The sequence below is a fragment of the Microcoleus sp. bin38.metabat.b11b12b14.051 genome (genome assembly GCF_013299165.1).
GTDB lineage: Bacteria > Cyanobacteriota > Cyanobacteriia > Cyanobacteriales > Microcoleaceae > Microcoleus.
The window spans coordinates 1-98,640 of sequence record NZ_JAAFKD010000024.1 but is presented as its reverse complement, the minus strand read 5'-3'; the positions used below and the strand labels follow the sequence as shown (position 1 = coordinate 98,640).

At 46.1% G+C, this 98,640-nt stretch carries 81 protein-coding genes, 1 other RNA gene and 1 CRISPR repeat array; of the genes, 51 read left to right on the top strand and 31 right to left on the bottom strand.

The window, feature by feature from the left end:
- Positions 1-91: 91 nt before the first annotated feature.
- The 3 genes from QZW47_RS22445 to QZW47_RS22435 form a co-directional block, all read right to left on the bottom strand.
- Positions 92-2,176, bottom strand: coding sequence for a filamentous hemagglutinin N-terminal domain-containing protein (locus tag QZW47_RS22445; RefSeq protein ID WP_293131692.1), 2,085 nt, complete (start codon positions 2,174-2,176; stop codon positions 92-94).
- 370 nt (positions 2,177-2,546) lie between these two features.
- Positions 2,547-4,655: a ShlB/FhaC/HecB family hemolysin secretion/activation protein gene (locus tag QZW47_RS22440; RefSeq protein WP_293131689.1), complete on the bottom strand. Its 2,109-nt coding sequence runs from the start codon at positions 4,653-4,655 to the stop codon at positions 2,547-2,549.
- A gap of 202 nt (positions 4,656-4,857) precedes the next feature.
- Positions 4,858-6,333, bottom strand: a complete 1,476-nt coding sequence (locus tag QZW47_RS22435) for a hypothetical protein (protein ID WP_293131686.1) — start codon at positions 6,331-6,333, stop codon at positions 4,858-4,860.
- A 209-nt stretch (positions 6,334-6,542) separates the two neighbouring features.
- Between QZW47_RS22435 and QZW47_RS22430 the strand changes: the two genes are divergently transcribed.
- Positions 6,543-6,710: a hypothetical protein gene (locus QZW47_RS22430; protein ID WP_293131684.1), complete on the top strand. Its 168-nt coding sequence runs from the start codon at positions 6,543-6,545 to the stop codon at positions 6,708-6,710.
- Here QZW47_RS22430 and QZW47_RS22425 read toward each other — a convergent pair.
- The 3 genes from QZW47_RS22425 to QZW47_RS22415 form a co-directional block, all read right to left on the bottom strand.
- Positions 6,688-7,692, bottom strand: coding sequence for a protochlorophyllide reductase (locus QZW47_RS22425; RefSeq protein WP_293131681.1), 1,005 nt, complete (start codon positions 7,690-7,692; stop codon positions 6,688-6,690). The two genes, QZW47_RS22430 and QZW47_RS22425, sit on opposite strands and share 23 nt — an antisense overlap.
- A gap of 228 nt (positions 7,693-7,920) precedes the next feature.
- Positions 7,921-9,039: an alkene reductase gene (locus QZW47_RS22420; RefSeq protein WP_293131678.1), complete on the bottom strand. Its 1,119-nt coding sequence runs from the start codon at positions 9,037-9,039 to the stop codon at positions 7,921-7,923.
- Positions 9,040-9,191: 152 nt separating this feature from the next.
- A complete protein-coding gene (locus QZW47_RS22415; protein WP_293131624.1) occupies positions 9,192-11,147 on the bottom strand; it encodes a pseudouridine synthase in 1,956 nt (651 codons plus the stop codon).
- Positions 11,148-11,399: 252 nt separating this feature from the next.
- Here QZW47_RS22415 and QZW47_RS22410 point away from each other — a divergent pair, with 252 nt between their 5' ends.
- The 4 genes from QZW47_RS22410 (at position 11,400) to QZW47_RS22395 (ending at position 16,336) form a co-directional block, all read left to right on the top strand.
- Positions 11,400-13,082, top strand: a complete 1,683-nt coding sequence (locus QZW47_RS22410) for a tetratricopeptide repeat protein (protein ID WP_293131619.1) — start codon at positions 11,400-11,402, stop codon at positions 13,080-13,082.
- A 499-nt stretch (positions 13,083-13,581) separates the two neighbouring features.
- The gene (locus tag QZW47_RS22405) at positions 13,582-14,427 is read left to right on the top strand and encodes a hypothetical protein (RefSeq protein WP_293131615.1); all 846 of its coding nucleotides are present in this window, start codon (positions 13,582-13,584) and stop codon (positions 14,425-14,427) included.
- Between the two features lie 581 nt (positions 14,428-15,008).
- Entirely contained in the window at positions 15,009-15,323 is a 315-nt protein-coding gene (locus QZW47_RS22400) for an RNA-binding protein (RefSeq protein ID WP_293131611.1), read from the top strand.
- Between the two features lie 401 nt (positions 15,324-15,724).
- Positions 15,725-16,336 (top strand): hypothetical protein, encoded by a 612-nt coding sequence (locus QZW47_RS22395; protein ID WP_293131608.1) that lies wholly within the window; start codon positions 15,725-15,727, stop codon positions 16,334-16,336.
- Positions 16,337-17,115: 779 nt separating this feature from the next.
- On the opposite strand, the gene QZW47_RS22390 is transcribed toward QZW47_RS22395, so the two are convergent.
- The 4 genes from QZW47_RS22390 to egtC form a co-directional block, all read right to left on the bottom strand.
- Positions 17,116-18,591, bottom strand: a complete 1,476-nt coding sequence (locus QZW47_RS22390) for a hypothetical protein (RefSeq protein WP_293131603.1) — start codon at positions 18,589-18,591, stop codon at positions 17,116-17,118.
- A 419-nt stretch (positions 18,592-19,010) separates the two neighbouring features.
- Positions 19,011-20,054, bottom strand: coding sequence for an L-histidine N(alpha)-methyltransferase (egtD, locus tag QZW47_RS22385; protein ID WP_293131601.1), 1,044 nt, complete (start codon positions 20,052-20,054; stop codon positions 19,011-19,013).
- A 376-nt stretch (positions 20,055-20,430) separates the two neighbouring features.
- Entirely contained in the window at positions 20,431-21,765 is a 1,335-nt protein-coding gene (locus QZW47_RS22380; RefSeq protein ID WP_293131596.1) for an ergothioneine biosynthesis protein EgtB, read from the bottom strand.
- Complete coding sequence (gene egtC, locus QZW47_RS22375) at positions 21,737-22,525, bottom strand: ergothioneine biosynthesis protein EgtC (protein ID WP_293131591.1); 789 nt, start codon at positions 22,523-22,525, stop codon at positions 21,737-21,739. Before egtC ends, QZW47_RS22380 begins: the two co-directional genes overlap by 29 nt.
- A 165-nt stretch (positions 22,526-22,690) precedes the next feature.
- Between egtC and QZW47_RS22370 the strand changes: the two genes are divergently transcribed.
- The 3 genes from QZW47_RS22370 to QZW47_RS22360 all read left to right on the top strand — a co-directional run bounded on the left by QZW47_RS22370 (position 22,691) and on the right by QZW47_RS22360 (position 24,439).
- Entirely contained in the window at positions 22,691-22,909 is a 219-nt protein-coding gene (locus QZW47_RS22370; RefSeq protein WP_293131588.1) for a hypothetical protein, read from the top strand.
- Positions 22,910-23,063: 154 nt separating this feature from the next.
- Positions 23,064-23,351, top strand: coding sequence for an RNA-binding protein (locus QZW47_RS22365; protein ID WP_293131585.1), 288 nt, complete (start codon positions 23,064-23,066; stop codon positions 23,349-23,351).
- A gap of 65 nt (positions 23,352-23,416) precedes the next feature.
- Positions 23,417-24,439 (top strand): DUF1838 domain-containing protein, encoded by a 1,023-nt coding sequence (locus QZW47_RS22360; protein WP_293131582.1) that lies wholly within the window; start codon positions 23,417-23,419, stop codon positions 24,437-24,439.
- Positions 24,440-24,519: 80 nt separating this feature from the next.
- Here QZW47_RS22360 and QZW47_RS22355 read toward each other — a convergent pair whose 3' ends face one another.
- From QZW47_RS22355 to QZW47_RS22345, 3 genes are all read right to left on the bottom strand, one after another.
- Entirely contained in the window at positions 24,520-25,554 is a 1,035-nt protein-coding gene (locus QZW47_RS22355; protein ID WP_293131579.1) for a VOC family protein, read from the bottom strand.
- A gap of 313 nt (positions 25,555-25,867) precedes the next feature.
- Positions 25,868-26,314, bottom strand: a complete 447-nt coding sequence (locus QZW47_RS22350; RefSeq protein ID WP_293131576.1) for a hypothetical protein — start codon at positions 26,312-26,314, stop codon at positions 25,868-25,870.
- Between the two features lie 320 nt (positions 26,315-26,634).
- A complete protein-coding gene (locus QZW47_RS22345; RefSeq protein WP_293131573.1) occupies positions 26,635-29,079 on the bottom strand; it encodes a putative PEP-binding protein in 2,445 nt (814 codons plus the stop codon).
- 73 nt (positions 29,080-29,152) lie between these two features.
- Here QZW47_RS22345 and QZW47_RS22340 point away from each other — a divergent pair, with 73 nt between their 5' ends.
- Positions 29,153-29,839 (top strand): ComF family protein, encoded by a 687-nt coding sequence (locus QZW47_RS22340; RefSeq protein ID WP_293131570.1) that lies wholly within the window; start codon positions 29,153-29,155, stop codon positions 29,837-29,839.
- 279 nt (positions 29,840-30,118) lie between these two features.
- Here QZW47_RS22340 and QZW47_RS22335 read toward each other — a convergent pair whose 3' ends face one another.
- Positions 30,119-30,700: a 2'-5' RNA ligase family protein gene (locus QZW47_RS22335; RefSeq protein WP_293131567.1), complete on the bottom strand. Its 582-nt coding sequence runs from the start codon at positions 30,698-30,700 to the stop codon at positions 30,119-30,121.
- Positions 30,701-30,827: 127 nt separating this feature from the next.
- On the opposite strand from QZW47_RS22335, the gene QZW47_RS22330 reads away from it, so the two are divergent.
- From QZW47_RS22330 to QZW47_RS22255, 16 genes are all read left to right on the top strand, one after another.
- The gene (locus QZW47_RS22330; protein WP_293131564.1) at positions 30,828-31,094 is read left to right on the top strand and encodes a YciI family protein; all 267 of its coding nucleotides are present in this window, start codon (positions 30,828-30,830) and stop codon (positions 31,092-31,094) included.
- A 23-nt stretch (positions 31,095-31,117) separates the two neighbouring features.
- Positions 31,118-31,214, top strand: an RNA gene (ffs, locus tag QZW47_RS22325) — signal recognition particle sRNA small type.
- Positions 31,215-31,237: 23 nt separating this feature from the next.
- Positions 31,238-31,621 carry a hypothetical protein gene (locus QZW47_RS22320; protein ID WP_293131561.1) on the top strand — a complete coding sequence of 128 codons (384 nt, stop codon included), beginning with the start codon at positions 31,238-31,240 and terminating at the stop codon, positions 31,619-31,621.
- 286 nt (positions 31,622-31,907) lie between these two features.
- Positions 31,908-32,351 carry a hypothetical protein gene (locus QZW47_RS22315; protein WP_293131558.1) on the top strand — a complete coding sequence of 148 codons (444 nt, stop codon included), beginning with the start codon at positions 31,908-31,910 and terminating at the stop codon, positions 32,349-32,351.
- 24 nt (positions 32,352-32,375) lie between these two features.
- The gene (locus QZW47_RS22310) at positions 32,376-32,951 is read left to right on the top strand and encodes a Uma2 family endonuclease (RefSeq protein WP_293131555.1); all 576 of its coding nucleotides are present in this window, start codon (positions 32,376-32,378) and stop codon (positions 32,949-32,951) included.
- Between the two features lie 204 nt (positions 32,952-33,155).
- Positions 33,156-34,523, top strand: coding sequence for a DNA phosphorothioation system restriction enzyme (locus QZW47_RS22305; RefSeq protein WP_366930917.1), 1,368 nt, complete (start codon positions 33,156-33,158; stop codon positions 34,521-34,523).
- Positions 34,524-34,861: 338 nt separating this feature from the next.
- Complete coding sequence (locus QZW47_RS22300) at positions 34,862-35,125, top strand: hypothetical protein (RefSeq protein WP_293131549.1); 264 nt, start codon at positions 34,862-34,864, stop codon at positions 35,123-35,125.
- Positions 35,122-37,188, top strand: coding sequence for an AAA family ATPase (locus QZW47_RS22295; protein ID WP_293131546.1), 2,067 nt, complete (start codon positions 35,122-35,124; stop codon positions 37,186-37,188). The genes QZW47_RS22300 and QZW47_RS22295 overlap by 4 nt, the downstream gene beginning before the upstream one ends.
- Positions 37,178-37,834 carry a Uma2 family endonuclease gene (locus QZW47_RS22290; RefSeq protein WP_293131543.1) on the top strand — a complete coding sequence of 219 codons (657 nt, stop codon included), beginning with the start codon at positions 37,178-37,180 and terminating at the stop codon, positions 37,832-37,834. Before QZW47_RS22295 ends, QZW47_RS22290 begins: the two co-directional genes overlap by 11 nt.
- 12 nt (positions 37,835-37,846) lie before the next feature.
- Positions 37,847-38,167 carry a nucleoside triphosphate pyrophosphohydrolase gene (locus QZW47_RS22285; protein ID WP_293131540.1) on the top strand — a complete coding sequence of 107 codons (321 nt, stop codon included), beginning with the start codon at positions 37,847-37,849 and terminating at the stop codon, positions 38,165-38,167.
- Between the two features lie 81 nt (positions 38,168-38,248).
- Positions 38,249-38,719, top strand: coding sequence for a DNA phosphorothioation-associated protein 4 (locus QZW47_RS22280; protein WP_293131537.1), 471 nt, complete (start codon positions 38,249-38,251; stop codon positions 38,717-38,719).
- A 6-nt stretch (positions 38,720-38,725) separates the two neighbouring features.
- Positions 38,726-39,784 (top strand): endonuclease/exonuclease/phosphatase family protein, encoded by a 1,059-nt coding sequence (locus tag QZW47_RS22275; protein ID WP_293131534.1) that lies wholly within the window; start codon positions 38,726-38,728, stop codon positions 39,782-39,784.
- 77 nt (positions 39,785-39,861) lie between these two features.
- A complete protein-coding gene (locus QZW47_RS22270; protein WP_293131531.1) occupies positions 39,862-40,050 on the top strand; it encodes a hypothetical protein in 189 nt (62 codons plus the stop codon).
- A complete protein-coding gene (locus QZW47_RS22265; protein ID WP_293131528.1) occupies positions 40,037-40,252 on the top strand; it encodes a hypothetical protein in 216 nt (71 codons plus the stop codon). Before QZW47_RS22270 ends, QZW47_RS22265 begins: the two co-directional genes overlap by 14 nt.
- 61 nt (positions 40,253-40,313) lie before the next feature.
- On the top strand, positions 40,314-40,550 hold the full coding sequence (locus QZW47_RS22260) for a hypothetical protein (protein ID WP_293131525.1): 237 nt from the start codon (positions 40,314-40,316) through the stop codon (positions 40,548-40,550).
- Positions 40,543-40,902 (top strand): type II toxin-antitoxin system RelE/ParE family toxin, encoded by a 360-nt coding sequence (locus tag QZW47_RS22255; RefSeq protein ID WP_293131522.1) that lies wholly within the window; start codon positions 40,543-40,545, stop codon positions 40,900-40,902. The genes QZW47_RS22260 and QZW47_RS22255 overlap by 8 nt, the downstream gene beginning before the upstream one ends.
- A 94-nt stretch (positions 40,903-40,996) precedes the next feature.
- Here QZW47_RS22255 and QZW47_RS22250 read toward each other — a convergent pair whose 3' ends face one another.
- Positions 40,997-42,589 (bottom strand): DGQHR domain-containing protein, encoded by a 1,593-nt coding sequence (locus QZW47_RS22250; RefSeq protein ID WP_293131519.1) that lies wholly within the window; start codon positions 42,587-42,589, stop codon positions 40,997-40,999.
- A 224-nt stretch (positions 42,590-42,813) separates the two neighbouring features.
- Between QZW47_RS22250 and dndB the strand changes: the two genes are divergently transcribed.
- Positions 42,814-43,935: a DNA sulfur modification protein DndB gene (gene dndB, locus QZW47_RS22245; RefSeq protein ID WP_293131517.1), complete on the top strand. Its 1,122-nt coding sequence runs from the start codon at positions 42,814-42,816 to the stop codon at positions 43,933-43,935.
- A gap of 19 nt (positions 43,936-43,954) precedes the next feature.
- Here the strand turns inward: dndB and QZW47_RS22240 are convergent, their stop codons facing one another.
- Positions 43,955-44,566, bottom strand: coding sequence for a hypothetical protein (locus QZW47_RS22240; protein ID WP_293131515.1), 612 nt, complete (start codon positions 44,564-44,566; stop codon positions 43,955-43,957).
- Positions 44,567-44,637: 71 nt separating this feature from the next.
- Positions 44,638-45,810 carry a DNA sulfur modification protein DndB gene (locus QZW47_RS22235; RefSeq protein WP_293131513.1) on the bottom strand — a complete coding sequence of 391 codons (1,173 nt, stop codon included), beginning with the start codon at positions 45,808-45,810 and terminating at the stop codon, positions 44,638-44,640.
- Between the two features lie 188 nt (positions 45,811-45,998).
- Here QZW47_RS22235 and dndC point away from each other — a divergent pair, with 188 nt between their 5' ends.
- The 5 genes from dndC to QZW47_RS22210 all read left to right on the top strand — a co-directional run bounded on the left by dndC (position 45,999) and on the right by QZW47_RS22210 (position 51,907).
- Positions 45,999-47,663: a DNA phosphorothioation system sulfurtransferase DndC gene (dndC, locus tag QZW47_RS22230; protein WP_293131511.1), complete on the top strand. Its 1,665-nt coding sequence runs from the start codon at positions 45,999-46,001 to the stop codon at positions 47,661-47,663.
- Between the two features lie 386 nt (positions 47,664-48,049).
- Positions 48,050-48,502 carry an IS200/IS605 family transposase gene (tnpA, locus tag QZW47_RS22225; protein WP_293131509.1) on the top strand — a complete coding sequence of 151 codons (453 nt, stop codon included), beginning with the start codon at positions 48,050-48,052 and terminating at the stop codon, positions 48,500-48,502.
- 272 nt (positions 48,503-48,774) lie between these two features.
- Positions 48,775-50,769, top strand: a complete 1,995-nt coding sequence (gene dndD, locus QZW47_RS22220; RefSeq protein ID WP_293131506.1) for a DNA sulfur modification protein DndD — start codon at positions 48,775-48,777, stop codon at positions 50,767-50,769.
- A 291-nt stretch (positions 50,770-51,060) separates the two neighbouring features.
- Positions 51,061-51,462: a DNA sulfur modification protein DndE gene (gene dndE / locus QZW47_RS22215; RefSeq protein WP_293131503.1), complete on the top strand. Its 402-nt coding sequence runs from the start codon at positions 51,061-51,063 to the stop codon at positions 51,460-51,462.
- Between the two features lie 169 nt (positions 51,463-51,631).
- Positions 51,632-51,907: a hypothetical protein gene (locus QZW47_RS22210; protein WP_293131500.1), complete on the top strand. Its 276-nt coding sequence runs from the start codon at positions 51,632-51,634 to the stop codon at positions 51,905-51,907.
- Between the two features lie 17 nt (positions 51,908-51,924).
- Here QZW47_RS22210 and thiD read toward each other — a convergent pair whose 3' ends face one another.
- Together thiD and QZW47_RS22200 are read right to left on the bottom strand one after the other, a co-directional pair.
- On the bottom strand, positions 51,925-52,743 hold the full coding sequence (gene thiD, locus QZW47_RS22205; RefSeq protein WP_293131497.1) for a bifunctional hydroxymethylpyrimidine kinase/phosphomethylpyrimidine kinase: 819 nt from the start codon (positions 52,741-52,743) through the stop codon (positions 51,925-51,927).
- A gap of 50 nt (positions 52,744-52,793) precedes the next feature.
- Entirely contained in the window at positions 52,794-53,714 is a 921-nt protein-coding gene (locus QZW47_RS22200) for a hypothetical protein (RefSeq protein WP_293131494.1), read from the bottom strand.
- A gap of 161 nt (positions 53,715-53,875) precedes the next feature.
- Between QZW47_RS22200 and QZW47_RS22195 the strand changes: the two genes are divergently transcribed.
- Positions 53,876-54,655, top strand: coding sequence for an MBL fold metallo-hydrolase (locus tag QZW47_RS22195; protein WP_293131491.1), 780 nt, complete (start codon positions 53,876-53,878; stop codon positions 54,653-54,655).
- A 150-nt stretch (positions 54,656-54,805) separates the two neighbouring features.
- Here the strand turns inward: QZW47_RS22195 and ftsZ are convergent, their stop codons facing one another.
- Complete coding sequence (ftsZ, locus tag QZW47_RS22190) at positions 54,806-56,077, bottom strand: cell division protein FtsZ (protein WP_293131488.1); 1,272 nt, start codon at positions 56,075-56,077, stop codon at positions 54,806-54,808.
- Between the two features lie 384 nt (positions 56,078-56,461).
- Positions 56,462-57,361, bottom strand: coding sequence for an FtsQ-type POTRA domain-containing protein (locus QZW47_RS22185; RefSeq protein WP_293131485.1), 900 nt, complete (start codon positions 57,359-57,361; stop codon positions 56,462-56,464).
- A 332-nt stretch (positions 57,362-57,693) separates the two neighbouring features.
- Between QZW47_RS22185 and QZW47_RS22180 the strand changes: the two genes are divergently transcribed.
- Positions 57,694-59,025 carry an ATP-binding protein gene (locus tag QZW47_RS22180; RefSeq protein WP_293131482.1) on the top strand — a complete coding sequence of 444 codons (1,332 nt, stop codon included), beginning with the start codon at positions 57,694-57,696 and terminating at the stop codon, positions 59,023-59,025.
- Between the two features lie 793 nt (positions 59,026-59,818).
- Positions 59,819-65,296, top strand: a complete 5,478-nt coding sequence (locus tag QZW47_RS22175; RefSeq protein WP_293131479.1) for an AAA family ATPase — start codon at positions 59,819-59,821, stop codon at positions 65,294-65,296.
- A 113-nt stretch (positions 65,297-65,409) separates the two neighbouring features.
- On the opposite strand, the gene QZW47_RS22170 is transcribed toward QZW47_RS22175, so the two are convergent.
- Positions 65,410-65,787 (bottom strand): nuclear transport factor 2 family protein, encoded by a 378-nt coding sequence (locus QZW47_RS22170; RefSeq protein ID WP_293131476.1) that lies wholly within the window; start codon positions 65,785-65,787, stop codon positions 65,410-65,412.
- Positions 65,788-66,202: 415 nt separating this feature from the next.
- On the opposite strand from QZW47_RS22170, the gene QZW47_RS22165 reads away from it, so the two are divergent.
- A complete protein-coding gene (locus tag QZW47_RS22165) occupies positions 66,203-67,006 on the top strand; it encodes a TPM domain-containing protein (RefSeq protein WP_293131473.1) in 804 nt (267 codons plus the stop codon).
- A gap of 489 nt (positions 67,007-67,495) precedes the next feature.
- Positions 67,496-68,119, top strand: a complete 624-nt coding sequence (locus tag QZW47_RS22160; protein WP_293131470.1) for a precorrin-8X methylmutase — start codon at positions 67,496-67,498, stop codon at positions 68,117-68,119.
- Between the two features lie 200 nt (positions 68,120-68,319).
- Here QZW47_RS22160 and QZW47_RS22155 read toward each other — a convergent pair whose 3' ends face one another.
- From QZW47_RS22155 to QZW47_RS22145, 3 genes are all read right to left on the bottom strand, one after another.
- Positions 68,320-69,891: a hypothetical protein gene (locus QZW47_RS22155; protein WP_293131468.1), complete on the bottom strand. Its 1,572-nt coding sequence runs from the start codon at positions 69,889-69,891 to the stop codon at positions 68,320-68,322.
- Positions 69,878-70,237 (bottom strand): hypothetical protein, encoded by a 360-nt coding sequence (locus tag QZW47_RS22150; protein WP_293131465.1) that lies wholly within the window; start codon positions 70,235-70,237, stop codon positions 69,878-69,880. Before QZW47_RS22150 ends, QZW47_RS22155 begins: the two co-directional genes overlap by 14 nt.
- A 361-nt stretch (positions 70,238-70,598) precedes the next feature.
- Positions 70,599-74,009 (bottom strand): CHAT domain-containing protein, encoded by a 3,411-nt coding sequence (locus QZW47_RS22145; protein ID WP_293131462.1) that lies wholly within the window; start codon positions 74,007-74,009, stop codon positions 70,599-70,601.
- Between the two features lie 85 nt (positions 74,010-74,094).
- On the opposite strand from QZW47_RS22145, the gene QZW47_RS22140 reads away from it, so the two are divergent.
- The 5 genes from QZW47_RS22140 to QZW47_RS22120 all read left to right on the top strand — a co-directional run bounded on the left by QZW47_RS22140 (position 74,095) and on the right by QZW47_RS22120 (position 85,141).
- Positions 74,095-74,301 (top strand): hypothetical protein, encoded by a 207-nt coding sequence (locus QZW47_RS22140; RefSeq protein ID WP_293131459.1) that lies wholly within the window; start codon positions 74,095-74,097, stop codon positions 74,299-74,301.
- A gap of 16 nt (positions 74,302-74,317) precedes the next feature.
- On the top strand, positions 74,318-74,857 hold the full coding sequence (locus QZW47_RS22135) for a hypothetical protein (RefSeq protein ID WP_293131456.1): 540 nt from the start codon (positions 74,318-74,320) through the stop codon (positions 74,855-74,857).
- 502 nt (positions 74,858-75,359) lie between these two features.
- Positions 75,360-77,333, top strand: coding sequence for an efflux RND transporter periplasmic adaptor subunit (locus QZW47_RS22130; protein ID WP_293131453.1), 1,974 nt, complete (start codon positions 75,360-75,362; stop codon positions 77,331-77,333).
- Positions 77,334-77,961: 628 nt separating this feature from the next.
- Positions 77,962-81,102: an efflux RND transporter permease subunit gene (locus QZW47_RS22125; RefSeq protein ID WP_293131450.1), complete on the top strand. Its 3,141-nt coding sequence runs from the start codon at positions 77,962-77,964 to the stop codon at positions 81,100-81,102.
- Positions 81,103-81,994: 892 nt separating this feature from the next.
- Entirely contained in the window at positions 81,995-85,141 is a 3,147-nt protein-coding gene (locus QZW47_RS22120; RefSeq protein ID WP_293131447.1) for an efflux RND transporter permease subunit, read from the top strand.
- Positions 85,142-85,162: 21 nt separating this feature from the next.
- Positions 85,163-85,746: a CRISPR direct-repeat array (repeat unit 34 nt; unit sequence ATCTTCATTCCGCGGAGGCGGAATTCGTTTGTGT).
- A 10-nt stretch (positions 85,747-85,756) separates the two neighbouring features.
- Here the strand turns inward: QZW47_RS22120 and QZW47_RS22115 are convergent.
- Positions 85,757-86,458: a phosphate ABC transporter permease gene (locus tag QZW47_RS22115; RefSeq protein WP_293131444.1), complete on the bottom strand. Its 702-nt coding sequence runs from the start codon at positions 86,456-86,458 to the stop codon at positions 85,757-85,759.
- Positions 86,459-86,822: 364 nt separating this feature from the next.
- The gene (dapB, locus tag QZW47_RS22110) at positions 86,823-87,650 is read right to left on the bottom strand and encodes a 4-hydroxy-tetrahydrodipicolinate reductase (RefSeq protein ID WP_293131441.1); all 828 of its coding nucleotides are present in this window, start codon (positions 87,648-87,650) and stop codon (positions 86,823-86,825) included.
- 366 nt (positions 87,651-88,016) lie between these two features.
- Between dapB and QZW47_RS22105 the strand changes: the two genes are divergently transcribed.
- The 6 genes from QZW47_RS22105 to ruvC all read left to right on the top strand — a co-directional run bounded on the left by QZW47_RS22105 (position 88,017) and on the right by ruvC (position 93,732).
- Positions 88,017-90,476 (top strand): EAL domain-containing protein, encoded by a 2,460-nt coding sequence (locus QZW47_RS22105; protein WP_293131698.1) that lies wholly within the window; start codon positions 88,017-88,019, stop codon positions 90,474-90,476.
- Between the two features lie 134 nt (positions 90,477-90,610).
- On the top strand, positions 90,611-90,967 hold the full coding sequence (locus tag QZW47_RS22100) for a DUF6883 domain-containing protein (protein ID WP_293131438.1): 357 nt from the start codon (positions 90,611-90,613) through the stop codon (positions 90,965-90,967).
- Positions 90,852-91,136: a DUF6883 domain-containing protein gene (locus QZW47_RS30205; RefSeq protein ID WP_366930918.1), complete on the top strand. Its 285-nt coding sequence runs from the start codon at positions 90,852-90,854 to the stop codon at positions 91,134-91,136. The genes QZW47_RS22100 and QZW47_RS30205 overlap by 116 nt, the downstream gene beginning before the upstream one ends.
- A gap of 8 nt (positions 91,137-91,144) precedes the next feature.
- Positions 91,145-91,450 (top strand): DUF4926 domain-containing protein, encoded by a 306-nt coding sequence (locus tag QZW47_RS22095; protein ID WP_293131435.1) that lies wholly within the window; start codon positions 91,145-91,147, stop codon positions 91,448-91,450.
- Positions 91,451-92,018: 568 nt separating this feature from the next.
- On the top strand, positions 92,019-93,089 hold the full coding sequence (bchI, locus tag QZW47_RS22090; protein ID WP_293131695.1) for a magnesium chelatase ATPase subunit I: 1,071 nt from the start codon (positions 92,019-92,021) through the stop codon (positions 93,087-93,089).
- Between the two features lie 109 nt (positions 93,090-93,198).
- Entirely contained in the window at positions 93,199-93,732 is a 534-nt protein-coding gene (gene ruvC / locus QZW47_RS22085; protein WP_293131432.1) for a crossover junction endodeoxyribonuclease RuvC, read from the top strand.
- Positions 93,733-93,844: 112 nt separating this feature from the next.
- On the opposite strand, the gene QZW47_RS22080 is transcribed toward ruvC, so the two are convergent.
- Positions 93,845-94,414, bottom strand: coding sequence for a Uma2 family endonuclease (locus QZW47_RS22080; protein ID WP_293131429.1), 570 nt, complete (start codon positions 94,412-94,414; stop codon positions 93,845-93,847).
- Between the two features lie 396 nt (positions 94,415-94,810).
- Between QZW47_RS22080 and QZW47_RS22075 the strand changes: the two genes are divergently transcribed.
- Complete coding sequence (locus tag QZW47_RS22075; RefSeq protein WP_293131426.1) at positions 94,811-95,185, top strand: hypothetical protein; 375 nt, start codon at positions 94,811-94,813, stop codon at positions 95,183-95,185.
- 272 nt (positions 95,186-95,457) lie between these two features.
- Here QZW47_RS22075 and QZW47_RS22070 read toward each other — a convergent pair whose 3' ends face one another.
- Positions 95,458-95,736 carry a hypothetical protein gene (locus QZW47_RS22070; RefSeq protein ID WP_293131423.1) on the bottom strand — a complete coding sequence of 93 codons (279 nt, stop codon included), beginning with the start codon at positions 95,734-95,736 and terminating at the stop codon, positions 95,458-95,460.
- Positions 95,737-95,987: 251 nt separating this feature from the next.
- On the opposite strand from QZW47_RS22070, the gene QZW47_RS22065 reads away from it, so the two are divergent.
- The 3 genes from QZW47_RS22065 to QZW47_RS22055 all read left to right on the top strand — a co-directional run bounded on the left by QZW47_RS22065 (position 95,988) and on the right by QZW47_RS22055 (position 97,708).
- Entirely contained in the window at positions 95,988-97,211 is a 1,224-nt protein-coding gene (locus tag QZW47_RS22065) for a hypothetical protein (protein WP_293131420.1), read from the top strand.
- A 10-nt stretch (positions 97,212-97,221) separates the two neighbouring features.
- Positions 97,222-97,455: a hypothetical protein gene (locus QZW47_RS22060; protein ID WP_293131418.1), complete on the top strand. Its 234-nt coding sequence runs from the start codon at positions 97,222-97,224 to the stop codon at positions 97,453-97,455.
- Positions 97,456-97,576: 121 nt separating this feature from the next.
- Positions 97,577-97,708: a hypothetical protein gene (locus QZW47_RS22055; protein WP_293131416.1), complete on the top strand. Its 132-nt coding sequence runs from the start codon at positions 97,577-97,579 to the stop codon at positions 97,706-97,708.
- A 330-nt stretch (positions 97,709-98,038) separates the two neighbouring features.
- Here QZW47_RS22055 and QZW47_RS22050 read toward each other — a convergent pair whose 3' ends face one another.
- Both QZW47_RS22050 and QZW47_RS22045 read right to left on the bottom strand, forming a co-directional pair.
- Positions 98,039-98,374 (bottom strand): ribulose bisphosphate carboxylase small subunit, encoded by a 336-nt coding sequence (locus QZW47_RS22050; RefSeq protein WP_293131414.1) that lies wholly within the window; start codon positions 98,372-98,374, stop codon positions 98,039-98,041.
- A 46-nt stretch (positions 98,375-98,420) separates the two neighbouring features.
- Positions 98,421-98,640: chaperonin family protein RbcX (locus tag QZW47_RS22045; protein ID WP_293131412.1), on the bottom strand; the 220-nt coding region annotated here is incomplete at its 5' end.

Here is a 98,640-nt window from a genome sequence, read left to right as displayed (position 1 = left end):
GCAAGCTTCTCGTGGTGTGACATACCGAGTCATGGTAGCTTTTTTGATCTATTGTTAGTAGATGCTACCATGTTTTACCGGGATAGTACGACTATTGCCGGAATATTAGTTGCTTTACATCGACAGTGCGTCCCGATCCCAAACTCCCGACAGCGATCGTCGCCCCATCCCGCACAGTCAACCTTGGGGTAGCAATGCTGATGTTTCCCGCCGCGCCCGTAGGGGGAGCAAGCTGAAATAAAGTCTGATACACAGTCTCTCCAGAAGCGGTTGCTATACCGTTGGCTGAAAAATTATCTTTGGTTCCAATCAGTTTTACCGACTCCGAAGCATTGATAATGATATTTCCGCCATTACCCGCACCTAGAGTGGAAGCTCCTATTGCGGCTGTACCTTCAACAGTCAATCGCCTAGTATTAATCCTCAAGTCTCCAGAATTACCGCCCGCAACAGTCCCGGTAATTAATTGACTGCGAGCAATACGAGCAGCGGATAAGCTGTCACTTTTGCTGTTACCAGTTAGTGTCACAGAGTCGGTAGCATTGACGGTCAAGTTTCCACCCCTCCCGACAGCAGGAATCACACCATTTCTTGATGTAACTCCGCTCGTAGAACTTATCGACGTTCCCCCTTCTATGAGTAGAGAGCGTGTATTAATTTCTATATTTCCCGCGTTTCCGGTGCCGCCAATACTGTTAGTGATAATACCAGTACCAAAGGAACTATCTAATCGGTACTCTGTGAGTACCACCGAGTCAGAAGCTCTCACGGTTAAGTTTCCGCCATCACCTGCACCGACAGTTGCGCTTGACAAAACTGACCCGTTACGCACAGTTAGCTTTGCGGTATCAACTGTTAAATTGCCTCCACTACCTCGATCGATCGCGGTGGTGAACAGCCCTGATTCGCTAATTTCGACTGATTCAGAAGCTTTAATAGCCACATTTCCCCCAGCTCCTGCACCGTAACTCGGGTTGATGATTAACGCGCCTTCTCGGAGCCTTAATTGCTTGGTATCAACTGTAATATTCCCCGCCGCACCCGCGCCGACTGTCCCGACAGCTATGCCGCTTTGCAGAGTTAAAAAGCTAGAAGTTCCTGTTGCGCCGGCATCGAGGATATTGCGCCGAAAGTTATCAAATCCAATTCCTTTAATTTCTACAGCATCAGTCGCGCGGACGCTGACATTTCCTCCGGCTCCCGTCCCGCTAGTACCAGTTGAAATAAAGGCTTTGTCTAATATTCTTAACTGTGCTGCATCTACTGTAATATCGCGACCGTTGATACTTCCTAGTGTATCGGATACCAGGGAAGCCCGATCGCGCAAAATTACATTTCCTCCCCGGAGTGCGATCGCACCACCAGCAGGCCCGCTCGCTGTCACCGCCGACAAACCCGATAATTCGATGGTGCCAAAATTAGCCGCACTTGTATAGTCTAAACCCAATCCTGCCGGCGCAATTTTGAAGCTGACTGCACCCGGACTCGCCACGCTTCCTAATTGAATGTTGCCACTAAAAGCGCTGGCAAAACCATTATTAAAAATTACATCTCCCCCTACCAAGGCTAAGGTTTGACCGGGAGCAACAGCCAAACCTACTGGAAGAGTCGTACCTTCTATGTTTTGAGTAACTCTCGAACCGTTGACAATTGCGCCGGGATTGTCTCGAAATCTCAAGCCCACAGGAATATTAATCGCCAACAAAGCTACTGGATTGGGATTAGCGGCGCTGAATTCAAAACCATTATTAAACACAACGCCCGCAGCCGAGGAAGCCAGAAACGAACCGCGCAAATCTAACCGCGCATTCTGACCGAAAATAATGCCTTTGGGGTTAATCAAAAATAAGTTGGCATTGCCCAAAACGCCCAGAGTTCCTAAAATATTTGATGAGTTACCGCCCGTAACTCTGGTGAAGATGTTCGCGATACCGTTAGGGTTTTCAAAATAGGCTCCCCGCCCTTCGTTAATGTTAAATTCCCGCAAGCTGTGAAATAGGTTGATGCCGCGAGTTGCGCCGCCCGTCACGCGATCGATCGGCAAATTGTTGATATTATCGGGAACAATCCGCGAATTTTCGGCGCCCAAGCTCCCATCTGGGATGATTTGGGCGATCGCAGGAACGGGAAAAAGCAGCAGGAAGGCAAACATTAAGCAGGAATGCAAGCGACGCATAAAAAAATCCTCTAAATAACATTTAGCAGCCTTAGCTCATCCGGACTTGAGTCTTTTGATGCGGACTTGCATTCCGAACGATCGAACCTATTTTTTTGTTTGAGCGTTCGCAGTCGAGCCGCTGTGGCGCTACGAACAATCTTTAGCTACTTATTGACAATTTAAAAGCTCGGCACCCTCTGGCAATATTATTATCGACAAACATAAGATTTATTGGTGGCAATCTTTTGTCACACTAATCTTAGTTTTTTGATGTGGACGCTCACTCCTCACGGCTCCTATTTTTTGGGTTTTACCGTTTTATCTGCTAGTTTTTTGATGCGGACTTAAAGTCCGCACTACGAACCTATTTTTTGGGTGGGTTTCTAATCTAGAAGGGAAAGTAGTTAATCCGAAAGTAGATGCCTTTTTCTTGGAAGGTTCGATCGCCTGACGATCGCGCTTTGATCAAAGGAATACCGTAGTCGAGACGCACGTTCAATCGATCGCCCATTTGCCAAATTAACCCTAAACCTGCACCTAGTAATTTATCAGAGTCGGGATTTGGCTTTTCTCCTGAATGGTTCCAGCCTACTCCAAAATCGACAAATGGGGCAATTTGCAACAATCCTTTAACTTGGGGCGCTCGCCATATTGGAATTCTTACTTCCGCACTGGCGATCGCACCGCTATCAGTTAAGAGCAAGTCTTGTCTGTATCCGCGCACGCTTTGGACGCCACCGATGCCGATTTGTTCTAGCGACAGCAGCGGGCGATCGGCTAATTGAATGTCGGATCTCACTATCAGCAAGGTTTCTGGCCCTAGCAGCCTCACGTACTGCGCTTGTCCGCGCCACGCTAAAAAGCGGCTGTCTGGGCTGCTGTTATTCACGGTAGCGCCTAAAAAATCGGTACCGATGGAAAACTGCGATCGCGCTGCTATCACTTGTCTGGTATTCCGCTGCACGTATTCTTGAAAAAACCGCACCGCCGAAACCCTTGTTTCTCCGCGCTCGTTGGCTCCCGCTGATAGCGCAAATCTTTGTCCAGTCAGGAATGTGTCGCTTTCTTGCCGCGAAAGCGTCACTCCCACAGCCGCATTGCGATCGGGCTTTTCGACGATCGGCTGGCGGTAAGTTAATTCGTAGGTGCGCGATTTCCCCTCGATGTCCGCAGCATCGAAGGGTGCTTCGATCACGTTGGTGTTCGCTGTGCTCGCAGCAAACCGAATTGTGCCGTTGCGCGCGTTGACGGGAACTGTGTAGCTGCCGGTGAATTCGTTGCTGCCGTCGGTGTTAGCATAGGATAGCTCTAACCCGTCGCCCAAACCGAGCAAATTTGCTTGATTTATCCGCACGCCGCGCCGAAAACTGCCGACGCTGGGCGATCGGTTGTTGTCGAGGAAAACTTCGCCGCTGAGGCTGTCTGCTTCTTTGATCCGCACTTCTAAACGGCTGTTTTCCGGGCGGCTTCCTGCTTGCAATTCGGCGGAAACATTGGCAATTAATGGGTCGAGTTGCAGCATTTGCAAGGCTTCTAGCAGTCGATCGCGGTTGAGCGGCCGTCTGGTGGCGCGCTCCAAGCGCGATCGCACGTAATTTGTATTTAAGCGCCTGTTTCCTGCAATCTGAATTTCATCTAGCCCGCCTTCGACAATCCGAATTTTTACCGCGCCTCCTTCTCTGGGAAAGGTTTGGTTCGCGGGAATTACAGCCCCGGAATTGATGTATCCTGCTGCTACGTATTTTTGAGTAACAGCCGCTTCTGCTGCGATCAGTTCCGCAAAGGTGATATCGCGCCCCACAAATTGTTGCGTAACTTCTGCTAGTTCGCGATCGCTAAAAGCCGTGTTCCCCTCAAATTCAAAGCGCGAAACCCGAATTGTACCCGGAATACCAGGCCTCACATCGCCGGGAACTGGTATTGGGACGCTGGGTTGGAGGGGAGGCTGTGGTGGTGGTTGCGGGAGTGTTGGCGGCGGTAATTCCGGCTCTCTGGGTTGAACAGGGTTGGGCAGTTGGCCGATCGAGCGATCGTAATTCAACGGTGGCAGTGCGATCGTCTCTCTTGCTGGTACAGCGATCGCGCTGGGAGTTAATTCCGATGTCACCGGATTTGAGATTTGTTGCGAATCTCGATCGGCATCCATACTTGTTTCTAGCTTTCGCTCCGACTGAGAAAGCTCGGTTTCTGGAGTGTTGGTGCTCAATCCCCCGCTGTCTGAATTTGCCACTTCCGGCTGCAAGTCGGGAGTTGGCTCAGGTAACTGCGTTTCCCGATCGACGTTTGTCAAGTCTTGGCGGGTGTCAAGATTGGTGTCGGTGCTTCGCCAAGGGCGATCGGCTTCACCCCTGGCTGCTGCCAAATCCTCAACATTTGCAGTCAAAATTTCAACCGTGCTCGCGGATGTTTTAGCTGGCTTTCCCAACCAAACTAACCCAAATATTCCCGCAATTAAAAATAGTTTGTGCGATTGACAAGCCATAGGATATAATTTCATCTCGCATAATTGGGTAAACATAGGTTCATAAATTAAGTACCTTCAATTAAAAACCAATCTTAACCCCAAGAAAAGCTAACAGCCTCAGCCAGCAAAAGTTGGGCAACCAAAAAGTCGATCGACCTTTTGGTTAATACCGTTTCTAAAAACCTAGGTTTACTTAGGTATAAACTTCTGCGGTGTAAGTTTAAGCAAATCTTTTCTAGTGCGCGAACGCTTCCCTTCGACTAATCTCAGGGTTGACCAGAAAACTCCAGTTAGAAACGGTATAATAATCGTGTCTACGAGCTATTTTACCGGATTGCTTGGTCTTTCTATTCAGTTGGGCCCATTGACCCCATACGTGCTTGTTCGAGTTCACCTCGACATAGGCGGTTATGGAGTCTGGGAGTTTTTCACCTAATCTCATTCCTCTACGAGCAATCACTAAAGCAGCCGCTTCATCGCTAGCGAGTCCGTACATTTTGAGATATTTGAACAAGCCAATAATACTTGTAAAAGCTGGATTGACTGTAATTAATTCAATACCACGGTTGGCAAGAATAGCACTTAGTTGTTTATAGAATTCGTTATACGCCCAACAAGAAAGCATTCGGGCATACTTATGACTCGTTTCACCTAAGCGCTGCTTTTTGTCCGAAAAGTCTAATTCTTCACAGACAATAGGGCATTGATAGAGTAGAGCTAACGTCACCAACTGAAGACAAGCATTAACAATTTGAGCTTGCTGTGCACCATTGGGTAAACCCATTTGTAAGGCAATTTGACATGAGGCTTTTAAGTTGCCATCGGTATCAACATAAGCCCAACCAATTGAGCCAGGATTCAGATCAATCCCAATGCAGCCATAAGCTCGATCAAGAGATTGAGACTTGACAGGGCTTGGTGTAAAAGATACCGCGACTTTCCACTTATTATCCTTTTTGAATAGATGCCATGTCTTTGCACCGTCCTGTGGCAGTCTGTTAATATTGCGGTCAAAATTACCAATCTCGGCTGAAACACCTTTACCAAAACTCCCTTCAAGACACCTTGGGGTTCTAATCTTTAAGGTCGAACCATTCCATTGAGCAATACCATTCCCTAGTGTCTCGTCTTGAGATCCTACCAAGAAAACTTGATCGCGAGGTACGAATACTTTGATTGGTAATGCCTTTAGCGTGGTTAGTTTATTCTGAAAAAGGAAGAGCTTGCGCTTTTTATGGTGAATTTGAAAGCGTAAATTTTGCCAATTAGTTTCCTTGTACTTGAGCGAACAAGATAAAGGAAAATTACCACCTACTCTGCTGCCGGGCCAATTCTTTTTGGAGTAAAACTTGTTTGCTGCTTTTAACTTTTTTTCTGCCTTCTTCAACCAAATTTCAATCGACTTTGCTTTACCTGTTAATGTTTTGATATGCAATGAGCGATGTTCCTTCGCGCCGTCAACCTTACCTTTAGCGTAGGCGATAACGCCATTTGCGTGACGCTTGTTGATGGAGTAGGTTACTTGAATGTGGCTGTTCCATTTCGATTTATTGAATTCGGTACAAGTCAATAACTGATCAACCGTTTCAATCGCGGCCAGCCTAAAGATAGGGGCAAAGGCGGTCAAAAACATCTCCATCTGACTGAAGCCTAAAGCATTCAGTTCTGATTCTGGAGTGGGTAGTCCTTTGACGTAGGTTAGGGATGGCATTGATTCGACCTCTCAATGTGGTTATACCTGTATATCTTGCACGTACTGATTAGCCTGTCCATGCCATGCCGAGAATTCGTCCTCTAAATCATAGGTAAATCTAGGTATTTGGGCAACAGTCGGGAACCCCCCAAACTTACGCAGCCATCGGATGCCGATCAGAAAAAATATCTATAAATTCGATCGCCAACTGTATAAAAAATCGGTTGATGCGATCGCAAAACCTACGCTTTTATACTGAAGGAGCGATCGCACCCGTAGCAAGAAACCGGGTTTTGGACGTATTTACTTTGTCACAGCCCGCAGGCGAAGTAAAAAACCCGGTTTCTGAAATTTTGGCGGACAAACCATCAATTATGCCGATCGGCCAGCACTAGCAGTCCCCATTGGAGCTGCATCAGCCAAACCCACCAACTTAGCGCTTAACTCCCACATCCGCTCCCCTTTCTCATCATCGCGCGCTTGGGGAGAAACCTTCTGCACAAAAGACTTACCCTCTTTTTTCTGGCGGTTTCCCCAACTCCAATAAGCCCCAGATTGCTTGTATTCCGGATCTGCAACCACCATCGCCAGCCTTTCGCCCGCCAACTCCTGCGACACGTAACCGCCCGTGATATTCTTCTGAAACAGCGGGAACAGCTTCTGAAATAAAGGATAGTGATTGCGGAAAAGCGGCGTATCTGCAACGCATCCCGGGTACAGCGAAGTGAAAGTAATCCCCGTGGATTCGTGAAAGCGACGGTGCAATTCCCGCATCGTCAGCACGTTGCAAACTTTGCTATCTTTGTAAGCCTTGACAGGTTCAAACTTCTTGCCATCAGCCATCGAAATCGGGTCTTTAAAACCAGCTTCAAAGCCCTCAAACTTGCCCAAATCCGGGCGCGGCGGAATCTTCCCGCCCAACTCGTCTGGATTGTGAGTCACGGTTCCCAAAATCACCATTCTCGGATCTTGATAATAGGAAGGCTTCATATTTTCCATCATCAGATTGCACAGCAGAAAATGACCGAGGTGATTTGTAGTCATCGTCAACTCGTAACCCTCCGGGCTCCGCAGCGGTTCCTTAATCAAAGGTAGATAAATTGCTGCATTGCAAACCAAAGCATCCAGAGGCCTGCCGCTGGCCTTGAATTCGCGAGCAAAGCGGCGCACGCTTTCCAAATCGCCTAAGTCAATCTGCATAATCGAGAAACTAATTTGAGGTATCCCCAACTCTTGGGCTGCGTCTCCCGCTTTCCGCACGTCGCGACAGGCCATGACTACGTGCCATCCTTTGTCTGCAAGGGCTTTGGCGCCGTACAAGCCGACGCCGGAGGATGCGCCGGTGATGATAACTGTTGACTTGTGATTTTGTGCCATTTTCTTAAAAATACTTCGATCGCGATTGATTATTTTTTTGGCTAACTCAAAACACCCCAGCTAGCAGCTCGGATGTTTTGAGATGTCCTCAGGTTAATAGGATAGGCCCAAATGTTCTGGATCTCAACTCTCTAGATTGGCGATCGCCACCGGGCAGATTTTTCTAGCTTCAAAAAAATCGATCCTTCCCAATCCAAGTCCCCTTCAAACTCTGCGCTACGAACCCCATCAGGAAATAGCCACCGATTCCTGATAAGTAGGGAAATCAATATAACCTTCAGCCCCAAAAGAATACCACACACCAACTTCAGCAGGCGGGTTGAGCGGCCAACCGCCAGCAAAACGCTCTACCAAATCCGGATTGCTGATAAAATCGCGACCAAAAGCAATTAAATCCGCAACTTTGCTGCTCAAAGCCGTTTCGGCTTGTTCTTGAGTGTACCCGCAATTGCCAATCAGCGGCCCGGCAAACACATCGCGAAACTCTCCTATCACCATCGGCGTTCCCAATTGGTGAAAGCCAAAAGCCAGACCGTCCACCAAGTGAAGGTAAGCTAGATTGTAGCCATTTAACTGCCCCGCAAAATACAGAAAATCTTCCCGATAATCTGGAGAACCCATATCATTGTAAACACCGTTCGGAGAAAGCCTAACTCCAACTCTGTCAGCCGGGAATACTGTCAGAATTGCCTCCACAATTTCCTTAAGAAAACGGTAGCGATTTTCGACTCCACCACCATAGGCATCTGTGCGGTGGTTAGTTTTCGATTGCAGGAACGTGTCAATTAAATAGCCGTTAGCCCCGTGAATTTCTACACCGTCAAAACCACTCATTTTTGCCCGTTCTGCCGCCTGGCGATAATCTGCTACAACCAGCGGTATTTGATCTGTTTGTAAAGCGCGGGGAGTTTCGTAGGGTTGTTTGCCGGCAGGGCTATGAATTCCTTCTCCGTTGATTTTGATGGCAGACGCTGCAACTGGTAATTGATTGTTTTCCTGAAAACTGCTGTGGGAAGCCCGCCCGCAGTGCCAAAGCTGCATGAAAATTGGTGTTTCGCGGGCATGAACCGCATTTACAACTTGTTTCCAAGCTTCCCCTTGCTCGTCTGAATAAATACCGGGGGTATTCAGCCAACCGTTAGCTTGAGCGGAAATCACCGTAGCTTCTGTGAGGATCAAACCAGCGCTGGCCCGCTGAGCGTAATACTCGGCCATCAAGGCATTGGGCATCCGCGTTTCACCAGCTCTCGCCCGCGTCATCGGTGCCATGACTACTCGGTTTTTCAACGATAAATCTCCCAGCTTGAAGGGACTCAGCAGAAGTGAAGAAGTTGTTTGAGTCGTCATAATCTTGATATCTACTCAACTGAAGAATGTGGAAAATCTGAGTTCGATCGCTTCTTAATCTAACTTAAACCAAACTTGCCAACAAATCTTGGGCCAGCATATCTATAGCGGTTCTCGAAAAGATGAGGTATTCACCAATTAATTAACAATGCTCAAAAAGGCGTCGCCACCTGCAATTGCAGCCATTCTCGCAATTGCGGGTGTTCTAAGGAAAGTTCCCGTGCGTGCAAGTGCAGCCGGCTTGCACAGGCGCGACATCCGTACAGTCGATCGCCCAAAATTGGCATTCCCAAGCCTCGAACATCCGCCGCATGAACCCTCAACTGATGGGTGCGTCCCGTCAGCGGCAAAAACTCCACGCGATCGTACTTTCCCTGTTTCGCCATTACCTGAAAGCGAGTAATGCTGGGTTTGCCGCGATCGCAATCGACTTGCTGAAGCAGGGAATTTACCGGGTCTTCTTTTACCGGGAGTGCGATCGTCCCAGACTCTACATTAACAGTCCCTGAAAGCACTGCTTCATAAACTTTTTGAACCAGGCGTTTCTCAAATTGCTGCCTAATTTGACAGGCGGTTTCTTTGTCCCGCGCCAGCAGCAAAATCCCCGATGTTTGCATATCTAACCGATGCACCGCAGTCAGTTCTAACCCGTCTGGTAACAAGTTCCGCAAGCGACTCAGAACGCTATCTTGATTTTCTAAATAACGACCCGGAACTGACAGCAACCCCGAGGGTTTGTCGATCGCAATCAACCATTTGTCTTGATAAACAATCGGTAGCATTTGTGGGCGATCGGTAACGGGCAAGATGCCCGTTCCACCATAATTTTTATGAATAGTGGGGTGGGCATCTTGCCCGCCCCCAGAATGAATTGTGGGGTGGGTAACGGGCAAGATGCCCGTTCCACCAGATTGAGAATGAATAGTGGGGTGGGCATCTTGCCAGCCCCCAGAATGAATTGTGGGGTGGGCATCTTGCCCGCCCCCATGATGAATTGTGGGGTGGGCATCTTGCCAGCCCCCAGAATGAATTGTGGGGTGGGCATCTTGCCCGCCCCCATGATGAGTCTCTACCCCCGCCACAGCTTCGGAAACAGTTTGATTTTGAGCCAATCCTGACAGCAAAAAACCCATCAACGGCTGACACCGATCGCTGCAAGCGCCGTAAAATTCTCCTGGAACCTTATCACCCGATGGCGGCCCCCACCAAAACTCAGCCATTGCTAGCGGTTTGAGATTGTGTACAGCCGCGCAGTGCAGCAATTTTGGCGCGCAGCAATCGCCGGTACCCGTGGGAATAGAATTAGGTGGCATCAACGAGGAGATCGATCGCGATTCCCCCCCAAAATTTACCAAGGTGTAAGCCTCGTGCATCTGCGCCTGAAGTTGGCGGGAAAGTTCTTTTCGGTGCTGTTTTAGCACCCGCATTTGCCCGTCAGTAGCTTCAATTAATTGTTTTAGCGGCGCCAATGTTTCATCCCGATGCTGTTTCAATTGTTTGCGTTCAATTCCCTCCCAACGGCTGGCTTGATTCAGTTCTTCCAGGGCAATTAACAGTGTTTCCCCTGCGAGAGTTTGACACAGCAACTGCCGTTGTTCGTCTCGCTGCTGCTTGCAATTGCGGTGGCGCACATTCAAAACTTGCAATTGCAATTCAAACTCGCTGAGTAAGGCTGCGTGCTCTTGTCGCTGCGGGATTTGCTTGAGTGCAATCAGTTGCTGTTTCATCTGGGCCAATTGAGCCAGCGTGCGGGCTTCCTCCAATGCCACGCGCGATCGTCCCGGAATCGGTGGCACCCAGCCGTCAACAAGGCCACAACCCTTCAGCAGCCCCGAAAAAGCTTTAAGTATCCGCTGTTCTCCCCAAGGCATTTCTACCAACAAAATCCCGTACATCTTGCCTTCAACAGCGTAGGAATCGTCAGCAGCAAAGCACTTCATCAAACCGCGGGCGAGAGCCTCAGACATTCTAGTGCGGGGGAGTCTGAGGCTCTCGCCGCTCTGAGGGCAATAGCCTTGGTACCAATAACTGGGGTGCGAGCCGATCGACCCCCGAGCGCCATCTGTCAAGCAGTCCGTGAAATCTAAAAGCGCGTGCGCTATTTGCATATTAAATTGGGTTTTAAAACTGGCTTAGGACATATTGATTTTGTTCTAACTGTATTGTAAGGCAGTGTACCGATCTTGAAAAAAAAGCATAAATTTATACATATGTATTATTTAATTTAAGTAACAATACTGAAAAACCGCCGACCTGATATGATAAGTTGGTTTCAAAACAACAGCGAGTTAACAAAAGCGTAAGTTAATATATAAGACCGCCAGCTTGTTATCCCATTAAATTTTTTATATGCAAGGCGTATGCCAGACCTCTCAACTTCGGCCACAGAAAACTCGTCAAACCCCCAACCAGCTCTGCTGCCGCCGATTTTAAGAATTTTGGCAGCATTTCCAGATTACGATCGGGGCAACAGACACTACGCATCAGGAAGGTACGAAGCAGCAGTCATTTGCTACTCAAAAGCGGTGCAAATTAAGCCAGAGTGGGCCCGAGCGTGGCTGAATCTCGGCAAAGCTTACAAGCAACTGCACTCGTGGGCAGAAACCGTCACCTGCTGCGATCGCTCGATTGCGATTAATCCAGAAGAATACTGGGCTTGGATGCTGCGCGGGACGGCACTGTTAAGCTTGCAGAATCACTCAGAGGCGATCGCCACTTTCGATCGAGCAATTCAAATCAACCCAGAAAAGCACGAAGCTTGGTATCAGCGCGGCAGAGTTTTAGAAGAATTGCAAGAATGGGATGCAGCAGCAAGCTGTTACAAAAGAGCAACCCAAATACATCCGAATTTACCCGCGATGTGGTCCCGACAAGGCAGCGTGTTGTTGCAAGCAGAGCGCTACGCTGAAGCAGTGGGGGCCTACGAGCGTGCCCTCAAACTCGTCCCCAACAACTGGGAAGCTTCGCTGAACCGAGGTTTGGCTCTGATGAAGGCAGAACGCTATGCTGAAGCTGTAAATTCTTACGATCGCGCCATTCAACTGCAACCGCAAAACAGTCTGGCTTGGTTCAATCGGGGCATTGCTTCAGCAAAATTGCACAAATACGGCGAAGCAGTCACAGCTTACGATCGCGTGCTGCAACTGCAAGCCAACGACTGCGAAGCGTGGTGTTATAAAGGAATGGCCCTGAGCCACCAGTGGCGGGATGGGGCAATTGCTTGTTTCGATCGAGCAATTGAAATTAATTCATTTTATCCCGAAGCTTGGATCGGGCGCGGTCAAACACTATCAGAATCCAGAGATTATGAAGGCGCGATCGCAGCTTTCGATCGAGCAATTCAAATCAATCCAAATTTCCCCGAAGCTTGGCTGGGTAGAGGCATCGCCCTAGCAAAATTGGAACGCTACAAAGATGCGATTATCGCTTACAGCAACGCCCTACAAATTGAAGGTAATTTTCTAGAAGCTTGGAATTTACGAGGCGAAGCTCTCGAAAAATTGCAGCAATACGAAGAAGCGATCGCCTGTTTCGACAAAGTAATCTCTCTGAGTTCCGAAGCAGAAACTACCTCAAAAGTAGGATTGCAACAAGGAGCAGCCCTAGAAAAATTGCAGCGTTACGAAGAAGCAGTCGCAGCTTACAACCGCGTCATCAAAATCGTCCCAGACAACTTTGAAGCATGGTTGAAACGCGGCAACGCCCTGTCAAACTTAGAACAGCACGAACCAGCACTAGCATCCTACGATCGAGCAATTACTATCTGGCCCGACAACTATCAAGGCTGGGTAAACCGAGGTTTAGTCCTAGGTAAAATGCAGCGATATTCCGAAGCACTCATCGCTTTTGACCAAGTGATTCAACTCAAGCCCGACAACTGGGAAGCTTGGGCACAGCGCGGCGACGTTTTGCAAAAAATGCAGCGAACTCAAGACGCCATTAGCTCCTACGGAGTCGCCCTAGAAATCAAACCCGATTACTACGAAGCTCTAGTCAGTCGAGAAGAATTGAGACTCAAAGGCGCGATGTCAGGAAAGTGGTAACAGTTGACAGTTGACAGTTGACAGTTGACAGTTGACAGAAGTGCTGTCCCCCCCCCGAGCGAACGTTATTAGTCAGTAGTCAGTAGGCATCAGGAAGAAGTCATGAGTCATTAGCCATCAGAAATAAGGCAGTGCATCTGGGTTTTGTATTTGTACTGCTGTCGAGAGTTCACACTGTAAAACAAAATGCTTTTTGCAAAAACGAGATGCTCCAAGAAGAAGGAAAAAGGAAAAAAAAATAATTTATCCAGATATCACTTCTTCTCTCTTTCTCTGCGTTCTCTGCGCCCTCTGCGGTAAAAAAAATCTAATTCAATAATTTAAGAAAAAGGAAAAAAAAATAATTTATCCAGATATCACTTCTTCTCTCTTTCTCTGCGTTCTCTGCGCCCTCTGCGGTAAAAAAAATCTAATTCAATAATTTAATAATATTGCTCTATCCCGATCGCAAAAGTAATTAATTATAGGCAAACATTAATATATCCGACTTATAACAAAAATGACACCAGACAATTCCATCGCAGCTCCTAGCTTCACTTCCCAACAGCCAAACCAAAGTTCGCAACAGCAAGCAGATGAGGCAATTTTAGAATTTGAACGCTCCAATCGGCCCAGCTTTTGGCCAGCTTTAAACAAAACCCAAATCATCGCCGAAATGCGCGAGCGCATCCGCGATCCATTCCAAGTAAATCAAGGCGGACAACCCTTTTGCGGCCCCGCAGCCGTCACTTTCGCACTCTCGACGCGCCGCCCCCTCCGCTACGTCGAAATCTGCCGCCATCTTTGGGAAACCGGCAGTTTTCGCACTCAATCCATGCGATCGATTTCTCCGTCAATGACGCTGCGGCAAAGCAAAGGCAATTTACGGATGCCTCAAGTAGACTGGATGGTTTTATCAGCGCTGCGAGAATCAGAAAATTTGATATTTCCCATAGAAGCCAGCGCCCCAGATATTATCCGCAACATCAGCGGCATGACCAAATCTTGGGAAGTCGCCGGCTGGGGGCGAGAAATTTTGGGCGGGCGGGATGTAAAATCTCACTACGCTTATTTCAGCGGCGATATTCCAGCCCTGCGGGCCGCCGATGAGGCCATCAAAGCTGGGGGGTTTGCTTTTGCTTTGATTACTGCTGAAGGAATGCTGGGGAACAAACCGCCGCTGATTCCTTATCCCAGTCACTGGGTGGCGCTGTTGGGAAATATCGCAATTGAAGACGAAAGTGCCAGAAAGGGCGATCGAGCTCGCGTGAGCTTTGATGTCTATACTTGGGGTAAAAAAATGCGCGTAGACATTCCTAAAAGCTCTTTTGAGAATTATTTTTGGGTCGCTGTTGCAGGGTACTAAATTCGATGCGGCGACAGATAAAATATGGGATATTGGACATTGACTTGGAAGGTGAATCCGAGGGGAAAATCTTGATTCATGGTGCTTTTCGGATGCCCGGTCAGTCATAAAAAAAGGTGATGTGAGTTATGACTCAATACCCTTGGCTTAGCGTTTTTTTGTCTTACAGAGCGATCGTCCGCCCGAGCAATTTTCCTATATTTTTTTTTCACATTGTTTTGATTCTAGACGGTTTTAACCAGAGAATATAGAGCCATAAACGACCTCCAGCAATATTCTCAATAAAACCCAATCAACAAGCTAACAGCAACCAAAAATTTCAGCTCTCAGCTCCATCCGGCAGGAAGAAAGAAAGATGATAACTCCAAAAGTCCAAGATGTCAGTTATCACGAATACTTTTTACCGGATCTTGACCTAAGGCGCCCAAAATTGAAATTTTTGAGAGCCAATTGCTGATTGTGGTGGCTTCATGTTATAGTAGTTTTTCAAGAATTAAATTCGGTTGCGTAGTTTGTTGGTGTTTATTTACAAGCGTCTCTCCGAATCTAAGTCTCTGCACCCTAATGATTCTGGAGATTTTATGTCGATTTACGTGGGTAATCTTTCTTATGAGGTCACATCAGACGACCTCAGCGAAGTATTTGCCGAGTACGGTACTGTTAGCCGCGTCCAAGTGCCAGTCGATCGGGAAACAGGCAGGATGCGGGGATTTGCTTTTGTGGAAATGGCAAGCGAGGCAGAAGAAGCAGCAGCCATCGCAGCTCTAGATGGTGCTGAGTGGATGGGCCGTGACTTGAAAGTCAACAAAGCCAAACCTCGCGAAAACAACAACAACAAACGCTCCTCGGGCGGCGGCGGCTGGGGCGACAACAATCGCTCTTCACGACGCTATTAAGGTTTGAGACTGAAAATTTGAATTTTGGTAGTTGACAGCAAGTGCGAATGCTGCTTTTTTTTCGGGTTCTTAGTTCGACCCGCCAAATATAACTCCTAAACATCTGATTCAGTTTTGCCCCCTCCTGTGAGGGGGCTTTGTTGTTGGCTGTGTCGCGGGCTTACCGGACTGCCCAGCCAACAGCGAAACTCAGGATTTGGTATCCTGCTAACAGCTTTTTTCTTTCTTGCTTTCGGGATTTATAGACTCAACTCCTGTAAACTGTCAAACTAGAACTCACCACCAATAAAAGTTAGAATAACAGCAAAACCGATATTGCTCAAAAAATAAATAATTTTTAGTAAAAATTAGCCGACAAAACCAGCCAGACCAGCAAATTTATTGATTGTGCCTGAATAAAGATGTCCAAGGTCTACAGCACGGCCGAACTAATTAAAATCCTCGAAGAAGAGCGCCAAGCCTGTTTGTACGGACGGCGCCTGAGTTTGACTGAAACTCCTGGTACAGGCAACCCCGTGATCGATCGCTTTCTCAAATCCGAGGGCGTTCAAAAGTTCACTGCTTATCAAAATTTTAAGGCGGCCGTGCACGAATACCAGCGGGAACATCAAGTTTCTGGGATTGTCTGGCGGGAAATGGCTGTTAAAGGCAATGTTCTGCGCTACCCGGCAGTGGAGGACGAATTAATCGCTCTACCGGTTGATTTAATGACGCTGAAGACAGCTAAGATATCGATGTTGGAATTTTGGCAGCAGGTAACTGCCGGGATGGATTTGTATCTAAGTATTAACAGCGGCAAGGATTTTCGAGCGATCGCTCCTAGAGACGTAGAGGCTATAGCCCAGCGCACAGAATGGGCTAGTATCTCCAAGTGGGAAAAGTTGGATTTTATCGAAATTCTGTTGCAGTTGGGCTGGGGGAAGCCCGAGGAAGCCTATTACAAGCGGGGATGGCCGACATCCGGCAGCGAGTACATTCACGCCGTAAAACCCGGACAGCAGCCGATTTGTTAATTTGTTAATTTGTCAGTTGTCAGTTGTCAGTTGTCAGTTGTCAGTCAGTAGGGGCGGTGCCCCCGTGCCCGCCCTCAGTTGTCAGTTGTCAGTTGTCAGTTGTCACTTGTCATTGGTCAGTAGTCCTTGGGAGTGGAAAATAGCGAATGGTGAATGGAGAATCAATCTTGATACTCCCCACTGATGAATCAGGGGGATTCTTGAATGAATCCGAAAACTCTCAAAGGCGTTATCAAAGCACCTCTAGACGCTCAAAACAACTACCAATATAAAAGGTATTGCAATTGCGCTTACTTTTGAATTGTTTGCTTTCATAATCCATCACTTTTGCCAGATAGGTACGCTTCACATTCTGCCGTTACTTGTCAGTTAAACAGGCTTACTACTCTTTGAGGAGTGTGGTGGCTCACGCTCGCCGGGATTTCTCCGATACTAGAATGTTTCAACACGTAGATGGTTTTTTTACTTACAACTTAATCATAACAAATCTTTCGATCAATTGCGTAAAAAAATATTGAAGGCGGTTGAAACCGCTACCGAGTTCCTCCCCATGTCTAAAGCCAGGGGCTTCCCTCTCGTTTTTTGGTGAATTGGGAAGAGGGAAGGAACGAAGAAGACGGAGCCAGTGCAACGAAACCCAACCTTCAACTAATAATGACGTTGGAGGGGTGGACGTTGGACGTTCTATCGCTCTCTACAGCATGGCAGGACTACCGCTTCTAAAAACCTAGGTTTACCTAGGTATAAACTTTTACGGTATAAGTTTAAGCAAATCTTATCTAGTGTGCGAACACTTCCCCGCAGACCTCTTTGGGGTTGACCAGAAAACTCCAGTTAGAAACGGTATAATAATCGTGTCTGCGATTCACCATACCGGATTGCTTGGTCTTTCTATTCAGTTGGGCCCATTGACCCCATACGTGCTTGTTCGAGTTCACCTCGACATAGGCGGTTATGGAGTCTGGGAGTTTTTCACCTAATCTCATGCCTCTACGAGCAATCACTAAAGCAGCCGCTTCATCGCTAGCGAGTCCGTACATTTTGAGGTATTTGAACAAGCCAATAATACTGGTAAAAGCTGGATTGACTGTAATTAATTCAATACCACGGTTGGCAAGAATAGCACTTAGCTGTTTATAGAATTCGTTGTACGCCCAACAAGAAAGCATTCGGGCATACTTATGACTCGTTTCACCTAAGCGCTGCTTTTTGTCTGAAAAGTCTAATTCTTCACAGACAATAGGGCATTGATACATTAGAGCTAGCGTTGCCAACTGAAGGCAAGAGTCAACGATTTGAGCCTGCTGTGCGCCCTTCTGCAACCCCATTTGCAAAGGAATTTGACATGAGGCTTTTAGATTGCCATCGGTATCAACATAAGCCCAACCAATTGAGCCAGGATTCAGATCAATCCCAATGCAGCCATAAGCTCGATCAAGAGATTGAGACTTGACAGGGCTTGGTGTAAAAGATACCGCGACTTTCCACTTATTATCCTTTTTGAATAGATGCCATGTCTTTGCACCGTCCTGTGGCAGTCTGTTAATATTGCGGTCAAAATTACCAATCTCGGCTGAAACACCTTTACCAAAACTCCCTTCAAGACACCTTGGGGTTCTAATCTTTAAGGTCGAACCATTCCATTGAGCAATACCATTCCCTAGTGTCTCGTCTTGAGATCCTACCAAGAAAACTTGATCGCGAGGTACGAATACTTTGATTGGTAATGCCTTTAGCGTGGTTAGTTTATTCTGAAAAAGGAAGAGCTTGCGCTTTTTATGGTGAATTTGAAAGCGTAAATTTTGCCAATTAGTTTCCTTGTACTTGAGCGAACAAGATAAAGGAAAATTACCACCTACTCTGCTGCCGGGCCAATTCTTTTTGGAGTAAAACTTGTTTGCTGCTTTTAACTTTTTTTCTGCCTTCTTCAACCAAATTTCAATCGACTTTGCTTTACCTGTTAATGTTTTGATATGCAATGAGCGATGTTCCTTCGCGCCGTCAACCTTACCTTTAGCGTAGGCGATAACGCCATTTGCGTGACGCTTGTTGATGGAGTAGGTTACTTGAATGTGGCTGTTCCATTTCGATTTATTGAATTCGGTACAAGTCAATAACTGATGAACCGTTTCAATCGCGGCCAGCCTAAAAATAGGGGCAAAGGCGGTCAAAAACATCTCCATCTGACTGAAGCCTAAAGCATTCAGTTCTGATTCTGGAGTGGGCAATCCTTTGACGTAGGTTAGGGATGGCATTGATTTGACCCCTCAATGTGGTTATACCTGTATATCTTGCACGTACTGATTAGCCTGTCCATGCCATGCCGAGAATTCGTCCTCTAAATCATAGGTAAATCTAGGTATTTGGGCAACAGTCGGGAACCCTTCGGCTCCCCTCGGCGATAGCGGGCGGGCAAGTCGCTCGGATGGTAAAATGACAACGCGACGGCCCGACGGCTTGACAAAGTTCGCTCTCCGAGGACAGCACGGCAGGACAAATGACCTGTTTGACAAATGACCAGCCTTCGGCTACGCGATCGGCTAAAATGACAACTGACCAATGACAACTGACCAATGACAACTGACCAATGACCAATGACTAATGACTAATGACTAATGACTAATGACTAATGACTAATGACCAATGACCAATGACCAATGACCAATGACTAATGTCAACTGTCAACTGTCAACTGACTAAGCATCAAGCCAAACAACTGGTTTGGATCTGTCCAAACTTGCACCGGCTTTAAACCGCGTTGCGAAAGTTCTTTCTTGACAGTATTAAGATTAAACTTGCGGGAAATTTCGCTGCGGATAGTTTCTCCGGCGGCAAATTCAACCGTTAAATTGAGAGCGCGCAAGTTAACCGTTTGCGCTTTCTTACTTTTCAGGTGCATTTCAATTTGACATTGTTCTTGATTGTAAAAAGCCCAATGCTCGAACTGTGCCAAATCAAAATTACCCTCATACTTCCGATTTAAATGTCGCAGCATATTCAAGTTAAATGCTGCCGTCACTCCTTGAGTGTCATCGTAGGCAGGCTCTAAAATATCCTTGGATTTGTCTAGGTCAATTCCCAGCAAAAAATACTCTCCCGGCTGCAATGCACCGACAACTTGCGAGAAGAATAGATCGCATTCTTGAGGGTTGAGATTGCCGAGGGTGCTGCCGAGAAAGCAAATCATTCGGGTTGGCAAAGGTGACGGGGCAATTTTAGCTAATGCTAATTCGTAAGTGCTGACAAGTCCGTGAATTTGGAGCGATGGATAATCTGCCAAGAGTTGACAAGCGCTGCTTTCTAACATAGTAGGGCTGATGTCGATCGGCAAATAGTGCAGTGGATATTCCAATTGGCTGTAAGCATCCAGAAGAATCCGGGTTTTGGTGGAACTGCCGCTGCCGAGTTCGACGATTTCGCACTTGCCCGTCACTTGGGCGATCGCCCCCGCGCACTCTTGCAAAATCGCCGTTTCAGTGCGCGTTAAGTAGTATTCCGGCAACTGACAAATCAACTCGAACAGCTTCGAGCCGCGATCGTCGTAGAAATACTTTGGAGGCAGGGTTTTGGGGTTTTGAGTCAACCCGCTAACTGCATCGCTGCCGGCATTGATTTCTGCGGGTGTGGGTGCTGCTGCGCTCACCAGTCGCTCTAAGTGCAGCCTGTTTTCCTTGCTTGAAGCTGAGTTTGTCGTGTCGGACAGTCTTGGGGATTTCATAGAGTAAAATTAAGATGCACCAATGAGTATAGCACCTAGTCGCGTTGCCAAAAATCGCGCTCAAGCTAGATTTTTTATGCCGATCTCCGTTCTGTATTTTCTCACTAGATGGCGATCGCACCCGCCATTTAAACTTTAAAAAATATCAACATAAATTATTAAATCATTTACAAACCTTTTTTAAGTTAGTATTTGTACGTGGAAAAAATTTGGGTGTTTAACAAACAAATATCCTCTAAGATTTACTCTAAATAAAATTTATGTTTGACAATATAAATTTTACAGGTTCGTAGTGAGGACTTTAGTCCTCTAATTTTATGCGGACTAAAGTCCTCACTACGAACCTATGTGATTGTAGTTTTACTTTTATTGATCACTACTTGGCGCAGCGAAAACCAGCAAGAATTTGCCGCACGCCCGGATAGTACCAATTCCGAAAAGTCGATCGCAGTGCTTGGGGAAAAGTCGCCCAACTCCCACCTTTCAAAACCCGGTGTTGTCCATCAAAATAAACTTCCGAGTATCCCCTGTAAGGATAACTTTCAAATTCTGGATAGGCGTCAAAGGTTGAAGCAGTCCACTCCCAGACATTACCCAACATATCGCCGCAGCCCGCTGCACTCGCTCCTTTGGGAAAAGCGTCAACTGGCGAAGTATTTGCGAGATTGTTCCCGTGATTGCACAGGCTGGCATTTGGCTGTGCTTCTCCCCAAGGATAGGTGCGATATATTTGATTTGTGGCATCCCAACTCGCTGCTTTCTCCCATTCGGCTTCTGATGGTAAACGCTTGCCGGCGAAGTTGCAGTAAGCTTCGGCTTCGTACCAACAGACGCCACAAACTGGATGGTTGTTAAAAGCTGGATTTTCTGACCAGTAAAGCGGGCGATCGACTAAATGAACTTTTTGCCATTCCCAGCCCTCTGCTGACCACCAATCGCGGTTTTGATAGCCGCCGGAAGCCATAAAATCTCCGTATTGACCGCAAGTCACGGGATAGCGATCGATCGCGTATGCTGATAAATAACACAAATGGCGCGATCGCTCGTTATCCAAAGCCTCAGCAGCATCGCTTCCCATATAAAATTCCCCGCCCGGAATTTCAATCATCGAATCGGGAATCGGTAATTGGTAATTGGTAGTCGGGAATTGGTAATTGGGAATCGGTAATTGGGAATCGGTAATTAATCTTCCTTCTTCCTCCTTGCTTCTCTCCGTTAAATCCGTTACATCCGTTACCAAATCCGCTGCCGAACTTCCTTCTTCCTTCCTGTGCATTTGCAACACAAAAGCAACAGTTTCGCAGTGCTGGCTTTCGTGCTGAATAATAAACCGCCAGAGACGTTCCTGCTGGTCTATCGGCGCAACTTCCAAATAATCTAACACCTTTTTTCGCACCGCATCCAGATACAATTCAACTTCTGGTAACGCAGGCAAAAAAACTCGTTGTTTTTTCGGCAAAATATCAGCAGCAAACAGTTGGTGATACTCAGCAAAAACTGGTTTCAAGCCAGCACACCGCTGCAACAGCCACAAATCCTCAGTATAAGCAATGTGGCCTAAGTGCCAGCCAACCGGGCTGAAATCAGGATGAGCTTGACGGCAAAAAGTATTGCGATCGATGTCTGCAAATAGCTTGAAAGTGCCACTGCGACACTGCTGCAAATCGTGATAAATTGCCTGTTTACAAGATTGGATAGATTTGGATCTCACCGTCTACTCCCGTACTGATAATGCTCTGGACTGGACACTCGTGCCAATGGCCAGCAAATAAAGGCTCAGAAGCAATGATGACAGAATTCGGAAAATTTAGATCGTCCCGCAGCCAATAAAGGGAAGGAGGGGCTTTTGGGAAAGCAAAGCGAGAGGCCACGAGCTGGTGTCCGTCGCTGATAATGATATTAGCTGAAAATTCGACTTGGTGAACGTTTGCTAGCTCAGCTAAGGTTTTCAGGGAGTTTTGCAAAGCAGCTTCTAGAGTCTGATTGCCTGCTGTTAATTCATTGACAAATAAGCCGAAGATGTGCTCTGAATCTGTAGTACCGTTAATTGATTGATAAACGGTATCGCACAGCCGATCGCGAATTGGTCTGTAAAGAGTTTTCCGAAAATTTTGCACGAAGCCGTTGTGTACGAACAACAGGCGATCGTTCCCAAACGGCTGACAGTTGCTCAAATCTATGGCTTGTCCTGAAGTTGCACTGCGAACATAGCCGATCGCGCAGCCGGATTCAACGTATCGACTGATACTCGGAAGGTTAATGTCGCTCCAAATTGGCTGTACGCTTTTATAGGTAAACGGGTCAGTATCTAAGTGCGGGTGATACCAACCGATACCAAAACCATCAGCGTTTAGCAGGCCCGAAGTCATTTCGCGGGGATCGTAACTCTGCACAATTAGCGAATGTTCCGGCTTGTACAGAAGAGTATCGAGTAAAATCGGCCCGCCGAGGTAGCCAAGCAAACGGCACATAAAATTTTGTAAGCCAACAAATTAGCATTCTAAATCATTTGCCAGGAAATTGCAGATCGCCCATCTTCAACATTGAGAGTGCCGGTTTTTTGTCGGTCGCCAACAGCATCTCCGTACAAACGGTAAAGTTAAAGTATAACCCCAGCAGTACAAGGAGACTCTTGAATGTTCCTCGACGAACTCATCCCAGTGGTCAAAGAATTGATGCAGCAGCCCATCGCCTTCACAGGCGGATTTTTTTCAGGCTTGCTTCGACTCAACCTTCACGAAGAGCCAGTTAGGAGCTGGATCGACGAGCAAGCCGGTTCGACTTCCTACACTGCTCCCTCCGCCGAAGCCACCAGTGCTAAAAGCAGCGGGCCTCAGTCAATCTCGATCGACTAAGCAAAAGAACTAACTATTGCAGCTAGTACAAAGGGTTTGTCAGTGCGGCAAACCCTTTGAGTTAGATGCGATCGCCCGATTGTCAGCCAGAATTCACTAGAGAGTAAAATTTACCGGTTATTATGTATAGCACAACAAGTTCAGTTCGATCGACATGACTATCTATATTGGAAATTTGTCCTACCGCGCCACCGAAGAAGACCTGAAATCAGTATTTGCAGAGTACGGCACAGTCAAGCGAGTTGTCTTGCCTACCGACAGGGAAACCGGTCGGATGCGCGGTTTTGCATTTGTTGAGATGATGGAAGATGCCCAAGAAGACGCTGCAATTACCGAATTAGACGGTGCAGAGTGGATGGGGCGCCCGTTGCGAGTCAACAAAGCTAAACCGAAAGAAGAAGGAAATCGAGGCGCAGGTATCAACAGGAATAGCGGATATTAGTCCGCAATGTGGCGGTTGACATTTTGTCGGAACCAACCTGATAGCAAGGGCGCCAGTAGCCCGCATTGCTAGCAGCAGTTGATTGTGCATCCGAAAATGTCAAATCCGCTGCACAAAAACATCGACCTGTTACCAGAAAGCATTGGTTTAAAGCCGGAACCCTTGTAAGCGATAAAATAAAATTAGACTGTTCATTATTCCAATCTTCTTGGTTCCAAGTAGAGGTCGCCCTCACCTCTCAACAGTCAACTGTCAACCGTCAACCCAAAGGAGCCTGCGGTATGGTTTTAGTAAAAGAATTGGATGCCAAGGAATGGGTGAAAACCCGCAGTTCATTAGACGGTGAAGCAACATTTCTTACCTGGAACGGCGCGATTTACTCTTTTGTCCCCAACGAACCGAAAAAGCGCTTGTTCAAAATAGTTGGGATGAGTGCGAGCAGGTGTATTGCTGACGGCGATGGCGGCTGGGAATTCACCTCGCGAGAATTAACTTACTATCTCGATCCCAACAGCGGAGAAATTCTCCACAAATGGGAGAATCCTTGGACAGGAGAAGTCCTCACAGTTGCACACGTTGCTAACAACCCCGTCCAAGGTTATTTTCAAGGCATTTTCCCGGCGAAAGTAGATGGAGAAATTACAACTTTTAGCTTTGACTTATTTCCCAACTATCCCAATCCTTTAGCTGGAGATCCGAGATTTGCCGATTACAGTCCCAATCCGATTTATCAAGCTGCGGAATTGTTTAAGCTGACTGTACCCACGGCGGAATTATTAGATCCCGAACTTGTTTCAGTTTCTCAAGTAATTCTGAGTTGGGATAGAATTGGGCCGTGGCTGGCTTGGATGAAAATGGGAAATCTGCCCGGTAACATGATTTACAGCGCCACTGGTTCCAAAGTCAAAAGTTGGACAGATTTACCTCAATTGCTGCAAGATGAAATTCGGACTCGCATTCCTTTGTATCAAGATGCGCCGCAATCGCAATTAGATGTAGAAGATATGACTTCTTGGATTTATTTTGAGAAAAACTTTGAGGCTTATCTTGCAGGTGAAAGATTCCCTTTGCCAGCAGCAGCAGAATAAACTCATAATATCGTTATAAAATTGGTGCGAAGTTCGGAGGATTAGCTATTCATCAACATCTGATGGCTGGCATTCTTAAACTACAAAGCTGATTCTATTAATGTCCAGAAATAGCCGTCAGGGGCGATAAACGAAAAACTCGGTTGTCCAAACTCATTAGGCACTATTTCGGTGATTTTTTGGGCGTTGCTGGCTTTGACTCGGTGAAAGTATTCTGCGATGCTAGACACTCGATAGGTGTACAGCGACATTCCCAAACAGCCAGGAAGAGTTCGATCGCATCCATCGTCTAGGGCGATCGAACTCGGGAACCTCAGAATATACAGTCTACCCGATCGCGCGGCTGCAAAATCTGTTTTGGACGATCGCGGATCGTCAAAAGCCGTCACCACAAATTTTTCGCCCGGGTGAAGAGAAAAAATCTCCCTTCCCGCCAGAGAAGATTCAAAAGTAGTTTCTACATCGTCGCGGGCGCGAATCAAGCCCAGAACTTCTTCATAAAACAACAATTTTTCTTTGCTGTCATCTTGAATTATCATGCCCATGTGGGTAATTTGACTCGTTTTGAAAAAAGCATTTTCATCAATTTTCCCGTAATTTGGCAGGGCATAATTGAATCTTTGAAAAAAAACTTGCCGAGTCAAAGGCTGCAACAACATCATCTCGCGCACTCCGACAGCCGCCTCGACAAAAGGACGTGCTTTTCGCTCTTTGTTGTAAATAACTTCCCAGCGGGGAGAGGTATATTTGACAGGCAAATTGGCGGAATGGGCATCTTCGGCATGGTTGAGAATATTCAACAAATCAGCAGTTAAAGTAGTTGCCCAGCGGTTGCCTTTTACCTTCATGGACGACATTTGCAAGCCGTCATTTGTGGGTTTTTCCCAAACCATCAAGCGAATTAATCCGTGATCTGCATCTTGGTGTTCGAGCCGCACCGATCGCACTTTTGAACAAACTCCATACAATTCGGCAGCCACCGATGCGGGTAATTCTCCGATTGCACCGATGCGATATCCAAATTGCTCCCAATATTGAATTTGTGGCAGGGCATCAGTAACCCCGATACACATTTCATAAATCCCTGCGATGCTAACTGGTTGCACTTGATTCATTTTTGGAGATATATAGCGTTTCTCAAGAAGATGAGGTATGGCTGGTAATTGGTAATTTTAGCCTGAGCGAAGTCGAAGGCTGGTAATTGGTAATTTTAGCCTGAGCGAAGTCGAAGGCTGGTAATTGGCACAAAATGCGGAACTAGCCAAGCATTTTATTGATTGCAGATTGCCTATTACCCCAAGCATCCGCGAATATTTCTGAAAACCAATATCATTTGCGGGCGGGAGTCGAGCGACCCGATTTCTGGTTGAATACTTCGCTGCTAGAACCAAGATTTATCAGCAGAAATCGGGTTGCTAAGCGTGGGTTTTAGAAAGAGTAAACTCGCCCTTTTTCATCAATATAAACTGACCTATCTTGCCTAGTCCGACCGTCGGAAGTGGTGATGCGAACCGTCACAATATTTTGCTTGGCATCAACATTATAGTCGTATTTTAAAGTGGTGCTGCCTCCTTTGACATTAATCGGAATATTGGCAATATCGGCCGTGCGGCTGGTGACGCGAACTGTGATATTTTTGCTGGCTCCTACGGGCAAGGATGACAAGCCGACACCTGATTGACCGTATTCTAGGTTTAATCCTGTTTCATTTAACAGTCTGAGGGTAATGTTGCGAGTATTGTCAACCTTTGCTTGAGGTTGCCAGAATCCGGGTTTTACCCCGCCGTCTGTTGCCGGTTGAGATAATGCTGGATGGGGATGCAGAGAGCCGAGGGTGGCAAGTATTGCAACCGCAGCAATAATTTTTGATTTCACTGTTTGTACCTCCGGTTAAAGTGTGGGTGATATTTCTATCCTAGCTTGAAAATGGGATGTTGTTAATTATCGCTGAGGTTAAGAAACCCGGTACAAAAGTAAAAATCAGGGGTTGAGGGCGATTTATAGCGGTTCTCACAAAAATGAGGTACAGGTTTTGATTTTTGATTTGAGATTGAGGGATTGGGAGATTGAGCCGGTCTTTTGCGTCATCTTTTTGATCGAGGCTATATGCAGAAACTGGTTTTTTGCGATCGTGGTTAGTATGGTTGGTGTTGGCATCGCAATCGTAATTTTTGTACGGGTTGGCGGGATGCTGGTTAATTGTTAACGATCGATCTAGCGGCTTCTAGGAGCAGGCGCTGTTCGGCGCGGGCGATCGCCCTGTAAGTCTGTTCTGCTGCATCGACATTCACCGAAATAGAGGAAATCCCCCACCGCACAAAGGATTCAACTGTTTCGGGATACAAGGCGGCGGCATCGCCACAAATCGAGCAAGGAATGCCGGCGGCTCTGGCTTGTTGGATTAATTGTTCGATCGCCCTCATCACTGCTCGATCGCGCCCGTTGAAACCACTTGCTACCTGCGGGGAGTTGCGGTGAATGCCTAACAGAAATTGAGTTAAATCGTTGGTGCCGATGGAAATTCCTTGCACTCCGGCTTTGACGTAATCTGGCAATAAAAATAACACCGAAGGAACTTCCGCCATAATCCACAGTTGAAACTGGGCGGGCCGATTTTTCCAAATAGTTTCTAAGCGCTGGCGGCAGTAGATAAACTCGTCCACCGATCGCACGAAAGGCAAAATTAAATTGACATTTGTATGGCCTGACTCGCAGACTTTTTGAAGTACGCACAACTCCCAATCAAATAATTCTGGTTCAAAGGTATCGCTGAAACTGCCGTCGCCGCCTGAGTCGCGCAAGTCGAGAGAGCGATAAAATACCGGCCGCGGCGCCACCGCAGCAGCAAATAAACTCAGACAATCCGCCATGCGATCGACAAATTCGGATTGTTGGCCGTGTTGCAGCCAAATTTTGGGGTGTTGACAGTCCAAAGCTTCCAATGCCATCAATTCCGATCGCACCAATCCGATGCCGTCTGCGGGCAAATTTCTCAGGCGATCGATCGAACTTGTTTGGCTGACATTAACCAGCAGTTGAGTTGCTGTGGGCGGGCCCCAAACACATTGGGGAGATTGTGCCCCTCGGGGTAAGGATGCGGGATTGGTCGATCGCTCTGAGATGGAAAATTGGTGGTTGGCTATTGACATTTTTGCTGCTGTACTGTATTTTTCGGCATTTCTGGCTGTTTCCTCAACGCGCACGCTGTCTGCGGTGTCTGTGGGCGGATGTGGGGCGAGGGTAAAAACTTCTCCGCTATCGCCGTCTACCAACACCGAATCGCCCGAGGCGATCGCCCTTGTCGCCCCGGCAACACCCACAACTGCCGGAATCCCCAATTCTCTGGCTAAAATGGCGCCGTGCCCTGTCATGCCTCCTTGTTCGGCAACAACCCCAGCAGCAACTTTCAACCAAGGCAGCCAATTCGGATCGATTGTCCGGGCTACCAAAATGCTTCCGGCGAAGAATTGGGAGTTTTCGAGGTGGGAATCAGTCATAACTTGGGCAATTGCTTCGGCTTTTCCTGAGGAGGCGGCCAAGCCTTTGAGGATTGCAGGAATTCGGGTATTGGCGATCGCGTTTGCCCGTGTCGGCGCGACTTTTTCCCGTTTCACCTGACGAATTTGAGTAAAATAAAATTGCGGTTCGCCACTGTTTGCTGTGTGGTTTAGAGTCCACTCCAAGATTAAATTTGAATCAAATTCTGCGATTATTTGTTTGCTCAATTCCAGGAGTTTTTGCAATTGTAATTCGTCTAAAACGTATTCAGTTTGTGATTTTTCTCCCAATGCCCAAAGCTCTATACAACTGCCAGGATTGTCTGGCATTAACAATGCAGAATTGGTATTTGGGGGGCTTTTCCAATTTCCGATATGCGGTTTCTCTCTCGGTTTTACTTTGCCGATTTTGACATTGTATGCTAATGTTTTGTAACCGAGCTTCTGGAATTTAACCGCCCCAGTTTCCGGCTGAACTTCATAGTAATCGGGGATGGTTTCTCCCCGAGCGATGGACATTCCCAAACCGCTGGTGGCTTGGATTTCCCAGGCTCCACCGCTGTTGGTTTTTACCTCGCCGGCGGCGATGGCTGGGGCGAGTGGCTGCACTAAAACTGCGGGATTGATTTGCTGTATTTTCATGCCGCACCGCTGCCAGTAAAATAGACTTCGGGCTCTGAACAATTCTGCCCAAGCTTGTTTGAGTCCGGTTTCAATGGCTTCTGGTTCGGTGCGTACTGTGTGAGATTCTAGGATTCCGGCGGTTTTCGGGTTCCACGAAGTTAAGGAAGTACGAAAAATTAAGGCTTGGGAGTTGAGTTGGGCAACAGCAGACTCTAAGCTGGAGAGCAGTGTATCTGGAAGTTTGGCGGCGAGGATTTGGTGGCGGATGCTGCGGGCGATCGATTGCAGTTGTCTGGGTTCATCGACGTTCAAGTGTAGCGAAGAGTGGGGCCAGTCCGCCAACAGGGGTTCTAGCCAGTCGATCGACTCCAAAAACTGCCAAAATGTGGTAGCCGGCACGACAAAACCAGGTACAGCGGGATGATTTTGGGCGAGCAAACAGCTCAAGTAAAATGCTTTTTCCCCAACTGCATCTCGGTCTGAAGGTTGAATTTTGTCTAGCCAGTAGAGATTTTTCACGCTGGGAGCCTGTCCTTGGAAACTGATTTAATTTTGATAGTTTTTTCTATTAATCACATACCACAATCTTAAGATGAAGCAGCGAAAATGGACGGGATTAGTCAAATCTTTTCTCAATCTATTTCTTAAGTCTAACTGTCCTCTTTGTCAGCGACCGGCCACCGAAGAGTTTTGTGGGTACTGCCACAAGCAACTTCAGCGTTGTCAGTTAGCCAATCCTGCTCGATTTTGGGATTCACAGCAGGGTGTTTTTGTGTGGGGGGAGTACGGCGGGACTCTGAAACGGGCGATCGCAGCTTTGAAATATGAGGACAACCCACAATTAGCCAAACCTCTCGGCGGCTGGCTGGCAGAATCTTGGCTGAGTTTTCCCGAATTAGCTATTGACAATTTAACCGTTGTACCAATTCCCATGCACAAATCAAAGGTCAAGGAACGCGGTTTCAATCAAGCGGAACTTTTGGCGGAAAGTTTTTGCGAGCTGACTAATTTACCTTTGCAGCGGCACGGTTTGGAGCGGGTGAAAAATACTCAGGCTTTATTCACTCTGACAGCACAGCAGCGGCAAGCTGAAATGAAAGATGCTTTAATTTTGGGGAAAGATTTTCGCCGCCGTCTCCCGCGCGATCGCGTTTTGTTAGTTGATGATATTTACACTAGCGGTACTACGGTTAAGTCGGCAATTAAAACTTTGAAAGAGTCGGGAATTTCGGTTTATGGCACGGTGGCGCTTGCAAGTCCGACTAAGCGCGATCGCTAATCTATTTTAGCAAACAGGTTCGTAGTGAGGACTTTAGTCCGCAGCATTTTCGGAAGGACTAAAGTCCTCACTACGAACCTATAACAAGTTTTTATTTGGGGGGGGGGAAACTAACCGCGAAGACGCTAAGGACAGGTTCGTAGTGAGGACTTTAGTCCGCAGCATTTTCGGAAGGACTAAAGTCCTCACTACGAACCTATAACAAGTTTTTATTTGGGGGGGGGAAACTAACCGCGAAGACGCTAAGGACGCGAAGAAAGAGAAGAGAAGGAAGAGTGTTTAGGATTGATTTAAAATTGTTGCAGGTTCGGTGGCAAGTGGGAACTGTTGGCTGATGTTCCAGCGGCTGCCGTCGTGTAGTAGTAAGGTTAATGCCTTCGCGGTAAACTCAAAGTGGAGTTCGCGCCCGCAGAATTCCAACCAAGCCCTTTGAAAATTCTCCTGGGTTAAATCGCGAAACGCTACTGTCATGTGCGGTACAAATGAGCGAGTCTGAGAAATGCGATCGCGTATTCCTAAATTTGCCCCGACATATTCCATCAAATCTGTTTGCATCTCCAGCAATTGGGGCGATTTGACGACATCGGCGTAAATGACGCGGGGCGCGAAAGCGGCAAAACCTGATAGCGTAACGGGAATTGGCGGCCGGTTTGCAGCAAAAACCCTGACACTTTCCTCCAATTTCGGCACATCCGCCGCCAGCCATTCAAAGGGAGGTTGCAGCGTGATGTGGGGCGGCGAGTTCAACGCACCGCGGGTGTTGTAGTGTTCCGCAAAATACAGTTTAATCTGAGTAATCTGTTGTTGAATATCGTCTGGGGGCACTAAAGCAATAAAAAATCGCTGTTTTGACGGGTTCATAGGATAGCATCGGATCGGGAAGGAATAGCCCAGTACGGGCGATCGAGTATTTACTCAATGCCCTGTACCAAAAACCCCACTCCCAATCTACAATCCAAAATCCAAAATCTAAAATCTAAAATTTAAAATGCCTTGGTTTGTCAAAATTGAGCAGGGAATTGTCGAAAAGCCTGTCTTTGACCAGTATGTGCCAGCTCACAGAGCTTATGTCCGTGATTTGATTTCTAAAGGACACCGAGCGAAAACTGGCTACTGGGCAAGGCGGGGCGGCGGTATGTTGATGTTTGAGGCGGGTTCTATGGATGAGGCAAAGGCGATCGTCGCTGAAGACCCGCTGGTGAAGAACGGTTGCGTTATTTATGAAATTTATCACTGGTGTGTGGTTGAAGAATAAATAACTGTGTTATACTCGTAAATGAACTGGCCCCACGCGATTCCAACGCCCAAATCTTGTCAGGACCGGAAGGTAGCAGCAACACGGGATGCTTGTAATAGGCGTGGTCTCCGGTTCACCCAGTATTTTGAGGTATAGCTCCTATGCCTGGTTTCGGAGATATTTTACAGAAAGCAGTTTACCTTGGTGTTGGGCTAGCTTCCTACGCTGGTGAAAAAGCAGGCAGCAAGTTAACTGAATTGCGCACAGAAGCCCAAAAGCTGGCAGATGAATTGGTGAAGCGGGGCGAAATGTCAACGGAAGAAGCTCGTCGCTTTGTTGATGACATGGTGCAACAAGCCCAGCAGCAGCAACCGCCGGTAGAAGCTACTGGGGACAAAAAATCGGCTGAACCTCGGCGGATTGAAATTCTTTCTGAGGAAGAAGAAGTTTCTGCAAAAGAAACGAAAGAAACCGGTGGCGTAGACAAGCTTCGCGAACAGGTAGAGAATTTACAAGAGGAATTGCGGCGACTCAAGCGAGATTAAGCTTAAAAAGCTCGCGCAGCAAACCAAAAAGGGAACTCAAGATTATTATCCTGAGTTCCCTTTTTGCATATCTCCCCAGTTATACCATTTTAAATTTTAGATTGGGGATGATTTACTGGATTTAGGTTTCGATCTGAGCTACAGTTGTATTATTTTATGAAAATAATATCAGATGTGGATGGATATAGAGCAATAGGTAATAGAATTGAGAGTAGGTGCGATCGCTTCGCCGGAGGCTGGTTGCATTTATCTGTGAAATATTTTGCAATAGTAAGCTGTCAAATTTATGGAAGATTGGTCTAAAGATTTTTTTGAAGTAATGGAAAATGCTGTGTCTGAAGTCGAGCATTTTTTTACTGATATGGGCGAAGAGTTTGTCGAAATGTTGGACGTTTTGACAAAGATTTCGGAAGAGTTTACAGAACAAGTACAAAATAACCTGATTGTTGAAGTTGATGGTTATTTAAATGAATTTGATGGTTATTTCAATGAATTTCTCGAACCCATAATCGAAATTTTTCGGGAATTTGATCCGGAGTTTGATGAGATAGATTCGTCTTTTGTGACGTATGTAGACCCTTCGCCGACGCAGCATCCGGTTTGTCGCGGTTGTATGAACTATCACGGTCAAGTTTACGGTGGGAATTTGTTGGTTTGTGCGATGCACCCTACTGGTGTGGAATCGGACGGTTGTCCTGATTGGGAAACTGATAGCGATGTGAATCTTTAAGAGTTTTTGAGGCTTTAATCGCTTATGCTAAAGTCAATTCAGTCTCCGTCAAAGATTTCTCTGGAAGAGTTTCTCCTGCTACCAGAAACTAAGCCGGCTAGCGAGTATGTTGACGGTCAAATTTATCAGAAAGCTATGCCGCCAGGAAAACATAGCACGTTACAAATCAAATTTTCATCGACTATTAATCAAGCTGGAAAACCGCAGAAGTTAGCTTTTGCTTTTCCCGAGTTGCGCTGCACTTTTGGAGGATATGCTGTTGTTCCAGATTTAGCAGTGTTCGAGTGGTCGCGCATTCCCGTCGGTGCTAATGGAGAGATTCAAGATATATTTAATATTGCACCAGACTGGATAATTGAGATTTTGTCTCCGACAGAAAGTTGTACCCGCGCGATTAGTAAAATTCTGTTTTGTATCGAAAATAAGACTAAACTGGGTTGGTTGCTTGACCCGGAAGAAAAATTAGTTCTTGTTTTTAAGCCGCAGCAGCAACCCGAGGCGAAGGAGGGCGAGGATATTTTAACTGTACTCGATGTGCTGTCGGGTTTGCAAATGTCGGCGAACGATTTGTTTGGGTTGTTAAATTTCGATCGCCCTTAAGCTACATTTGAGTATAGGGAAGTTTGCATATAAGTACACCCACCTAATTATATGTAAAATACGGCTCGCTAAAAAACTTGCTGTGTATGTATTCTTATTCCTTTCTTCCTTCTTCCTTCTTCCTTCTTCCTTCTTCCTTCTTATTAACTGCTTTAAAGGTGAATCGGGATGGTCGCCAATCATTCACAATACGGGTTTCCGAGAATGCCGCCATCGCTACAATTGCGACAATATCAGCAGGCGGCGGTTGATAATTGGTTCGCCAATCAAGGACGCGGTACGCTGAAGATGGCGACGGGTAGCGGCAAGACAATTACTGCACTGGCGATCGCCACTGAATTATACAATAAAATTAACCTGCAAGTCCTGCTTGTAATTTGCCCGTACTGCCACTTGGTAAATCAGTGGGCGCGCGAATCGGAGAAATTTGGTTTAAAACCTATTTTAGCGTTTGATAGCGCCCGCAGTTGGCAGAATAAGCTGGCTGCCGGTTTGTATGAAGTGCGATCCTCTTCGAGGGCTTCGCTAACGGGCGAGCGGGCATTTCTGACAATTATCACAACTAACGCTACATTGATGTTGGATAGCTTGCAGTCTCAACTGCGCTATTTTCCCGAAAAAACCCTAATTATTGGAGACGAAGTACACAACCTAGGCGCGCCCCGTTTAGGAGAAAGTTTACCGCGTAACATTGGACTGCGCCTCGCCCTTTCCGCCACCCCAGAAAGACATTTTGACGAACAAGGAACCGAATCTATTTTAGATTATTTCGGCCCAGTCTTGCAGCCGGAACTCACCTTAGCCGATGCCATCCGCCAAAAAGCATTAGTACATTACTTATACTATCCGATTTTAGTAGAATTGACCGAATCCGAAACCCGCAAATATGCTTACTTAACTAAAAAAATTGGCTGGGCGTTGGGCGCCGAGGAAAAAGTAGAAGAAAACGATACTTTAACGACTTTATTAATGCAGCGAGCTCGGTTAATTGGGGCGGCTGCTAATAAATTAACAGCCTTGCGAGAATTAATGATCCACCGTCTCCACACAGCCCATACATTATTTTACTGCGGTGACGGTGCGATCGAAGCAGGTGCGCGCCGCAGCAACCACCGCCAACTCACAGAAACCGCAAAATTATTAGGTTCAGAATTGGGCTATCGAATTAACACCTATACAGCGGCGACTCCCTTAGCCGAAAGAGAAAGATTGCGTCAACAATTCGAGAGTGGAGAATTGCAAGGTTTAGTCGCGATTCGCTGCTTGGATGAAGGCGTTGATATCCCCGCAATTCGTCATGCTGTAATTTTAGCAAGTAGCAGCAATCCGCGCCAGTTTATTCAGCGCCGGGGACGAATCTTGCGGCCGCATCCGGGGAAAGAAAGGGCAACTTTATTTGATATGATAGTTTTGCCTCCTGATTTGGGTCGAGAAAGCTTAGAAGTTGAGCGCAATCTGCTGCGAAAAGAATTGAAGCGGTTCTTGGAATTTGCCGATTTAGCCGACAACGCTGGGGAAGCTAGGGTGAAATTGCTGGAAATTCAGAGGCGTTATGGATTGTTAGATATTTGACATTTATTCAGGTTCGGTTTATCTTAAAAAGATAGAATTATTCGATCGCGGTTTGAGTTCCTAGCTTAGTTTGCTTGCGCGCGCAGACCTCAAAAACCCGCTTTTTCCCTAAATTTCTCGTTTCTCGTCACAAAAATCGTAGAAACCGGGTTTCTTTGTAAATTTCTCGTGACAGGAGAGCAAAACTCGTAGAAACCCGGTTTCTCACCCCATGCGTAACCCTCTAGTTTTTGAATTTGGCAATAAAACAAGTTAATCCACTTAATTAAACGTCAAATTGAGAGGACTCAAAAGCTAACTCTATAAACATTTTTCCTTCTTCCTTCTTCCTTCTAATTATGAATGAAAATCTGGTTGTGGCTTTTAGATATTCAGATAGTGCGATCGCACCCGTACCGATCGCCATTTTAGCAGAAAAGCGTTCTGGTTACCACACTGACAAAGACTTGAGCGACGTACAGCAACCAATTACTAGCGCCACACCGGAAGTTAGACAAATTATCGAGCGCGTATTGGAACTTGAAAAAGATAAGCTGTATATGAAAACTCCCCGCTATATTACGGATGAGATTTTGCAAATCATTAAGGAAGCAATTGTATGAAATTAATGTCAATTGTTCTCTGCAATTTTCGGCAATTTTACGACCAAACTCCCGAAATTAAACTTGCTTGGGGCGCGCAAAATATTACAATAATTCACGGGAATAACGGCGCCGGAAAAACAGCTTTAATGAACGGCTTTACTTGGGTGCTGTACGAAAAATTTAGCGCAGCTTTTGCGGTTGGAGAGCAATTAGTCAACAAACGGGCTATTGCGGAAGCAAAAAATGGCAAAAAAGTAGATTGTTGGGTAGAAATTATTTTTGAACATGACACAATTAGGTACAAAGTAAGACGTGCTTGTCGCGTTTATAAAAGTGATGAGAATCTCGAACAAAGCAAAAGCGAGTTATTCCTACAAATAGCAAAAGATGACGGGCGTTGGATGCCATCGCCGCAGCATCCAGACGATATTATCGGACGCATTTTGCCTGAAAGTTTGCATCAATATTTCTTTTTTGACGGAGAGCGAATCGAGCAAATTGTCCGTCACGACAAGAAAGCAGAAATTGCTGAAGCTACCAAGGAATTGCTGGGAGTAGAGGTATTGACTCGCTCTATCCGACATCTGGGAGATGCCAAAAAGTCTCTAGAAACAGATTTAAGACAGATTGGCAATTCAGAAATTAAGAAACTTTTAAAAGAAAAACAAAAATCTCAAGAAGAAGCAGACAAACTTTCGCAAAAACAACTAGAAATCGAGCAAGAGTTGATTAATCAAGGTGAAGTAAAAAAAGCAGTAAGCGGTAGTTTGCTAGAACTCAGCGGTGCTGCGGAGTTGCAAAAGTTACGCAATGAATTAGAAATGCAGCAGACTTTATTTAAGCAAGAAATTGCCCGCTGTTTAGATGCTATCAAACGAGAGATTTCTGTGCGCGGTTACGCGATGTTTTTATCCGATGCGGCGGCGGAATTTGAAATTATTGTCGGGGCGTTGCGGGAGAAAGGTGAGTTGCTTTCGGGAATTCAGCGCCCGTTTTTACAAGAGTTATTGGCGCAGCAGCAGTGTATCTGCGGTGCTGAGTTAACCCCCCATTCTGTTGCTTGCGAAAATGTCATGGGTTGGATGGATAAAGCGGGTGCTGGAGATGTGGAAGAAACTACGATCCGAATTAGCGATCGCATAAATGAAATCGATCGCCAAATAGCTGATTTTTGGGATGAAATCGATCGCCAACAAAGCAATATCAGTCGCGGTAGATCCGAACTTTCTCGCGTGGAAAGCCAGTTAGACGACATTCACACCAAGCTAAAAAACTTCCCTAACGGCGATGTCAGCCGCTTGCAAAAGCGCTTGGATCAAATTGAGGCAAACATGAGCGAGTTGCACCGGGAAACAGGCTCTAACCAGCAGCAGATTGAGAGTTTGACAGCCCAGGTAGCCGCTTTTGACAAGCAAATCGACAAGCAGCAACTCAACGAGGAAAGGCAAGTGTTGGCCCAGCGCCGGATTGCTGCGTCTCAGGATGCGATCGATCGCCTAACAGAAGTGCGATCGCGTTTAGAAAAAGAATTTTGTTCTCATCTAGAAAAGCGAGTACAAGATATTTTCAGTCAAATCTCTTTTACTCCTTACATCCCAAAGTTAAGCGATAAATACGAACTAACCCTAGTAGAAAACACATCAGGAAAAGAATCTTTAGTCGCCGCCTCCACCGGAGAAAATCAAATCCTCAGTTTGTCATTTATCGGCGGAATTATTGAAGGTGTGCGTGAGTGGAGTCAAAAAAATACTTTGATGGGCCCCGATAGCAGTACGTTTCCGATTGTGATGGATTCTCCCTTTGGCAGTTTGGACGAGATTTATCGCAAACAAATCGCGAATAAACTCCCCAAATTGGCGAATCAATTAGTAGTTTTAGTGACTAAAACTCAGTGGCGGGGAGAAGTAGCCCAAGAAATGGAAACTTCCATAGGTAAGGAATACGTGCTGGAGTACAATTCTCCGAAACCTGATTGCGAAGAAGACTCGATCGACCTGGGCGGGATGCGCTATGCTTTAGTTAAGCGCAGTCCGAATGAATTTGAATATACGGAAATAGTAGAGGTGGATTATGGCTTCTAGTTCGGCAATTACGCAGGTTTTGGAAACGGATATTTGGGTTAAAGCAACGTGGGAAGAGTTTTTAGCCTTCGCTGATGATTCAACTTGGGAAAAGGGCAAGTTTTATTACTATCAAGAACACATGAGGGTAGAAATGTCACCAGTAGGGCCATTGCACGGGCACCAACATTCAATCCTTTCATCTGTAGTCAGTCTGTTTGCAACATTTAAAAATATCCGATTCGTGCAGTTTATTAATGCCAGTTTTAGGAAAGCCGGTATTAGTGAATTTCAACCATATATAGCTTGTTACATCGGTTCAAATTTGAAATTGCCTCCTAATGACAGCAATTCACCTGTTGATTTGAACGAATGCGATCCACCTAATTTAGTAATAGAAGTTGGTGCATCTTCTTTTAACGATGATTTAGGCAGCAAGCGGTTGCTTTACGAAGACGCAGGAATTAGCGAATATTGGGTGGATCGTGCGAATACACAGGAGGTTTTTGCCTTTGCAATTAATGATGGAGGTAGCGGCAGAATTCAACAGTCGCGGGTTTTACCTGGGCTGGAAATCGCGTTAGTTGAGGAAGCTTTGAACCGCAGTCAAACTCAAGATGATGGGGAAATAGCCCGCTGGTTGATTCAAACTTTTAATCAAGGTTGAAGGAAGTCTGATATGGAAAAAGAGTATCATAAGTTGGTGCGCGATCGCATTCCTGAAATTATTCGTCAAAGCGGGAATGAATGCGAGTTTGTGATTTTGTCCGATCGCGAATACCGTCAAGCTTTGCGCCAGAAGCTGATCGAGGAAGCGGCAGAAGCAGCAGCGGCTGATGACGATGATTTGCTGGCGGAATTGGCTGATTTGTCTGAAGTTATGGATGCGCTGATGCTGAGTTATGGCGTTTCGGGCAATCGACTTTTAGCCGAAAAAACCAAACGCCGGGAAGCCCGAGGAAGTTTCGCCCAAAAAATTATGCTACTACGAACATTCTAAAAATTATCTGCGTTAATCTGTGTTGCATCTGCCTCACATCTGCGGTTATTCTATCAATCAAAAACTAAATATTAATTCCCAATGGCTCCCAACAGAATTAGAATTGCTAAAGACAAAGCCGATTTAGTTAAATCCTTAACTTTATCAGATAACAAAAGCGGCCCTTTCCAGACATACGCCGATGTCATCGCCTTCGCCGCATCCCTAGGAAAAAAGCGAAAAAAGCGATCGCCCTTAGGGGAAATCTCCAAACGCGAACCCGGTGCGATCGACGTTGATATTTTTGTATCCAGAGGTTACGATATGGCAATTAAGCTAATTGCGATCGCCGAAACCAAAAATCCCCAAATTCTCTCCCATCTTGACGCAAAATCAGAGGTAGAACGCTTGCAAATTTTTGAAGAATATGCTAATGGCGGATTGGAAATATTGCGAGAAGAATTTCGGGGTGCGGCGGATTATACCGATCGCCTTTTGCTGTTCTTAATTTCTGAAAGGGATAATAAACATCGGTCAAATGAAGAATTCGATTTAAGCAAATTCTTATTTTAACTCTCAATGAAGCACAAACCAACAGATATCATCAACAGAATTTTCCAGCAATCAGTAACAATTCTCGCTTACAGCTACTCAGTATTTATTATCTGCTATTTCATTCTCAAACTAATCTTTTGGGATCGAATCTCAATTATTGCCTTAATTAGCACTTTTGTACCCTTAATTTTATTTCCTGTTTTCCTACTTCCCATCGTCGGAGTCTCAATTATCAAGAAAAAATGGTTCACCATTATTTCTATGATATCCTGCATTCTCCTCATAAGTTGGCTGCACCTAAAATACTTTTCTCCCGCACCAACTAACATCACAAATACCCAGCCCAGCCTCAAAATATTATCGCACAATGTCGGCTGGTATACAACACAGTCACCAACGTTAGTTAAACTAATTGAACGCCAAAAACCCGACATTATATTTTTACAAGAAATCGTCAACAAACATACTAAAAGAGCTTTCACCTGGTTAAAACCAGACTACCCCTATCAAATTGGCATTCCCCCAGTAGGAATTCTCAGTAAATATCCCATTATATCCAGCGAAATACTGCACTTAGCCGGCCATCCAGAAACGCAACAGCGCGCAATTATTAAATTCAACCAACAAGAAATAGTCATTTATAATATGCAAGCCACCGGGCCCTGGTTTAAGGGATATAACATCTTACCTTTTCTCAAAATCCCCATTTACAAATATGGTATGCGAGCCCCAGAAATTCAAGATTTAGTGCAGCGAGTCGAGCAAGAAACTCTACCCGTAATAGTCGCTGGCGATTTTAACATGACAGACGAAACTCAAGATTACTACAATGTACAGAAAGTCCTGCAAGATTCTTTCCGAAAATCTGGATTTGGGTTTGGTTTTACCTGGCCTCATGGTTGGAAACTTAAATTATTAGTAAAAAGATCAAATTTTAAATTAAACTATCCCGTTTGTCGGATTGATTATATTTGGTATTCCCAGCATTGGGGTGCGAAATCAAGTTCAATTTTGAACGCCACCGAGTCCGATCATTTGCCTGTGGGGGCGGAATTGGTTTTGTTGAAGCCACAAAATAGTTAAGTAAAATTTAATGTATTAGTCAATTATTCCCTTGAGTTATATGTCAAAATAAATATTAGGTACAGTAATTAACCCCAATGCCTACTGCTGCCCAGCTAGAAAGTTTATATCGCATCTGCTATCAACTAACCTACACAATGCTTCAACCCATACATCTTGTTTGTGTTGACGATCGCACTCATAACATATACATATTGGCTGGGTATGACGAAGAGCTTGAGTTCCAAATTTTACCCAATGGGGAGTTTGCTGATGAGCCAAGTTAACTATAACGCAATGTCGAATACTGAATTGAAAAAGTATTTTCTCAGACATCGAGGGGATAGAGCCGCTTTTCAAGCCTATTTAGACAGAATCAATCAGCATCCCCTGAGGATTATTGCAAGTCCCGGCGATCCTGATTTTGATGAAAAAGTTCAAGCCGCAATTCGCCAAAAACTAGAAGCGGCAAGAAATAGTAGCAGTTAGCTATCTAACAATTAAAATACAGTCGATACTTGAAAATTTGTAATAACAAAAGGTAAACCCCATGCAAATTACCCTCACCATTCCTGAATATTTAGAACAGCAGCTTATTGATAAAGCTGGTAAACTCAACCTGCCGATCGAAACCCTAATTTTGCAATCACTGGGTCAACTATTTGAAGAAGACAAAGAAGATTTATCTAAAGAAGATATCCTCAACAGCCTCTTGATTGCGCTTCAGGAAGTAAAAGACGGTAAAGTTCACCCGATCGCAGAACTTTGGGATGGTATTGATGTCTGAATCACCAAGTATCCAAGTTCTGTTTGGCGATCAATTCAAGCGTCAACTCCGAACCCTCGCTAAGCGCTATCGCCAGATTCAAACCGACTTGCAACCCCTCCTACAGCAGTTGCAAGCAGGTGAATGTCCAGGCGATCGCATTTCCGGTACAGGCTACACTGTCTTCAAAGTAAGAGCCAAAAACAGCGACATAAGTAAAGGAAAAAGTGGAGGCTATCGCATTATTTATCAAGTCACATCTACCACTTGTTACATCTTGCTCATCATCTATGCTAAATCCGACCAAGAAACGGTTACTGTAGAAGAAATCAATGACATTATAGAGAGATTTAGTAATCAGCAAGAATCATAATCAAGCAATAACATTAACTCGACTAAAAAGTTATCTATCGTGCTTTTAAATCCCATAAACGTCACCCTCTCACTGCTAGCATCCGTAGAAAAAATTAGGTAAGCACTGGCGGCAATCCCACCTCTTTCGGATTCACAAACCTGCTATTAAAACTAACAGCCTTATCCTCAAAAGTTCTCGCTTGGGCCACAGCTTGCCGCAAATGAGCCCGATCCATATCGTCCTCAATTCCCGCAACCAAATAAACAATTAACTTCGCTGCTAAATCCCTGCCAGAAACGAGCATTCGCTTTTTATTGGGATCGTACAAAATCCCGTACCACGCCGACTCAGGATTCTCCATATAGCTAAATCCTTCATCCACATCATACCTGCGAAGTTTGTCGAAAATAGATTGCAGCGAAAGTTTCTTTCTAAATGCTAGAATTCCCAAAGCATTAGCTAAGGCAATTTGACCTACGGGACGAAACAAAATATTTCCCTCGCCACCAGGTTTCTCAAAACTAAATCGGCGCAATTCTGCTGTTTCTTCGCCGCTTTCAATTCTTTGATAGCTGGGCAAAGTTGCTAAATGATCGAACAATTCCTTAAACTCTTCGATTCCCTCTTTCAGTTCCTCATCTTCGGGACGCATGGGAATCAAACCTTTTCTTTCTGGCTTCCAATGGGGGAATTTATGTTCTAAATACCGTTCCGACATATCTTGCAGCGCTTGCAATGTGGTCAACACCGTTGATTTGGCTGCGACTGTCGCGCTGTCCCAATTAACACGGGGATTTCTGTCTTCTTGTTCCTTTAATAAGGGATGGGTAACGGCAATTTTGCGGGCGCAGATAGCAAATCCGTTATCTTCGTTTAATAATGCTAGTTGTCCTTGACTCAGCGTTACCGCCATCAGGTTAACGTGCACAAAGATCGATCGCACGCGCCGTTGTGCTTGTTGCCGCGTTTCCCCCGCCACAGCCGCCGGGATAAACTCAATCCCGATTTTTTCGTGAGCTAATTTATACACTGTTTCGGGGTCAATTTGATACTCTTGGGCCAAATCTTCGAGAGTAATTGCATCGCCGACTGGTTTTTTGTTTTTGTTGTATCTTTGCAGGATTCCGGTTTTAATTAAACTCATTAAACCTTGCACTCCCATCAGCCGGTGCTGACCGTCTAAAGCAAAAATTGAGACTTTTTGAGATACATCTAACAGCCCTAAATTCTCATTTTTATCAAAGGATGTGAATTCAGCGGCTGATTTAGTTGCGACGCCGTTTTTATCCCATTCTTCAGCGTGGGGATTGTCTACCCACGGAGGGCTGACGACTACTAAAACTGCGGGGAATTTGTGGGATTTTCGGGCGGCTAAATATTGAGTGAGGGCGGCTTGGCGCGACCAATCTAAGGGGCGCTGAATAATTTCGTCAATAGTTTCATCGTCGCGGACGATGTTGTTGGTTTGGAGGTCAAATTTTTGCCGGAAAAGTGGCATTTGCGAGGCAAAACGCACGCGGGAATCTAGCCATTCTAGCGTGACTGAACCGATGTAAGCTTCGCTGTTTCCCATCTGGGTTTTTTGGACGAAAATGCGATCGTCCTTTCCTAAATAATTGTCTAATAACAGCGCGATTTCCTGTCTCTCGCGCTTTTCTTTTTCCAAAAATTGAGTAGCGAGGTCAGCCGCTGGATTGGTAGTCATTGGCAGTTTTTATATAATTAGGCTATGTTTCCAAAAATATCATGAGTTAAAATTTATGTCAACTCTTGTTTTTTAAAAATATTTGTGAAATACTGGAGTTGTTAAGTTATGGAGCTAAAACTACATACCATAATCTGTGCAAACTGTCAATACTTTATCTAAGCCGCAGATCGAGAATTACGATCGCCCTGGCTCGATATTTATCTGCGGCTTCAGAAAAAAATATGCTTACTCCTTCCTTTGAATACATTTTGCCGGCGATCCGGGGAATTCAAGCGGGCCGCGAATATTACGTATCGATGTGTCCGGTGCGTTTTTTGCCCAAATTCTTCCCCTTAGATGCTGAAGAATTGCCGCCGTCTCTGCGGGCGAAACGCGCGCTTAACAGGGCTAGGATTCCTGAAATTGCCGATTATTTTGTCAAAAATTCTGGAAATTACACTTGTGGGGCGATCGCTGCTTCTATTGATGCGGACATTACTTTTGAAGCAGTGGGAAATCTGGCGGAAGAACGGAAAATCGGTCGCTTACGAGTGCCGATGGATGCTAAGTTTACTATTAATGACGGACAGCATCGGCGCGCGGCTTTTGAAATGGCTTTGCAGGAAAATCCGCAGTTGGGATACGAGACGGTGGCGCTGATTTTGTTTCTCGATATTGGCTTGGAAAATTCGCAGCAAAAGTTTGCCGATTTGAACAGTTTTCAAGTTCCTTTGGAGTCGTCGCTAAGTCTACTGTACAACCACCGGGATGATTCGGCTTTGGTGTTGAAGGCGGTTGTTAAGCAGGTTGAGGTTTTCCGGTGTTTGACTCAGATGGAGAAGGGGAGTCTGAATGGGCGATCGCCCAAATTGTTTGCGCTAAGTGCGATCGATCGCGCTATGATAGCTTTGCTGTCCAACATCCACAGCAGCAAACAAACCAAACCCCCTCGTTACCGCGCCACAAAACAGGAAAAAGAGGCAGAACTTACTCAGCAAATACAACAAGCGGTTAGTTATTGGAACGCAGTTAGCAATTTTATTCCAGATTGGCAATTAGTTCTGCAAAAGCAAGTTGCAGCGGCGGAAATCCGCCGGGATTCCGTGCACTGTCATAGTGTTGTACTGGAGAGTTTGGGGGAAGTTGGGGCTGCTTTGCTGTCGGTTTTTTCTGAGAGTTGGGAGGAACATTTGAGCCTTTTGCAGCAGGTTGATTGGTCGATTTCCAATCCTGATTGGGAGAGAGGATTTTTGGTGAAAGGGGGAATTTCTAAGTCGAGGGCGAGTGTTAATTGGATGACTGATTATTTGAAAAAGCGGCTGGGCTTGGAAACCGCAGATACACCAGAGGCGCCACGCCCGTGATACACTAAAATATGTGACTTTAATTAAAATAGCGTCGAAACGGTTCTGCAAGAATGCCCAAAATTTGGTCTATCTGAGTAATAAAATATTCAGTCAAATCAATTTTCAATAACTGATTTTCTAGGATGAGAAATTTCCAGTTAGTTCCCGTTGAAACTGCTCCATAAATCGCCGATTGTTCTTGCCCTTTGCGAGCATTAAATAGCTGAGCTGCTGCCATCTGAGCGGCACACTGTCCCAATCCGATTCTAATATCGTTGTCTTTGGCTTCGACTAATGTCAAAACTGGGGCATTCACCAATGATTGATTGCTCGACGCACTCAGGAGAAAGTCACAAGCTCCTGTTAATCCTTTGCTCTCTTCTACGTTAAATGTATTGCCGGAAAAGTAGCCAATTTTGTTGTTGAAAGTGCGCCGTATTTCTAGTAAAATGGGAGTAATGATTAATTCCGATCGAGCTTTTTCGGTGCTGATACTTGAGGCTAAGTCTAAAGCCTCATCCAGAGTTTCCTTGAGACGTTCTGAAGGTGCGATCGGGGTAATTTGGCTAAATAAGTGGGGAATGTCTTCAACGGTTAGATCCAGGGTTGACACGGCTTGGTCGATGGTTTTGAAGTCGCTGTAGGACATATTTGATTTGGGGGTGGAAAAGGTAATTTTTTGAACCGTAGATTTAGGTATAGCTATGTGGATAATATTAGTTAAATCCATCCCAACTCGTTTTTTGCTGCCTCAACCGCTACTCTTACAGCGCTAGCACTTGCTGATATTTTGTACGATTTATTTTTTTTAGGGCTAGGGTTAGACAAAACAACATTTCCCTCCCAAAGATGACTTTTTCTAGACCAATCTAGTTGTGCCAATTTCGATATTTGTTCATTTTCAAAATCTTGGCTATCGGCGTCATAGGTACAGTGTAGCAACCGACCTAAAATTTCTAGTCCTACACTTCTACCTAAGATACAATCTTCCTGAAACCGCTCGACATTTTCAACTCTCAAGTCTTCAACTCTGGTTTCTGAAAAATGTTTAGTATGACTGCATTGTGAAAAAAAGTCATTGAGACGTACAGCCAAAGTATGTGATACTTTGGCAACTTCATAATCTTTAAGTTCATTACTTGGAACTTCAGTAAACGCGCAACTCACAAATCTGGCTATAAAATTCATTGTGTATACAAGTTTCTTTTTCCGATCGGGAGTCTGATTGATTTTATCGGTTTTACCATTAAAAATTAACACCTGTTCAACTAAGCTTTTGGTAATACCAACCACACCTTCAAATTCACCAAATGATAAAAGCAACGATTTATCCAGTTGTCTTGTCTGCGCCATATCTCTAAAATCCGCCTGACACTGGTTAAAATCATTCTCTAAAACCAGCGTTATCGGAAAATCATTATTACCTATTAACTCGCCGTCAGCACTTACAATTAACTCGTGAATAGCTCGCTTGCGATGCTGTCCATCAGTAATATCTAACTTGACTCCACGAGGAATCACTACTAGACAAATCCCCCGACCGAGTTCTATAATTTCAATCTTTTGAGGATCGACATTTGCTGTCAGTGTTCCCAAAATCCAGGGTTGATCGTTTCTAGCGCGCTTCAGAATATATTGTTTTACTTCCTCAGCATGACCCGTTACCTCTGGGCGATTTTTACCAGAATCAGGATCGTTACCAGTTGAGGGTTGTGCTTGGAGGAGGGTAGGCAAATCATCAGCCGGGATATTAATTTGCACCATCTGCCGCTTCCCCTGCTGAAAAGTTAGCCCTGGATAGCATTTCTGACGGTGGTACTTGGCAAAGTAAGGCTCTAGGAATTCATCAATTCCCGGCTTTGGATTGAACTGATCAGGGTTATTGTCAGACATATTATTTTATCAAACTTTGGTATAATGATCATACATCACCAACCATAGATATGTAAACCAATCAGCGAGAATATTGTTCAAACAGGCAAACAACAAATCTTACAATAAACTTTTAGCGATGATTATATTGTATTCTATAATTTTAATATTGATACGAGGAGATTTTAACCGTGATACAAACTCAACAGATGTCATTACTGCCGGGTCGCACCGTTACAGAATTAATAGAAGACATAGAATTGCTAACTGAGGAAATCCAAGAGTTATATTGTCTGGATGACATTCCTTGGGTAATTGGATATAGTGGTGGCAAAGATTCAAGTGCGGTATTACAGCTAATTTGGAATGCGATAGCTAAACTTCCACAGTCCAAGCGAACCAAGAAAATTGATGTCATTACAACTGACACTCTGGTAGAAAATCCTATCGTATCTGTATGGGTTCGCAAGTCTATTAAGCAAATGAATGTTGCTGCTAGAGAACAACAAATGCCGATAGCTACTAATGTGCTACAACCAGAGTGGACAGATACTTTTTGGGTAGGTTTGATTGGTAAAGGATACCCAGCACCAAGAGGTAAGTTTCGCTGGTGTACCGATCGCCTAAAAATCTCTCCATCTAACCGTTTTATTCGCAATATTATCCGAAGTAGCGGTGAAACTATACTTGTCTTAGGGACTCGTAAAGCTGAAAGCACAAAGCGTGCTCATAGGATGAAAAAAATGGAAGCCAGACGGGTACGCGATCGCCTAAGTCCTAATATGAACTTACCTAACTCTCTGGTTTATAGTCCTATTGAAGACTGGCGTGATGATGAAGTTTGGCTCTATCTGATGCAGTGGGACAATCCTTGGGGATACAGCAACAAAGATTTGTTCAGTATGTATCGGGGTGCTAGTGCTGATAATGAATGCCCCCTAGTTGTCGATACTTCTACCCCTAGCTGTGGCAGTTCTCGTTTTGGGTGCTGGGTATGTACAATGGTTAGCCAGGATAAATCGCTAACAGCAATGATTCAAAATGATGAAGAAAAAGAGTGGTTGCAACCTCTACTAGATTTCCGTGTAGAATTGGATGTTGAAGATAGTCGCGATCGACGTGACTTTAGGCGGCGTAATGGCAATGTCCAACTATATGAACGCAATTTAGAGGGTGAAAAATCTATTGAGCCGATTCCAGGCCCCTATAGTAAAGAAGCGCGCGATCATTTATTGAGGCGACTTCTTTCTGTTCAAACTGAAATTCGTTCTAAAGCACCAGAAGAAATGCGAGATATAACTTTAATTTCCCCGGAAGAACTTAGCGAAATCCGCCGTATTTGGCTAGAAGAAAGACACGAATTTGACGACAGTCTGCCCCGGATTTACGAAGAAGTCACGGGGGAACCTTTTGTAGATTCCCGTCCCGCCGCCGAAAGGAAACTCCTAGGTAGCGACGAATGGACTGCGATCGCAGAAATTTGTAGCGATGACGAAATGCACCTCGAATTGATGGCAAAACTCCTCGATACAGAACGCCAATACTACACAAAACCCCGCCGTACAGGCATTTACGCGGATTTAGACAAGTGTTTTGAAACCAGTTCGCGATCGCAGGATGAAGCCATTGGTAACGCCCATTATCAACGAAATTTGAAAAAAGCAGTCGAAGATGTGAAAGCAAATCCGGCCCTGAATATTCAGCAAGTCAAAAGTGCGATCGCCCAAACCAACACTTCCGCCAAAAACGATACCGTCGATATTGCCAAACTCAAACAAGAACTTGAAAGCAGCAGCAATCAAGGGAAGCAGCTATCTTGGGCGGATATCAAATATTCTACTCCCGATGTAGCAGAGGGAAAGAGTAAAGATTAGGACGAATAGGGCGATCCTCTTCGTTGGCGTAGCCCCCGTAGGGGCGGGCTTCGCTAACGAACTTTTGCGCTTCCCCCCAAGTCCGCCGGGGAATCAATTCCCCGTCTCATAGCCAAAGTCGGTTAAAACCGACTGCAAAACCCAGATTAAGTCATGGTGAATTTCAGTCCTCTTTGAGAGGACTTTCGCTATGAGACAGGGGTTTTTAACCCCTGGCGGACTATCGGACTTGCGGATTGTCGAAGTATGGGACTCGCGAGTTATCGGACTATGGGACTCGCGAGTTGTCACAGAGGTGTACTAACAAGCTGCCCCTATGGTAAAATAACCTGGTTAATATATAAGAAAAAAATCAAAAAGTCACACAAAAATAAGGGAACATATTTATGGCAATGTGGCGGCTGTACTATCATTTAGTTTGGGCAAAAAAAGAGAGGCAACCTCTGATATCTCCACAAAAAGAAACAGAACTTTACCATTATATCATCGGCAAAGCGGACACCCTCAATTGCATCGTCCACGCTATCGGTGGTACAGAAAATCACATCCATTTAATAGTTTCCATTCCTCCGACACAATCAATCGCTGAATTTGTGAAAAATATTAAAGGTAGCAGCAGCCATTATCTCAATCAAATTCGGCAAAATCCCAATAGATTTGGCTGGCAAGAAGGATATGGAGTATTCTCTTTAGGACAAAGACAACTTGAACAAGCAGTCGCTTATGTTATCAATCAAAAGGAACATCATTTGCAAAACACCGTAAATTCGCATTTAGAACAAATCACCGATCGAGACGATCGCCCAACTCCTTGGTATCGGAGTCCGCCGGAGAATTAACAGATAGATCAAACTCTCGCATTTATCCACAAGTCCGCCGGGGAATCAATTCCCCGTCTCATAGCGAAAGTCGGTTAAAACCGACTGTAAAACTCAGATTAAATCATGGTGAATTTCAGTCCTCTTTGAGAGGACTTTCGCTATGAGACAGGGGTTAAAAACCCCTGGCGGATTATCGGAATCGCGGATTATGAGACTCATCAAAAAATTCTCGCGTTCGCTATCAAACTCACCAACTCACCAACTCTTATCACATCTCGACAACATCTACAATGCAATTCCTCGAACTCGTACTCAAAAACTTCGGCCCCTACGCAGGAACCCAAACTATCAACCTCCGCCCCGAAAAAGACGGAAATCCCTGCCCAGTAATCCTATTTGGCGGCATGAATGGCGGCGGAAAAACCACCCTCATGGACGCGATTCGCCTCGCCCTCTACGGCGGCCGCGCCCAATGTTCCACCAGAGGCAATTTAAGCTACAGCGACTTCCTCAATCAATCCATCAACCGACACACTCCTGCATTAGAAGATACCCGCGTCGAACTAACCTTTGAACAAGTCCAAGACGACAAATTAACTCAATTCAAAATTGTTAGATACTGGAAAAAACTCGACATTAAAGATAGCCTCAGCGTTCTTATATACAGTGAAATAGTCAAGGATTGGTGGTCGGACAAAGCGGTCACAAACACCTGGGACGAATATATCGAAACCCTTTTACCAGTCGGAATATCCAACCTATTTTTGTTTGACGGTGAACAAGTAAAAGAACTCGCCGAACTCGAAACGCCTCCCGAGTTTGTCGTTGGGGCGATTAAATCTCTGTTAGGCTTAGAATTAGCAGAACGCCTCGCTGTCGATCTAGAAATATTAGCCAGTCGCAAGCGCAAAGAAATTGCGGGAAAAAAAGATTTGGCAGCTTTAGAAAAAATTGAACAAACTTTTCAGGAAATTACTGATAAGAAACAATTGGCGATAGAAAAACGAGGTAGCCTTAAAAATGAATTCGATAAAGCTGAAACAAATCAGAGACAAGCATCAGACAAATTTATTTATCAAGGCGGGAAAATTGCGGCCGATCGCAGTCAACTAGACATACAACTAAACAACTACAGAGATCGGGCAGAAAAAACTCGTCAATCCCTGATGGAATTGGCATCAAATACGCTACCGCTAGCCCTAATTTCACCCTTGCTAAGTGCAGCGAAAACCCAAGCCGAAACCGAAGCCAGCCAGCAGCAAGCCAAGATTGCCCAAAATGTTATCAAACAAAGCAGCGATCGCCTTCTCAACTATATCGCCGAAATCTCCTTAGATCCCCAACAGCTAGATAAAATTCAAGACTTCATCCGCCAAGAAAATGACAATCTGCAACAGCAAGCCGGAACCGACACCCCGCCGTGGATCGACGCTAACAACGAGAACATCCAGCAACTAGAAAACCTCCTCGGGTATCACATCAAAGCCCAGCAAACTCTCGCCGCCCAACAAATAGCAGAAGTCACAGACATCGAAACAGAAATCGATTTCACAGACAGACAACTAGCCGCCGCAGCTTCCCCTGAAGCCTACGAGAAACTAGAATCAGAAGTCAGGAATGCTCAAAAAGCAGTCGCAATCGCAGCCGCAGCTTTGGAATCAGCCGATCGCCGTATCGACGAATTAGACAAAGAATTAGCCAAAACCCAGAAAGAACTAGAAAGCTACAGTAGCGAATATATTACCATCCGAAACAGCCAACACGTCATCGCTTCGATCGCCAAAGCGCAAGATACCCTCAAACTCTTCAAAGAAAAACTCACTCTCAAAAAACTCAACAAACTCGAAATAGAGATTACCGACTGTTTTCGCTACCTGTTGCACAAAACCGACCTGGTGCATAGAGTGGCGATCGACACTGACACATTTAGCCTCTCGATTTACGATCCAGAAGGTAAACCAGTACCCAAACACCGACTTTCTGCTGGGGAAAAACAACTGCTGGCGATCGCCTTTTTGTGGGGATTAGCCAGAGTATCCGGGAGACAGTTACCAGTTGCGATCGACACTCCCCTGGGCCGCCTCGACTCCTCCCACAGAAACAACTTAGTTGAAAAGTATTTCCCCTCAGCCAGCCATCAAGTCATCCTGCTTTCTACGGACACGGAGATTAGCCAAGTAGAATATGATAAGTTGCAAGAATTAGAGGCGATCGCCCACTGCTACCTTCTCAACTATGACTCGACAAAACGGCAAACTACCGTCGAACCTGGTTATTTCTGGTAATAAAAAATCGCGCAAAAATTTTTCGTAACCCCCTTGACTTTCACCGGGAGCTGCGGTATGATTTATATCATAATGGGATGGTTGCGAAAATTTTATTTTTGCAACCATCCCATTATATTAGGATATATCCTACTAAAATCACAATACCAAAAAACGTTCTATTTATCAAGCCCGCGCCCTGTAAAAATTTGTAAATTTTGGTTTTCCAACTCAGTTAAAAAAACGTAAATTTAGAGGCTGAGCTTCCTAGATATTAACACCGTTGACAAAATATCCAACAACTCTCAACCTATGGAACCACCAGTCGATCGCATTTGCCTCTCTCAAACAGCCAAAGAGCAACTATCTAAACTCAAACGATCGACTAAAATCGATCGGTGGAACGTTCTGTGCAGGTGGGGATTTTGCCGATCGCTCGCTGAACCCAGCATACCATCCCCAGTTCCGATTCCCAGCGACAGCAATGTGGAATTAAGCTGGGATGTTTTTGGTGGCGATATGGCCGATATTCTGATAATTGCGCTCAAGCAGCGGTGTTATCAAGATAATTTGGGTACGGAAAAGGAAACTCTCGCCAAACAGTTTCGCCTACACTTGCATCGAGGTATTGGCTATTTAGCTGGCGATCCGAATATTAAGAAGATTGAGGATTTGGTGGCGATCGCTCTTTCGCCTGAGAAATTGAGAAATTAAACGAACCACAGGCGAGACGGCTGTTCCACAAAGGAAGAGAAGGGAACGGAAGAGTTTACAATTTATTTGGGAGTGCGATTAGTGTTAATTGTTGGCTGTCCCGGCGGAGAATTTTATGGCAAATCACAAATTTGACCTGATAAAATAGCGGTTGGAAGGAAGTAGATGTTTGAAAGTAGTAGTTGAGGAGTTCCATAGGGCAGTTGTTAAATTCGATGATTTAACAATAGGGAATTGCTTGCGATCGCAGTTACAGCTAACTGTCACTTCCTCCACCGACTCGATCGCCCTCAAGCCCCAAAACTCTCAAACCGTTACTAAATCAAACATTTACCCGATCGGCATCTCTGCATTCCCCAGCCTAAAAGCAGACAATTCCACAACTGTACCAGTAATGCAAACGGTTCGTAGTGAGGACTTTAGTCCGCATCAAAGAAAGGACTAAAGTCCTCACTACGAACCTCACTTAAGCAAAAGCGGGAAAAAATGCCCAACTGGCCCTTGGCCTTCGCCAATATCTAAAGCATATTTCAGAGCAGTAGTAACATAATTCTTTGCTAATGTTACCGATGTAAACAAATCTTTACCTAAAGCTAAATTAGCGGCGATCGCAGCGCTCAATGTGCAACCAGTCCCGTGAGTGTTCGCAGTATCAACAGTCTCGGTTTTCAAGACATCCAACCGCGTACCATCAAACCACACATCAATTCCCCGCAAATCTCCCGCCATCCCGCCACCTTTGACTAAAACAGCTTTCGCGCCCGATCGATAAATCTGTTGCGCCGCCGCCTTCATATCATCTAAACAAACAATCTCTAAACCGCTCAAAATCTCAGCCTCAAACCGATTCGGAGTCACGACAGCCGCCAATGGAATCAAATTATCCCGCAAAAATGCGATCGCCCCGTCATCAATCAGTCGATCGCCCGATCGCGATACCATCACCGGATCGACAACCAAATTCCCTATATTCAAACTCCGTACCTGCGCCGCCACTACCACCATAATTTCCCGGTTTAGCAGCATCCCAGTCTTCGCAGCCTGCACCCCAATATCCCCAACCACCGCCTCAATTTGAGCAGCCACAGCCTCCGCAGCCATTGCATCCACCCGCGTCACACCCAAAGTATTTTGAGCTGTCACGCAGGTTAAAGCACTTGTACCGTGGACGCAGTGAAACGCAAATGTTCGCAAATCTGCCTGAATCCCGGCTCCGCCACCGCTATCAGAACCCGCGATCGTCATTGCAACTGGTATTATTAATTTCTTGGTTTCTGGCATAATGATCTAAAAAAGTAACAACCATCGAAATCCCAAATTTGATTTAATTTTTATGGTTTGATTTCAACAATTGGTTCAGTCATTCCCAGAAATTTTTGTGCTTGTTCGGTGATCCCAAATAGGCGATCGCCATGACAAAAAATTTCCCAAGCCCGAACTCCCATAAAACCAATACCTGCAACCGCCAAAGGCATCGCAGCCGCACCTAAAACCCCAGCAATGGGGGGAAATATCATACAGAGTGTTAACAAAATTCCTGTGATTATACCGCCAGCAATACCAGCTTTAGCAGTGGCCGTGGCGACTTTTTCGACTAACTCTGACTGGCTAATTTTGCCTTCGACGCACAACAGCGAGTTTTCTAAGATCGAAAATACTAACTCAATTACTGCTGCTGCGATCGCCCCTTTAACTGCGGCCCCAACAATTTCGGCAACTGCTGCTTTAAAAGCCGCATCCGCTAAAACTTTCTTGGCGACTGCTAATTCTTCCGCAGTCATATCTGTACCACCACGGGCGCGATTCACCCAAAAATATTCAAAAATCCCGTTAGCAGCTTCGCTTCCGCCTCCATTGGAGTGGGCTTTAATGTGACTCCAATCTTTATCTTGACAAAAATTGCGAATTGCTTCCGGGCCTTGGGCGCGAATTTGGGCGGGGATGGATTCAAATACTTTTGCTGCTTCTTGCACGTTTCGCATCCCGTCGCGCACGCCAGCCCTGGCAAATTTGAATTGCAGATTTTTGGGCAGATTCTCAAAACGGATGTTGTGCGCGACTTTAAAAGCTTCTTCAGTGGCGATCGCCCCAGCGCTAACAATTGAACTTGGTGCTGATTGTACCCAGGCTGTTACTACAGTTGCACTTTCTTGAACTTTAGCAGCCATTTCGTTCGCTAAGTTTTGAGTATCGACAACAGTTTCTTGCAGTTTAATAGTTAGGAATTCTAGCGGATTCTGGTTAATTTCCATTTTGAGCCAGCTTGTATCGTTAATAATAATTCAATTATTCTGACTATAACATTCCTATCACGTGGCACAGGCGTCTCGCCTGTGGCTGCATCTCTAGTTCAAAATTCCCCAACCAAATTAGCTATAATTAAAATTAAGGTAAAGAATTATTGCAAACAACTATGAAACTCACCCGCATCGACCTCAACTCCTGGATCTTCCACATCGCAGGCCAAACTATCTTAGTCGATCCCTGGCTAGTCGATCCTCTCGTATTTTACGGTCAACCCTGGCTGTTCACCGCCTACCACAATACGCCCGTCGCCTTTACTCCCAGCACCTTACCGCCGATCGATCTTATCCTCATTTCCCAAGGCTTAGACGACCACTGTCACAGACCAACTCTCGAAAAGCTCGATCGCACAATTCCCGCGATCGCCTCACCCACCGCCACCAAAGTCCTCAGTAGTTTAGGCTACACCAATATCACATCTTTAGCAAATTGGCAAGAGTCGAAATTTAAAGAAATATTACAAATCACCGCCGTACCCGGAGCCGAAATCCAGCCGGGACAAGAAGAAAACGGCTATCTACTCAAAGATTTAAGCAGTGGCGAGACACTTTATTACGAACCGCACCTACCGCCGCTAGAAAAAGTCAAACAGAAAATAGACACCGTAGACGTAGCCATCACCCCCGTCATCGGTCAAATCTTCCCCTTTCTCGGACAAATCATCATCGGCCCCAAAGAAGCCCTGAAGCTGGCCCAAGCCCTAAAACCTCGGTTTTTTCTGCCTACAACCACAGGAGATATCCGAGCCACAGGTATATTACCAATGTTGGTAAAGTCGATCGGCAGTATCCCCGAATTTCGCGATTTATTAGCAAAATCGGGACTCTCCACCCAACTCCTCGAACCCGAACCCGGACAAACCCTAGAGATTTTAGATTTTAGATTTTAGATTTTAGATTTTTTTGATTGGAGATTGCAGATTGCAGATTATTTAAATCGCATCTGGCATCCACCATTCCACATCTCAATTGATTTTAGATGGGAGATTTGAGAGCAATCCAAAATCCCCAATCCAAAATCTCAAATCCAAAATCTCAAATTATTTGCTTGGGCGGCGATTCCGCAAAAACTCAGGAATATCCAATCCGAAATCCTGCGGTTTTGCTTTTGCATCCTGTGGCTGTTGAGCTGGAGTCACCGGCACAGTTGCAGCCCGCCAAGGAGCATTAACATTTTGCGTGCGCGAAGCCTGAGACGATGAGATCATTTCCCCGGAAAAACCAGTAGCGATCACAGTAATCTTAATTTCGCCCTGAAGCCGCTCGTCAATCACTGCTCCAAAAATAATATTGGCATTGGGATCTACAACTTCGTAAATCGTCTCAGCCGCCGCATTCACCTCATGCAGCGTCATGTCAGTACCGCCAGTGATGTTAAACACGACACCTCTAGCGCCCTCAATAGACGAAGCTTCCAGCAGTGGCGAAGAAATAGCCTGCATTGCAGCTTCCCTAGCCCGCGACTTGCCAGATCCCACGCCGATACCCATCAAAGCTGAACCCGCATCCGCCATTACAGCCCGCACGTCAGCAAAGTCAACATTCACCAAACCGGGAATTGTAATAATGTCAGAAATACCCTGAACCCCTTGGCGCAGGATATCGTCAGCAACTCGGAAAGCTTCTTGTACGGGCATTTGTTCCGAAATAACCGACAGCAGCTTGTCGTTGGGAATCACGATCAGCGTATCCACCCGGCTTTGCAAAGCGGCGATTCCTTCTTCAGCTTGGCTGGTGCGCCGCCGTCCCTCAAACGTGAAAGGCCGCGTTACTATGCCCACAGTCAAAGCGCCCATTTCCTTAGCCACTTCCGCCACAATCGGAGCCGCGCCCGTGCCCGTACCCCCGCCCATGCCGGCCGTGATAAACACTAAATCGGCGTGATTCAAAGCATTAGCAACTTCGTCGCGAGATTCTTCTGCTGCCTTTTGTCCGATCGCCGGATTGCCGCCCGCGCCCAAACCCCGCGTCAATTTTTGGCCTACTTGCAAGCGTTTCGGAGCATTTGACAGCACCAGAGCTTGGGAATCGGTATTCACGCACCAAAACTCGACGCCAGAAACCTCGCTCGCAATCATCCGGTTAACTGCGTTGCCGCCACCCCCGCCGACGCCAATTACTTTAATTTTGGCGGCACTGCTGGGCATTATGTCTTTGGGATTGACCATAGGATCTATATCAATACTATCTACATTTACATAACCAGACTTGCGTCTAAACGGATTGGCGGAATCGATTGCCACCGGAAAATTTTTTACTTCTTCCGAAGGGGGACTGTCTTGGTCAGACCCCTGACTATTATTAAGCTTCATTAGAGTCGGGGATGGTAGATTACAGCTTTTTAACTTAACTAAACGCCAATTCACGATCAACTATAGGCGATCGTTGCGCGAAAAACTAACATCGGTCGAGGCTCAATGTTAGCAATCTCCGATTTGGCCGGTGTTGCTCGCCCCTACCTCGTCGATACTCAATCTAGGTGCTTGTGCAGAAGGTACTTCTGGGCAAGGCAAAAGGTAAAAAATGGCTGCTAGCCCCGGACGCATTGGGATGGAAAGAAAAATCATAATTTTTTTTGCCGACGCGGATCGGTATCAAAAAAGTGTCCTTATTTCCAGCCCTGCGTATTGATGCCCAGAGGTAAAAATTTTGCGCCCCGACGATCGATAGCTTCTGCCCTTGACGGAGACACTGGCTCAATTGGTGCCCGGAGTTGGTGCGGGAGTTGAACTCTCCAAACTAGGGGGGGGTTCTGGCAAGTGGACGATCGGGGCAGCAGGATTTTTCAAGTCAATGTAGGCTATTTTGCTTGAATCTAGCTGTTTTGGCAATTGTCGCATTCGGTCTAAAACCTGAAGTTGCGAAGCCGTCTTAGAACTGTACGGCCCTAAGTGTACCGTACCGATCTCTGTTTTCAAGATCAAATTATTTGGGTTTTGCCAATCTATCTCGAACACTTTTACCGTCAAGCCACTGAGTCCTTGGTAAAACTTCGCCCAAGAGGCGCGATACTGTTCCAAAGACCCAATAACTTTTAAAGTTGGCAAAGAATGCTGAGGCTGCGTTCCCTGAGCGCTGCCTGGAACGATCGAACTATTCTGCGATCGCACAGCAGCATAACTATCCGACGGCATCCAACCTCCGCGAGCATCCAGCCACCCCACTTTTTCCTTGTCGCTAGATTTCAACACCGCCGTCGGCTGCGCCACCGCCACCGGCAGCCGTTCTACCACTTCTACAGTCAAAGAAGGCGGAAACAAGTTGCGAGTCACCTTCGCTTTGGCGATCGGCCCCGTTGACTCCAGCTTTTGCGCCAGGGTCTGAGGTTGAATCCCCCACAACGACTGCGGGTAAGACAGCGGTACCAAAGAGCGCACGGCCTTGTCCGAGAGCCACTGATTGCCCTCTACCTTTACTTGTTCCGATCGGGCAATCAACCAAGCTGGCTGTCCAATCCACCACAGCAAACCAGCAGCCATCGCCCCCGCTGCCACCGTTTGCCACACCACGGCCGCCGAGCGAGCGCGACGAATCCGCCGCAACTCTTCGCGTCTGCGCCCTAACTCTGTTTGAGAAACTGCTCCAAAACTAGCCATCTACACTCTTGACAATTTAGTAAGGATTCGCAAAAATTCAAAACTCTTTCATCTCTCCAACGCAGCCCCCTACCCCCATACCATTTAACCAGATCCCCGCGAAATTACCCAGTATTCGGTCTATATCAGTATAATTACTGAGATAGCTAGGTAATTAAAAATTCAGAATTTTTAATTTAAAAATTCAGTGCAGTCCGGTTGATTAGCAGATAGAGGTTGTTTGGGTATTTAGGGCATTACCCCACAGGGCAAAGGGTGACAAATCAAACTAAACTCAACAAAAGAAAGTTTAGACTTTCGATTAACTTTTTAACTTTTATTCGGCTTCAATTGTGATCGCACTCGAATTAGACAGATTTTATAAAGCCTGCAACCCGAGCAAGACCCTGGTCGCAGGAGACCCAGGAGATTATCAATACTACATCGATTTTGGTTCCGTACGGGGCGGCAAAATCATTGAATCTTTACAGCGAACCATCACCCGGATCTCCCCCGACCAGCCAACCTGTCAGCTATTTACAGGACATATCGGCTGTGGCAAATCTACTGAATTGTTTCGACTCAAAGCTGAGCTAGAGCAAGATGGTTTTTGCGTCGTCTACTTCGAGTCTTCCCAAGACTTAGACATGGGCGATGTAGACATCAGCGATATTTTGCTGAGCATTGCTCGCCAAGTCAGCGAAACGATGGAATCCGCCAGAATCAAACTCAGACCGAGCTACTTTACCAATCTGTTTGCAGAAGTGGCAGAATTTTTGCAGACTCCCATAGATTTGTCAGCGGAAGCCGAGTTATCTATAGGCATTGCTCGAGTTACTGCTAAAACTAAAGATTCTCCCAAACTGCGATCGCAACTCAGGCAATATCTCGAACCCCGCACCAATAGCATATTGCAGTCGATCAACGAAGAACTCCTCGATCGAGCTAACGCCGAACTCAAGCACCAAGGCAAAAAAGGACTCGCAGTCATCGTGGACAACCTCGATCGCCTCGACCCTTCGGTCAAACCCAGCGGACGCACCCAGCCAGAATACTTGTTTTTAGACCGCGGCGAACAGTTGAAAAAACTCAATTGCCACGTCGTCTATACGATTCCTCTGACTTTGATTTTTTCCAACGACTTTGGCCGTCTCGCCAGTCGATTTGGAGTCAAACCCAAGGTGATGCCGATGGTACCAGTGCAAATGCGATCGGGCGAGGATCACATCGAAGGAATGGCACTGTTGCGGCAACTCGTATTGGCTAGAGCTTTCCCCACAGTTCCTCCGGCTCAACGCATCAATTTGATTACTAAAGTATTTGACTCTCCCGAAACTTTAGACAGGCTCTGCCGGATTAGTGGTGGCCATGTTCGCAATCTACTGATGCTCTTGTATAGCTGTTTGCAGCACGAAGATCCCCCCTTCTCTCGCGAATGCCTCGAAAGCGTTATTCAAGAATATCGCGATGACCTTTTGGGAGCCATCAATGACACGGAATGGGAACTGCTGTTTCAAGTCGTCAAGCGACAAAGTGTAACCGGCGAAGAAGAATCTCAAATCTTGTTGCGGAGTATGTTTGTTTTTGAATACCGAGATCAAGAAGGTCGCTGGTTTGGTATCAATCCAGCCCTAGCAGAAACCAAAAAATATCAGGAGTGGCAGCAGCGCGCTCACCAAAAATAGTGAGGATTTTTGAGCTGGTGAGAGCGACTCTCAGAACCCTTTGTTCCTGTGACCGCAGCAACTGTTTAACACCATTTATTCAAAATAATGCAACGGTTGGCGAGTTCAAAACCACGAGCTTCTTCAGTCATTCCTAATTCTTGCATCTTAATGGAAAATAGAAAATGCAAAGCCTATAACTTTTAATTGACTGCTCGCAACTCGGAACTCGTACAATCTATTACAGGCATCAGTTAGCGGTTATTGTCGCTGGCTGATTTTTGTTGACTTGTGGCTGCACGCCACGTATTTTGTGGTGGCATCCACATTTGACACCAGCTAGGACTTGCCCCAATCTCAACTCTCATATCTGCAATGCCAGACCCCCTATTTCTATTTTTATCTGTTGCTATTAGTCTCAAGTAACCTATCTATATCGACAAGTTGATTGCTTTTTTGCTTAATAAGTGCTACACATACATCTGAGTTATTTGCTAACAGCTATTTTCTGGTATTATCCTAAATTTGAGGGTCGGATATTGATGGTCTGTAGCAATTTATCTGTAGCCGAGTAAAAAATCTATAAGGCTGCCTTTAAGTTTTACTGCCAAGTCTCGCATTCTCTGAGATTGAGAGCTATGATGTGTTTAGATTAAACCTAGTGACTATGTAGGTATTCATAGGAGAAGGACAAAAAACTACGTATTCCTACAGATATAAAGCGCCAGACAGATACGGGTATCTCTCAGTAGATACGGTTTCATTCAGGCTCTGCGATCGTTAGGTAATTGATTTCTGCAAAAGGGGTGCACGCATGACCGATCTGCTTAAACTACAAGAAACTGCCAGGTACAACGAGCGATCGCTCAAAACTCTGGTACGCTCGATCACGATGTCTCAACAGCAATTCTCGCTAATTTTGGTGCGGTGCAACTACGAGCAGTTGCGCCAGCACATAGCACAGCGCCTGCGAGAAATGTCCCCAGTTCCAATTCAAGATATCGTCCTGCCAGCTTCAGTCAAAACTCTCTACACTACCCTGCGGGCAAATACTTTCCCCAGCGGGTCTTCGCCTGTCGGTTCTGCCTCGGCTGTGATGGTATTCGGCTTAGAAACAGTAGTAGCGATCGACGAACTGATGGCCTCTACAAATCAAGTGCGAGACGAATTTCGCAAAAATTTTTCCTGTCCAGTCATTTTGTGGGTAACAGATGACATCGTGAATAAAATGATTCGTCTGGCTCCGGATTTCAAAAGTTGGGCCGCCGCCACCATAAAATTTGAAATGGCCGTTGACGAATTAATTAATTTCCTCACGCAACGCGCGGATACCATATTTAAAGTAGGCGAAATCAACCAAGAACTGGGGGGCAGCACCGCTGGCACTAGCCCCGTCTTTGCCGCCGCCGGAGAAACCGACTGGGACAAACGCCCCACGGAGCGGGAAACCCTCGCCGGAGAACCGTTTCTCACCCTGAGAGCTCAACCCCAAAACGAACGAGCATCAGATGTCAGTTTTTATTCGCCTTTGAGTCCTGGCAATACCCTCGATTTGGCGATCGGCTCTTTGTCGCGTCGAGAACTAGAATTAGCTTTAAAAGATCTGCACAATCGCGGTCAAGAACTAGAACCCGCCCTCAAAGCCAGCCTGCAATTCGTTCTGGGTCGAGATTACTATGTCAGCGACCAAACCGAAACCGCCTTAATTCACTACCAAGAAAGCCTAGCATTTTGGCAGCAGCAAACCGGCAACTGGGAACTGGCAAACTGGGAATATTCCGAAAACCGACCAACTTTCTCCTCTTGTTTGTCGAATCCTGTCCCCAATATTTTATTTTTAGAGAGAGAAGGGATCGTGCTGTTTCACATAGCTTTGTGTCACCGCCTGCAAGCAGCGCGCAATCCCGTAGCCAACCGCCACCACTGGGAACAAGCTTGGATTAGCCTGGAACAATCTAGAAATGCTTTCTCTCTTGCAGAGCGCCCGGAATTGGTAGCTGAGGTGACAGCACACCTGGGACAAGTGCTGCAACGCCTGAAAGCTTGGGGAGAGTTGCAAGCATTAGCGGAAAACTCTTTGCAGTTGCACTTCACTTACGGTACTCCCAGCCAACTAGCTCAAGATTACGGCTTTTTGGCAGAAGTTGCGCTGCAAGAGTCGAGATGGAGTCAAGCCCGCCAGCTAGCCGAGTTGGCTTTGGCAATTTTGGATCAAACCCCTAACGATTTGAGATTGCTGATTGAAGATTTGAGATTGGGGTTTGAGGGAAATTATCCAGAATTTGTAGGTACTAACGAGTCGAGTAACGATCCCAAATCTAAAATTCAACATCCCAAATCCGATCGCAGTTCGTATCTGTTACTGTTAGCCCGAAGCTTGCGACAGTTAGGCCAGTGGGAAGCGGCGGTGCATTCTTTAGAATTGGCTCAAGTTCAAAGCGAGCCGAAGTACGATCCCCGCCTTTACATTGATATTTTGACTGAACTGCAAGCGGTTTATTTTGAGCAGGGAGAGTATCTCAAAGCTTTTCGGATTAAAAAAACCCAGCGCTCGATCGAGTATCAATACGGATTTAGAGCTTTTATCGGAGCTAGCCAATTGCAGCAGCAGCGACAAGCGGTCAATCCTTCGAGCCCGTCAGCTCAAAATCAAGCGGCGATCGCAGCGTCGATGACAGCTTATTCGCGCCAAAAAGACATCAATAAGTTGCTCGAAAGAATTAGCCGGGACGACCATAAATTAACTATTATTCACGGGCCCAGCGGAGTCGGGAAAAGTTCTCTAGTCAACGCCGGCTTAGTACCTGCTCTGAAAAATATTACTCCGGGGGCGCGCGATACCTTGCCCGTAGTAATCAAAGTTTACAGCGACTGGCTGGTGGAATTAGAAAATGCTTTGAACGGCGCACTGCACGACAAACAAGCCGAAGAAGAAAGGAAATTAATCGCCAAAGGAGTACAGGAAATACACAAAAAAAGTTGCTCTGTTATCCCCGCTCGCAGCTCGGAAACTTCTTCTTTTATTATAGATCAATTGCGCGACAATGCCGAAAATAATTTGTTGACAGTGCTGATTTTCGATCAATTTGAAGAATTTTTCTTTGTATCGACCTCAGTGGCACAAAGACAGCTTTTTTATAACTTTTTGCGCTTGTTTTTGAACCTGCCTTATGTCAAGGTAATTTTGTGCTTGCGCGAAGATTATTTGCACTACTTGCTCGACTGCGATCGCTTCCCCGACCTCGACGCCATTAACAATAATATTCTCGACAAAAGCATCCGCTACCAACTGCGGAGTTTTTCGCTCAAAGATGCGCGGGCTGTGATCGGACACTTGACAGAACGGGCGGAATATTATTTAGATCCGGCACTGATCGATGCCTTCGTGGCAGATTTAGCAGACGAACTGCAAGAAGTGCGACCGATCGAACTACAGGTGGTGGGAGCGCAACTGCAAGAAGAAGGAATTACAAGTTTATCACAATACCAGCAATTGGGCGACAATCCCAAAGCAGAATTAGTCAAGCGATCGCTCGAAGGAGTCATCTCGGACTGCGGCTTGGTTAACGAAGACGCAGCCTGGAAAATCTTGTTTTCCCTGACAGATGAAAGAGGAGTGCGCCTGATCAAAACCAAACACGAACTCTCGTTAGTGACAGGCCAGCAGCCCGCAGAGGCGGCAGAAACTGAATTGTTGGCGACCGGAAACAGGGGCAGAATTCCGCTACAGCTAGAGTTCGCAAAACAACCTGAAATCGCACCCAATAAAACCGACAATCTCGAATTAATTTTAGACATTTTAGTCGGGCACGGATTGTTATTTTTGCTGCGGGAAGCGCCGGAAGACCGCTATCAATTAGTACACGACTATTTAGTGCGGCCGATCCGCCAAAGATTTGGCTTAGAAGCCAGACTGCACAAAGCAGAAGCAGACAAAAAGATGAGTCAAGCACAGCTCTACCGAGCGAATACTTTTCTCAAACAAATGCTGGGAGTAGCAGCGATCGGAGTCATGCTGCTAACCAGTTCCACCATCGCCGCCGTCAACTTTTGGTGGCGGGCAGTCGGTCAAAAACAACTAGCTGTCGCTCAAACTCAGCGAGCCGAAATCAGTACCTTAACCGCAGCTTCTGAAGCTCTTTATTTCTCAAACAACAAATTTGACGCCATGATGGAAAGTTTGAGAGCGGGTAAAAAGTGGAGACAGATCGAACACTCCCAGGAAATGCACACGCTCAAGGACACAGAAATTTTGATTTCTGCCGCCCTCCAGCAGGCAGTTTATGGGGTCAAAGAACTCAACCGGTTGGAGGGACACGGCGATGTAGTTTGGGGTCTGAGTTTCAGTCCTGACGGTCAAACAATAGCTTCTGCCAGCGTGGATAAAACTGTCAAACTGTGGAAGCGGGACGGCACGATGCTGGCAACTTTTAAAGGTCACACTAACAGCGTGGCTTGTGTGGCGTTCAGTCCAGATAACAAAACTATCGCCTCGGCAAGTTTAGATAAAACTGTCAAACTTTGGAAAACTGACGGCACAATACTGGCAACTTTGACAGGTCACACTAACAGCGTTACTAGCGTCACTTTTAGCCCCGACGGTCAAACGATCGCCAGTGCATCTAGAGACAAAACAGTCAAACTGTGGAAAAGTGACGGTACGTTGCTCAGAACGATCGAACAACAAGCTCCGGTAAATTGGCTCAGCTTCAGCCGCGACGGCAAAAGCGTCGCTGTAGCCAGCGATGACGGTAGTGTAAAACTGTGGAGTTCTGACGGCAAGTTAATCGCGACTCTGTGGCACAGCGAAAACAAAAAACCCTTGAAAGTTTACGCCGTCAGTTTCTCGCCCGACGGTGAAACCATCGCCACTGCTGGAGAAGACACGACGGTAAAAATCTGGAACATCGCTGCACTCAAACACCCTGGAACCAAAAAATCAACAAGGGCTAACGGCGAACTGCTAGCAACATTGCGGGGTCACAGCAAGTGGGTATTTGGTGTCAGTTTCTCTCCCGACGGACAAACACTGGCTTCTGGAGGTGCAGATGGAACTGTCAAACTTTGGAGTCTGACTAATGTTGGTGACAAACGCCCGACCGATGCTAGCAATATTAAACCGGAAAGCCGCTTGTTGAGAACTTTTGAGGGACACGCCGATCGAGTTACTCAGGTAAGTTTTAGCCCCGATGGTAAAACCTTGGCTTCAGCAAGTTTTGATAAAACTGTCCGGCTGTGGCGCCTCGATGATGTACCGCTCAAAACTCTAGACGGACACCAAAACCGGGTGCAAAGCGTTACTTTCAGCCCCGATGGCCAGCTACTGGCTTCTGCTTCAACAGACAAAACCATCAAAATCTGGAGCCGCACGGGACTTTTGCTCGAAACCTTGGAAGGACATACTCAGAGAGTCTCCAGCGTCAGTTTCAGTCCCGACGGCCAGCTACTGGCTTCTGCGAGTTATGACAAAACGGTGAAAGTCTGGAACCTCAAAGAAGATCGGATTAAGAATATTCTGCCTTGTCCTTCGGCTCCGCTGTTCCCGTGTTCGCCCTCTGTGTTGTTGACTCTCGAAGGCCACGCCGACAGCGTGATGAGCGTTAGTTTTAGTCCCGACAGCGAGATAATCGCTTCGGCGAGCAAAGACAAGACGGTGAAACTGTGGACGAGAAACGGCAGGTTGATTAAGACTTTGACGGGACACAAAGGTTGGGTGACTGGGGTGACATTCAGCCCCAACGGAGAAATGCTGGCTTCTGCGAGCGATGACGGTACTGTCAGACTCTGGAATCGGGACGGTGGTTTGCTGAGGACTTTTGAAGGGGCTCACAATAGTTTTGTGTTGGGGGTGGCTTTTAGCCCTGATGGTAAAATGCTGGCTTCGGCGGGTTACGACAATTCGGTGAAGCTGTGGAAGGTTGACGGGACTTTGGTAGCGACGCTGCTCAAGGGTTCTAGTGACAGCGTTACTAGCGTGAGTTTTAGCCCGGATGGTTTGTTGGTGGCTTCGGGCAGTTACGATCACAAGGTGAAGCTGTGGAGCCGCAGCGGAACGTTGCTGAAAACTTTGACCGGTCACAGGGATAGCGTGATGAGCGTGAGTTTTAGCCCGGATGGCAAGGTTCTGGCTTCTGCTGGGCGCGACAATCGCGTGATTTTGTGGAATTTGGATCTGGACGATTTGCTGGTGAGGGGCTGCGATTGGGTGGGGGATTATCTCAGAACTAATCCTAATGTGAGCGATCGCGATCGGCGTCTCTGTGATGGGGTGGCGACCAAATCTCAGCTTTAGGTGATGGGACATGAAGCAAGACCTAACGGCTGGAAGCTCAGCAACGGCGGGAGGAAAAGCAACCTCTCCGGGTCAGACACTACCCCGCCGTTGGTTGCAGCGCCTTGTTAGGCTCAGTGGCCGGACAATGGAAGTGGACAGATTTCCATGACTTGAATCAAGCCATGCTCAATGGTGAAGCGATGACCAACCTGCTCATCAGCAATCACGCTTCCAGCCAGATCGCGCACGACCTGATGCACATCGACTAAAATCCGCCCGCCCTCCTCTGGGTGAAAGGCAATCGGCTCCACATTCCCATTGATCTCGCTCCATTGCTCCGTCCAGTAAGCGCGGATTTCTTCATGGCCACGGACAAAACCGCCTTTGAACGCTCGCGGCCAAGCCACGTCAGGAGTCATTGTGGCGAGGGCGGCGTCAATATCTCGCGCGTTGAAGGCAGCGTAGGCCGCGCGTAGCAGTTCAATTAGGAGTGCAGATTTATCTGGCATAAGAGCTGTGGTGAAGGACATACAGCAGGGCTTAACAATTCTTATTCTGAACGCTTCGGCATAAGACCGCAGCGGGTGAGATAGATCCCATGATTCTGCATAACACCATAACACCTTAATGTGGGGCTGATGCCGACTCTTTCGGCACAATAGGGCTGTTTTTGAGTTGTTCGGCAATCATCCGTCCTCCTCTATGCCTCACAATACATATTTTGCACCTCTTGTCAATGCGTAAGTCCTAGAATATTCAAGCCTGGGTTTGGTATCAATACTCCAAACTCAAAACTATTTCCCCTTCCGCTTGTTCTCGGCTTCCTGTAAAGTAAATAATTGTAAAGAAATATGAGTTTTATCTTATCCTCAGGTTAAAACCACCAGCTAACCTTCACAATTAAGACCCAGATTAGAAGTTCCTATGTCACAGTTTTTTCCGCGCCAATTCCTCGCCTCTGCTGTCGCCTTGTTTCTGGCTTTGTCGGTGTGGACGATCGCACCTGCGGCCCATGCTTTCAACAACCCCGATTTGTTGCCGCAAGTTCAGACGCCGATTATTGACTTAGCTAAAGCCCTTACGGATATTGAAGAAGAGGGACTGGCCAAAAATTTAAACGCCTTTGAAGCCGAAACAGGTTGGAAGCTGCGAGTGCTGACTCAGTACGATCGCACGCCCGGTTTGGCTGTCAAAAGTTATTGGGGCTTGGATAATAAAAGCGTGTTGCTAGTTGCTGACCCCCGCGGTGGCAATTTGCTGAATTTTAATGTGGGCGATGCACTGTATCCGCTGCTGCCGCGCACTTTTTGGGTGGAACTGCAAACCCGCTACGGTAATCAGTTTTTTGTGCGGGACAATGGCGAAGATAGATCGATCATTGAATCTTTGGAGTCGATAGAAGGCTGTTTGCGTCAGGGCGGGTGCCGCGTGGTTCCCGGTTTGCCTAGGGAACAGTGGGTGCTGACTTTAATTACATCGGTGCTTGGCGGCGTGATCTGCGGGTTTGCGGCTCAGCCTCGGAAACCGGGACAGGGTGTGGCTTGGCAGTGGGCGCTGATTTTTTCGCCGCTGTGGGGGATTCTGTTTTTGGCTTTCGGACTTGGGCCTGTGGTAACTCGGACTTCCGACTGGCTGCCTGTGGCTCGGAATGTGGCCGGTTTTGCGATCGGGGCTTTGGTAGCATTTTTGACTCCAGTATTGGGCAAGTCTCCTTCAGAGGAAACTTAGTTTTTTGGGAGTCATTGGTCATTCGTCATTAGTCATTCGTCATTAGTCATTCGTCATCAGTCATTGGTGTGATACCAATTTTATAAAGATTTGCTAGAGATGAACTCTTAGCCCCCCCTTAGTAAGGGGGGGTTGGGGGGGGTGATTGCATAACACTACTTTAGAAAAATGGTGTGATTCTTAGAAACCGGGTTTTTTAGGGAATCTGGGGGCTACAACCAGTTAAATCGTCAAAAAACCCGGTTTCTGGGCCGCGCGCTCAAGTCCAAAGAAACCGGGTTTTTTGGGTTTTTCTGGGGTGTGCAGCGAAGTTAGCTCGTGCAAAAACCCGGTTTCTGCCCCCGGCGCCAGTCTTGAGATGATTGGTGGGCTACCAAAAGTGCCAAAAATCCGCTCTAGACAAATAACTAATGACCGATGACTAATGACTAATCGCTAAAAGCTGGTAAGCTAATACCTAACAATTCACAGGCGACAGCTCTCCAACAAATGGAATGGCACGTAAGCGATGCCCAGAGTCTGGGATTAATTGATAACGAAATTGGCGACCACGGTTTTTCTGCGGCGGAGTATGAAATAGTCCGCCGTGTGATTTATGCGACTGCTGATTTTGAGTACAAGTCTTTAATTAGTTTTTCCGATCAGGCTTTGCAAGCCGGGGCGGCAGCTTTGGCTGCTCGAACTACGATCGTGGTAGATGTGCCGATGGTGCAGGTGGGGATTACGCCACAAATTCAAACTACCTTTGCGAATCCGGTTTACTGTTCGATGGAGGCTTTGACGCGCCCTCAAAAGGAACGGACTCGGGCGGCTTGGGGGATTGAAACTTTGGCCAGACGCTATCCTGAGGGGATTTTTGTGGTTGGCCAGGCTCAAACTGCTTTGTCGGCGCTGGTGGATTTGATTGAGGCGGAGGAAATTCGGCCGGCTTTGGTGATTGGGACTCCTTCTGGGTTTGTTGGGGTTGACGTGGCTAAGTCGCGGCTGCACGATTCGATGATTCCTCACATTCGGATTGAGGGGCGCAAGGGTTCTGCGGTGGTGGCTGTGGCGATTGTTAACGGTTTGGTGGATTTGGCTTGGCAAGCCTACGGCCAAGAGGGTAACAGTTGATGCTGTTTGCTACGGGAATTGGGCGGGCATTGTTGGCACCGCCCGCACAGGAATTGGTTTATTTGCAATTTACAGTGTCATTGCCAACGAAGTGAAGCAATCGCAGTAGACTTCCGTCTTAACCGCTTTGTGAGGTACGTCGCTACAACAGTTAACAGTTAACAGTTAACAGTTAACAGTTAACAGTTAACAGTTAACTGTTAACGGTGCTTGATTTTTGGTAGGATTTTCTTGAGTTGTCCGATCGCCCATACGGCCATCCACACGCCAAATCCTGCACCGAGGCTAATCAGCAACACCAGTATAAATGACGGGATTTCGATGTTGCTCAATGGAAAGTAAAATTTGCGATCTGGCGGATCTTGTTTGATCAGATAAGGGGCTACACTGGCTACTATCGCCACAAATCCCAAAGTTGAACCTACTGTTTGAATGGTTGCTTGTAATTCTGTATCGCGACGGGCTTCTTCGATCGCCACTATGCCCCTAATTGCTTCCATCGCATTGTCTAGGGAACCTGTACCGTGTTTGAAGTAAGCTAGATCGGCTGTGATCTGTTGTTGAAATCGCGGGCAGGTTTCTTTGCTGAATAATTTTAGGAATTTCAAATCGGCATCCCTATCATTATAATTTTTTCGGGATTTGATGTCAAGACTTATTTGATTTAATTTATCTTGGTAATTTTTGGCGTTAATGGCGATCGTATTTTGGCGAATTTCCAAATCCATCAGCCATCGGGCATACTTAACAGCGCGGGGAGGCATTTCGATAATCTGACGTGCGAGATATTGAAATTTCTCTGCTGTTAAACCGGCATCCTTCGATTCTCGCTGATCCGCTTCGTCATCGTCGAAATACTGCTGAAAAGTTCTGTCAATATGCTGTTCAATTTGTTCGTATTCCTGGCGGATTTCGGAGTAGTAGGCGCGGCTTTCTTGGTAGGCGCGGATGACTTTGTGGCGGTACAAGAATAAATCTATAAAATCAGTGTACCGCAAATCCCAGATATCGCTGGTTGTTTGACTGTTGAAAAACCAAATCAGAATATGTCCGAAATCATCTGGGTAATTGGGATCGCCGTATTCCAGAATCGGACTGCCGAATAATTCGCCTTCACGGTACAATTCTGGTAGGACTTCGCCGGAAATCAAAGATTTAAGACATTGTTGACCTAAATTTTTGATAAACTGGGAATCTTGCTCTGCTTCTGCTTTTTGTGGTTCGTTTAGCCAAGCGGTAAGCAGCAGAGTTTGACCGAAATAACTGTTAACTGAGTTTGGCAGCAAGCAGTTGTCGGGATTGAATTCACCGAAGATGCTAGGATTGACATTAGGTGTGTTAGTGCCGTTAGTTTTTTCGGGGACGCGAAGGTTGAAGGCTAAGGCGTAACTGTCAGATATTCGCAGCGGTTGGGCAAATCCGGCGAGGGAAAGCGGCTGATTGTCATGTTTGATTTGTTTGGCTAAAAATAGGGAACCGCGATTGTTGACAGCAGTTTTGATAATCAGGTTGACGCGGCGGCCTCGCGGTTGGTCGGTTCTGTTGTAGAGTAAGTTTGTCTGGTTAAATTCGGCATTAATCTTGAGTTTTTCTTGGAGTATCTCGTTGCACTTTTCCCAGAGGAGTTGCGGATTGCTATGGGGAGTTGAGGTTGCGGGTAAGGTTGGTTGTTGGGAGTTGCTAGGATAATTTGAGTCTGATGATATGGTGTCCCAAACGTGGAAGGCGAATAAATGAACGTTTGGGGCGTATACTTGGTTATTTGGATTCATTATTTGTATCGCGAGTATTGAGCGCGCCCGGTTGTTGTCCTTTTTTGTAAGCGTCCATGATAGTTTTAGGTATGATTTTGGTAAGATTTTCTAGAGGTGGTAGTGTGGTTGGAAGGGCTTCGCCCGGATCGGAGATTTCTCGCACACTTCTTCTTAATTCCTCTCCTAGACTGTTCTCGGCACACCATTTGCTGATAATCATGGCAATGGAAAACGAATCATCATCTGCCGCGGTTGCTATTTCTGCTGCTAAACTTGGTAAATTTGCCCATGCTGTCTGATTAAAAGTATTCTGCTTGTCGTGCAGCCATTTCAGCAAGATAGCGATAATTTTGTCAGCATCCATAATATAATCCTCCGTTAATAAAATGACAAGTTCGTAGTGAGGACTTTAGTCCTTCATCAGGTTCGTAGTGAGGACTTTAGTCATTCATCCAGGTTCGTAGTGAGGACTTTAGTCCTTCATCCAGGTTCGTAGTGAGGACTTTAGTCCTTCTTCCAGGTTCGTAGTGAGGACTTTAGTCCTTCTTCCCAAAGTCTTAACGGACTGAAGTCCGTACTACGAACCTATTGGAATGCAAGTCCTTCATCCAGGTTAGTAGTGAGGACTTTAGTCCTTCTTCCCAAAGTCTTAACGGACTGAAGTCCGTACTACGAACCTATTGCGAACCTATGGTAATATTTTACCTTAAATTTTGTGTTTCCCCCTAATATCCCGTAGCAAAGAAAGCTGCCCAATACCACGGCTTCGAGAATGGCTGTTTCTCTGTCGATGCCATTACCCACAGTTGAGCACTTTGTCGGGATTTTTTATCTAAATTTAATAATTCAATCCAACTCGTAAACTCCTCGCGGGTGATGGCGCGCATCCAGTTTTGCGTGGCATTTAAGGCGAGGGCTACTGAAACTTGTGGTAGCAATTCCTGGTAAAACTTGATCATGAATATAGCTGTGGCAAAATCATCGACTTTCCATAAAGTGCTGACAACATTCATACTCCCAGCATACAAGAAGCCGCTGGGTAAACCAATGTATTCATCTGTCATCGTTGTTGAGTCGGTTAACCCGGTTTCGCAGGCGGAGAGTGTGACAAGATTGCACTGCGATAACTCTAGTTTGGCAAAGATTTCTTCTAAGGTGAGGCATTTTTCGGGGATGACTGTTTTGCCGCTTCGCATTCTCACATAACGTGCAGTTTCGGGCATATCCTCTTGAAGCCCCCCCTTAGCAACGGGGGATTGCGTGGGGTTAATTTCTGAATCTGTCGCAATCTCATTCTCTTGAAGCCCCCCCTTAGCCAGGGGGGGTTGGGGGGGGTTAATTTCCGAGGCTGATTCTATCTCATTCTCTTGAAGCCCCCCCTTAGCAAGGGGGGGTTGGGGGGGGTTAATTTCCGAGGCTGATTCTACGGAACCGGCTAAGGCTAATAAGGATAGCAGCGGATTGTCAAAGTTGAAGACTCCGTGACAGGAAAAGTGGATATAGCTGGCGTTTGATAGGTTTTTGACGTTTTCGGTGAAGGCGATTTTGGTGGCTTGGCTTTTGATTAAGATGTCGTGGGGATTGAATCTTTGTTTGATGGTTTCTACTTCCATGTCGGCGTTGGCTAAGTCTTCGGTGGGATTCTGAATCGCAAATAATGGTTGTGATTCGGGGAGGATTGATGCGCGGGTTTTGAGGCGGTTTTGGACGAGTTGCAGTAGTTGCAAGCTGGGGGCATATTTTACTCCGTTGGGGAAGCAATCTAGCAGGTTTTTTGTAGGGGCGGTGCCCCCGTGCCCGCCCTTATTTTCCAATGTGAATGGTAGGGCGTGGAGGGGGAAAAGGTGCAGGTAACGGTGGGGGACTAGGATTAATTGATCGCAATCTTTGGGGATTTGGGCGACTATTTGGTTGAGGCGCAATATTTGGGAGAGTTGTTGCAGTTTTTGGGGTAAGCTGTTTTGCCAGATTAGGTTGGTTTGTTTGTCGCCGCGATATTCGTTGAGATATTCGTCTTTCCAGGTTTCTAATTCGGTTGTTTGGGCGCAGGTGATGGGGATTGATTGTATTTTGTTGTGGGTGATGATGAAGCAAGATCCCCCCCAGTCTTGGGAGTTGAAGTTATCGGGTTTGCCGATGTACCATTCTATGATGGCGGTTTTTTTGTCTAATGTTTGCTGGAATTCGGTGATGTTTAGGGGGGCGACTTTTTGGGTTAGCTGGAATTCTGATTCTCGCTGTTTGAAGGGTTCGAGGAATTCGGCTAGTTGCTGCAATGCTGTTGCTAAGTTGTCTGTTTGTTGTTGTTGCGATTCGGGGGTGAGGGTGCGGGTTTGAGTTGTGCGTTGTGTGTCTGAGTCTTCGGGAACCCCCCCCGGCCCCCCCTTGGTAAGGGGGGGGAGAAAGAGGGGGAGTTGAGTCTTCGGGAACCCCCCCGGCCCCCCCTTGGTAAGGGGGGGAGAAAGAGGGGGAGTTGGTGTTGGTGTTTCTAGGGATTGTTGGGCGGCGGCGATTTGGCGGCGCAAGTCTCGAAGTTGTTGTTTTTGGGGTTCGGTGGCGGTTTTGGGATAGATTTCGCTGTTGGTGAAGAGTTCGACTAGGTAGCGGGATTTGCTGCGTTCTACGGTTTGGACTGCTTTGTGATATTGTTGGTGGTTGATGCAGGATTGCATCATTTTTTCGTAGATGTTGAGGTTTTCTTCTATTAGTTCTTGTTTGCGGGTTAGGGATGTTACCCATTCGCGACTTTGTTCGACTGCTTCGATCGCTTTTTCGTAGCCGAAGATGGCTGTTTCCCACAAGCTTTCGTCAAATCCTAAATTGCCTAGGTTTCGGCCTGTTTCTAGACAGCCAAGGGGTAAGGTGGTAGGAGTTCGGAATTCTAAAGCTGCTTTATGAGATTTAATCGCCCTTTCTAAATTATCACCCCTGTCTCCCTTGATTCTGTCACTGTAAGCTTCTCCCAAATTATTTTGAGTCATAGCCCAATCTTCGGGAAAAGCTGTGCGGGTGTAAACTTGTAAAGCAGCTTCTAAAAGGGCGATCGCCCTTTCTAAATTATCACCCCTGTCTCCCTTGATTCTCTGGCTGTAAGCAGTTGCCAAATTATTTTGAGTATTTGCCCAATCTTGGGGAAAAGCTGTGCGGGTGTAAACTTGTAAAGCTGCTTTATAAAAGCCGATCGCCCTTTCTAAATTATCACCCCTGTCTCCCTTGATTCTCTGGCTGTAAGCAGTTGCCAAATTATTTTGAGTCATTGCCCAATCTTGGGGAAAAGCTGTGCGGGTGTAAACTTGTAAAGCTGCTTTATAAAAGCCGATCGCCCTTTCTAAATTATCACCCCTGTCTCCCTTGATTCTGTCACTGTAAGCAGTTGCCAAATTATTTTGAGTCATTGCCCAATCTTCGGGAAAAGCTGTGCGGGTGTAAACTTGTAAAGCTGCTTTATAAAATTTAATCGCCATTTCTAAATTATCACCCTTGTCTTCCTTGATTCTGTCACAGTAAGCATTTGCCAAATTATTTTGAGTCGTTGCCCATTTTTCGGGAAAAGCTGTGCGGGTGTAAACTTGTAAAGCAGCTTCATAAAAGCCGATCGCCCTTTCTAAATTATCACCCCTGTCTCCCTTGATTCTATTACGGTAAGCAACTGCCAAATTATTTTGAGTCATAGCCCAATCTTCGGGAAAAGCTGTGCGGGTGCGAACTTGTAAAGCTGCTTCATAACAGGCGATAGCCCTTTCTAAATTATCACCCCTGTCTCCCTTGATTTTGTTACTGTAAGCAACACCTATACTATTTTGAAACATCGCCCACTTTTCTGGGTAAGCTTCGTGGGTAAAAATAGTTAATCCTATATCCAGACAAGCGATCGCAATCTCTATGTTGCTTCTGCGACTGCCTTGCTGAAGACTTGAAAAATTATTATTTAAATTGTATAAAATCTTGGCACGAGTTTCTGCTTTGTCTGCATCCAACTTTGGCAGTGTTTCAGTTGCCCACTCTCGTAAATATTGGGCAAATTCATCGTCTAATAATTCTATATTGGCTTGCAGGATAGCGGTTCGTTCTTCGCTGGGACAGGTGAGGAGAGATTCAATTAGGGTGAGATAGGCTTGGCGGCGTGCTTGGTTCATTTTTGAATACCCATGTTTGTTGAATTTTACATTTTTTGTGGGGGGAAATCAAGATTGGCAGCGGATTTTGTAGCGGATTTAGCGGATGAATTGGGGGTTGGTTGCGGATGTTTTGGGGGTGTGCGGTGGGTGGCTGGGGTTGGAGAAACGGGGTTTTTCTGGGGATTTGGGGTTTTTGGTGAGTATTGGGGAGAAAAACCCGGTTTCTGGGTGGGCGGCTGGGATGCGGTTTCGGTACAGTTGGGTGATGTCGCAATTGATTTTAGGTTGTAGCATTGATGTTGAAGGTTAATTAGAGGCAGTGAATCATGAAAAGAAGTACGATCGCACCAGCATTTATCCTCGCCGGCGCTTTGTTGGTTGGCGGTTTGTCTGCTTGTGCACCACCCAACGCCCCGGAGGCTTCCGAACCCAGCCAGACTAAGGCAGATCCCGTAAGTTCATCGGAAATCAAGCCGGATGCTACTGCTTCCAAAGATGCTAAGCCTGATGCGACTAAGGCAAATCCAGCAGTAGCATCGGAAACCAAGCCGGATGCTACTGCTTCTAAAGATGCTAAATCTGATGTGGTGGCTGCAAATTCGACAGATACCAAGAAGCCGAAGATGTCTGATGCTGAACGGGCACAGAAGCGCAAGGAAGTTAGTCAAAAACTCGCTAAGGTGTTAACGGCTGAGCAATATAAAAGCTTGAATGCTAAGCTGAAGTCTGGTGAAAAAATGCGTCAAGCTTTGACAGAAATTAATCTCACTGCTGAACAAAAGCCAAAAGTTAAGGCTATTCTCAAGGAGGCTTATCCTCGCGCTGCACAAAACATTCAAAAATCCTCGGAAACTCAAGCTAAGTAATGCTGTGATTGGCAGTTTTGGGCGATCGCATTTATAGGTTGATTGCGGCGTGAAAACTATGACGGGGTGTTGTTGAATGCTCACCCTATCATTGTTTTTACGGTTGGCATAAATCTTTGATATGGTCAGTTAACCGCAGATGTTTGGCAGATAAACACAGATGAACGCAGATAATTTTAATGTGGGAAAGTGAATCAGGATTTACGCATAGATACCAAAGAAACCGGGTTTTTTGCTAAATTTAAGGGCCATAACGAAATATTATCGAAAAAACCCGGTTTCTGAACACCCGCGCGTAAGTTATATCAATGCGTCAGGCACTCACCATAGGGTGCATCTCACTTTTGAAGAGGGCGAAGCATGACCGCATATAAGTTATTAGTTACAATCCCATATTGACTGCGGTCATGCTTCGCCCCTACAAACATATTTGCCTTCATTGAGATGCACCCCTCACCATAACTGTTATTAAAAGTAAGACTTATTTTTAGAGGAGGTTTGGATGCTGGAAGAAATTATTAGTGACAGTCGGAATGGCACTCACCCTAAAGTTAGTGATGAAGATATGAAGCTGAATGAGCAATCAACTGATCAGGTTGAAATTGTTGATGAAGTTCCGCATAATGTTGTTCCTGAAGTTGCTCTGGAAACTACAAAGTTAACGGAAACTGAACCTATAAATAATGCTGTAGTAGCAGAACATAAGCCTAAAAAAGTGCTGGCAAAAAAGCCAATTGCACTGTTTTTGTTGATGTTGTTGGTAGTTGGAGGTTTGGGATTTTTGGTTTGGCAGCGGGCTACTGCTCCGAAAGTGGAAAAGGCGAGCCGCCGCGGTGGTAAAATGCAGGTGACTCCGGTAATGGTGGCGGCGGTAACTAAGAAAACTGTGCCGATTCAGTTACAGGCGATCGGCAATGTGCAATCTGGTGCTACTGTTTCTGTTACTGCACAGGCTAGCGGCCGGATTACTAAGGTTTATTTCCAGAAAGGGCAGGAAGTTAAGAAAGGTCAGTTGTTGTTCTCGATCGACGATCGCTCTCAAACTGCTTCGATCCAACAAGCTCAAGGTATTGTAGCAAAAGACCGCGCCCAAGTACAACAAGCGATGTCAAATCTTGCTAAGGATCAAGGGATTGTGGAACAAGCTAGGGCGACTCTGGATAAGGATAGGGGAATTGTCGAACAAGCTAGGGCGACTTTGGAAAAAGATCAAGGTGTTGTCGAACAAGCGCGAATGACTCTGGCGAAGGATAAGGGAGTTGTTGAACAAGCCAGAATTACTTTGGAAAAAGACCAAGGTGCTGTCAAACAGGCGATCGCCACTTTAACAAAAGATCGAGCGCAATCGCAATATGCTGCCGCCCAAAGTCAACGTTATGCAGAGCTCTACAAACAAGGAGTTGTCAGTCAAGATCAAGCCGAACAATATGCTACCAGCAGTCGGGCGGCGGCGGCAACGGTTGAACTTGACAAACAGGCGATCGCAAATGCGGAAACTGCTGTTAAGAGCGATCGCATCGGCATCACGAATGCGGAGGCTGCGGTGAAAGGTGACGAGGTGGCGATCGCAAATGCCGAAACTGCCCTGAAGAGCGATGCGATCGGAATTGAGAACGCTCAGACGGCGGTGAAGAGCGATTTGGTGGGGATTGAGAATGCTCGGGCTGTCGTTGAGGGCGATCGATCTGCGATCGAGGGTGCTCAGGCTAGTGTAAGCGCTGACGGCGGTAGTTTGCAAAATGCTCAGGTGCAATCATCCTATACTAAGGTGTTTTCGCCGATCGATGGACGCGCCGGCAACATTCTAGTTACAGAAGGCAATGTGGTGCAGCAAAACAGCAACCAACCCTTAGTAACCATCTCGAAAATCAATCCGATTCAAGTTGCCTTTTCGGTTCCAGAGTCCAACTTACCAGACATCCAAAAATACTCAGAAAACGGCAAACTAAAAGTTGATGTCACCTTTGCGGGAAATAATCAACCAATCTCAGGCACTTTGTCCTTTGTCAACAACACGGTTGACAACGCTACAGGTTCAATTCAACTGATTGGTGATTTCAATAATTCCGACGGGAAACTGTTTCCTGGTCAATTCGTCAATACTACATTAACATTAAGTCAAGAACCAAATGCGATCGTAGTTCCATCGCAAGCAGTACAAACCGGGCCGAAGGGACAATTCGTATTTGTCGCACAGTTCGACGATACGGTGGATAATGTACCTGTGGTTGTCGGGAATACCATCAACGGTTTGACTGTGATCAAAAAAGGTTTGAAGGCTGGTGATGATGTTGTGATCGATGGACAAGCTAATCTGGTTGATGGCGGCAAGATTGTGGTTAAAACCGCAGATGATGTTCAGGATAATTCTGATTCTACCAAGGGCGATAAGTCTGATACATCTGGGGATAAAAAATCTGGCGGTGATTCCAATTCATCGGGAAATAAGTCAGGGAAATCGCGCCAGAATCCGTAGGTGATTGGAGATTTAAGAATTGGGAATGATTAAATAAGATTACATTCATTCCCAAATAATCTGAAAAAACATCTGCGTTAATCCGTGTTTATCTGCCTTGAATCTGCGGTTCTTCTTGTGTTTAGGCGAAAATCAAAGTTTAATTGATTTTGGTTGGATCGGAATTATTTAACCGCAGAGAACGCAGAGGACACAGAGGAGAGAATAGAATAGAGAGATGAATTATTCTGATTTCAACTGTCAACTGTTAATCCGTGTTTGTCTGCCTTAAATCTGCGGTTCTTCTTGTATTTATCCAAAAATCAAAGTTTATTAAATAATCTTAGTTTTGGTTGGATCGGAATTATTTAACCGCAGAGAACGCAGAGGACACAGAGGAGAGAATAGAATAGAGAGATGAATTATTCTGATTTCAACTGTCAACTGTTAATCCGTGTTTGTCTGCCTTAAATCTGCGGTTCTTCTTGTATTTATCCAAAAATCAAAGTTTATTAAATAATCTTAGTTTTGGTTGGATCGGAATTATTTAACCGCAGAGAACGCAGAGGACACAGAGGAGAGAATAGAATAGAGAGATGAATTATTCTGATTTCAACTGTCAACTATCAACTGTCAACTGTCAACTGTTATGATGAATCCTTCAGAACTATTTATCCGCCGTCCAATTATGACTACGCTGGTGATGGCGGCGATTCTTATCTTTGGTTGGATGAGTTATCGACTGCTACCAATTAGCGATTTACCCAACGTCGATTATCCCACAATTCAAGTTAGCGCTTCCCGCCCCGGCGCTAGCCCGGAAACAATGGCTGCATCTGTCGCGCGCCCTTTAGAAAAGCAATTTTCCAGCATCGCGGGACTCGATACGCTAACTTCAACAAGTACCAGCGGCGCAACTCAAATTACTCTGCAATTCAACCTCACTCATAATATTGATAATGCGGCGCAGGATGTGGAAGCGGCAATTTCCTCAGCATCCGGCCAAATGCCGAATGATTTACCAAATCCGCCGACTTATAGTAAAGTTAATCCCGCCGACGGGCCGATTCTTTATCTTTATCTGACTTCCCCAACTTTGCCGCTTTCAGAAGTTGATAGCTACGCCCAAACTTATCTCGCGCAAAAGCTTTCAACTATCAATGGTGTGGCGCAAGTGCAGATTTATGGTTCCCAAAAATACGCCGCCCGAATTCAACTCGATCCGCAGCAGTTAGCCGCGCGACAAATTGGCATTGATAAAGTGCAAACTGCTATCCAACAAGGTAATGTCAATTTACCTACGGGTAGCCTTTCTGGTAGTCATAAAAACTTTGCAGTCCAAACCAACGGACAACTGAAAGATGCTGCGGCTTTCCGCCGTTTGATTGTCACCTATAAAAATGGTCAACCTGTTTATCTCGAACAATTAGGGCGAGTGGTTGATAGCGTAGAAAATACTAAGGTTGCTAGCTGGTATAATAACGATCGCGCAATTATCCTTACAATCCAGAGACAGCCCGGTACAAATACTGTCGAAGTGGTTGATACGATTCAAAAATTGCTACCCAGTTTACAAGCCCAGATGCCAAGTTCGATCGCACTTGGCGTCATGTACGATGCGTCTCAATCGATTCGCGAGTCTGTCGATGATGTCCGGTTTACGCTGGTTTTGACGATCGTCCTAGTCATCTTAGTCATCTTCGTCTTTTTACGCAACCTGTCAGCAACCGTCATTCCCAGCTTAGCGCTTCCGGTGTCACTGATCGCAACCTTCGGCGTGATGCACCTGTTCGACTACTCCCTGGATAACTTGTCAATGATGGCGCTGACGCTATCGGTGGGCTTTGTAGTCGATGATGCGATCGTTATGCTGGAAAACATCGTCCGCCACATCGAAGCCGGAGAAACCCCAAAAGAGGCGGCGCTAAACGGTTCTAGGGAAATTGGTTTTACGATTTTATCGATGACGCTTTCCTTGGTGGCGGTGTTTATTCCAATGTTATTTATGAGTGAGTTGTTGGGGCGGTTGTTTCATGAATTTGCAGTCACGATTGCTGTTTCAATTCTGGTTTCCGGCTTTGTCTCTTTGAGTTTGACACCGATGTTGTGCAGTCGTTTTCTTCGCCCTGTCAATCACGCCAATCAAAGCAAACTCTATCAAGCTTCCGAGTACGTATTCGACAAAATCTTGAGCTTGTACGATGGGAGTCTGAAAATAGTCTTAAAATATCACCGCACCACGATGATTTTATCATTAGTTATGGTGTTCGCCACAGTTGGATTATTTATCGCAGTTCCCAAAGGCTTTATTCCCAGCCAAGATACCGGACAAATTACTGGGATTACCCAAGCCGCGCAAGACGCCTCCTTTGATGAATTAGCGCGCCACCAGCAAGCCGTTGTCAAGGCTATTCGGGAAGATCCAAATGTGGAAGCAGTCAACTCGAACATCGGGGCGGGTGCGAGTGCAAATGGAGGCGGGGCGGCGGTTGCGGGGAATTCCGGCAGTTTGTTCATTCGGCTAAAAGCGCGATCGCAGCGAGAGATGGGTGCGGATGAAATTGTGCAGAATTTGCGATCGCAATTAGCAGAGATTCCGGGAATTCAAGTCTTCTTACAAAATCCTCCCGCCATTCCGCTTGGTACGCAACAAAGCACGGGATTGTACCAACTAACGCTGCAAAGTTCGGATGTTTTACCGCTGCGAAAATACGTGCCGCAACTGGTAGACAAAATGAAAGCCATGTCAGAAATTCAGGATGTAAACAGCGATTTGCAGATGACTTCCCAAATCAAAGTAGATATCAATCGCGACAAAGCCTCAGCCCTAGGAATCACCGCCAGTCAAATCGAAAATACCCTGAGAAATGCCTACGGCGCTTACCAAGTTTCCACGATTTACGGCGCGAGTAACCAATATCAAGTTATTTTGGAACTCGAACCGAAATATCAACAAGATCCGAATGCTTTAATGCAGCTTTATATGGCGACAACTGCGACTGATGCTTCGGGAAGTCAAACGCAAGTACCGCTAGCAACCTTTGCGACAATCTCCCAAGGAGTCGCGCCACTAATTATCAGCCACGTCGGGCGGATGAATGCTGCGACAATATCCTACAATCTCGCCCCTGGTGTCGCCCTGGGAAGTGCCAATAGTGCGATCGACCAAATCGTCAAATCCGTGATTCCCGACAGCATCACGACGAATTATCAGGGCGCTAGTCAAGTATTTCAGAGTTCCCTACCGAGTTTAGGGATATTATTGGCGATCGCAATTCTCGTCATCTATCTCATCCTGGGAATTCTGTACGAAGATTTCATCCATCCGATTACCATCCTGTCAGGATTACCTTCAGCGGGATTTGGCGCATTGCTAACACTGATGTTATTTGGCGTTGAGCTCAACATTTACTCATTCATCGGTATCATCTTGTTGGTAGGGATAGTCAAGAAAAACGGGATTATGATGGTCGATTTTGCGATCGAATCCCAGCGGATGGAAGGGAAACAACCAGCAGCAGCAATTTATGAAGCGTGTTTAGTGCGCTTCCGGCCGATTATGATGACTACAATGGCGGCATTAATGGGTACTTTGCCGATCGCGCTAGGAGTTGGTGCGGGCTCGGAATCTCGCCGCCCGTTAGGAATTGCGGTTGTCGGCGGACTTTTGTTTTCACAAGTATTGACATTATATCTCACGCCCGTATTTTACATCTATATGGAATCATGGCGCAAGAAGCTTAAGGATGTGAAATTTGGGCAAGTTTTTTATGTAAAAGGAGGGCGGTAAAAATAACTTTTCTTCAGAATACCGGGCGAATAGAATTCGCGTCTACACAAACAAAACCCGCCTCCGCGGGTTGAATACCAAACGGTTAAAATCATGTTATTTCTTAAGTCCGCGGAGGTGGTCGCTGAGCTTGTCGAAGTGCGGACATCGTTTGTATAGTCGCGGTTTCAACCGCCGTCTTATCCCAAACATATTGTCTTATGAACATATCAGAAATCTCTCAACGTTTCTCAGAATACCGGGCGAATAGAATTCGCGTCTACACAAACAAAACCCGCCTCCGCGGGTTGAATACCAAACGGTTAAAATCATGTTATTTCTTAAGTCCGCGGAGGTGGTCGCTGAGCTTGTCGAAGTGCGGACATCGTTTGTATAGTCGCGGTTTCAACCGCCGTCTTATCCCAAACATATTGTCTTATGAACATATCAGAAATCTCTCAACGTTTCTCAGAATACCGGGCGAATAGAATTCGCGTCTACACAGACAAAACCCGCCTCCGCGGGTTGAATACCAAACGGTTAAAATCATGTTATTTCTTCAGTATTTCCAAGAGTAGTCATAGGGTGCGTCGCCATAAAAAATCCCTGATGAATACCGACAATCCAATAGCTACGCACCAGGTATTTCCGAGGGTAGTCGTAGGGTACATCGCCGTAAAAAATCCCTGATGAATACCGACAATTCAATAGCGACGTACCGGGTATTTCCAAGAGATTATGTACACAGATATAACACTTATTATGTCATAAATATTTGTTCAAATCGTATAAGGTGCGTCGCCATAAGGTTATCGATATTTAGTCAAGTATTTTAAAGGGCGACACACCCTACAACTTTTTTCTTCTTCCCTCTTCCTTCTTCCTTCTTCCTTCTTCCTTCTTCCTTCATATTATGAACATATCAGAAATCTTTATCCGCCGCCCCGTGATGACAACCCTAGTCACAATCGGCATTTTAGTATTCGGTTTGATGAGTTATTTCCTCCTCCCAATTAGCGCCTTACCGCACGTAGAATATCCCTTCGTCAGCGTTTCCGCCATCCTACCGGGCGCTACGCCAGAAACCATGTCATCCTCCGTCGCCGCGCCACTAGAAAGACAGTTTACCGAAATAGCGGGCCTCAACTCCTTTAACTCCACAAGTTCAACAGGTAGCGCCAATATTTCCCTGCAATTCGACTTCAGCCGCAGCGTCAATTCTGCCGCCAAAGACGTACAAGCTGCGATCGCCGCCGCCGCAGGTTCATTACCATCAGGAATGCCCAAACCGCCCAGCTACCGCAAAGTTAACCCTTCGGTTTCACCAATTCTCTACCTATATTTATACTCCAAAACGCTGCAAATATCAGCAGTCAATGAAGCCGCCGAAATAACCGTAGCGCAACCGATTTCTGCTATTGATGGTGTCGCGCAAGTCCAGATTTTTGGACAGAAACAATATGCAGTCAGGATTCAACTCGATCCGCGCAAGTTAGCCGCACGAGGTATCGGATTAGATCAAGTCAGAACCGCTATTACCCAAGGAAATGTTAACTTACCAACTGGTAGCCTTTCCGGCGATTATAAAAGCTATTTGATTCAAGTAAATGGTCAATTAAATCAAGCCTCAGAATATCGATCACTAATCGTTGCTTACAAAAACGGTGCCGCAGTCAGACTGCAAGATTTAGGTGACATCATTGATGACGTACAGAACAATAAAGTGCTGAACTTGTACAGCGACAAACAAGTCAAAAATCAGCCAGCAATCTTGCTTTCTGTACAGCCACAACCCGACGCAAATACAGTCGAGATTGTCGATGCGATCGTGCGAATGTTACCCGCCCTCAAACAACAGATTCCCCAATCGATCGAAATGGGCATTATGTACGATCGATCGCAATCCATCCGCGCCTCTGTAGATGATGTAAAATTCTCCTTAGCGTTGTCAGTCTGTCTGGTTGTCTTAGTAATTTTTATCTTTTTACGCAACATCACAGCCACGCTAATTCCCAGTTTAGCTTTACCCGTGGCGATTATCGCGACGTTTGCGGTAATGTATCAGTTGGGATACTCGTTAAACAACTTGTCTCTGATGGCGCTGACGCTTTCCGTGGGTTTTGTGGTGGATGATGCGATCGTAGTTTTGGAAAATATTGTCCGCCATCAAGAAATGGGAGAAGCGCCACTGGAAGCAGCATTAAAAGGTTCCAGGGAAATTGGTTTTACGATTGTTTCTATGACACTTTCCTTAGTCGCCGTATTTATTCCCATCATGTTTATGGGCGGATTAATCGGTAGATTGTTCCACGAATTCGCTGTGACTATTTCCGTAGCAATTCTAGTTTCGGGATTTGTTTCGCTGAGTCTCACACCCATGTTGTGCAGTCGTTTCCTCAAATCGTCGCACCACCAACGACAAAACCGCTTTTACCGCATTTGGGAGCGCGGATTCGAGCTATTTCTGCAAGGATATGAATGGACATTAAAACCAGTCTTAAAATACCGTTTTCTCACCTTAATTGTCTCGGTAATGTTGCTGGGTTGTACGGCTTATCTATTTGTATTAGTTCCCAAAGGCTTTATTCCGACTGAAGACACCGGACAACTGATGGTTAATGTGAAAGGTGCTCAAGACGTTTCCTTTGAGGATATGTTGCGCCACCAACAACTGGTTGTAGATATCCTACGGAAAGATCCAAATATTGCAGCATTGAATTCCACTGTAGGCGCTAGCGGGCCAAACGCATCTGCAAATAACGGACGAATTACAATTAGACTGAAACCCCGATCGCAACGACGCCTCAATGCAGACGAAATCATCCAAAAACTTACTCCCAAATTGCGCGGAATTCCCGGAGTCCAAGCTTTTCTACGTTCTCCGGCTGCAATTCCGATCGGCGGTCAACAAACAAACTCACAATATCAGTTTACGGTGCAAAGTTTAGATTTGCAAGCGCTGCGTCAAGTAGTGCCGGAATTGTTAGCTAAAGTCAAAACTATACCGGGATTGCGCGGTGTCGATAGCGATTTGCAACTGAGCACGCCTCAACTGGAAGTTAAAGTCGATCGCGCCAAAGCAGCAATTGTCGGCGTCAGCGCGCAACAAGTCCAGAAAACTCTCAGCGCAGCCTACGCTTCTGGCCAGGTTTCCACGATTTATACCCCAAACAATCAGTATACCGTGGTAATGGAACTCAAGCCAGAGTTTCAGCGCGATCCGAGTGCTTTGTCAATGCTGTACGTGCGATCGACTACCGGACAAATGATATCGTTAAGTGCGATCGCCAGTATCACCCAAACCGTCGGCCCGCTCACAGTCAACCACCTCAGCGGACTACCTTCTGCTACAATCTCCTTTGATACACTCCCCGGTACATCGCTGAATCAAGCCACCACTGCGATCGAAAAAGTTGCCAAAGATATTTTACCGCCATCAGTAACAACAAGTTTCCAAGGTTCAGCCCAAGTATTCAACCAATCATTTAACGATTTAGGCTGGTTGTTAGTCGTTTCAATTGTAGTGATTTATCTAATTCTCGGCATTTTGTACGAAGATTTCATTCACCCGCTGACAATTTTGTCCGGTTTACCCTCAGCCGGATTTGGCGCGCTGCTAACCCTAGTAATCTTTGGAGTCGAATTGAACCTGTATTCGTTTATCGGGATTATTCTACTCGTGGGAATAGTCAAGAAAAATGGTATCATGTTAGTAGATTTTGCGATCGACAAACAGCGCCAAGATAGCAGCCGCAGCGCCTACGATGCCATCTACGAAGCCTGTATCGTCCGCTTCCGCCCGATTATGATGACTACTATGGCTGCATTAATCGGCACCTTACCCATCGCCCTAGGCGTCGGTAGCGGTTCGGAATCGCGCCGCCCGTTGGGAATTGCGATCGTTGGCGGCTTGCTGTTTTCGCAAATTTTAACACTGTATTTAACTCCAGTATTTTATACTTATATGGAAGGGTTGAGAGAACAGTTAGGCAATCCGAAGAATCGGCGGTTGAAACCGCATCGACACAGACAAAACCTGCCTCCGCAGGTTGAAGAGTGATCGGTTTCAATCGTATGTCTAATCTTCATTCCGCGGAGGCGGAATTCCTTTGTGTAGACGCGGTTTCAACCGCCGTCTAATCTTCATTCCGCGGAGGCGGAATTCGTTTGTGTAAACCTGGTTTCAACCGCCGTCTCATCTCTAATCTTCATTCCGCGGAGGCGGAATTCGTTTGTGTCGGCGCGGTTTCAACCGCCGTCTCATCTTCATTCCGCGGAGGCGGAATTCGTTTGTGTCGGCGCGGTTTCAACCGCCGTCTAATCTTCATTCCGCGGAGGCGGAATTCGTTTGTGTCGGCGCGGTTTCAACCGCCGTCTAATCTTCATTCCGCGGAGGCGGAATTCGTTTGTGTAGGCGCGGTTTCAACCGCCGTCTCATCTCTAATCTTCATTCCGCGGAGGCGGAATTCGTTTGTGTCGGCGCGGTTTCAACCGCCGTCTCATCTTCATTCCGCGGAGGCGGAATTCGTTTGTGTCGGCGCGGTTTCAACCGCCGTCTCATCTCTAATCTTCATTCCGCGGAGGCGGAATTCGTTTGTGTCGGCGCGGTTTCAACCGCCGTCTAATCTTCATTCTTCATTCCGCGGAGGCGGAATTCGTTTGTGTAGACGCGGTTTCAACCGCCGTCTGATCTTGTCGCTCTTTGATTATCATTATCCCGCCCTTTCTTCGGCCTGCCTTTTTTAATTTGCTGACTTATTTCCACAAACAAATCCTTGCGTAAATAAGGATAATCGCTCACCCACACATCGCGACTGGGAATATAAATATCCGAAACCTTGGCAATTCTGCCCAAATCTTCTTGATTCGACATAATTAACATTAAAGCAGCTTGGCCGGGGACAATTCCCTGATGATTTTTCTGCAATGGAGCTCGGAGTGTAGTAGTAAATCCCGTTTTATCGCCAACTTCTAAATTAATTCGCGGTTCTAAGTTATCAACAATTACGAGTTGTCCTTTTTGATTGACTGTTTCCTCTTGACTTGTAACTTCATCGGTGATATAGATATCCAAAACTCGCCCTTGCCAAAAACCGCAGTATTGATATTTGCGGCATTCTGCATTCCGCAAACTCGCCCAGAATATCGGCCCCCAAAGCCAGTACAAACCGGCCATTAATCCGGTAATTAAAACTATAGGCCCGACATCGGAACCGGCAAAGTTATAAACTATTAGCAAGAAAACTACAGCTACCGCAGAGATTAACATTCGTCTTAAGAAATCGGGCGGTTTTCCCCAAATATATTGGTATTGCGCTCCGGTGGCGACGGGCGGAATTAGTTCTTGAAAGGTTTCGCGAGTTAAGGGAATTAGCATAGGAAGAAGGAAGAAGGAAGAGGGAAGAAGGAAGAAGGAAGAAGCTAATTAACTGTAGGGTGCGTCAGGGAGAAAGTTATTAATCTGTTATCAAAACATTCAGCCCTGACGCACCCTACCATAACTGATCAAAGTCAACCCCCTACTCCCTTACAACCAGGGGGATTTAGGGGAATCTAGACTTGGCAATCAGCGAGATTAATCAAAGGTTTTAGGTAATTGTTGAAACTAATGACAACTGACAACTGTCAACTGTCAACCCCTCGACTCCGCGGGCGGGCTCTTCTGTCAACTGTCAACTGTCAACTGTCAACCCCTCGACTCCGCGGGCGGGCTCTTCTGTCAACTGTCAACTGTCAACTGACTACAATATTTTTTCCAATCCATAAACGAGCGATCGCAAATCCAGCACTTTTCGCACCGATAACAAAACTCCCGGCATATAACAAGCCCGATCGCTCGTATCGTGTCTTAAAGTATAAATTTGACCCGGGCCACCAAAAATTACCTCTTGATGGGCAATTAAACCCGGTAAACGGATACTGTGAATCCGAATCCCTTCATCGGCCACCGATCCCCGAGCTCCGGCTATTTTTTCGGTTTCCTCAACTTCGGGTATATTGAAAGTTTTTCCCAATTCTGCTAGCATTTGGGCAGTTTGAATCGCCGTGCCGCTGGGAGCGTCGGCTTTCTGATTGTGGTGCAGCTCGATAATTTCTACGTGTTCAAAATACTGAGATGCCGTGACCGCGGCTTGTTGCAACAAAACCATGCCGATCGAGAAATTGGGTATAATCAGACAGCCGGTGCTAGCTTTGTCAGCGAATTCAGCTAAGTTATCAATTTGCTTGCTGCTCAATCCTGTAGTCCCGACTACCGGGCGTATACCGTAAGCGATCGCCGATCGCACATTTTCATAAACCGACTTTGGGTGAGTAAAATCTACCATCACGCCTAACTGCTTTTCCTGAGCGGCCAAAACTAGCATTCCTTGCAAGTCGTCAGTGATGGGAACTTCCAACGGGCCACATCCGGCTAATTCCCCCGCATCAGCGTTGAGGCACTCAGGAGAGCGGTCTACAGCCCCAAACAAGGTCATATCACTCGCATTGGCGATCGCCTTAATTACTTCGCGGCCCATTTTGCCCGCAGCACCGTTCACAATCACCGGTATCGGAAGTTGATTCGCCATAATCTCAAAAATATCCTGGAATTTCGATCGACTAAATTTTAACGCTTGTGGAAACTTGGGGAAACGGCGGAATCAAAGACAGGGCTTATCGGCAAATCTTCAGTAACCTGGTTTCCCATCCAGAAATACTTTGCCTGGAGCGAGTAATTAGCTTTAATCAACTCGCTTGCGGCACAAGTTCTGAAAAAATTACACTCAATCTCATCATAAGCTCAATTCTGTGGGAACAGACTTTACCTAGCGAATTTGCACCCATATATTTTTTTTGTGACTGCCAAATTCTCTCGAAATCTTCGTTCTGTACTGTCTGTCGCAACAGGCCTCGACATGAGTTCTAGAGGTCGGCGGGTCAGGATTTTGCCTGCAATGCTTGCGGGCGCGACGGTAACGCTGCTGAACATGGGAGTGCAGCGGTTGGGATGGCTGCAAAACTGGGAATTAGGGAGTTTTGACTCGTTAGTGCGGTTGCAGCCCGATGCAGGCCCCGATCGCCGACTGCTGATAGTAGCAATTTCAGAGGCGGATATTCAAGCCCTAGGGAGATTTCCAATTTCCGACACGGCGATCGCCCAAACCTTGACAAAATTGCAAAAGTACCAGCCAAAAGTCATCGGTTTGGACTTGTACCGGGATTTGCCCCAACCACCGGGACACCCAGAATTGCTGGCCGCGCTGAAAGCACCGAATGTGGTGGCGATCGCCAAAATGAGCGATTCAGACAATCCCGGAGTAGCGGCACCCCCGGGGATGCCGCCGGATCGGGTGGGTTTTAACGACTTCGTGCTCGACGCTGACGGCGTGGTGCGCCGCAATTTGCTTTCAGTCTCGCAAGCAGACAAAACTATTGCTTCCTCCTTTTCTTTGCAACTGGCTTTGCTTTATCTCAAAGATCGGGTGCAGCCGACAGACAGCCCTGTCAATCCCTACCAAATCAACTGGGGTAAAGCAGAATTTGTGCCTTTAAATTCTCACAGCGGCGGCTATGCCAATCTCGACACCAGAGGCTACCAAATTCTGCTCAAATACCGATCGGGGAAGCAGGTAGCGCGACAAGTCAGTATCAGGCAGGTATTGAACGGGGAAATTGACCCAAGCTGGGTAAAGGACAAGATCGTGCTGATCGGGACGACTGCACCGAGTACCAGAGACGTGTTTCTGACGCCCTACAGTCCGATTCAAAAGCAAAATCCGAAAATGCCGGGGGTGTTGCTGCACGCGCAAATGCTCAGCCAAATATTGAGCGCGGTTTCGCAGGGGCGATCGCTATTTTGGGTGTGGCCCCAATGGGCAGAAATTTTGTGGAACGCTTCTTGGGCTTTGATTGGCGGGGTTGTGGCTTGGCGGATTGTGCACCCAGCGAGGGCAGGATTTGTTGGGGGCGTGGCGTTGATGGGGCTGTTGGGAATTAGTTTGGGGATTTTTATTGAGGGTGGCTGGGTGCCGCTGGTGTCGCCGGCTTTGGGTTTGGTGGTGACTGGTGTGGGTGTCAGCGCTTACAGAAAGCTTTACGATGCTTTTCATGACTCTCTGACGGGTTTGCCGAACCGGGATTTCTTTGTAGAGTGCCTGGGGCGGGCGATCGCCCACACTAGGGCCCACCGCAACTATCTGTTTGCGGTGCTGTTTCTGGATTTAGACCGATTTAAGGCGATCAATGATTCTTTGGGTCATTTGGTGGGAGATGAACTGCTCAAAGCCGTGGTGATGCGTTTGAGGGCAAGTATTGCTGGCGCGGATACTGTGGCGCGGGTGGGGGGCGACGATTTTGCGATTTTGGTCAGGAATGTAGATGTTGACAGTGCTGTTAATTTGGCCGATCGCATTCACAAAGCTTTAATTGTGCCTTTTGACTTGAGAGGACAAGAGGTGTTTGTCACCGCAAGTATCGGGATTGCAGTGGGGGGCGAACCCACTGCCGCCACTCGGGAACAGCCGGAACACTTGCTGCGCGACGCCCACACGGCGATGTACCGCGCCAAGGCTTTGGGAACCGGAAGGTATCAGGTGTTTAATGCTTCGATGCACGATTTGGCCTTGGAGAGGCTGCGCTTGGAGACGGATTTGCGGATGGCTGTAAAGCGCCGCGAGTTTTTGCTGCACTACCAGCCGTTTGTGTGTTTGGCTAGCGGCAAGATTATTGGGTTTGAGGCTTTGGTGCGCTGGCAGCACCCGCAGCGGGGCTTGATTTCGCCGGTCAAGTTTATTCCGGTGGCTGAGCAGACGGGGGCGATTGTGCCGCTTGGTGAGTGGGTGCTGGAGGAGGCTTGCCGGCAGTTACGGCTGTGGGAGGGAATGTTTGATTTCGATCGCCCTTTGATTATGAGTGTAAATTTATCTGGGAAGCAGTTTGCTCAGCCGGATTTGGTGGAGCGAATTGAGGCTATTTTGGTGGCAACGGGTTTAAGTGCCGAGAGTTTGAAGTTGGAGATTACTGAGAGTGTGGTGATGGATGATGTGGAATCGGCTATCGAGGTTTTAAAGCAGATGAAAGCATTAAAAGTCAAGTTGGGAATTGACGATTTTGGCACCGGTTATTCATCTTTGAGTTATTTGAGTCGGTTTCCTACGGATACTTTGAAGGTTGATAAGTCATTTGTAGGGCGGATGGAGCTAGCCAGCGAGGGGGAGAATGTGGCGATCGTCCGGACTATTGTCACCCTCGCCCACGCTTTGGGGATGGATGTGATTGCTGAGGGTGTGGAGACGGCGGCACAATTAGCTAGATTAAGGGCGATCGGCTGCGAATACGGCCAAGGTTACTTTTTTGCTAAGCCCTTACCGAGTGATGCTGCGACTGCTTTGATGGCTTCCGAACCCCAGTGGTAATTGTTAGTTATTTTCTGACTCAAGACCGGCCATATGCGATCGCAGTACGTTAGAGTTAAAATTGAATGTCTATCCGAACTTCCAAAGCAGCTCTTTAATCTATAGGGTGCTAAAATTATTGCTGGTAAACAAACATGAAGCTGAAAGAAATTGTCAGCCATCTCGTTATCGCTCCTCAAAAATTAACAGAGTATGCTCTTAATTTAGATAATCCAGTCGGTAGCGATAAAGCTGTAATATTTCAGCGTTGTTTGGGATTTATCCGAGAAAATCATGAATTGCTGTTAGCACAGATTTCAACTAAAACTCTTGATGCTGAAGCAGTTTTAGGACTAAATGACAAACACGGACAGCGCTATAGAACCCATTTGAGATATATTCTGCGTAAATCTCAGAAACCGGGTTTCTATCGGTATTTCTCGTCACCCAACCCAAAAACTCGTAGAAACCCGGTTTCTTGCCCCGGGCGTAAATCTCAGAAACCGGGTTGATCTCGCTATTTCTCGTCACCCAACCCAAAAACTCAAAGATGTCAAATGGGTTCTATACTGTAGACTTGGAAATTGTGCACAAGGACAGCAAGAGATTGTCCGTACAGGTTGGATCGTAGAACCTGGCAGTAATGAGGCAAGACTGGTAACACTATTCGTTCGGAGGTGAGCGCGATCGTGCCAGAATTATTTGATGTAGTCGAATTATTAGTGACTTTGCCTGAATCTAATTTACACATGGGTGTTAGAGGGGCAATTGTAGATTGTTATGATGATCAAAAATACGAAGTAGAATTTAGCGATAGCTCTGGCGAAACGATAGCTTTGTGTACTCTGTCTACGGAGCAGTTTTTAGTTGTTTGGAAGTCGAAAGAAAGGCGTTGGTTGTCTGTATCTGAGCTATTAGCTGCGATGGTTGGACGTTTGTCAGACGAACGTCAGATACAAGTTTTAGAGTTTGCGCGTTCTTTGTCTGGGAGATAGCGAGTTTTTGTGAGGGCGATCGCTTATATCAAAAAGGCGTTAGCGAAGCCCGCCCCTACGGGGGCTACGCCAACGAAGAGGATCGCCCGTCTAAGAGTGAAAAAGTTGTAAAGGATGATCGACCTTTCGATGTCAAAAAGTGCGCTCGCCCGTCTAAGAGTGAAACAGTTGTAAAGGACGATCGGCCTTTCGATATCAAAAAGTGCGATCGATCCCGAAGCATTCCCGTTCCCCGCAGGGGTATTATTATATTTCGTTACATTCGGGTGGCTCGATCGCCCTTCCTGTGCCATCTACCCGCATTTAATATAGGTAGTAATTTTGCTTCAAACTCTTGTGGGGTGAGCTTTTAGTCTGCCCAAGGCAGTTATGCAAATACAGAAAATCTTAGTTGCGCTTAGGTGTTGAAGCAGTTTTGTGCACCATAAGCACCTTACAAATGCGCGCCCTACAAATACGATCGCCCCAGGCAATCCCTTATCCCTTACAATAAACAGGCAATTATTATATTTTGAGTTATCCTGTGAGTCCTACTGCCGAAGTCAGCAATAACGTAAATGCGGGCGCTCTGCCAACCGTTACCGCCACCGCAGCCCGCCGCGCTGTTTTTCCCTTCACTGCGATTGTGGGCCAGGAGGAGATGAAACTCGCACTGCTATTGAATGTCATCGATCCCAAAATTGGCGGAGTGATGATTATGGGCGATCGCGGTACTGGTAAATCTACCACAATCCGCGCCCTCACTGATTTGCTACCAGAAATTGAAGTAGTGGCTGACGATCCTTTTAACAGTCATCCCAGCGATCCGGATTTGATGAGCGATGAGGTGCGCGATCGCACTTTCCATCAAGGTACAATGCCGATCGCCCGCAAAAAAGTACAAATGGTAGACTTGCCCTTAGGCGCTACCGAAGACCGAGTGTGCGGTACGATCGACATCGAGAAAGCTTTGTCAGAAGGCGTGAAAGCTTTTGAACCGGGCCTGTTAGCTAAAGCTAACCGCGGCATTCTTTACGTTGATGAAGTCAATTTGCTCGACGATCATTTAGTCGATGTTTTGCTCGACTCCGCCGCCAGCGGTTGGAATACTGTCGAAAGAGAAGGGATTTCGATCCGCCACCCAGCTAAATTTATTTTAATCGGTTCCGGGAACCCCGAAGAAGGAGAATTGCGCCCGCAATTGCTCGATAGATTCGGAATGCACGCCGAAATTCGGACTGTCAAAGATCCTAATCTGAGAGTGGAAATTGTCGAACAGCGATCGAGCTTTGACCAAAATCCGCCCGAGTTTCTCGCGAAATACCAGCACCAACAAGATGATATGCAGCAGAAGTTGGTGGAAGCCCAGGAAAGGCTGAAATCCGTAACTATCGATCGCGATTTGCGAGTAAAAATCTCCCAAGTCTGCGCGGAATTGGACGTAGACGGGCTGCGGGGCGATTTGGTCACAAATCGGGCCGCGAAAGCTTTCACCGCCCTAGAAGAGCGCACCGAGGTGACTGTGGACGATATTCGCCGAGTGATGACTCTCTGTTTGCGCCACCGATTGCGGAAAGACCCGCTAGAATCAATAGATTCGGGCTATAAAGTGACTAAAGTGTTCGATCGAGTATTCGGTCTAGAAACAACTGAGGGGTAATTGGTAATTAGTAATTGGTAATGGGTCGTTAGTCATTGGTGGTGAAAAAACATTCCCCTAATTTAAATCCGCCATTGCTTCGCCCAATTCCCAATTACTAATTTCTGCCATGGAAAAACGAATTTTAGGATTAGATCCGGGTTTAGCCAATCTCGGTTTCGGCGCAATTTCCTGTCAAATTGTCCCCGGAAAACAAGACAAAAACAGCGTTTCCATGATTGATTGCGGCGTGATTAAAACCTTGCCAAAACAAGAAATGGGAGAGCGACTGAAAATCATTTACGAAGATTTGCACGCAGTAATTGAACAGGTAAAACCAGATTTGGCAATTGCCGAAAAGCTGTTTTTTTACAAAATGGGAAATACCATACTTGTCGCCCAAGCCCGCGGCATTTTGATTCTAGTATTGGCTCAGTGCGGAGTGCCGCTGTTCGAGTTTACACCAGCTCAAATTAAGAAAGCTTTGACAGGCCGCGGCAATGCTGACAAATCGGAAGTGCAAGAGGCTGTAGCGCGAGAGTTGGAACTAGGTTATATTCCGAAACCCGACGATGCAGCGGATGCTTTAGCCGTGGCTTTGACTGGTTGGTATGATGATGATATTTGTCCCAAAAAAATAGAATTTGCCACTCAACAAAAATGATGTAATCTTATCTAAGATTCCGCAAAAAATCAAATAGGTTTGATCGTGCGGACTTTAGTCCTCTGATTTTTAGGAGAACTAAAGTCCGCAGGATAAAACACATTATATAATATCAAATCATCGGCAAATTTAAAACAAATCCGGGCAACACATCTTCTCCGGATAAACTCACAGGAAATTGTACAATCTCTACATCACGATTGGGGCGATAAATTTCTACTTGTTCGTCTTGAGGATTAATCAACCAACCCAAGCGCAAGCCACTATTGAGATACTCCTGCATTTTCTCCTGAAGCGGGCGCAGCGGGTCGGTTCGCGAACGCAATTCTATTACAAAGTCAGGACAAATTGGCGGAAATTTTTCCCGTTCTTCTGCTGTTAAAGCCGACCATCTTTCTAAGCTAACCCAAGCCGCGTCAGGAGAACGGTCTCCGTTATTGGGTAGCCGAAAAATTGTTGAAGAACTAAATACTCTCCCGAGCTGGGTTTGACGGTTCCACAAACTCAAATCAGTAATCAAATCGGCTTCTCGATTGCCGCTGACTCCGCCTACTGGTGACATAATTATCATTTCTCCTTTGGAAGTCCGTTCAAATTGCCAGTCTCGATTCATCTGACACAAACGGTAAAACTGTTCGTCTGTTAGTTCGACAGTATCTAAGTTTAAAGTAACTGTTGTCATTTTTTATAACTCCTGATAAATATGAGTCCTAGCCACCTATTTTAACAGCACTTTTTGTAATTTTTAATATCAGTCTCGATCCCTTGGACTTTTTGTTGACCTCAAAATGGGTGATTGCGAATTGCCAAAATTTAGTAAAAAATCTAATTAATTCCAATCATGAAAAATCTCAATAATACCGAATACTGAGGATTTCATCTGTAGGGAAACGGCATTGCCGTGTCCGGCGGGGAGTTATGCCAGTGACGGAGAATTTTTATATTATAATTGTAGCAAGACTTTTTCACCCTTGGTATGAGTTCGATCGCCCAAATCCCAACCTCAATCAAAAAAATGCTATAATGTTAAGATTAATTGCTCAACTGGGTCAGTCAGCAGAGAACACAGGAAAATTTTATGGTGATTATTACCTCACAAGAAATTGCCCAATTTCGATCGCAATTAGCGGAATATCCCGCAGCCCTAAAAGCCCTAGACGAAATCGAAGATTGCGAAGGCAACATCGAAGATGCAGCCATATCTCTAGCAATTCAAGCCGGACAAGAACCGAATATCTCGGAAAATTGGTTGGACGGATTGGCGAAAAGATGCCGCGTTGCTATCTGCAAATCTGAGATTAAAGAAGAGTTGATGAACGGACAATTGAATGCAGCCTTTAGAGATTTAGTTGTCGCAAAAATATGCCCGCAGATTTTAGTGGCACCGACGATTATTTATGTATTTAAAACTGGGGTGAATGATTTTTGCGAACCTCTAGAATATAAACTCTAAAGCTATCGATAGAGTTAAAAAGTACGTGCAGCCAAGCTATCTCAAAGGGTTGGGAATCGCCCCGCTCAAAATATGATACAACGAAACGATTTCTCCAGGGACAGCTTGGCTTCATGGCACTTTTATTTACCAACAAGAATGGGTTTAAAGCCTCCTCGTTCTAGGGGGACATAGAACAAAATTATTCACTGTTTCAATCCTCTTTTTTTAGCTAAAGGTGGCTGTCAACTATCAACGCCTCGACGCGAGCTCTTCTTGCTAGCTGTCAACTGTCAACTAAATGAAGGCTGTGCGCTGCTGTACCCAGCCGGCACCAAATCCGGCGACAAAGCCAAGGATTTCCCCAGCAAACGAGCAAGTTGCACTAAAAAATTAGCAGTATCTGCGTCGCCTTCCCGCGCCATGGAAGCCGATATCTGGATTAGCATTTGTACAAATCCCGCATCTATTAAATCGGAACAGGAACTTAAAACCTCTGGTTCTTGACCGTTAGGACAGGTAAGCACTTGCTCGATTAAGTTCAAATAAGCCTCTTGGCGTTCTGGATTCATTTTGGGAGGAGCTGTAGAGTAAACAATTTATTATTACGTGTAACTGGGTTCTGTCAATCAGGCGATCGAATATGCGATCCCCGTCTTTCCTCTAGAATCTCGATTCAGTCAGGAATAGACAGAAGCTTAAAGAAAATATTAAGTTTCTGAATGTTAGTTTCTGGGAGGTGATGTGTTCTTTGGCACACTCTAATATTAGCTAAGGTACCCGTAGTACACCCTAGTATTCAAGGAATTTAGGAATATAAAAAATGAAAATAGGAATATTTTTAGGCAATTTAGGAAATCCCGCCATCTACTATCCCACACTAGGCAAAATTACCGGGGGAGTCGCGGCGAGCATTTTTCTGTGTCAATTATTGCAATGGCAAGCACAACAGTTAAACTCCGGTGAATGGGTGAAAACTAACAGCAGCGAAATTGAAAAAGCCACTGGTTTAAATTCCGAAGAACAACAACTCGCGAGACGCTTGCTGAAAGTGCGATCGCTCCTGAAAGAAAAATCCACAGATTCCAACACCGACTCCCTCGAACTCTGGGCAGACATTGACGCTTTCGAGGAAAAATTTAATAACTTGTTGACACCAGATTCAGCAAATACCATAGCACAAACAAGCCGCGAAAACAACAATCGTCCTGTAGAAATATTGCCGGAAACTTCCCCCCCAGAACCTGCTGTTAAAACAGACAAATTTTTTGGCAAGCACCGCCAGCAAATAGCCGTTACAGTTAACCCAAATTACAGATTTAGTGGGCCTTGGAATTCCCAGGAAGAACTGCAAAAATTTCAGCGAGCTTTAGAAGAATATGCCAGAGAACATAACTTATGGTTTGGCAATCCTTCGGGATGGGCATTTAAAATTATTGATAGCATGACGAAGGGCTTAACTTCGACTTTTTGGGATGAGTTTATCGCCGGAATTCCTTTAGGAGAAAGTCAAAAAGTTAAGCGGGAGTGGGAAATTGAGCCGGAAGTGCCTTATCCGGCGTTTGAGGAGGAGCGGATTCAGTATTATGTCCACAAGGGCGAACCGCTGGAAGCAGCGGTATCTAAGGCTCGTGCTGACTTGAGAAACCCGGTGTTGGGGAAAGATTTGTGGGAGGGTTTTTTGCGAAAGTGCGATCGTATTGCTGACGATGCGCTCAAAGCCAAAAACCAGGGCGTACAAACCGCATATTTGCCGTCTTCCTTCAACGACAGACCGCAAATTACCAAAGAAAGCGTGATGCAGAAATTGGGGGCGATCGCGCCGCAATTCTCGCTGAATCAATCCACATCTGAAACAATCGCAGAACCGCCCAAACTCGAACCACAGGAGTCGCCAACTACCGACGAAATCCCCAGTATTTCTTTTTTGCAAAAAGCTTACCAAACTGCTCTGGGTAGAAGTATAGTTGAAAAACAAATAGCTGCTAATCCAGAATGGGGCTATGAAATAGTTGACGGTGAAATAGTAGAATCTATCCCTTTTTAAGGAGGCGAACATGAAACGAGTTAGCGATATCAATCCGCTGGGAGTTGAGCGGCAAAGTCCTTCGGATGCAGAAAGAGAAAGGTTGCGCCAAGAAAGATTGGAACGCGAGAAAAGTTTGGGCTTTGAGCAGTTAATAGACCTTTGCAGTTTGGGCGAATACGGCATTGCGAAAGAGCTGGCAGCTAGACATTCCAGTTGGGGTTATGAAATAGTTGACGGAGTTGTTGTCGAGCAGAGCAATTAGGTTCGTAGTACGGACTTTAGTCCGTGATTAAAGCATAAAAAGAAAGGACTAAAGTCCTCACTACGAACCTATTTTGCGAATATGTTATAATTACAATAGAGACTTAATTGGTTTTCAAGTTATGACAGTTATTAATGCAAAAATTTTAACATTAGGAGAAGTTCACCGTCTTTTAATGCCTTTGCTCAATCTGATGGAACCTGAATCTTCAGTTGTGTTATTGCAAGTTCTGAAAGCTATTTGCAAGCTGTAGAGAAGGAAGAAGGAAGAAGGAAGAAGGAAGAAGGAAGAAGGAAGAAGTTAAGTAGGGTGCGTCAGCGAGGAAGATTTCGATAAAAACTCACAATCTCGCAACTGACGCACATCCGGAATAAATGGTGCGTCAGAATGAGATTAGGAGCGATTATTGAGAATTACTCAACTGACGCACCCTACCGTTGACTTTAACCCGCAGGCGAGTGGGTTTTGCGTGTATAGATGCGGTTTCAACCGCCGAATCTTCTGCATAAAAAAATGAGGCGGGGAGAATTCCCTACCTCAATTTTTAGCTAACTTTTTCTCTAAAAAATAGAGTTGTTAAAGCTTAGTAGCCTCTGGTGTTTGGCTTGTGGACGATGAAGCTCAGCACTTGGCATTGCTTCACGTTGTCAAAACCCATGACGCGGATGTAGCAGGTAGGATTTTCAGAGCGGCAAGCTTGAACTTCAGCCATGATTTCTTGGACGCTGCGAGCACCAAACAAAGGCAACTTCCACAAAGTCCAGTAGCGCATTTCAGCGGCAGAGGTTTCGTTGAATTCTACGCCGGGAATGTAGCCTTGATCCAAGATGTATTGCAGTTGCTTGGCAATTTGGGCGTCTGTCAGCGGGGGCAAATAGGACAGAGTTTCGTAACGACGCTCTTTAGGTAAAGTCTTCATTTTTTATCTCTAAGGTGTGTGTTCGATCGCACTTTTGGTCGATCGATTAACTCGACAAATTATCCAGATTCGGTTCAGAATCTATTGATGTTTCAGGATTGCTGCTAGGAACAGACCAATTAAGTTGCGTAATTCGCTCTAAATGCTGGCGTCTGTGTTCCATATTCGCCTGTTGAATGCCAGTACAAACCATTTCTGGCAAAAATTCCGTCACATCGTGAGCCAGATACTCTCGCACAGTCATGATCCGAAATCCTAAATCTTGA

Excerpts from the sequence above, each read along its gene's own strand:
- QZW47_RS22445 (WP_293131692.1), bottom strand. The coding sequence starts at position 2,176 with ATGCGTCGCTTGCATTCCTGCTTAATGTTTGCCTTCCTGCTGCTTTTT.
- QZW47_RS22440 (WP_293131689.1), bottom strand. The coding sequence starts at position 4,655 with ATGAAATTATATCCTATGGCTTGTCAATCGCACAAACTATTTTTAATT.
- QZW47_RS22435 (WP_293131686.1), bottom strand. The coding sequence starts at position 6,333 with ATGCCATCCCTAACCTACGTCAAAGGACTACCCACTCCAGAATCAGAA.
- QZW47_RS22430 (WP_293131684.1), top strand. The coding sequence starts at position 6,543 with ATGCGATCGCAAAACCTACGCTTTTATACTGAAGGAGCGATCGCACCC.
- QZW47_RS22425 (WP_293131681.1), bottom strand. The coding sequence starts at position 7,692 with ATGGCACAAAATCACAAGTCAACAGTTATCATCACCGGCGCATCCTCC.
- QZW47_RS22420 (WP_293131678.1), bottom strand. The coding sequence starts at position 9,039 with ATGACGACTCAAACAACTTCTTCACTTCTGCTGAGTCCCTTCAAGCTG.
- QZW47_RS22415 (WP_293131624.1), bottom strand. The coding sequence starts at position 11,147 with ATGCAAATAGCGCACGCGCTTTTAGATTTCACGGACTGCTTGACAGAT.
- QZW47_RS22410 (WP_293131619.1), top strand. The coding sequence starts at position 11,400 with ATGCCAGACCTCTCAACTTCGGCCACAGAAAACTCGTCAAACCCCCAA.
- QZW47_RS22405 (WP_293131615.1), top strand. The coding sequence starts at position 13,582 with ATGACACCAGACAATTCCATCGCAGCTCCTAGCTTCACTTCCCAACAG.
- QZW47_RS22400 (WP_293131611.1), top strand. The coding sequence starts at position 15,009 with ATGTCGATTTACGTGGGTAATCTTTCTTATGAGGTCACATCAGACGAC.
- QZW47_RS22395 (WP_293131608.1), top strand. The coding sequence starts at position 15,725 with ATGTCCAAGGTCTACAGCACGGCCGAACTAATTAAAATCCTCGAAGAA.
- QZW47_RS22390 (WP_293131603.1), bottom strand. The coding sequence starts at position 18,591 with ATGCCATCCCTAACCTACGTCAAAGGATTGCCCACTCCAGAATCAGAA.
- egtD (WP_293131601.1), bottom strand. The coding sequence starts at position 20,054 with ATGAAATCCCCAAGACTGTCCGACACGACAAACTCAGCTTCAAGCAAG.
- egtC (WP_293131591.1), bottom strand. The coding sequence starts at position 22,525 with ATGTGCCGTTTGCTTGGCTACCTCGGCGGGCCGATTTTACTCGATACT.
- QZW47_RS22370 (WP_293131588.1), top strand. The coding sequence starts at position 22,691 with ATGTTCCTCGACGAACTCATCCCAGTGGTCAAAGAATTGATGCAGCAG.
- QZW47_RS22365 (WP_293131585.1), top strand. The coding sequence starts at position 23,064 with ATGACTATCTATATTGGAAATTTGTCCTACCGCGCCACCGAAGAAGAC.
- QZW47_RS22355 (WP_293131579.1), bottom strand. The coding sequence starts at position 25,554 with ATGAATCAAGTGCAACCAGTTAGCATCGCAGGGATTTATGAAATGTGT.
- QZW47_RS22340 (WP_293131570.1), top strand. The coding sequence starts at position 29,153 with ATGAAGCAGCGAAAATGGACGGGATTAGTCAAATCTTTTCTCAATCTA.
- QZW47_RS22335 (WP_293131567.1), bottom strand. The coding sequence starts at position 30,700 with ATGAACCCGTCAAAACAGCGATTTTTTATTGCTTTAGTGCCCCCAGAC.
- QZW47_RS22330 (WP_293131564.1), top strand. The coding sequence starts at position 30,828 with ATGCCTTGGTTTGTCAAAATTGAGCAGGGAATTGTCGAAAAGCCTGTC.
- QZW47_RS22320 (WP_293131561.1), top strand. The coding sequence starts at position 31,238 with ATGCCTGGTTTCGGAGATATTTTACAGAAAGCAGTTTACCTTGGTGTT.
- QZW47_RS22315 (WP_293131558.1), top strand. The coding sequence starts at position 31,908 with ATGGAAGATTGGTCTAAAGATTTTTTTGAAGTAATGGAAAATGCTGTG.
- QZW47_RS22310 (WP_293131555.1), top strand. The coding sequence starts at position 32,376 with ATGCTAAAGTCAATTCAGTCTCCGTCAAAGATTTCTCTGGAAGAGTTT.
- QZW47_RS22305 (WP_366930917.1), top strand. The coding sequence starts at position 33,156 with ATGCCGCCATCGCTACAATTGCGACAATATCAGCAGGCGGCGGTTGAT.
- QZW47_RS22300 (WP_293131549.1), top strand. The coding sequence starts at position 34,862 with ATGAATGAAAATCTGGTTGTGGCTTTTAGATATTCAGATAGTGCGATC.
- QZW47_RS22295 (WP_293131546.1), top strand. The coding sequence starts at position 35,122 with ATGAAATTAATGTCAATTGTTCTCTGCAATTTTCGGCAATTTTACGAC.
- QZW47_RS22290 (WP_293131543.1), top strand. The coding sequence starts at position 37,178 with ATGGCTTCTAGTTCGGCAATTACGCAGGTTTTGGAAACGGATATTTGG.
- QZW47_RS22285 (WP_293131540.1), top strand. The coding sequence starts at position 37,847 with ATGGAAAAAGAGTATCATAAGTTGGTGCGCGATCGCATTCCTGAAATT.
- QZW47_RS22280 (WP_293131537.1), top strand. The coding sequence starts at position 38,249 with ATGGCTCCCAACAGAATTAGAATTGCTAAAGACAAAGCCGATTTAGTT.
- QZW47_RS22275 (WP_293131534.1), top strand. The coding sequence starts at position 38,726 with ATGAAGCACAAACCAACAGATATCATCAACAGAATTTTCCAGCAATCA.
- QZW47_RS22270 (WP_293131531.1), top strand. The coding sequence starts at position 39,862 with ATGCCTACTGCTGCCCAGCTAGAAAGTTTATATCGCATCTGCTATCAA.
- QZW47_RS22265 (WP_293131528.1), top strand. The coding sequence starts at position 40,037 with ATGAGCCAAGTTAACTATAACGCAATGTCGAATACTGAATTGAAAAAG.
- QZW47_RS22260 (WP_293131525.1), top strand. The coding sequence starts at position 40,314 with ATGCAAATTACCCTCACCATTCCTGAATATTTAGAACAGCAGCTTATT.
- QZW47_RS22255 (WP_293131522.1), top strand. The coding sequence starts at position 40,543 with ATGTCTGAATCACCAAGTATCCAAGTTCTGTTTGGCGATCAATTCAAG.
- QZW47_RS22250 (WP_293131519.1), bottom strand. The coding sequence starts at position 42,589 with ATGACTACCAATCCAGCGGCTGACCTCGCTACTCAATTTTTGGAAAAA.
- dndB (WP_293131517.1), top strand. The coding sequence starts at position 42,814 with ATGCTTACTCCTTCCTTTGAATACATTTTGCCGGCGATCCGGGGAATT.
- QZW47_RS22240 (WP_293131515.1), bottom strand. The coding sequence starts at position 44,566 with ATGTCCTACAGCGACTTCAAAACCATCGACCAAGCCGTGTCAACCCTG.
- QZW47_RS22235 (WP_293131513.1), bottom strand. The coding sequence starts at position 45,810 with ATGTCTGACAATAACCCTGATCAGTTCAATCCAAAGCCGGGAATTGAT.
- dndC (WP_293131511.1), top strand. The coding sequence starts at position 45,999 with ATGTCATTACTGCCGGGTCGCACCGTTACAGAATTAATAGAAGACATA.
- tnpA (WP_293131509.1), top strand. The coding sequence starts at position 48,050 with ATGGCAATGTGGCGGCTGTACTATCATTTAGTTTGGGCAAAAAAAGAG.
- dndD (WP_293131506.1), top strand. The coding sequence starts at position 48,775 with ATGCAATTCCTCGAACTCGTACTCAAAAACTTCGGCCCCTACGCAGGA.
- dndE (WP_293131503.1), top strand. The coding sequence starts at position 51,061 with ATGGAACCACCAGTCGATCGCATTTGCCTCTCTCAAACAGCCAAAGAG.
- thiD (WP_293131497.1), bottom strand. The coding sequence starts at position 52,743 with ATGCCAGAAACCAAGAAATTAATAATACCAGTTGCAATGACGATCGCG.
- QZW47_RS22200 (WP_293131494.1), bottom strand. The coding sequence starts at position 53,714 with ATGGAAATTAACCAGAATCCGCTAGAATTCCTAACTATTAAACTGCAA.
- QZW47_RS22195 (WP_293131491.1), top strand. The coding sequence starts at position 53,876 with ATGAAACTCACCCGCATCGACCTCAACTCCTGGATCTTCCACATCGCA.
- ftsZ (WP_293131488.1), bottom strand. The coding sequence starts at position 56,077 with ATGAAGCTTAATAATAGTCAGGGGTCTGACCAAGACAGTCCCCCTTCG.
- QZW47_RS22185 (WP_293131485.1), bottom strand. The coding sequence starts at position 57,361 with ATGGCTAGTTTTGGAGCAGTTTCTCAAACAGAGTTAGGGCGCAGACGC.
- QZW47_RS22175 (WP_293131479.1), top strand. The coding sequence starts at position 59,819 with ATGACCGATCTGCTTAAACTACAAGAAACTGCCAGGTACAACGAGCGA.
- QZW47_RS22170 (WP_293131476.1), bottom strand. The coding sequence starts at position 65,787 with ATGCCAGATAAATCTGCACTCCTAATTGAACTGCTACGCGCGGCCTAC.
- QZW47_RS22165 (WP_293131473.1), top strand. The coding sequence starts at position 66,203 with ATGTCACAGTTTTTTCCGCGCCAATTCCTCGCCTCTGCTGTCGCCTTG.
- QZW47_RS22160 (WP_293131470.1), top strand. The coding sequence starts at position 67,496 with ATGGAATGGCACGTAAGCGATGCCCAGAGTCTGGGATTAATTGATAAC.
- QZW47_RS22155 (WP_293131468.1), bottom strand. The coding sequence starts at position 69,891 with ATGAATCCAAATAACCAAGTATACGCCCCAAACGTTCATTTATTCGCC.
- QZW47_RS22150 (WP_293131465.1), bottom strand. The coding sequence starts at position 70,237 with ATGGATGCTGACAAAATTATCGCTATCTTGCTGAAATGGCTGCACGAC.
- QZW47_RS22145 (WP_293131462.1), bottom strand. The coding sequence starts at position 74,009 with ATGAACCAAGCACGCCGCCAAGCCTATCTCACCCTAATTGAATCTCTC.
- QZW47_RS22140 (WP_293131459.1), top strand. The coding sequence starts at position 74,095 with ATGAATTGGGGGTTGGTTGCGGATGTTTTGGGGGTGTGCGGTGGGTGG.
- QZW47_RS22135 (WP_293131456.1), top strand. The coding sequence starts at position 74,318 with ATGAAAAGAAGTACGATCGCACCAGCATTTATCCTCGCCGGCGCTTTG.
- QZW47_RS22130 (WP_293131453.1), top strand. The coding sequence starts at position 75,360 with ATGCTGGAAGAAATTATTAGTGACAGTCGGAATGGCACTCACCCTAAA.
- QZW47_RS22125 (WP_293131450.1), top strand. The coding sequence starts at position 77,962 with ATGATGAATCCTTCAGAACTATTTATCCGCCGTCCAATTATGACTACG.
- QZW47_RS22120 (WP_293131447.1), top strand. The coding sequence starts at position 81,995 with ATGAACATATCAGAAATCTTTATCCGCCGCCCCGTGATGACAACCCTA.
- QZW47_RS22115 (WP_293131444.1), bottom strand. The coding sequence starts at position 86,458 with ATGCTAATTCCCTTAACTCGCGAAACCTTTCAAGAACTAATTCCGCCC.
- dapB (WP_293131441.1), bottom strand. The coding sequence starts at position 87,650 with ATGGCGAATCAACTTCCGATACCGGTGATTGTGAACGGTGCTGCGGGC.
- QZW47_RS22105 (WP_293131698.1), top strand. The coding sequence starts at position 88,017 with ATGCTTGCGGGCGCGACGGTAACGCTGCTGAACATGGGAGTGCAGCGG.
- QZW47_RS22100 (WP_293131438.1), top strand. The coding sequence starts at position 90,611 with ATGAAGCTGAAAGAAATTGTCAGCCATCTCGTTATCGCTCCTCAAAAA.
- ruvC (WP_293131432.1), top strand. The coding sequence starts at position 93,199 with ATGGAAAAACGAATTTTAGGATTAGATCCGGGTTTAGCCAATCTCGGT.
- QZW47_RS22080 (WP_293131429.1), bottom strand. The coding sequence starts at position 94,414 with ATGACAACAGTTACTTTAAACTTAGATACTGTCGAACTAACAGACGAA.
- QZW47_RS22075 (WP_293131426.1), top strand. The coding sequence starts at position 94,811 with ATGGTGATTATTACCTCACAAGAAATTGCCCAATTTCGATCGCAATTA.
- QZW47_RS22070 (WP_293131423.1), bottom strand. The coding sequence starts at position 95,736 with ATGAATCCAGAACGCCAAGAGGCTTATTTGAACTTAATCGAGCAAGTG.
- QZW47_RS22065 (WP_293131420.1), top strand. The coding sequence starts at position 95,988 with ATGAAAATAGGAATATTTTTAGGCAATTTAGGAAATCCCGCCATCTAC.
- QZW47_RS22060 (WP_293131418.1), top strand. The coding sequence starts at position 97,222 with ATGAAACGAGTTAGCGATATCAATCCGCTGGGAGTTGAGCGGCAAAGT.
- QZW47_RS22055 (WP_293131416.1), top strand. The coding sequence starts at position 97,577 with ATGACAGTTATTAATGCAAAAATTTTAACATTAGGAGAAGTTCACCGT.
- QZW47_RS22050 (WP_293131414.1), bottom strand. The coding sequence starts at position 98,374 with ATGAAGACTTTACCTAAAGAGCGTCGTTACGAAACTCTGTCCTATTTG.